General features: G+C 52.1%; 67 protein-coding genes and 4 tRNA genes. 33 read left to right on the top strand and 38 right to left on the bottom strand.

Annotated features, from left to right (window positions below; all coding sequences use genetic code 11):
• Position 1 precedes the first annotated feature (1 nt).
• The 10 genes from OGY17_RS19705 to mltB all read right to left on the bottom strand — a co-directional run bounded on the left by OGY17_RS19705 (position 2) and on the right by mltB (position 7,606).
• Positions 2-75, bottom strand: a tRNA-Arg gene (locus OGY17_RS19705).
• A 192-nt stretch (positions 76-267) separates the two neighbouring features.
• A tRNA-Arg gene (locus OGY17_RS19700) sits at positions 268-344 on the bottom strand.
• Between the two features lie 60 nt (positions 345-404).
• Positions 405-481, bottom strand: a tRNA-Arg gene (locus OGY17_RS19695).
• Between the two features lie 3 nt (positions 482-484).
• A tRNA-Ser gene (locus OGY17_RS19690) sits at positions 485-577 on the bottom strand.
• 336 nt (positions 578-913) lie between these two features.
• Complete coding sequence (gene csrA / locus OGY17_RS19685; RefSeq protein ID WP_000906486.1) at positions 914-1,099, bottom strand: carbon storage regulator CsrA; 186 nt, start codon at positions 1,097-1,099, stop codon at positions 914-916.
• Between the two features lie 238 nt (positions 1,100-1,337).
• On the bottom strand, positions 1,338-3,965 hold the full coding sequence (alaS, locus tag OGY17_RS19680; RefSeq protein ID WP_284884457.1) for an alanine--tRNA ligase: 2,628 nt from the start codon (positions 3,963-3,965) through the stop codon (positions 1,338-1,340).
• A gap of 128 nt (positions 3,966-4,093) precedes the next feature.
• Positions 4,094-4,594: a recombination regulator RecX gene (gene recX, locus OGY17_RS19675; protein WP_008785618.1), complete on the bottom strand. Its 501-nt coding sequence runs from the start codon at positions 4,592-4,594 to the stop codon at positions 4,094-4,096.
• An 86-nt stretch (positions 4,595-4,680) separates the two neighbouring features.
• The gene (gene recA / locus OGY17_RS19670; protein ID WP_003037330.1) at positions 4,681-5,745 is read right to left on the bottom strand and encodes a recombinase RecA; all 1,065 of its coding nucleotides are present in this window, start codon (positions 5,743-5,745) and stop codon (positions 4,681-4,683) included.
• 92 nt (positions 5,746-5,837) lie between these two features.
• A complete protein-coding gene (gene pncC / locus OGY17_RS19665) occupies positions 5,838-6,335 on the bottom strand; it encodes a nicotinamide-nucleotide amidase (RefSeq protein ID WP_048225249.1) in 498 nt (165 codons plus the stop codon).
• Positions 6,336-6,526: 191 nt separating this feature from the next.
• Positions 6,527-7,606 (bottom strand): lytic murein transglycosylase B, encoded by a 1,080-nt coding sequence (gene mltB, locus OGY17_RS19660; RefSeq protein ID WP_185757624.1) that lies wholly within the window; start codon positions 7,604-7,606, stop codon positions 6,527-6,529.
• Positions 7,607-7,871: 265 nt separating this feature from the next.
• Between mltB and srlA the strand changes: the two genes are divergently transcribed.
• From srlA to gutQ, 7 genes are all read left to right on the top strand, one after another.
• On the top strand, positions 7,872-8,435 hold the full coding sequence (srlA, locus tag OGY17_RS19655; RefSeq protein ID WP_003037339.1) for a PTS glucitol/sorbitol transporter subunit IIC: 564 nt from the start codon (positions 7,872-7,874) through the stop codon (positions 8,433-8,435).
• Positions 8,432-9,403, top strand: a complete 972-nt coding sequence (srlE, locus tag OGY17_RS19650; RefSeq protein ID WP_048225255.1) for a PTS glucitol/sorbitol transporter subunit IIB — start codon at positions 8,432-8,434, stop codon at positions 9,401-9,403. The genes srlA and srlE overlap by 4 nt, the downstream gene beginning before the upstream one ends.
• A 13-nt stretch (positions 9,404-9,416) precedes the next feature.
• Positions 9,417-9,779: a PTS glucitol/sorbitol transporter subunit IIA gene (gene srlB, locus OGY17_RS19645; RefSeq protein ID WP_103285684.1), complete on the top strand. Its 363-nt coding sequence runs from the start codon at positions 9,417-9,419 to the stop codon at positions 9,777-9,779.
• Positions 9,780-9,796: 17 nt separating this feature from the next.
• Positions 9,797-10,576: a sorbitol-6-phosphate dehydrogenase gene (gene srlD, locus OGY17_RS19640; RefSeq protein WP_003037345.1), complete on the top strand. Its 780-nt coding sequence runs from the start codon at positions 9,797-9,799 to the stop codon at positions 10,574-10,576.
• Positions 10,577-10,631: 55 nt separating this feature from the next.
• The gene (gutM, locus tag OGY17_RS19635; protein ID WP_008785622.1) at positions 10,632-10,991 is read left to right on the top strand and encodes a transcriptional regulator GutM; all 360 of its coding nucleotides are present in this window, start codon (positions 10,632-10,634) and stop codon (positions 10,989-10,991) included.
• Positions 10,992-11,061: 70 nt separating this feature from the next.
• Complete coding sequence (gene srlR, locus OGY17_RS19630; RefSeq protein WP_003037350.1) at positions 11,062-11,835, top strand: glucitol operon DNA-binding transcriptional repressor SrlR; 774 nt, start codon at positions 11,062-11,064, stop codon at positions 11,833-11,835.
• The gene (gene gutQ / locus OGY17_RS19625) at positions 11,828-12,793 is read left to right on the top strand and encodes an arabinose-5-phosphate isomerase GutQ (RefSeq protein ID WP_003825938.1); all 966 of its coding nucleotides are present in this window, start codon (positions 11,828-11,830) and stop codon (positions 12,791-12,793) included. Before srlR ends, gutQ begins: the two co-directional genes overlap by 8 nt.
• Here the strand turns inward: gutQ and norR are convergent.
• Positions 12,790-14,310: a nitric oxide reductase transcriptional regulator NorR gene (gene norR / locus OGY17_RS19620; RefSeq protein ID WP_128612138.1), complete on the bottom strand. Its 1,521-nt coding sequence runs from the start codon at positions 14,308-14,310 to the stop codon at positions 12,790-12,792. The two genes, gutQ and norR, sit on opposite strands and share 4 nt — an antisense overlap.
• Positions 14,311-14,501: 191 nt before the next feature.
• Between norR and norV the strand changes: the two genes are divergently transcribed.
• Both norV and norW read left to right on the top strand, forming a co-directional pair.
• The gene (norV, locus tag OGY17_RS19615; protein ID WP_191215475.1) at positions 14,502-15,947 is read left to right on the top strand and encodes an anaerobic nitric oxide reductase flavorubredoxin; all 1,446 of its coding nucleotides are present in this window, start codon (positions 14,502-14,504) and stop codon (positions 15,945-15,947) included.
• On the top strand, positions 15,944-17,077 hold the full coding sequence (gene norW, locus OGY17_RS19610; protein ID WP_048215690.1) for an NADH:flavorubredoxin reductase NorW: 1,134 nt from the start codon (positions 15,944-15,946) through the stop codon (positions 17,075-17,077). Before norV ends, norW begins: the two co-directional genes overlap by 4 nt.
• A gap of 161 nt (positions 17,078-17,238) precedes the next feature.
• On the opposite strand, the gene hypF is transcribed toward norW, so the two are convergent.
• The 3 genes from hypF to OGY17_RS19595 all read right to left on the bottom strand — a co-directional run bounded on the left by hypF (position 17,239) and on the right by OGY17_RS19595 (position 21,327).
• Entirely contained in the window at positions 17,239-19,479 is a 2,241-nt protein-coding gene (hypF, locus tag OGY17_RS19605; RefSeq protein ID WP_286608103.1) for a carbamoyltransferase HypF, read from the bottom strand.
• 143 nt (positions 19,480-19,622) lie between these two features.
• Positions 19,623-20,168 carry an electron transport protein HydN gene (gene hydN / locus OGY17_RS19600; RefSeq protein ID WP_003037366.1) on the bottom strand — a complete coding sequence of 182 codons (546 nt, stop codon included), beginning with the start codon at positions 20,166-20,168 and terminating at the stop codon, positions 19,623-19,625.
• Between the two features lie 145 nt (positions 20,169-20,313).
• Positions 20,314-21,327, bottom strand: a complete 1,014-nt coding sequence (locus OGY17_RS19595; protein WP_286608252.1) for a LacI family DNA-binding transcriptional regulator — start codon at positions 21,325-21,327, stop codon at positions 20,314-20,316.
• A gap of 264 nt (positions 21,328-21,591) precedes the next feature.
• Here OGY17_RS19595 and ascF point away from each other — a divergent pair, with 264 nt between their 5' ends.
• The 3 genes from ascF to OGY17_RS19580 all read left to right on the top strand — a co-directional run bounded on the left by ascF (position 21,592) and on the right by OGY17_RS19580 (position 24,905).
• Complete coding sequence (gene ascF / locus OGY17_RS19590) at positions 21,592-23,046, top strand: PTS cellobiose/arbutin/salicin transporter subunit IIBC (protein WP_032944740.1); 1,455 nt, start codon at positions 21,592-21,594, stop codon at positions 23,044-23,046.
• A gap of 22 nt (positions 23,047-23,068) precedes the next feature.
• Complete coding sequence (locus OGY17_RS19585) at positions 23,069-24,493, top strand: 6-phospho-beta-glucosidase (RefSeq protein ID WP_008785629.1); 1,425 nt, start codon at positions 23,069-23,071, stop codon at positions 24,491-24,493.
• 172 nt (positions 24,494-24,665) lie between these two features.
• A complete protein-coding gene (locus OGY17_RS19580) occupies positions 24,666-24,905 on the top strand; it encodes a SymE family type I addiction module toxin (RefSeq protein WP_008785630.1) in 240 nt (79 codons plus the stop codon).
• Between the two features lie 56 nt (positions 24,906-24,961).
• Here the strand turns inward: OGY17_RS19580 and hycI are convergent, their stop codons facing one another.
• From hycI to hycA, 9 genes are all read right to left on the bottom strand, one after another.
• Positions 24,962-25,432 (bottom strand): hydrogenase maturation peptidase HycI, encoded by a 471-nt coding sequence (gene hycI, locus OGY17_RS19575; protein ID WP_167820602.1) that lies wholly within the window; start codon positions 25,430-25,432, stop codon positions 24,962-24,964.
• Positions 25,425-25,835 carry a formate hydrogenlyase maturation HycH family protein gene (locus OGY17_RS19570; RefSeq protein WP_003037385.1) on the bottom strand — a complete coding sequence of 137 codons (411 nt, stop codon included), beginning with the start codon at positions 25,833-25,835 and terminating at the stop codon, positions 25,425-25,427. The genes hycI and OGY17_RS19570 overlap by 8 nt, the downstream gene beginning before the upstream one ends.
• Entirely contained in the window at positions 25,832-26,599 is a 768-nt protein-coding gene (gene hycG / locus OGY17_RS19565; RefSeq protein WP_003037388.1) for a formate hydrogenlyase subunit HycG, read from the bottom strand. The genes OGY17_RS19570 and hycG overlap by 4 nt, the downstream gene beginning before the upstream one ends.
• Positions 26,599-27,141, bottom strand: coding sequence for a formate hydrogenlyase complex iron-sulfur subunit (locus tag OGY17_RS19560; protein ID WP_032944742.1), 543 nt, complete (start codon positions 27,139-27,141; stop codon positions 26,599-26,601). The genes hycG and OGY17_RS19560 overlap by 1 nt, the downstream gene beginning before the upstream one ends.
• Positions 27,142-27,150: 9 nt before the next feature.
• On the bottom strand, positions 27,151-28,860 hold the full coding sequence (hycE, locus tag OGY17_RS19555; RefSeq protein ID WP_003037393.1) for a formate hydrogenlyase subunit HycE: 1,710 nt from the start codon (positions 28,858-28,860) through the stop codon (positions 27,151-27,153).
• 17 nt (positions 28,861-28,877) lie between these two features.
• Positions 28,878-29,801 carry a respiratory chain complex I subunit 1 family protein gene (locus OGY17_RS19550; protein ID WP_003825914.1) on the bottom strand — a complete coding sequence of 308 codons (924 nt, stop codon included), beginning with the start codon at positions 29,799-29,801 and terminating at the stop codon, positions 28,878-28,880.
• Between the two features lie 2 nt (positions 29,802-29,803).
• Positions 29,804-31,630: a formate hydrogenlyase subunit 3 gene (gene hycC / locus OGY17_RS19545; protein ID WP_003825912.1), complete on the bottom strand. Its 1,827-nt coding sequence runs from the start codon at positions 31,628-31,630 to the stop codon at positions 29,804-29,806.
• The gene (hycB, locus tag OGY17_RS19540) at positions 31,627-32,238 is read right to left on the bottom strand and encodes a formate hydrogenlyase subunit HycB (protein ID WP_003825909.1); all 612 of its coding nucleotides are present in this window, start codon (positions 32,236-32,238) and stop codon (positions 31,627-31,629) included. Before hycB ends, hycC begins: the two co-directional genes overlap by 4 nt.
• Positions 32,239-32,381: 143 nt before the next feature.
• The gene (hycA, locus tag OGY17_RS19535) at positions 32,382-32,840 is read right to left on the bottom strand and encodes a formate hydrogenlyase regulator HycA (RefSeq protein WP_008785633.1); all 459 of its coding nucleotides are present in this window, start codon (positions 32,838-32,840) and stop codon (positions 32,382-32,384) included.
• A 198-nt stretch (positions 32,841-33,038) separates the two neighbouring features.
• Here hycA and hypA point away from each other — a divergent pair, with 198 nt between their 5' ends.
• The 7 genes from hypA (at position 33,039) to OGY17_RS19500 (ending at position 39,550) form a co-directional block, all read left to right on the top strand.
• Positions 33,039-33,410 (top strand): hydrogenase maturation nickel metallochaperone HypA, encoded by a 372-nt coding sequence (hypA, locus tag OGY17_RS19530; RefSeq protein WP_008785634.1) that lies wholly within the window; start codon positions 33,039-33,041, stop codon positions 33,408-33,410.
• Positions 33,411-33,513: 103 nt separating this feature from the next.
• Positions 33,514-34,386, top strand: coding sequence for a hydrogenase nickel incorporation protein HypB (gene hypB, locus OGY17_RS19525; protein WP_003037409.1), 873 nt, complete (start codon positions 33,514-33,516; stop codon positions 34,384-34,386).
• The gene (hypC, locus tag OGY17_RS19520; RefSeq protein WP_003037411.1) at positions 34,377-34,649 is read left to right on the top strand and encodes a hydrogenase 3 maturation protein HypC; all 273 of its coding nucleotides are present in this window, start codon (positions 34,377-34,379) and stop codon (positions 34,647-34,649) included. Before hypB ends, hypC begins: the two co-directional genes overlap by 10 nt.
• Positions 34,650-35,771, top strand: coding sequence for a hydrogenase formation protein HypD (gene hypD, locus OGY17_RS19515; protein WP_003825899.1), 1,122 nt, complete (start codon positions 34,650-34,652; stop codon positions 35,769-35,771).
• Positions 35,768-36,778, top strand: a complete 1,011-nt coding sequence (gene hypE, locus OGY17_RS19510) for a hydrogenase maturation carbamoyl dehydratase HypE (protein ID WP_234103182.1) — start codon at positions 35,768-35,770, stop codon at positions 36,776-36,778. Before hypD ends, hypE begins: the two co-directional genes overlap by 4 nt.
• A 220-nt stretch (positions 36,779-36,998) precedes the next feature.
• The gene (gene flhA, locus OGY17_RS19505) at positions 36,999-39,077 is read left to right on the top strand and encodes a formate hydrogenlyase transcriptional activator FlhA (protein WP_032944751.1); all 2,079 of its coding nucleotides are present in this window, start codon (positions 36,999-37,001) and stop codon (positions 39,075-39,077) included.
• Between the two features lie 44 nt (positions 39,078-39,121).
• Positions 39,122-39,550 (top strand): TOBE domain-containing protein, encoded by a 429-nt coding sequence (locus OGY17_RS19500; RefSeq protein ID WP_003825890.1) that lies wholly within the window; start codon positions 39,122-39,124, stop codon positions 39,548-39,550.
• 122 nt (positions 39,551-39,672) lie between these two features.
• On the opposite strand, the gene OGY17_RS19495 is transcribed toward OGY17_RS19500, so the two are convergent.
• The 3 genes from OGY17_RS19495 to dcuC all read right to left on the bottom strand — a co-directional run bounded on the left by OGY17_RS19495 (position 39,673) and on the right by dcuC (position 43,217).
• A complete protein-coding gene (locus OGY17_RS19495; RefSeq protein WP_003825888.1) occupies positions 39,673-40,017 on the bottom strand; it encodes a nitrous oxide-stimulated promoter family protein in 345 nt (114 codons plus the stop codon).
• 86 nt (positions 40,018-40,103) lie between these two features.
• Positions 40,104-41,798 (bottom strand): NAD-dependent malic enzyme, encoded by a 1,695-nt coding sequence (locus OGY17_RS19490; protein WP_191215470.1) that lies wholly within the window; start codon positions 41,796-41,798, stop codon positions 40,104-40,106.
• Between the two features lie 51 nt (positions 41,799-41,849).
• Positions 41,850-43,217: a C4-dicarboxylate transporter DcuC gene (gene dcuC / locus OGY17_RS19485; protein WP_003825883.1), complete on the bottom strand. Its 1,368-nt coding sequence runs from the start codon at positions 43,215-43,217 to the stop codon at positions 41,850-41,852.
• A gap of 354 nt (positions 43,218-43,571) precedes the next feature.
• Between dcuC and OGY17_RS19480 the strand changes: the two genes are divergently transcribed.
• Complete coding sequence (locus tag OGY17_RS19480; protein WP_125363117.1) at positions 43,572-44,465, top strand: MurR/RpiR family transcriptional regulator; 894 nt, start codon at positions 43,572-43,574, stop codon at positions 44,463-44,465.
• Between the two features lie 46 nt (positions 44,466-44,511).
• Here OGY17_RS19480 and OGY17_RS19475 read toward each other — a convergent pair whose 3' ends face one another.
• Positions 44,512-45,882 (bottom strand): class-II fumarase/aspartase family protein, encoded by a 1,371-nt coding sequence (locus OGY17_RS19475; protein ID WP_191215469.1) that lies wholly within the window; start codon positions 45,880-45,882, stop codon positions 44,512-44,514.
• A gap of 405 nt (positions 45,883-46,287) precedes the next feature.
• Between OGY17_RS19475 and OGY17_RS19470 the strand changes: the two genes are divergently transcribed.
• From OGY17_RS19470 to OGY17_RS19435, 8 genes are all read left to right on the top strand, one after another.
• A complete protein-coding gene (locus OGY17_RS19470; protein WP_032944758.1) occupies positions 46,288-47,328 on the top strand; it encodes a porin in 1,041 nt (346 codons plus the stop codon).
• A gap of 10 nt (positions 47,329-47,338) precedes the next feature.
• The gene (locus tag OGY17_RS19465) at positions 47,339-48,112 is read left to right on the top strand and encodes an SGNH/GDSL hydrolase family protein (protein WP_003825874.1); all 774 of its coding nucleotides are present in this window, start codon (positions 47,339-47,341) and stop codon (positions 48,110-48,112) included.
• Between the two features lie 182 nt (positions 48,113-48,294).
• Positions 48,295-49,212, top strand: coding sequence for a metal ABC transporter substrate-binding protein (locus OGY17_RS19460; RefSeq protein ID WP_057068101.1), 918 nt, complete (start codon positions 48,295-48,297; stop codon positions 49,210-49,212).
• Complete coding sequence (sitB, locus tag OGY17_RS19455) at positions 49,209-50,024, top strand: iron/manganese ABC transporter ATP-binding protein SitB (protein WP_191215468.1); 816 nt, start codon at positions 49,209-49,211, stop codon at positions 50,022-50,024. Before OGY17_RS19460 ends, sitB begins: the two co-directional genes overlap by 4 nt.
• Before the next feature lie 2 nt (positions 50,025-50,026).
• Positions 50,027-50,884: an iron/manganese ABC transporter permease subunit SitC gene (sitC, locus tag OGY17_RS19450; protein WP_008785642.1), complete on the top strand. Its 858-nt coding sequence runs from the start codon at positions 50,027-50,029 to the stop codon at positions 50,882-50,884.
• Entirely contained in the window at positions 50,881-51,732 is an 852-nt protein-coding gene (gene sitD, locus OGY17_RS19445; RefSeq protein WP_032944764.1) for an iron/manganese ABC transporter permease subunit SitD, read from the top strand. Before sitC ends, sitD begins: the two co-directional genes overlap by 4 nt.
• A 163-nt stretch (positions 51,733-51,895) precedes the next feature.
• A complete protein-coding gene (locus OGY17_RS19440; RefSeq protein ID WP_191215467.1) occupies positions 51,896-52,618 on the top strand; it encodes a cysteine hydrolase family protein in 723 nt (240 codons plus the stop codon).
• Between the two features lie 94 nt (positions 52,619-52,712).
• Positions 52,713-54,335 (top strand): serine hydrolase, encoded by a 1,623-nt coding sequence (locus OGY17_RS19435; RefSeq protein WP_286608097.1) that lies wholly within the window; start codon positions 52,713-52,715, stop codon positions 54,333-54,335.
• A gap of 59 nt (positions 54,336-54,394) precedes the next feature.
• Here OGY17_RS19435 and OGY17_RS19430 read toward each other — a convergent pair whose 3' ends face one another.
• From OGY17_RS19430 to OGY17_RS19390, 9 genes are read right to left on the bottom strand one after another with little or no spacing between them, the layout of a single operon-like run.
• On the bottom strand, positions 54,395-54,754 hold the full coding sequence (locus tag OGY17_RS19430) for a hypothetical protein (protein ID WP_003825861.1): 360 nt from the start codon (positions 54,752-54,754) through the stop codon (positions 54,395-54,397).
• Positions 54,738-55,262 carry a chemotaxis protein CheW gene (locus OGY17_RS19425; RefSeq protein WP_008785646.1) on the bottom strand — a complete coding sequence of 175 codons (525 nt, stop codon included), beginning with the start codon at positions 55,260-55,262 and terminating at the stop codon, positions 54,738-54,740. Before OGY17_RS19425 ends, OGY17_RS19430 begins: the two co-directional genes overlap by 17 nt.
• Before the next feature lie 11 nt (positions 55,263-55,273).
• A complete protein-coding gene (locus OGY17_RS19420; RefSeq protein ID WP_048236647.1) occupies positions 55,274-56,950 on the bottom strand; it encodes a diguanylate cyclase in 1,677 nt (558 codons plus the stop codon).
• Positions 56,951-56,967: 17 nt separating this feature from the next.
• Positions 56,968-57,327 carry a response regulator gene (locus OGY17_RS19415; protein WP_191215465.1) on the bottom strand — a complete coding sequence of 120 codons (360 nt, stop codon included), beginning with the start codon at positions 57,325-57,327 and terminating at the stop codon, positions 56,968-56,970.
• Between the two features lie 22 nt (positions 57,328-57,349).
• The gene (locus tag OGY17_RS19410; RefSeq protein WP_191215464.1) at positions 57,350-59,482 is read right to left on the bottom strand and encodes a hybrid sensor histidine kinase/response regulator; all 2,133 of its coding nucleotides are present in this window, start codon (positions 59,480-59,482) and stop codon (positions 57,350-57,352) included.
• Between the two features lie 11 nt (positions 59,483-59,493).
• Positions 59,494-60,906 (bottom strand): CheR family methyltransferase, encoded by a 1,413-nt coding sequence (locus OGY17_RS19405; protein WP_286608094.1) that lies wholly within the window; start codon positions 60,904-60,906, stop codon positions 59,494-59,496.
• On the bottom strand, positions 60,903-61,970 hold the full coding sequence (locus OGY17_RS19400; RefSeq protein ID WP_048215672.1) for a chemotaxis protein CheB: 1,068 nt from the start codon (positions 61,968-61,970) through the stop codon (positions 60,903-60,905). The genes OGY17_RS19405 and OGY17_RS19400 overlap by 4 nt, the downstream gene beginning before the upstream one ends.
• On the bottom strand, positions 61,967-64,057 hold the full coding sequence (locus OGY17_RS19395; RefSeq protein WP_149607938.1) for a methyl-accepting chemotaxis protein: 2,091 nt from the start codon (positions 64,055-64,057) through the stop codon (positions 61,967-61,969). The genes OGY17_RS19400 and OGY17_RS19395 overlap by 4 nt, the downstream gene beginning before the upstream one ends.
• A gap of 45 nt (positions 64,058-64,102) precedes the next feature.
• Entirely contained in the window at positions 64,103-66,313 is a 2,211-nt protein-coding gene (locus OGY17_RS19390; protein ID WP_353622325.1) for a sensor domain-containing phosphodiesterase, read from the bottom strand.
• 610 nt (positions 66,314-66,923) lie between these two features.
• Here OGY17_RS19390 and OGY17_RS19385 point away from each other — a divergent pair.
• The 5 genes from OGY17_RS19385 to lapD are packed head-to-tail and all read left to right on the top strand — an operon-like array spanning position 66,924 to position 73,557.
• Positions 66,924-69,116, top strand: coding sequence for a putative bifunctional diguanylate cyclase/phosphodiesterase (locus OGY17_RS19385; RefSeq protein ID WP_003825843.1), 2,193 nt, complete (start codon positions 66,924-66,926; stop codon positions 69,114-69,116).
• Entirely contained in the window at positions 69,109-70,041 is a 933-nt protein-coding gene (locus OGY17_RS19380) for an amino acid ABC transporter substrate-binding protein (protein ID WP_071446382.1), read from the top strand. The genes OGY17_RS19385 and OGY17_RS19380 overlap by 8 nt, the downstream gene beginning before the upstream one ends.
• Before the next feature lie 7 nt (positions 70,042-70,048).
• Positions 70,049-70,918 carry a transporter substrate-binding domain-containing protein gene (locus OGY17_RS19375; protein WP_235127583.1) on the top strand — a complete coding sequence of 290 codons (870 nt, stop codon included), beginning with the start codon at positions 70,049-70,051 and terminating at the stop codon, positions 70,916-70,918.
• A gap of 2 nt (positions 70,919-70,920) precedes the next feature.
• Positions 70,921-71,613 carry a cysteine protease LapG gene (gene lapG / locus OGY17_RS19370; RefSeq protein WP_032945487.1) on the top strand — a complete coding sequence of 231 codons (693 nt, stop codon included), beginning with the start codon at positions 70,921-70,923 and terminating at the stop codon, positions 71,611-71,613.
• 9 nt (positions 71,614-71,622) lie between these two features.
• Positions 71,623-73,557 (top strand): cyclic di-GMP receptor LapD, encoded by a 1,935-nt coding sequence (gene lapD / locus OGY17_RS19365; protein WP_286608089.1) that lies wholly within the window; start codon positions 71,623-71,625, stop codon positions 73,555-73,557.
• Between the two features lie 77 nt (positions 73,558-73,634).
• Here lapD and OGY17_RS19360 read toward each other — a convergent pair whose 3' ends face one another.
• Both OGY17_RS19360 and OGY17_RS19355 read right to left on the bottom strand, forming a co-directional pair.
• The gene (locus OGY17_RS19360; RefSeq protein ID WP_048236656.1) at positions 73,635-73,910 is read right to left on the bottom strand and encodes a hypothetical protein; all 276 of its coding nucleotides are present in this window, start codon (positions 73,908-73,910) and stop codon (positions 73,635-73,637) included.
• Between the two features lie 62 nt (positions 73,911-73,972).
• Positions 73,973-81,050 (bottom strand): Ig-like domain-containing protein (locus tag OGY17_RS19355; RefSeq protein ID WP_286608086.1); only part of this gene is annotated, 7,078 nt, incomplete at its 5' end.

Below are 81,050 nucleotides of genomic sequence, written 5' to 3'. Positions count from 1 at the left end.
GTGCATCCGGGAGGATTCGAACCTCCGACCGCTCGGTTCGTAGCCGAGTACTCTATCCAGCTGAGCTACGGATGCATCGGAAAACTTGCTTTACTGCCGATATTGATATCGTGATAAGCGATATCAAGTAAGAGATGGTGCATCCGGGAGGATTACTCGGCTGCGCCTCGCCCTGCGGGCCGCTGCTAAAGCAACGTTATCCTCCCTGGTGCTCGCGATTATCTCGCAGACCATGAAACAACAGTTTTGCTGTTGCCTCGGAGAAGATGGTGCATCCGGGAGGATTCGAACCTCCGACCGCTCGGTTCGTAGCCGAGTACTCTATCCAGCTGAGCTACGGATGCATCAGGGAAACTTACTTTACTGCAGATTTGATGTCGCTGCTAAAGCGCTATCAAGTAATATGGTGCATCCGGGAGGATTCGAACCTCCGACCGCTCGGTTCGTAGCCGAGTACTCTATCCAGCTGAGCTACGGATGCAAATGGCGGTGAGGCGGGGATTCGAACCCCGGATGCAGCTTTTGACCGCATACTCCCTTAGCAGGGGAGCGCCTTCAGCCTCTCGGCCACCTCACCAACACGCCTCTTGCGAGTGCTTCGAAGAACTTGTTTCTGCTCATCGTCGCTGCGTGGCGCACATATTACTTTCTGGGACTTATAAGTCAAACAATTTTTCCAGAGCTTTTATCGTTTGCACATTTCACGCGCAATTAGTCTGCAAAAACGGCAAAAAGAGTGTTTTATCAACAGATAAATTGGCAATTTCCTGAAGGAGTGAACAAACGGAAACTTCGCAGGAAAAGGCATTACGCGCAGTGGAATCGAAAAAATGGGGAAGGCGAAGAAGAAAAGAGAAGAAAAAGAGTAACTCAATCAGGTTGCGCCTCACCAGAAAGGTGAGACGCGAAAACCTTAGTAACTGGACTGCTGGGATTTTTCAGCCTGGATACGCTGGTAGATCTCTTCACGATGGACAGAAACTTCTTTCGGGGCGTTTACGCCAATGCGCACCTGGTTGCCCTTCACCCCTAAAACTGTCACGGTGACCTCATCGCCTATCATGAGGGTCTCACCAACTCGACGAGTCAGAATCAGCATTCTTTGCTCCTTGAAAGATTAAAAGAGTCGGGTCTCTCTGTATCCCGGCATTATCCATCATATAACGCCAAAAAGTAAGCGATGACAAACACCTAAGTGTAAGCAGTCACGGCATCACATTCTGTTAAACCTAAGTTTAGCCGATATACACAACTTCAACCTGACTTTATCGTTGTCGATAGCGTTGATTCAAACGCTGCGGATTGAAGTCCGCAGCGTCGACTTACGCTTATAATTATTACAGTTTTGCGCTGACCCAGCCTTTCACACTGGCTAACGCTGCAGGCAGAGCCGCTGCATCCGTACCACCGGCTTGCGCCATGTCCGGACGACCGCCACCCTTACCGCCGACCTGCTGAGCGACCATTCCAACCAGTTCCCCTGCTTTCACGCGATCTGTCACGTCCTTAGACACACCCGCAATCAGAGAAACCTTACCTTCCACTACCGTTGCCAGAACGATAACGGTAGACCCCAGTTGATTTTTCAGATCATCAACCATGGTACGCAACATTTTCGGCTCAACGTCCGCGAGTTCGCTGACCAGCAGCTTCACGCCGTTGATATCAACCGCTTTGCTGGAAAGATTTGCACTCTCCTGCGCCGCAGCCTGTTCCTTCAATTGCTGCAATTCTTTTTCCAGTTGACGAGTACGCTCAAGCACGGAACGAACTTTGTCACCGATATTCTGGCTATCGCCTTTCAGCAGCTGCGCAACATCGCTTAAGCGATCGCTCTCAGCATGCACGGTTTGGATAGCACCTTCACCGGTTACGGCTTCAATACGACGAACGCCTGCCGCAGTACCTGACTCGGACACAATGCGGAACAGACCGATATCACCCGTACGGCTGGCGTGAGTACCGCCACACAATTCGGTAGAGAAATCACCCATGCTCAGAACGCGCACATGGTCGTCATATTTCTCGCCAAACAGTGCCATTGCGCCTTTGGCTTTTGCCGCTTCGAGATCCATGATGTTCGTTTCAATCGGCAAGTTGCGACGGATTTGCGCGTTCACCAGATCTTCAACGGCACGGATTTCAGCAGACTTCATCGCTTCGGTATGAGAGAAGTCGAAGCGCAGCAGTTTATCGTTAACCAACGAGCCTTTCTGTGCCACATGTGTGCCCAGAACCTGGCGCAGCGCTGCGTGCATCAGGTGCGTTGCGGAGTGGTTCAAACGAATACGCGCACGACGGGCTTCATCCACATCAGCCTGTACCGCATCACCAATTTTCAGAGAACCCGCAGACAGCTTGCCAATGTGACCAATGGCCTGGCCATATTTCTGCGTGTCGCTAACGGCAAACGCGAAGCCTGCGCCTTTCAGCTCACCCTTGTCGCCAACCTGACCACCAGATTCCGCATAGAACGGCGTCTGATCCAGTACGACAACGGCATCCTGACCTGCGTTAATTGCGTCTACCGCTTTACCATCAACAAACAGCGCGGTCACTTTGCCGTTCAGTTCCAGGTGCTCGTAGCCTTTAAATTCAGAGGCGCCATCAACGCGAATCATCGCATTGTAGTCTGCGCCAAAACCGCTGGCTTCACGCGCACGACGGCGCTGTTCTTCCATTGCAGCTTCAAAGCCCGCTTCATCAACCTTAATGTTACGCTCGCGGCAAACGTCTGCCGTCAGGTCAACCGGGAAACCGTAGGTGTCATACAGACGGAATGCAGTTTCGCCATCCAGCGTATCGCCAGACAGTTTTGCCAGTTCTTCGTCCAGCAGCGCCAGACCACGCTCCAGAGTACGCGCAAACTGCTCTTCTTCGGTTTTCAGAACCTGTTCAACCATAACCTGCTGACGCTTCAGTTCTTCACCTGCAGAGCCCATGACGTCCACCAACGGACCAACCAGCTTGTAGAAGAAGGTATCCTTCGCGCCCAGCATGTTGCCATGACGTACCGCGCGACGAATGATACGGCGCAGCACATAGCCACGGTTTTCATTCGACGGCACAACACCATCGGCAATCAGGAATGCACAGGAACGGATATGGTCGGCGATAACGCGCAGAGACTTGTTGCTCAGATCAGTTGCGCCAGTGACTTTCGCCACGGATTCGATCAATGAGCGGAACAGGTCGATTTCATAGTTGGAGTTAACGTGTTGCAGCACGGCCGCAATACGCTCCAGACCCATACCGGTATCCACGGACGGTTTCGGCAGCGGTTCCATGGTGCCGTCAGCCTGACGGTTGAACTGCATGAAGACGATGTTCCAGATCTCAATGTAGCGATCCCCATCTTCTTCTGCGCTTCCCGGAGGTCCACCCCAGATATGGTCGCCGTGGTCGTAGAAAATTTCGGTACATGGACCGCAAGGACCGGTATCACCCATCTGCCAGAAGTTGTCTGAAGCATAAGCCGCACCTTTGTTATCACCGATACGGATGATACGTTCGCGCGGAATACCGACTTCTTTTTCCCAGATTTCATAGGCTTCATCGTCAGTTTCATAGACGGTTACCCACAGACGCTCTTTTGGCAGGGCAAACCAGTTTTCACCGGTCAGCAGTTCCCATGCATATTGAATAGCGTCGTGTTTGAAGTAATCGCCGAAGCTGAAGTTGCCCAGCATTTCGAAGAAAGTGTGGTGACGTGCAGTGTAACCGACGTTTTCCAGGTCATTGTGCTTACCGCCCGCACGTACACAACGCTGCGAGGTGGTTGCGCGGGAATAATTACGCTTGTCGAGGCCAAGGAAAACATCCTTGAACTGGTTCATCCCGGCGTTGGTAAACAACAAAGTAGGGTCATTGTTCGGTACCAGGGAGCTGCTGGCAACTACCTGGTGTCCTTTACTATGGAAAAAATCGAGAAACGCCTGACGGATCTCAGCGGTGCTCTTGCTCATAATTATCCTGAAGAAATCAAGCTAACGAAATGTCATTACCAGCATCGGCATGCAAACTGCGCCTCTGGCAATCGAAAAGTGGGAATAAGATAAGTTTTCTTTACTGGGAAGTAAAATCCCGTATGCGGTCAATCGTCAAAATTTCGCCATATTGCCTGAATATCTTCCATCAGATAGCCGCGATAGAGCAAAAAACGCTGAACCTTTATCTTATCTGAAAAATCGACAGGTAAAGGTTCGCCGTACTTCCGAATGGCCTGCTCGCGTGCAAGCACTGCCCAGTCAATTTCGCACTCACGCATGGCCCGCTCGATAGCTTCACGTGCGATCCCTTTTTGGTTTAATTCCTGGCGCACTCGGGCTGGTCCATAACCTTTGCGGCTACGGCTGGCGATAAACTGCTGCACGAAACGATCATCATCCAGATAACGACTTTCAATACACCAGGCGATGACCTTGTCGTAATCCTCCGGCGTGGCATCAATTTCTTCTGGTCCATTTTTCCCCATCACCGGAGCGGCCAGCTTGCGCCGCAGTTCCTGCTCGCTGTGGTCGCGCATCGCCAGAATGCGTACGGCGCGGTCAAGCAGTCGGGAATAAGCGGAACGGCGGGAAGTTGCTTCTGTCATAGTAAGCCTTCAGAAATGAAAAAGGGCTGCATGATATGCAGCCCTTTACTATATGTGATTCACAACATGCGATTCAAAACAGATTATCAGAAATCTTCGTTCGTTTCTTTTACGTCTTCGCCGCTGTCATCAACGGAGAAATCAGGCGTTGAATCCTGGTTATTGAGCAGTAACTCACGTAATTTCTTCTCAATTTCTTTCGCAGTTGCCGGGTTTTCTTTCAGCCAGTTGGTCGCATTCGCCTTACCCTGACCGATTTTCTCACCGTTGTAGCTGTACCATGCACCGGCTTTTTCAATCAGCTTCTCTTTCACGCCCAGGTCAACCAGTTCGCCGTAGAAGTTGATGCCTTCACCATAAAGGATCTGGAATTCAGCCTGTTTGAACGGCGCTGCAATTTTGTTTTTCACAACCTTAACGCGGGTTTCGCTGCCGACCACATTGTCGCCTTCTTTCACCGCGCCAATACGACGGATATCCAGACGAACAGACGCATAGAATTTCAGGGCGTTACCACCGGTGGTGGTTTCCGGGTTACCAAACATAACGCCAATCTTCATACGGATCTGGTTGATGAAAATCAGCAGCGTGTTGGACTGCTTCAGGTTACCGGCCAGCTTACGCATCGCCTGGCTCATCATACGCGCCGCAAGGCCCATGTGAGAGTCGCCAATCTCACCTTCGATTTCTGCCTTCGGCGTCAATGCGGCAACGGAGTCGACAACGATAACGTCAACCGCACCGGAGCGCGCCAGCGCATCACAGATTTCCAGCGCTTGTTCACCGGTATCCGGCTGAGAACACAGCAGGTTGTCGATATCAACGCCAAGCTTACGGGCATAGACCGGATCCAGCGCGTGTTCCGCATCGATAAATGCACAGGTTTTACCTTCACGCTGTGCAGCGGCAATAACCTGCAGGGTCAGCGTTGTTTTACCGGAGGATTCAGGCCCGTAGATTTCGACGATACGGCCCATTGGCAAACCGCCCGCGCCCAATGCGATATCCAGAGAAAGCGAACCGGTGGAGATAGTTTCCACATCCATGGAGCGGTCTTCACCCAGGCGCATGATGGAGCCTTTACCGAATTGCTTTTCGATCTGACCCAGCGCTGCAGCCAACGCTTTCTGTTTGTTTTCGTCGATAGCCATTAATTACTCCTGTCATGCCGCTTTCGGGTTAAACCGCGAAACGTGATAGATAATGTTCTGTTGAGGCAATTATACTGTATGCTCATACAGTATCAAGTGTTTTGTAGAAATTGTTGCCACAGGGTTTGTAACGCGTAGACGGTCGCCTGTCGACGTACCGCGTCGCGATCGCCGCTGAAGCATTCCCGACGCGTAATCCCCTCGCCGCTCGCGCTGGCAAAGGCGAACCATACGGTACCCACGGGCTTTTCTTCACTGCCGCCATCCGGCCCGGCAATACCGCTGATCGAGACCGCGAAATGCGCGCGGGCAGCTTTTAGCGCGCCAATCGCCATCTCCACCACTACAGGCTCGCTCACCGCCCCATGCTGGGCCAGCGTCTCTTCGCGCACGCCTATCATCTGTGCTTTGGCTTCGTTGCTGTAGGTCACAAACCCGCGTTCAAACCAGGCGGAGCTTCCGGCAATATCCGTAATCGCTTTGGCCACCCAGCCGCCGGTGCAGGACTCCGCCGTCGTAACGGTCGCCCCACGCGCTTTCAGCGCCAGGCCAACCTGCTCACTTAACTGCATCAGTTCACTGTCGGTCATTTCAGCCTCTGTCAGTTAAAAAATATGCCGGACAAGATAGCACTTTCATAACCAATGTGGGGATGGAGAGAACGTTTTACGAGGGGGATTCCAAAAATTGCTCCGTTGCATAAATAAGACCTGCCGGATGACGATATCAGGGCATCTTATCCGGCCTACAAGAGATTTCTTCCTGTAGGCCGGTGGAGCGATTACTGCACGCGCGCCAGCGCGACCGCCTGACCCAACTGCCACACGGCCATCGCGTAGTGGGTACTGTGGTTGTAGCGGGTGATGGTGTAGAAGTTCGGCAATCCATACCAGTACTGATAGCCGGTACCAATATCCAGGCGCAGCAGGCTGGCCTGCTGATGATTACCCAACGACTGCTGTGGCGTCAGACCCGCCGCAGCAAGCTGAGAAATGCTGTACTGGGTTTTAAAGCCGTTCGCCAGCCCAGGTGCCTGACCATTTGCCGGCACCGCGACCGTATCGCCTTTCACCCAGCCGTGGCCCTTGAAGTAATTCGCCACGCTACCAATGGCATCAACCGGATCCCACAGGTTAATGTGGCCATCACCATTAAAATCAACGGCATATTGCTTATAGGAAGACGGCATAAACTGGCCGTAGCCCATCGCGCCGGCGAAAGAACCTTTCAAATCGAGCGGATCGTCGCTTTCATCTCGCGCCATCAGCAGGAAGGTTTCCAGTTCACCAGAGAAGTATTCCGCACGACGAGGATAGTTAAACGACAGCGTCGCCAGAGCATCCAGAATCCGCGTTTTACCCATCACGCGGCCCCAACGCGTTTCAACGCCGATAATGCCAACGATAATTTCCGGCGGAACACCATAGACCTGCCACGCACGGTTCAACGCATCTTCATATTGATTCCAGAAGGTCACACCATTTTGCACGTTGTCAGGCGTGATGAACTGTTTGCGGTAGCGCAGCCATGCGCCGTTAGGACCGGCTGGCGGTTGAGTCGTCGGTGCCTGGCGGTCCATCAAACGCAATACCGAGTCCAGACGCTTGGCCTGCGACAAGATCTCCTGCAGCTGCTGGCGGTCAAAGCCGTGCTTGTTCACCATTTTTTCGATGAACTGCTGCGCGTTCGGATTATTGGCAAAATCACCGCCCGTTTGCATGACGTTGTGCTGTGGCTCAAGCAGGAAGCCGCCGGATGGCGCACCCGTAGTCGTTTGAGTCTCTGAAGGTTTAGGTTTGCTGCTACAGGCAGCGAGCAGTACGAAAAGGGGGAGTAACGCTACATAACGACGCTTGAACATGAGACATCCATTAAACAAATTCAGCCTAGGAGAAGTATGGTAAAGCATCCTCCGGCATACAAGGAAGCGGTAGTCGCTCTCCTTCACAGAATTTACATCCCCCTTTCATCTCTGACCTTCACATTTGCGAGCTTTCACGCAATAACTTTCAAATTAAAATATTTATCTTTCATTTTGAGATCAAAATAACACTTTTATATCTTTCGATCTGATTAAAATTAGCCACCGTTTGGCAAGATAACTAAAATCCCTACAGGAGAGAATAATGATCGACACCATCACACTCGGTGCTGAGTGGTTTATCGGGCTGTTCCAGAAAGGCGGAGAAGTGTTTACCGGTATGGTGACCGGTATTCTTCCCCTGCTGATTAGCCTGCTGGTCATCATGAATGCGCTGATTAACTTTATCGGCCAGCAACGTATTGAACGTTTTGCTCAGCGCTGCGCCGGAAATCCACTGTCCCGCTATTTGCTACTGCCGTGCATCGGCACATTTGTATTTTGTAACCCGATGACGCTGAGTCTGGGTCGCTTTATGCCAGAAAAATACAAGCCCAGCTACTACGCCGCCGCCTCTTACAGTTGCCATTCCATGAACGGCTTATTCCCGCACATCAACCCCGGCGAACTGTTTGTCTATCTGGGGATCGCCAGCGGCCTGACCACGCTGGGGCTTCCGCTTGGCCCACTGGCGGTGAGCTACCTGCTGGTCGGTTTGGTGACTAACTTCTTCCGCGGCTGGGTGACCGATTTCACCACCACTATCTTCGAGAAAAAAATGGGCATTCAACTTGAGCAGAAGGTGCATCTGGCGGGAGCAACATCATGACACGTATTCGTATTGAAAAAGGCACCGGTGGCTGGGGTGGCCCCCTTGAACTGGATGCCGTACCGGGCAAGAAAATTGTCTATATCACCGCCGGAACTCGCCCCGCAATAGTCGACAGGATAGCAAGCCTGACCGGTTGGCAGGCAGTTGATGGCTTCAAAGAAGGCGAGCCGCCGGAGAACGAAATTGGTGTGGCGATCATCGACTGCGGCGGCACGCTGCGCTGTGGGATCTACCCCAAACGCAGGATACCGACGGTGAATATTCACGCTACGGGTAAATCCGGCCCGCTGGCTCAGTACATTGTCGAAGATATCTATGTCTCTGGCGTGAAAGAAGAAAACATCACGATAGTCGGCGAGGCATCCGCTGCGCCGCAACCTGCAAGCAGCACTATCGGTCGCGATTACGACACCAGTAAAAAGATTACCGAACAAAGCGACGGCCTGTTGGCAAAAGTGGGAATGGGCATGGGTTCAGCCGTTGCGGTTCTGTTCCAGTCCGGACGTGACACCATCGATACCGTCCTGAAAACTATTCTGCCATTTATGGCGTTCGTCTCGGCACTGATCGGCATCATTATGGCTTCGGGTCTGGGAGACTGGATTGCCCATGGACTCGCGCCGCTGGCCAGCCATCCGTTGGGACTGGTTACTCTGGCGCTGATCTGCTCTTTCCCGCTGCTGTCGCCTTTCCTCGGCCCCGGTGCGGTTATCGCCCAGGTTATCGGCGTGCTGATCGGTGTACAGATTGGTCTGGGGAATATTCCTCCGCATCTGGCGCTACCTGCCCTGTTCGCCATTAACGCCCAGGCTGCATGTGACTTTATTCCGGTTGGGTTGTCGCTGGCCGAAGCGCGTCAGGACACTGTTCGCGTCGGCGTGCCATCCGTACTGGTGAGCCGTTTTCTGACCGGCGCGCCTACCGTTCTCATCGCCTGGTTTGTTTCTGGCTTTATTTACCAATAAGGGGCACTCAAAAATGACCGTAATTTATCAAACCACCATCACCCGTATCGGCCAGAGCGCCCCGGATGCACTGTGCGACCAGATGCTGATTACCTTTCGTGAAGGCGCGCCAGCGGATATCGAAGAGTTTTGTTTCATCCATTGCCACGGGGACCTGAACGGCTCTTTAAAAGCAGGGATCCAGTTTGAACTGGGCCAGCACCACTACCCGGTCACCGCCGTTGGCAGCGTGGCGGAACAAAACTTACGTGAACTCGGGCATATCACCCTGCGCTTTGACGGGCAGAGCGAAGCGGAATTCCCCGGCACTGTACACGTTGCGGGCCCCGTCCCGGACGGTATCACCCCGGGCTGTATTTTGAAGTTTGTTGCTTAAGATTGAAGGAGATAAAAATGAATCAGGTTGCCGTTGTCATTGGTGGAGGCCAGACCCTGGGGGCATTCCTTTGCCGTGGGCTTGCGACAGAAGGATACCGCGTCGCGGTGGTGGATATTCAAAGCGATAAAGCTGCCAACGTCGCGCAAGAAATTAACGCCGAGTTTGGCGAAGGTACCGCGTACGGTTTTGGCGCAGATGCCACCAGCGAACAGAGCGTACTGGCGCTGTCGCGCGGAGTGGATGAAATATTCGGTCGTGTCGATCTGCTGGTTTACAGTGCGGGTATCGCTAAAGCCGCTTTTATCAGCGACTTTCAGCTTGGGGATTTCGACCGCTCGCTGCAGGTCAATCTGGTCGGCTACTTCCTCTGTGCTCGTGAATTTTCACGCCTGATGATCCGCGATGGCGTGCAGGGACGCATTATCCAGATCAACTCAAAATCAGGGAAAGTGGGCAGCAAACACAATTCAGGCTACAGCGCGGCAAAATTTGGTGGCGTGGGCTTAACTCAGTCACTGGCGCTGGATCTGGCGGAGTACGGGATCACCGTACATTCGCTGATGCTCGGCAACCTGCTGAAATCACCAATGTTTCAGTCGTTATTACCGCAATATGCGACCAAGCTGGGCCTTAAGCCAGATGAGGTGGAGCAGTACTACATTGATAAGGTTCCGCTTAAACGCGGCTGCGATTATCAGGACGTACTGAACATGCTGCTGTTTTACGCCAGTCCAAAAGCCTCTTACTGCACCGGGCAGTCCATCAACGTGACCGGCGGTCAGGTGATGTTTTAATGTTGAATTGCCGGATGGCGGCTGCGCTTATCCGGCAAAATCAAAGGAGTACATAATGGTTTCCGCACTAATTACCGTCGCCGCTATCGCCTGGTGCCTGCAACTGGCGCTTGGTGGCTGGCAAATATCCCGCTTTAACCGGGCGTTTGATCAACTCTGCCAGCAAGGTCGGGTTGGTGTTGGTCGTTCCGGTGGGCGTTTTAAACCGCGCGTGGTGGTAGCCATTGCGCTGGATGAGCAGCAACGGGTGACCGACACGTTATTTATGAAAGGTCTTACTGTTTTCGCCCGACCAGGCAAAATTGCCACGATAATGGGCAAACATCTTGATGATTTACAGCCTGATGTGATCTTTCCCCATGATCCGTTATCACAGAATGCACTATCATTGGCGCTTAAACTGAAACATGGGTAATTTCGTTGTGAATGCTAATAGCTTGCGAAATTATCATTTTGCAACTTATTAAGTCAGGGTAATCACGCCTATGAAACCTCGTCAGCGTCAGGCTGCCATACTGGAGCATCTGCAAAAGCAGGGCAAATGCTCGGTTGAAGAACTGGCCCACTACTTTGACACGACCGGCACGACCATTCGCAAAGACCTGGTCATTCTGGAAAATGCCGGAACCGTCATTCGTACCTATGGCGGTGTGGTATTAAATAAAGACGAATCCGACCCGCCAATCGATCACAAAACGCTAATCAATACGCATAAAAAAGAGCAGATTGCCGAAGCCGCCGTCCGTTTTATACACGATGGCGACTCTATTATTCTGGATGCGGGTAGCACCGTACTGCAGATGGTGCCGATGCTCACGCGCTTTAGCAACATCACCGTCATGACCAACAGTCTGCACATTGTTAACGCCCTTTCGGAGCTGGACAACGAGCAAACTATCCTGATGCCCGGCGGGACCTTTCGCAAAAAATCTGCGTCATTTCACGGTCAGCTGGCAGAAAACGCCTTTGAGCAGTTCAGCTTTGATAAACTCTTCATGGGCACCGACGGCATTGACCTTAATGCCGGCGTGACCACCTTTAATGAGGTGTTTAGCGTCAGTAAAGCGATGTGCAATGCCGCTCGCGAAGTGATTCTGATGGCTGACTCGTCAAAATTTGGGCGCAAAAGCCCTAATGTTGTATGCAGTCTGGAAAGCGTCGACAAGCTGATTACCGATGCGGGCATAGACCCTGCGTTTCGTCAGGCGCTGGAAGCAAAAGGGATTGAAGTGATCATAACCGGAGAAACCAATGAGTGATGCACTACTGAACGCGGGCCGTCAGACGTTAATGCTGGAACTACAGGAAGCCAGCCGACTACCAGAACGCCTGGGCGATGATTTTGTCCGCGCCGCCAATACTATCATCCACTGTGAAGGCAAAGTCATTGTCTCCGGTATTGGTAAATCAGGTCATATTGGCAAAAAAATTGCGGCGACCCTCGCCAGCACCGGCACGCCCGCCTTTTTTGTGCATCCGGCGGAAGCGCTGCACGGCGACTTAGGGATGATCGAAAGCCGTGATGTCATGCTGTTTATCTCCTACTCCGGCGGTGCGAAAGAGCTGGATCTCATCATCCCACGCCTGGAAGACAAATCCGTCGCACTGCTGGCAATGACCGGAAAACCGACCTCACCGTTGGGTCTGGCAGCCAAAGCCGTGCTGGATATTTCCGTTGAGCGCGAAGCCTGTCCGATGCGCCTGGCACCGACGTCCAGCACCGTAAATACGTTGATGATGGGCGACGCGCTGGCGATCGCCGTAATGCAGGCGCGCGGCTTTAACGAAGAAGATTTTGCCCGCTCACATCCGGCAGGTGCGCTGGGCGCTCGTCTGTTGAATAAAGTGCATCATCTGATGCGCCGCGACGATGCCATACCTCAGGTGAAACTCACCACCAGCGTTATGGACGCGATGCTGGAACTCAGCCGCACGGGTCTTGGCCTGGTCGCGGTCTGCGACGACCAGTCACTGGTGAAAGGGGTCTTTACCGACGGTGACCTGCGCCGCTGGCTGGTTGGCGGCGGAGCGCTCACCACCCAGGTTAGCGAAGCTATGACTCAGAATGGCATTACGCTACAGGCGCAGAGCCGCGCGATTGACGCCAAAGAGATCCTGATGAAGCGTAAAATCACTGCCGCACCGGTTGTCGATGAAAACGGTAAACTCACCGGTGCTATCAACCTGCAGGATTTCTATCAGGCCGGTATTATCTAATCCTTCAGACCCAGACGTTTCGCCAGCCGGTGCAGGTTGGCGACGTCTGTTTCCAGCGCCCGCGCGCTTGCCGCCCAACTGTGATTATTTTGCGCCAGTGCCCGGCGGATCATCTCCCGCTGGAACGACTCTGTTGCTTCACGCAGATTGTGATGTTGTGGGATCTCCGCAACAACTTCCGCCACCTGCGGAGCCGGACCTTCATCCTGCAAGGCAAAATGCTGCGTCTCCAGCACCACTTCATCCCCTGCCCTGGTAGCCCTGGCCAGAACAACCGCCCGGTGAATGGCATGTTCCAGCTCGCGCACGTTTCCGGGCCAGCCGTAATTCAGCAGATGGCTACGCGCGCCGGGGCTTAGCACCACGCGGGAAAGACCCAGCCGCAGTCGGCATTGCTCGCAAAAATAGCCGGCCAGCAGCACCACATCTTCGCCGCGCTCACGAAGAGGCGGTACAGAAAGGGGGAAGACGCTCAGACGGTGGAACAAATCCGCGCGGAAATTCCCGGCCAGCACCTCTTCGCGTAAATCACGGTTCGTCGCCGCCAGCACCCGCACATCCACGCGCAGGCTGCGATCGTCACCCACGCGCTGAATATCGCCGTACTGCAATACGCGCAGCAGCTTAGCCTGTAGCGCCAGCGAGAGTTCGCCTATCTCGTCGAGAAACAGCGTCCCATTGTCGGCCATTTCAAACTTACCGCTACGATTGCTGATAGCCCCGGTAAACGCGCCTTTTACGTGACCAAACAGCTCACTTTCGGCTACGGTTTCCGGCAACGCTGCACAGTTCAGATACACCAGTGGATTCACTGCGCGCGGCGAACCTTCATGGATAGCTTTAGCCACCAGCTCCTTCCCGGTCCCTGTTTCGCCGCTAATCAGCACATTGAGATCGGACCCCGCCACAATCTCAATTTCTTTTTTCAACTGCATCATATTGGGCGACAGGCCAATCATCTGGGTTTCCGTCACCTGCTCAAAGTTGGTTGACGAACCTGGCAGCATATTCTGGCTTTCCAGTTGTTCAATCAGCAGCGCATTGCTCAGCGCACCCGCCGCCAGCGCGGCAATCAGCCTAAGCTCCTCATCGCTGAAAACATCGAACTGATCGGGCTCCATGCCATCCAGGGTTAACGCACCAATCAAATTTTGACCGGCGAACAACGGCAGCCCAATACAGGCATGCACCTTCAGACTCTCCTGCCCCGGAATCAGACCATCATATGGGTCTGGCAAATCGCTGTCGGCAGGGAAACGAACCACGTCTCCAGCGCGGGCAATCGCCTCCAGACGCGGATGCCCTTCCAGAGTAAAGCGTCTGCCGAGAACATCCTGCGCCAGCCCATCGATCGCCAGCGGAATAAACTGTCGCGACTCATAGCGCAGCAGTGCCGACGCGTCGCACTCCAGCACCTGACGCAAAGTGGTTATCAGACGTTGAAAACGGTCCTGATGTCCAATACCGCTTTGTAATTCAATGGCGATGCCCGCCAGCACGTCTACGGAAAAGCTCATGACTACCTCATTGTCATTTTGACAATTCATATTGTCATATTGACAATAAAATGAATAGTCATTTTGACTACCACTTAATAAGCAGAAAACAATAAAACTATTAAAATCAAAAAGATAAAAAGTTGGCACGCAACCTGCAATAAGCAAAACATCTTTTTTAGAAAAACGCTGAATTAATTACTGAGGTTGCTATGTCTATTCTGGTTAAAAATAACATTCATTGGGTTGGCCAACGTGACTGGGAAGTTCGTGATTTCCACGGGACTGAATACAAAACGCTACGCGGCAGCAGCTACAACAGCTATCTCATCCGTGAAGAAAAAAATGTCCTGATCGATACAGTAGACCACAAGTTTAGCCGTGAATTCGTACAGAATCTGCGCAGTGAAATTGACCTCGCGGATATCGACTACATCATCATTAACCATGCGGAAGAAGACCATGCCGGGGCGCTGACTGAACTGATGTCCTGCATCCCGGACACGCCGATTTACTGCACAGCCAACGCCATTGACTCCATCAACGGGCATCACCATCACCCGGAGTGGAATTTCAACGTGGTGAAAACCGGTGATTCACTGGACATTGGAAACGGCAAACAGCTGATCTTCGTTGAAACGCCAATGCTGCACTGGCCTGACAGCATGATGACCTACATGACCGGCGACGCGGTGCTGTTCAGTAACGACGCCTTCGGCCAGCACTACTGCGACGAACGTCTGTTTAACGACGAAGTTGACCAGACCGAACTGTTCGAACAGTGCCAGCGTTACTACGCCAACATTCTGACGCCGTTCAGCCGTCTGGTTACACCGAAAATTACTGAGATCCTCGGCTTCAACCTGCCTGTCGATATGATTGCTACTTCCCACGGCGTGGTATGGCGCGACAACCCGACGCAAATCGTGGAAATGTACCTGAAATGGGCGGCGGATTATCAGGAAGACCGCATCACCATTTTCTACGACACCATGTCCAACAACACCCGCATGATGGCGGACGCCATAGCCCAGGGCATCAACGAAGTTGACCCGAACGTGGCAGTGAAAATCTTTAACGTCGCCCGTAGCGATAAGAACGAAGTTCTGACTAACGTCTTCCGCTCTAAAGGCGTGCTGGTCGGTACTTCGACGATGAACAACGTGATGATGCCAAAAATCGCCGGTTTGGTGGAAGAGATGACCGGCCTGCGTTTTCGTAACAAACGCGCCAGCGCCTTTGGCTCACACGGCTGGAGCGGCGGCGCAGTAGACCGTTTGTCTACGCGTTTGCAGGATGCTGGTTTCGAAATGTCGCTGAGCCTGAAGGCGAAATGGCGTCCGGACCTGGATGCACTGGAACTATGCCGCCAGCACGGCCGTGAAATCGCACGTCAGTGGGCGCTTGCTCCACTGCCGGAAACAACCGTAAAAGCAGCATCCAAAGAAGAATGCGCTTGCGCCGCTGCGGCTGCCGCCGATCTTGGCCCTAGCATGCAGTGCAGCGTGTGCCAGTGGATTTACGACCCGGCAAAAGGTGAACCGCTGCAGGATGTCGCGCCGGGAACACCGTGGAGCGACGTGCCGGATAACTTCCTGTGCCCGGAATGTTCATTAGGTAAAGACGTCTTCGACGTCCTGGCAACGGAGGCAAAATGAGCCGCGGAATTGTCATTATTGGTTCGGGCTTCGCCGCCCGCCAGTTAGTCAAAAATATCCGTAAGCAGGATGCAAATGTCCCGCTGACCCTGATTGCTGCGGACAGCATGGATGAGTACAACAAGCCCGATCTCAGCCATGTTATCAGTCAGTCACAGCGTGCAGACGACCTCACCCGCCAGTCGGCGGGGGAGTTTGCCGAACAGTTTAATTTGCGTCTATTTCCGCACACCTGGGTAACCGACATCGATGCTGATGCCCACGTAGTGAAAAGCCAGGATCAGCAGTGGCAGTACGACAAACTGGTGCTGGCGACGGGCGCTTCAGCCTTTGTACCGCCGGTTACCGGACGTGAGTTAATGCTCACATTGAACAGCCAACAAGAGTATCGCGCTTGTGAAACGCAGTTGCGTGACGCCCAGCGGGTGCTGATTGTCGGCGGCGGCTTGATTGGCAGTGAACTGGCGATGGATTTCTGTCGTGCAGGTAAAGCGGTAACGCTTATCGACAACGCCGCCAGCATTCTGGCTTCGCTGATGCCGCCGGAAGTCAGCAGTCGCTTACAGCATCGTCTGACCGATATGGGCGTACACCTGCTGTTGAAATCACAGCTTCAGGGGCTGGAGAAAACGGCGTCAGGTATTCGTGCCACGCTCGATCGTAGCCGCAGCGTAGAAGTCGATGCGGTGATCGCCGCCACCGGCTTACGCCCGGAGACCGCACTGGCGCGTCGTGCCGGATTGAACATCAATCGTGGCGTCTGCGTCGATAGCTACCTGCAAACCAGCCACCCGGACATTTATGCTCTCGGCGACTGTGCGGAGATTAACGGTCAGGTGCTCCCGTTCCTGCAGCCGATTCAGCTGAGCGCCATGTATCTGGCGAAAAACCTGCTCGGCGGCAATGCGCCATTGAAACTGCCAGCCATGCTGGTAAAAGTCAAAACGCCAGAACTGCCTCTGCATTTGGCCGGGGAAACCCAGCGCCGCGATCTGAACTGGCACATCGCCGCCGAAGCGCAGGGGATGGTCGCCAGAGGGATGAACGACGAAGGCCAGCTGTGTGCGTTTGTCGTCAGTGAAGACCGCATGAAAGAGGCCTTTGCGCTGCTGAAAACGTTGCCTGTGTAAGTCTGGGATGCCGGATGGTGCCGCTTCGCGTCTTATCCGGCCTGCGACTTTGCCCGGCAACGCTGCTACTGATTTATTAACCTCACGCACATGGATGTGCGTTGCCACTTGTCGGTATGCCCCGACATGTTTTCCTTGCCCCGCCAGTCCCGGGGCTTTTTTTATTTTTTCGCCAATGCTCGCGCTGCGGCAATCACGCCCTGCCCCAATGACAACCCGCCGTCGCCCGCCGGTAAACGCTGCGGGAACAGTAAGGTAAAATCACGCAGATAAAACGCCAGACGGGCCGACAATAAGCGGTTATGCATCACGCCACCGCTAAATACTAACGTCTTAATCCCGCGCGCTTCGGCCTGCATTCGCATCAGAGTGGCAAATCCACGCGCCAGCGCGTCGTGAAACGCCCACGCCCTTTCCGCTGGTTTGGCCTGCCAGTTCAGCCATTGCTGCCAAAAAACCGTTAAGTCCAGATGATTGTCATCAAGCGGCACCGTGACTGGGTGATCAACGCCATCACATTGCGATGCCATCGCCTCAAGCGCACAGGCCGCTTCACCTTCATAACTCAATGATTCCGGTGCACATTGCAACGCGGCAGCAACGGCATCAAACAGTCGTCCGCACGATGACGCCAGCGGAGCGTTAATTCCCCGTTCAATAGCGCGCGCCAGCACGTTCCAGTTTTGATGTTGCAGCACCGATGTTTCCGGATAACGCTGCCAGTCAGGAACAAAACGCAGGCACTGCGCGAGCAGATTACGCCACGGCTGTTTTGCCGCCAGATCGCCGCCCGCCAGCGCTACCGCCGGTAAGCCGCCAAGGTGTTCACATTCACGATAGTTAACCCGCAAACACTCCCCACCCCACAGCGCGCCGTTTTCCCCCATACCGATACCGTCTAGCGTCAGAGCAATCACATCACCGCCATTGAGCGGCCAGCCGTGCTCCGCAAGACACGCAGCGGCATGCGCATGGTGATGCAGCACCGTTTCAGTTGGCAGCTCCATTTCACTGGCCCATTGGCTGGAAACATAGCCAGGGTGTGCATCATGCACGATACGCTGCGGCGTAAAGTCATAAATGTTCTGGATCAGGCGTAGCGCATCACGCCACTGTTGCTGAATGCCGTCATCGCTAAGATCGCCCAAATGCTGGCTGATAACCGCCTGTTCACCACGGACCAGACAGAAAGTATTTTTCAGATCCGCCCCTAGGCACAGCATCGGCGGCACGTCGCGAAATCCTGGTGGTAGTGCGACCGCATCCGGCACATAACCTCGGGAACGACGCAGCATTTCCCCACTGTCACGCACCACGGAGTCATCCATCCGCTGCACAATTTCGCGATTATGCAGCAGGAAACCGTCGGCAATGTCATGTAAATCTTCCAGTGCCTGGGCGTTAGTAATGGCCGGTGGCCTGCCGCTGAGGTTGCCAGAGGTCATCACCAGCGGACAATTCATCTCTTGTAAGAGTAAATGCTGTAACGGATTCGCTGGCAGCATGACGCCAACCTCCGTTAACCCTGGCGCAATACCCTCGCTCAATGCAGCGACATAGCGTTTCTGCACCAGCACGATCGGCGCAGCAGGGGTAGTCAGCAAACGACGAGCGGGTTCAGGCAATCCCTCATCAGAGGGCAGCATCACTGCCAGAGGTTTCGCCGGACGGTGTTTGCGCAGCCTGAGTAGCGCTACGGCGTTATCATTTCGCGCATCGCACACCAGATGAAACCCACCAATGCCTTTAACCGCCACAATACCGCCTGCTTTCAGCCGCGATACCGCCGCCTGCAGCGCCACTTCTTTCTCCGCTCGCTCACCCGCACAGAACCACTCCAGATGAGGGCCGCATGCCGGACAAGCAACTGGCTGGGCGTGGAATCGACGGTCGTACGGATCGCGATACTCTATGTCACATTGCGCGCAGAGTGGGAATGACGCCATTACGGTAAACGGACGATCGTAGGGCATCGCGCGGATAATCGTAAAACGCGGACCACAGTGGGTGCAGTTGATAAAGGGGTATCGGTAACGACGTTCGCCGGGGGTGTTCATTTCAACAAGGCATTCGGGACAGGTCGCGGCATCCGGAACGATTTGCGTATTCATCGTACCGCCAGCACTTTGACGAATCGAGAAATCGGCAGGCTGCTGCGTCCAGGCGAATGGTTCGCTCTCAACGCTGTCAATGCGTGCCAGCGGTGGGCAGTGTTGATACAACTGCGCAATAAATTCCGCCGGACCTTCCTGTAAGCGCACAACCACACCGTCGCCGTCGTTACACACATCGCCATGCAGTTGTAAGCGCTGCGCCAGTTGCCAGACGTAGGGGCGAAATCCGACGCCCTGTACTTTGCCGCGAATACGCAGCTGTACGCCGGAGTGGTTGTTTATTGTCATTAAGTCGTTCCCGCAGTCATCTATCCCGGTTTGCCTGATGGCGCTACGCTTATCAGGCCTACGTGGATGCGAACAGTAGGCCGGATAAGGCAAAGCCGCCATCCGGCATAAGTACTACCGTATTTTACGCGGATTTTCAGATATCAGAACAGCAAAGATGCGGTGGAATCCAGCGCGGCGCGACGACGTTTTTCCGCGCTCAGTTGCTCAAGCTTATTGCGATCCACATATATCAGCGCGTGAGTCGGGCACACTTCCATACAGGCAGGACCGGCCTCACGATGGTGGCACAGGTCGCACTTATTGGCTTCAGCTTTTTCTGCACGGACGTTCAGACCTGCGCCGCTGTTACGCACGACCGGACGCACGACCACTTCCATTGCGCCGTAAGGACAAGCCACAACGCAGGTTTTACAGCCAATGCAGCGTTCCTGCATTACGTGGACAAAACCTTTATCACGGCTGATCGCACCGTTCGGACAGACATTAGCGCACGGCGCGTCTTCGCACTGGCGGCACAGCGTCGCCGTGGAGACATTAACACCTTTGATGACGTGAATGCGGGGTAAAAAGGTTTCAGGGGTCAGCGATGCGCAGTCCTGGTTATCCTGATGGGATACCACGCAGGCCACTTCACAGGTACGGCAACCAATGCATTTATTGGCGTCTGCAATGATGAAACGGTTCATCAATTTCTCCAGCAATGACAGAATATCTGCCGAAGCATACACAAATCGTGCCAGAATTTAATTTACTGTTATTAAAGGAATTTTATTCTGAAGAACGCAAGAAGGGCGTGTCATCGTCACTAGTGACGATGACAAATGACAGCCGTCAGCGCGAAACGGGCGGCGCAACTGAGTCGCGCGCAATGAGTTCACCGGTGAAGGTCTTTGACGGCGTAAACGCCCCGTCACCTAGCATAAAGATCAGACGCCCAATCGTTTCCTGAATCATTTCTGTTACCGGAATTTTAACGCTGGAAAGCGCCGGAATAGTGTATGGCGCGAGGGCGATATCATCAAAGCCAATCACCGACACCTGTGCGGGAACGCTCACACCATGCTCGTGCAACTGCTTCATCGCACCGATCGCCATATCGTCATTGCTGGCCACCAATGCGGTAAAATTGACCTTGCGCGAAAGCAAAGTATCCACACCCGCTGCGCCGCAGGCTGGCGTCCATTTCCCTTTAACAATCAGATCATTATTTAGCGTGATCCCATGATGTACCAGCGCGTCTTTATAGCCTGAAAGTCGCTCCACGCCGGTTGGCGAATCCATCGAGCCGGTAATAAAACCAATCTCTTTATGCCCGGCGGCAATGAGCTGAGTAACGGCGTTAAAGCTGGTCTGCTTTTGATCGCACCATACGCTATGGCTACTGTTTTTCCGCAGGCGTCGATTAAGCACCATAATCGGCTGGCTGTGGGCATCGATGATGTCATCTATCTCATCCACGCTGAGAAAACGCGGATAAATCATAATCGCGTCACAGCGCAGGTCGAGCAGGTACTGGATCGCCTGGCGCTCTTCCTCAGCGCTATGCTTACCGTCAGCCAGTAACAGCTGGCGCCCTTTATCTTCCGCCATCCGCGCGGTATGAAACAGCAGTTCGCTGAAATAGACGCCGTGATAAAGGGTGTTTGTTACCACCAGACCCAGTGTCTGCGTGGTTTTCGCCGCGAGACTGCGCGCCAGCAAATTTGGGCGGTAACCACTCTCTTCAATGGCCTGAAACACGCGGTCTTTGGTTTCCTGGCTGACATAGCCGTTTCCGGAAAGCACCCGGGAAACCGTCGCTTTCGACACTCCGGCACGCTTCGCCACCTCCAGCATCGTGGTCATATTACTCATCCCTTTTCTCTCAATGTGACGCAGTGTACTGCACCGTTTTGCCGCTGTCCTTGCTGCTAAATCGCAGACGCTGACATCTGGTGATCGGAGTCACAATTACAAAAATTGATCAAAATTAAATCTTGATCAGTTAATACAATTTAAACATGATTTTGTGGAACCGGTTTCCTATCTGCGTTTCATCAACCCAGAAAAGCGATCCACGTAAACGGATAAAAAATAACGTACTCTACTGATAAAACAGGATTAAATCCGATGTCCAAGAATTATGCAGCGCTGGCGCGCTCCGTTGTGACGGCTCTGGGAGGCGTCGACAACATCACAGCAGTGACCCACTGTATGACCCGTTTGCGTTTCGTTATTAAAGATGACTCGCAGGTCGACAGCGCGACGCTGAAAACCCTCACTGGCGTGCTGGGCGTGGTGCGCAACGAGAACCAATGTCAGGTGATTATCGGCAACACCGTTTCGCAGGCGTATCGTGAAGTGGTCAGCCTGTTGCCTGCCAACATGCAGCCTGCTGAGCCGCAAATCAAACCCCGACTGACGCTGAAGCGGATTGGCGCGGGGATCCTTGATGCGCTGATCGGCACAATGTCGCCGTTGATCCCGGCGATTATCGGCGGATCTATGCTCAAGCTGCTGGCGATGGTTCTGGAAATGACCGGCGTGCTGGTGAAAGGATCGTCCACGCTCACCATTCTGACCGTCATTGGCGACGGTGCATTCTTCTTCCTGCCGCTGATGGTCGCCGCGTCGGCCGCTATCAAATTCAAAACCAACATGTCGCTGGCTATCGCCATCGCGGGCGTACTGGTGCATCCCAGCTTTATCGACCTGATGGCGAAGGCCGCGCAGGGTGAGCACGTTGAGTTTGCCCTGATCCCAGTGACGGCGGTGAAATACACCTACACGGTGATCCCGGCGCTGGTCATGACCTGGTGCTTGTCATACATCGAACGTTGGGTCGATCGTATAACTCCGGCGGTGACCAAAAACTTCCTCAAACCGATGCTGATCGTGCTGATCGCCGCCCCGCTCGCCATCGTCATCATTGGCCCGATCGGTATCTGGATTGGTAGCGCGATTTCAGCGCTGGTCTATACCATCCACGGCTATCTCGGCTGGCTGTCAGTGGCCATTATGGGCGCGCTGTGGCCGCTGCTGGTAATGACCGGTATGCACCGTGTCTTTACGCCAACCATTATTCAGACCATTGCCGAAACCGGAAAAGAAGGCATGGTAATGCCATCGGAAATTGGCGCCAATTTGTCGTTAGGTGGTTCATCGCTGGCAGTGGCATGGAAAACCAAAAACCCGGAGCTGCGCCAGACGGCGTTGGCGGCCGCCGCCTCAGCCATCATGGCGGGCATTTCCGAACCCGCGCTGTATGGCGTGGCAATCCGCCTGAAACGTCCGCTGATTGCGAGCCTTATCAGCGGTTTTATCTGCGGTGCTGTTGCTGGAATGGCCGGGCTTGCAAGCCACTCCATGGCGGCTCCAGGTCTGTTCACCAGCGTCCAGTTTTTCGATCCGGCCAATCCGATGACCATCGTTTGGGTATTTGGCGTGATGGCGCTGGCGGTAGTGCTTTCTTTTGTACTAACGCTGATTCTCGGCTTTGAAGATATTCCTGTCGAAGATGCAGCCGCGCAGGCCAGAAAAAACCAGGCCGCACAACCGGGCAATATCAATGGAGCCAGCATTTGACTGGTACGAACTGAGGTTAATTATGTCTGTTTTTCCGCAAGGATTTTTATGGGGCGGCGCACTGGCCGCCAACCAATCTGAAGGGGCATACCGGGAAGGCGGCAAAGGGCTGACTACCGTCGATATGATCCCCCACGGCACACACCGCATGCCCGTCAAACTGGGTCAGGAAAAGCGCTTTACGCTGCGGGATGACGAATTTTATCCCAGCCATCAGGCGATCGACTTTTATCATCGCTATAAAGAAGATATCGCGCTAATGGCGGAAATGGGGTTTACGGTTTTTCGTACTTCCATTGCCTGGAGCCGCCTCTACCCTAACGGCGACGAGCTGACGCCGAATGAAGACGGAATTGCGTTTTATCGGGCCGTGTTTGCCGAGTGTAAAAAATACGGTATTGAGCCATTAGTCACGCTGTGTCACTTCGATGTGCCTATGCATCTGGTCACCGAGTACGGCTCCTGGCGTAACCGCAAAATGGTGGAGTTCTTTACCCGCTACGCCCGTACCTGCTTCGAGGCCTTTGACGGTCTGGTGAAGTACTGGCTGACGTTCAACGAAATCAACATTATGCTGCACAGCCCCTTTTCAGGCGCCGGGCTGGTATTTGAAGAAGGTGAAAATCAGGATCAGGTAAAATATCAGTCCGCTCACCACGAACTGATAGCCAGCGCCCTGGCGACTAAAATAGCCCATGAAATTAATCCGCAAAACCAAGTCGGTTGTATGCTGGCTGGCGGTAATTTTTATCCTTACTCGTGCAAGCCGGAAGATGTGTGGACCGCACTGGAAAAAGACCGTGAAAACCTGTTCTTCATTGATGTGCAGGCGCGCGGGGCCTACCCGGCTTACTCTGCCCGCGTGTTTCGCGAAAAAGGCGTGGTAATCGAAAAAGCCCCGGAAGATGACGACATCCTGAAAAACACCGTCGATTTCGTCTCTTTCAGCTATTACGCATCGCGCTGCGCCTCCGCTGAAATGAACACGGGCAATACTAGTGCCGCCAACGTGGTGAAGTCGCTGCGTAATCCGTACATTGCCGCCAGTGAATGGGGCTGGGGAATCGATCCACTCGGCCTGCGCATCACCATGAATATGATGTATGACCGCTACCAGAAACCGCTGTTTCTGGTGGAAAACGGGCTGGGAGCGAAAGATGAAATCGATGCTAACGGTGAGATCAATGACGACTATCGCATCAGCTATTTACGCGAACATATTCGCGCCATGGCAGACGCGATTGAAGATGGCGTGCCGCTGATGGGTTACACCTCCTGGGGCTGTATCGATCTGGTTTCAGCCTCAACCGGAGAGATGAGCAAACGCTACGGTTTTGTATATGTGGACCGCGATGACGCGGGCAACGGCACGCTGGCACGTACACGCAAGAAATCATTCTGGTGGTACAAAAAAGTCATCGCCAGTAACGGTGCCGATCTGGCATGACGGATCTGCCGGAGGGGGTTACAACCTTCCGGCAGAAGTACACATTTTCATTTCATTTATTACATTCCGGATTTGGAATCGTCCTTCCAGTTTCAGGTTTGCCCTCCCCCTTTTTTACTGGCATTTTATTCAGTAGTTTTTAATCCTGGCCGTTCACCACAAGGAAGCGTGCATGTTTGATAAAAAGGGCAAAACAGCGGTGGCAATCACCAAACCGGTACGTCGCTTGAAAGTCAGCTATGTCAGAAAACGCCATGAAGATCCAAAAACGGGTTATACGCGACGAATCAGTCGTCACGCCTCACTCACGCTGAACGGCGACTGGCTGGAACAAGCTGGATTTCCGACCGGTACGGCAGTGAATGTATCAGTGATGCAGGGGAAATTAATTATTGAGCAGGCAATTGAATGACGAGGATACGCTGGGAAAACAGGCCGGATGTCGTTCACATCCGGCACTGATACGGTTTACTCTTCTGGTGCTTCCAGCTCGGAGAATCCACCGTGTCCTTCCCAACTGGCTAATCGCTGATAGACGGTATCAACCGCATCTTTGATCGGCTGTGTCATCGGGTAGTAAAAACCGACGATGTCCGGTTGAATGCCGAGGAAAATTACCTCACCAACATCGTCTTTCAGCTGATCTACCAGGTAGTTCAGCGGCATGTTGTGGGTGGTCATCATAAACATCTCGGCAATGTCATCAGGATCGATAATGCGGATTTCACCGGGGTTCAGCCCCATATCGGTGGCATCAACAATCAACAAACGTTGCGGACGCAGTTCACGAATGGCGACAATATCGTTCTCCGGCGCGCTACCGCCGTCAATGACAACCCAGTTGCCTTGAGGATTTGCAGCACACATTTCAGCCAGCAGCGGGCCCGCGCCGTCATCGCCCATCATGCTGTTACCCACACATAATAAAACGTCAGTCACGGTGTCTCCTCACCATCAGATAGATGGCGCTTTCCTGGTGTATGTCGTGCAGCATGCTAAGCATCAGCTTGCTCCATTCCTGCTGCTGCGGGGTCTGCACGGCACGCGCATCATCGAACGCGCGCGCCAGCATTTGTACATGGTTGAAATCGATAACGATCTCGCCGTATTTCGGCACGCCTTCCATTTTCCGGCGGGCTTCGCTTCCCTCAGCAAGGGTAGCAATCCATGCCAAATATTCGTCCCATGGACAAGTTAACGCCGCTTCCAGGCAATCGATGATCCCAAGGTGGTGACCAATCGCCAGGCTGTAATAGACAACCTGCTGCGCCTCAGCAGGCGTCGCATCGTTCTCATCAATAAACTTACGGCTCAGTTGACTGAACACCACCGTTTCACTCATCGGATACGCGCCTCTTCGACAACATGATTAAGATGCGTGACGATCTCGGTCAGACGCGGATCGTTTTCCGCTTCCAGCCAGCGCGCCACCTGATGCTCGCCCTGCCCTAACTGCGTCATATAGTCATCAGCAATCTGGCGACCATAGCGGTATCCCGCCAGACGGCGAGCCTCGCGATCCACCTTCACGCGCAGCGGCTGAACCATGTCCGGATGCAGAATTTCCGCCGGCTGTTCGTCCAGTTCACCCGGCGCACGCGCGTGAATTTTTTGCTCCAGCAGACCCAGCGCCATGGCAAAACCATACAGCGTTGCCGCAGGCGTCGGCGGACAACCTGGAATATACACGTCCACCGGTACGATTTTGTCCGTGCCGCCCCATACGCAGTATAAGTCGTGGAAGATACCGCCGCTGTTACCGCAGGCACCGTAAGAGATACAAATTTTCGGATCTGGCGCAGACTGCCAGGCACGCAGCGCCGGAGAGCGCATGGCACGGGTTACCGCGCCGGTAAACAGCAGAATATCCGCATGGCGCGGTGACGGGACGACTTTGATGCCAAAACGTTCGGCATCAAACAGCGGAGAAAGCGTAGCAAAGATTTCGATTTCGCAACCGTTGCAGCCGCCGCAGTCCACGCGGTAAACGTACGCTGAACGCTTGATGCTTTTCAGCAGCGACGCTTTCATGCTGGCAATGGATTCATCCACCGTCATCGGTACCGGAATACCGTTGGCGTCACGTGGGCCTAATAAATTGCTCATCAGCTGGCCTCTTTCATATGGCGAGTCAGTTCAATACGGTCAGACGGCACCAGGCATTTCTGGCGCTTACAGTCCGGGCAGGTCTCAAAGCTTTCACGGTGGTTTTCCGCGCGGGTATCACCGTTGTGCTTAAGCAGCGCAATGGCGTAATCAATCTCTTTTTGCACCGCAAACGGACGGTTACATACGCGGCAATTGCACAGCGCAAAACGAGACTGCTGCAGGAAATCATCTTTCTTCCACACCGCCAGCTCATACTCCTGCGACAGCTTGATTGCCGCTGTCGGGCAGACTTCTTCGCAGCGGGCGCAGAAAATGCAGCGCCCAAGGTTGAACTGCCACGCCAGCTCATTGGTGACCAGATCGGTTTCTACCGTCAGCGCGTTCGACGGGCACGCGTTCACACAGGCCGCACAGCCGATGCACTGCTGCGGATTATGTTCCGGTTTGCCACGGAAGTTTTTATCGACCGCAATCGGCTCCAGCGGATACGACGACGTCGGTGCCCCGGTTTTGATGACTTTTTTGATAAAGGTAAACATGGCGATTCCTTATTTCAGCGGCGAGTTTTTACGCTCGATGCTGTAGCGCTCAAGTTCTTTGTACGGCACGACTTTGCTCTTCTTCTTACGCACATCAACCACAGTCATACGGTCAGTACAGGAGTAGCAAGGATCGAGGCTACCGATAATCAGCGGGGCATCGGAAACGGTATTGCCACGCAGCATGTAGCGCAGCGTCGGCCAGTTGGCGTAAGTCGCCGCACGGCAGCGCCAGCGATACAGTTTCTGGTTGTCGCCGGTCATGCTCCAGTGGATGTCATCTCCACGCGGCGCTTCAGCAAAGCCCAGTGCGAAACGGTGAGGAATATAGGTAAAGCCTTCCACCATCAGCGGGCCGCCCGGCAGGTTATCCAGACCAAAGTCGATCATATTCAGCGCGGTGTAGACTTCATTAATACGGACTTTCAGGCGAGAAATAACGTCGCAGCCCTGCTCGCTGTGAACTTCCATCGGCAGCAGACCATAGCCGACAAACGGGTGATCGGCGCGGGTGTCACGCGCGTGGCCGCTGGCGCGAACCATCGGGCCGACGTTACTGAAGTCACGGGCAATTTCCGGATCAAGACGACCAATACCAACGGTACGCTGTTCCATGTTCGGCGTGCTGAGCAGCATATCGACCAGTTCCTGCACGTCACGACGCATCTGCTGCGCCAGTTGACGGGTCTGGATCATATCTTCTTTCAGCAGGTCACGACGAATACCGCCGATCAGGTTCAGACCGTAGGTTTTACGCGCCCCGGTGAGGATCTCCGCCATCTTCATCGACGTTTCACGCACGCGGAAGAACTGCATAAAGCCGGAGTCAAAACCGGTGAAGTGACAGGCCAGGCCGAGGTTGAGCAGGTGCGAGTGCAGACGCTCAACTTCCAGCAGAATGGCGCGGATCATCTGCGCACGTTCCGGCACCACGATGCCCATCGCATTCTCAACGGAGGTGGTATAAGCGGTGCTATGCGCAAAGCCGCAGATGCCGCACACGCGATCTGACAGGAACGTCACTTCGTTATAACCCATACGGGTTTCCGCCAGTTTCTCCATGCCGCGGTGGACATAGAACAGACGGTAATCGGCGTCGATGATGTTCTCACCGTCAACAAACAGGCGGAAGTGACCGGGTTCATCGGAGGTGACGTGCAACGGGCCAATCGGCACCACGTTATTTTTCTTGTCGCCCAGTTCGTTGATGAACTCGTAGGTTTCAGCATCGGTAGTCGGCGCCGGGCGCTGACGATAATCCATGCTGTCTTTACGCAGCGGATAGAGTTCGTCCGGCCAGTCATCCGGTAACACCAGACGGCGCTCATCCGGTAAACCAACCGGAATCAAACCGTACATGTCGCGCACTTCACGCTCGCCCCAGACCGCTGCTGGAACGCGCGGCGTGACGGACGGGAACTCCAGTTTATTGGCATCGACTTCAACGCGGACGGTTATCCAGCACTTGGTGCCCTGCTCCATCGACATTACGTAATAAACGGCGTAATGACCGCACAGCTGACGTTCGTCGTTACCAAACAGTACGGATAACCAGCCGCCCTGTTTGTAGTACAGGAACTCCACCACTTCCGGCAGGTAGTTCACCTTGACGGTGATCGTCAGCTGATCTTTGGTCTGCCAGGCTTCATCCAGCACCACGCCCGGAAAGGCCTGGTGCAGCGCAGCGAGATATTGTTGACCTAATTTTTCTTCAGACATGCTCAAACTCTCTTAAATCACGCCACCAGCAAGGAGACGAACGCTAAAAACGCAAACCCAAAACCGGCCCAGGTCACGCGTGAAGTGGCGCAAAAACGCAGACGCGCCATGCTGTTTTCGAACAGGGCGATGACCAGCACGCCGAGGACCAGCTTGACGACGGCAATCACCAGCGCCAGCAGCAGTCCACCGGCGGTGAAGGTTTCCATCTGTCCCCACGGCAGGAACACGCCAACGAACATTTGCAGAACGACCAGCTGTTTGAGGCTAATGCCCCACTTCAGCACGGCAAAACCGCTGCCGCTGTATTCAGTCAATGGACCTTCCTGCAGCTCCTGCTCTGCTTCCGCCAGATCGAACGGCAGTTTGCCCATTTCGATAAAGGTGGCGAAAGCACAGGCGCACAGTGCCAGAATCAGCGGGATGCTGCGCGCAGCAGGCCAGTGGTAAATGGTATCGGCGATATTGCTGATATGGGTTGAACCCGCAACCTGTGCCGCTACCCACAGCCCCAGCAGCAGGATAGGTTCAACCAGCACACCGAGCATCGCTTCACGGCTGGCGCCAATGGCGGTAAACGGGCTACCGGTATCCAGTCCCGCGATAGAGAAGAAGAAACGGGCGATGGCGAACAGGTAAATTAAGGTGATCAGATCGCCCAGTTGTGGCAGCGGCGAGCCAACGGTCACTACCGGCAACGCAGTGGCGATAGTCAGCATCACGCCCACCATCACAAACGGCGTCAGGCGGAAAACCCAGCTGGAATCCGCAGGCGCAATGCTCTGACGGCCCAGCAGTTTGATAATGTCGCGGTATTCCTGCAAAACGCCCGGACCGCGGCGATTGTGCAAACGCGCACGCGCCACGCGGGTAACACCGGACAGCAGCGGCGCAACGGCAAACAGCACCAGCGCCTGAATTAACGGATATAAAACACTCATTCTCAGGCTCCTCGTGAAACCACAATCACCACCAGCACCGCCAGCTCAATCAGCGCCAGGCGACGGAATAGCACCGGTGCAGCCGCATTCTGCCAGCCCGGAACCAGTGATACCGGGTTCAGCCATTTACGCAGTTTGAGTACCGGGGCAAAGGCTTCTTTCACCGGCATGGCAAAACCGTGCGCGGTAATCACCATTGACTGCTCGTGATCGTAACCACACACCCATGCCGCACCGCGTGAACGCGACGGCAGACGGTTGCCTTTGAAAATGGCCATGATGATGAACGGCAGCAGCGGACACGCGATCAGCAGCAGCGTGATCATTGGCTGAGAAACGGTGGTGTTCGCGGTTTCCAACGGCAGCGGAACGGCGGAGGAGATCATCGGCAGCAGCCACGGCGCAGCAACGCCGCCAATCACGCAGCAGATAGCCAGCGCGACGACGCTCACTCCCATCAGGATTGGCGCGCAGCAGGCATTTTCAGCTTCCTTCGTGCGCGGTGCGCCAAGGAACGTAACGCCATAGACTTTCGCCATACACATCACCGCCAGCGCGCCGGTAATTGCCAGCCCTACCGCCAGCAACGGCCCTAACAGGCTACCGACAAACGCGCCGCTGTTGCCAAGCTTAAAGAAGGATTGGTAGATAACCCACTCACCGGCAAAACCGTTCAGCGGCGGCAGTGCGGCCATCGCCATCAGACCAACCAGCATCGCCAGCGAGATAACCGGCATACGTTTACCGATACCGCCCAGTTTTTCGATATCACGATGACCGGTACGGAACCAGATGCTGCCTGCACCCAGGAACAGAACGCTTTTGAACAAGCTGTGGTTTACCAGGTGGTACAGACCGCCGGTCAAACCCAGCGCGATCAGCGCAGGTTGATTCAGGGAAATTCCGGTCACGCCAGCGCCCAGACCCAGCAGAATAATGCCGATGTTTTCCAGCGTGTGGTACGCCAGCAGGCGCTGGATATTGTGTTCCATTAGCGCATACAGACCACCAACAAACGCGGTGATCATGCCCAGCACCAGCAGCGTAATCCCCCACCACAGCGGCGCGTTACCGCCCAGCAGCGACAGGGAGAGAATACCCAGCAGACCAACCTTCATGACGACGGTAGAGAACAGCGCAGCAGCCGGTGCGCTGGCATTGGCGTGTGCCTGTGGCACCCAACCGTGGAGCGGAATAATCCCGGCCAGCAGGCCAAAACCTGCCACGCCCAGCAGCCAGATGTCAGATCCGAGCGGCAGCTCCTGGGTGCGCAGGTCTAGCAGACGCAGCTCCAGAGTGCCGTAACGTTGCCACACCAGGTAGCAGGCGACCGCCAGCAGCAGCGTACCAATACGCCCCAGCGCAAACCACAGTTTGCCTTCTTTACTGCATCCGGTGAGGAACACGGCACACAGCGCCATGATTTCCGCCATCACCACCAGCGTACCGAGGTTGCTGGCAACCACCGCACATACCGCCGCGGCCATCAGCAGATTCACCAGCAGGCCGTTAGCTTTCACCTGAGGATGACGATGCCAGTCAATGTTGTACAGGCTGACAAACAGGCCGCACAGGCCCAGTGTAATCAGCCAGATAGCATTAAGCGGAGTAATTTGCAGACTGTGACCAATAAACGGCATCACGCCGCTCACCGCCAGCGCATTAGTCAGAACGGTAAAACCCGCGGCTGCCGTACACAGGCTGCCGACTGCACCGCCAACCCCAGCAATCCAGCCGCTCAGCGATTTATGAAATGAAAACAGAAATGCCAGAACCGCCGCAGCCGTAAACCAGGCCACGCCGCTGTTAATCAGTGAAATTGCGCTCATTTTGCATCCCCACTCTGAGCCTGCTGAAACAAGGTGAGATCGCCGAAATCGGTATTGAAAGTCAGCTCACGCTTACGTTTGCTGGCGCGGGCGATATCCATGTTGCTCACCAGATGCAGGGCTTTGGTCGGACACATGCGCACGCAGGCAGGACCTTGCTCGTCAAAACTACACAGATCGCATTTAACCGCGATGGCACGAACGCCAGGAACCCAGTCCAACAGCGAACTCACGCGAGCAGGCGCTGGCGGAGCCGGAGGCGCTTTTGGCGTATTGGCGTTTGCCGGAATGTGTAGCGGACGGCTACCGGAAAACTCTATCGCGCCAAACGGACAAGCGATCCCGCACAGTTTGCAGCTTACGCACAGGCTTTCGTTCAGCTGTACGGCGCCATCAACGCGGTTAATGGCATTAACCGGACACACGGTGGCGCAAGGCGCATCTTCACACTGGTGGCAAAGCTGCGGCGCGGATTCTTTTTCATTTAACATCACTTTCAGGCGCGGCATTGACTGCAGGCCATGCTGGCGATGTGTCTCTGAGCAGGCGGCTTCACAGGTGTGGCAGCCAATACAAAGAGTGGAGTCAGCAATTACAAAACGATTCACCAGGCATTCCTCAGGTGATAGTCATTTTTGACGAAAACATGTCTACCAAATGTCATTTCGACATTTTTCGACATGCCCATTCCCTAAAACGTCGTGACGCAGTATGTAGACCGCACCATGACAAAGTGGGCAGCACCCGAGGCTTAAGCCGGGCTGTGTCCCTCAACCAGCTGGCTTAAATTCACCGGCATATTGTTCTCAACCGCGGTGTACAGGCTGTCGTAGACGGTGGCGATTTTTTCGAGATAGTGCTCCAGCACCTGCTCGCGATCGCGGTTGCTAATACGCTCATCGACCTTACCGTCGATAGTCAATTCTGCCTGTGCAATCAGCTGCTTATCATCACCGTCTTTCGTTTCGACGTAGTATTCGATGGTATGGCTGTTAAAGCCGTCCGCCAGCGTGACGTAGATAGTGAAGTGTTCAAAAAGGACGAAGCAGAGATCCTTGTCCGGTGCGCAGCTCATCGCATGATGCAAACGCGCTTTTGACAGGGTGATCCCCTGAACCAGCGAGTTGCAGTAAATACGCCACTGGTCCTGTAGGCGACGATGCCGTTCAGCGATGTAATCGGCTTTTTCGCTTATTTCCCAAATAGTCATGTCAGGTTACCCGTTTAGCAGAGATGAACAGCCTTAAGCACATTTCATGCCAAAATTAAATTACTTAATTTTCATATAGATAAAAAATCAAAGGCGGGTGACGACATGTCATTTCGTCATCGTCGTCATTGTCACGAATGAAAAAAATCAACCTGGCATGCTTATTGCTTTTAATACGTCAACTTCACAGGAGGCGGTATGCACGAAATAACCCTCTGCCAACGGGCACTGGAATTGATTGAACAACAGGCCACGCAACACGGTGCTAAGCGAGTAACTGGGGTCTGGCTCAAAATTGGCGCATTTTCTTGCGTAGAAACCAGCGCTCTCTCCTTTTGTTTTGATCTGGTATGCCGCGGGACCCTTGCAGAAGGTTGTAAACTCCACCTCGAAGAACAAGAAGCCGAATGTTGGTGCGAATCTTGTCAGCAATACGTCACGTTACTGACGCAACGCGTGCGCCGATGCCCGCAATGCAACAGCGATATGCTGAGAATTGTGGCCGATGACGGCTTACAGATTCGACGTATTGAAATAGATGAAACTCCAGCGCCGGATGGCGACGCTTAAGCGTCTTATCCAGCCTACAGAAACAGCTCGTTTGTAGGCCGGATAAGGCAACGCAGCCATCCGGCAACAGATGTATCGCAAGTAAAAAGATCAGGAGTGAGCGATGTGTACGACATGTGGTTGCGCTGAAGGCAACCTATATATAGAGGGTGATGAGCATAATCCCCACTCGGCGTTTCGCAGCGCGCCATTTGCCCCGGCGGCTCGTCCGGCGCTGAATATTACCGGTGTGAAGACCTCAAATTTCACACCGAGCCAGACTGAAGAAGGCGATTTGCACTACGGTCACGGTGAGGCCGGAACCCACGCACCAGGTATGAGCCAACGCCGTATGCTGGAAGTGGAAATTGACGTACTGGACAAAAACAACCGCCTCGCCGAGCGCAACCGTGCCCGCTTTGCGGCCCGTCAGCATCTGGTGCTGAACCTTGTTTCAAGCCCGGGCTCTGGTAAAACTACCCTGCTGACCGAAACGCTGATGAAGCTGAAAGATAGCGTGCCGTGCGCCGTTATTGAAGGTGACCAGCAAACGGTGAACGATGCCGCCCGTATTCGCGCCACAGGCACACCCGCCATTCAGGTCAACACCGGTAAAGGTTGCCACCTTGACGCACAAATGATTGCTGACGCCGCGCCACGTTTGCCGCTTGACGATAACGGTATTCTGTTCATTGAAAACGTCGGCAACCTGGTCTGCCCGGCCAGCTTCGACCTCGGCGAGCGCCATAAAGTGGCCGTGCTTTCAGTAACCGAAGGTGAAGACAAACCGCTGAAATACCCGCATATGTTTGCCGCCGCATCGCTGATGCTGCTAAACAAAGTGGATCTATTGCCGTACCTCAATTTTGACGTTGAAAAATGCATCGCCAGCGCCCGGGAAGTGAACCCGGGGATTGAGATTATCCTAATTTCCGCCACCAGTGGTGAAGGGATGGATCAATGGCTCTCCTGGCTGGAGACGCAGCGATGTGCATAGGTGTTCCTGGTCAAATCCGCACCATTGATGGCAACCAGGCCAAAGTCGACGTTTGCGGTATTCAGCGCGACGTCGACCTGACGCTGGTCGGTAGCTGTGATGAACATGGCCAACCGCGTCTCGGCCAGTGGGTACTGGTCCACGTCGGTTTTGCCATGAGCATCATTAATGAAGCTGAAGCGCGCGATACGCTCGACGCGCTGCAAAACATGTTTGACGTTGAGCCGGATGTCGGCGCGTTGCTGTACGGCGAGGAAAAATAAATGCGTTTTGTTGACGAATACCGCGCACCAGAACAGGTGATGCAGTTGATAGAGCACCTGTGCGAACGTGCCGCCCACCTCTCCTACACGGCTGAACGCCCGCTGCGGATCATGGAAGTTTGTGGTGGTCATACCCACGCTATCTTCAAATTCGGGCTCGACCAGTTGCTACCGGAAAACGTGGAGTTTATTCATGGTCCGGGTTGCCCGGTTTGCGTTCTGCCGATGGGCAGAATCGACAGCTGTGTAGAAATTGCCAGCCATCCAGAAGTAATTTTCTGCACCTTTGGCGACGCTATGCGCGTCCCGGGTAAGCAAGGCTCCCTGCTGCAAGCCAAGGCGCGTGGTGCGGATATCCGCATCGTCTACTCACCGATGGATGCACTGAAACTGGCGCAGGAAAACCCAACGCGTAAAGTGGTGTTCTTTGGCCTGGGTTTTGAAACCACAATGCCAACGACCGCTATCACCCTGCAACAGGCAAAGCAGCGTGACGTGCAGAACTTTTACTTTTTCTGCCAGCACATCACGCTTATCCCTACGCTGCGCAGCCTGCTGGAACAGCCGGACAACGGTATCGACGCCTTTTTAGCACCGGGCCACGTCAGCATGGTAATTGGCACCGACGCCTACAACTTCATTGCTTCAGATTTCCATCGCCCGCTGGTGGTCGCCGGTTTTGAACCGCTCGATCTCCTGCAAGGCGTAGTGATGTTAATTGAGCAGAAAATTGCAGCCCAAAGCCAGGTAGAAAACCAGTACCGCCGCGTGGTACCGGATGCCGGTAACGCGTTAGCGCAACAGGCCATTGCCGAGGTGTTCTGCGTCAATGGTGACAGCGAATGGCGCGGTCTGGGCGTTATCGAATCCTCTGGCGTTCACCTGACGCCGGACTATCAGCGCTTTGATGCCGAAGCACATTTCCAGCCAGCGCCGCAGCAGGTGTATGACGATCCGCGCGCGCGTTGTGGGGAAGTGCTGACGGGCAGATGTAAACCACATCAGTGTCCGTTATTTGGCAAAACGTGTAACCCGGAGACCGCATTTGGCGCCCTGATGGTCTCCTCAGAAGGCGCATGTGCCGCCTGGTATCAGTATCGTCAGCAGGAGTGTGAAGCATGAGCAGCGTACAACTCGCCCACGGTAGCGGCGGTCAGGCTATGCAGCAGTTGATCAACAGTCTGTTTATGGAGGCTTTCGCGAATCCGTGGCTGGCGGAACAAGAAGATCAGGCGCGTCTGGAACTGGCACAACTGGTGGCAGAAGGCGACCGTCTGGCGTTTTCAACTGACAGCTACGTTATCGATCCGTTGTTCTTCCCCGGCGGCAATATCGGCAAGCTGGCCATCTGTGGTACGGCTAACGATGTCGCGGTCAGCGGAGCTATTCCACGCTACCTCTCCTGCGGTTTTATCCTCGAAGAGGGTCTGCCGATGGAGACACTGAAAACCGTTGTTAACAGCATGGCAGCAACCGCGCGCGAAGCAGGCATCGCCATCGTGACTGGCGATACCAAAGTCGTGCAGCGTGGTGCAGCAGACAAGCTGTTCATTAACACTGCCGGAATGGGGGCAATTCCCGCCAACATTCACTGGGGCGCACAGACTCTCGGCGTGGGTGATGTGCTGCTGGTCAGTGGCTCTCTTGGCGATCACGGCGCAACTATCCTTAACCTACGCGAGCAATTGGGTCTGGATGGCGAACTGGTCAGCGACTGCGCGGTGTTAACACCTCTTATCCAGACACTGCGTGATATTCCTGGCGTGAAGGCGCTTCGTGACGCCACCCGTGGCGGCGTGAATGCGGTCACGCATGAATTTGCCGCTGCATGCGGATTTGGTATTGAGCTGTCTGAAGCTGCCCTGCCCGTGAAGCCAGCGGTGCGTGGCGTTTGCGAGCTGCTGGGTCTGGATGCGCTCAACTTTGCTAACGAAGGCAAACTGGTGATTGCCGTTGAGCGTCAGGCCGCTGAAAGCGTGCTTGCCGCGCTGCACGCGCATCCGTTAGGACGCGATGCGGCAATGATTGGTGAAGTGGTTGAACGTAAAGGTGTTCGTCTTGCCGGACTCTACGGCGTAAAACGAACCCTCGATTTACCACACGCCGAACCATTACCTCGTATATGCTAGCAGCCGGTTGGCAGCATGCTGTAGGCCGGATAAGACGCATTAGCGTCAACATCCGGCGTTAATGCTGCATTATGCCTGATACCGCTTTGCTGATCGGGCCAACGGATTGTATATCCTGGCCAGTTCAGTGGCAGGCCATCCGGCAATAATTTACGACTTATACCTATAATTCATTTACCGTTTTCGCACCGTTCTGCGGTGCTTTCCCTGGAAAAGCAATATGTCGTATACACCGATGAGTGACCTCGGACAGCAAGGCCTGTTCGATATTACTCGTACATTATTACAGCAGCCCGATCTCCCGTCTCTTAGCGAGGCGCTTTCGCAGCTGGTCAAGCGTTCAGCGCTGGCCGACTGCGCGGCTATTGTCTTATGGCAGGCACAAACGCAACGTGCGCGTTATTTTGCAACGCGTGAAAATGGTAAACCCATCGATTATGAAGACGAAACGGTGCTGGCACATGGTCCGGTACGCCGTATTTTGTCTCGCCCTGATGCGTTGCACTGCAACTATCATGAGTTTACGGAAACATGGCCACAATTGGCTTCAGGTGGACTGTATTCTGAATTTGGCCACTACTGCCTGCTGCCGCTGGCGGCAGATGGGCGCATCTTTGGCGGTTGCGAATTCATCCGTAACGAAGACCGTCCGTGGAGTGAAAAAGAATATAACCGTCTACAGACCTTCACTCAGATAGTCGGCGTCGTTGCTGAACAAATTCAAAGCAGAGTCAGCAACAACGTCGATTACGATCTGCTATGTCGTGAGCGTGACAACTTTCGCATCCTGGTCGCCATCACCAATGCCGTGCTCTCCCGACTGGATATTGATGAGCTGGTCAGCGAAGTCGCCAAAGAGATCCACCACTACTTCGACATCGATGCCATCAGCATCGTGTTACGCAGCGATCGCAAAAATAAACTCAGTATCTATTCCACTCACTATCTGGATGAACATCATCCGGCACACGAACAGAGTGAAGTGGACGAAGCGGGAACGCTCTCTGAACGGGTCTTCAAAAGCAAAGAGATGCTGCTGATCAACCTGAGCGAACGTGACATCCTTGCCCCTTACGAACGGATGCTGTTCGAAACCTGGGGCAACCAGCTACAAACCCTGTGTCTGCTACCGCTGATGTCCGGCAATACTATGCTCGGCGTACTCAAGCTGGCACAGTGCGAAGAGAAAGTTTTCACTACCGCCAACCTCAAGCTATTGCGCCAGATTGCCGAGCGTGTGGCAATTGCCGTGGATAACGCGCTAGCCTACCAGGAAATTCACCGCCTGAAGGAACGTCTGGTCGATGAAAACCTGGCGTTGACTGAACAACTCAACAACGTAGAGAGTGAGTTCGGCGAAATCATTGGTCGCAGCGAAGCTATGTACAGCGTACTCAAGCAGGTCGAAATGGTGGCGCAAAGCGACAGCACCGTCTTGATTCTGGGTGAGACCGGAACGGGTAAAGAGCTGATCGCACGAGCCATTCACAACCTGAGCGGACGTAACGCCCGCCGGATGGTGAAGATGAACTGCGCGGCAATGCCTGCCGGATTGCTGGAGAGCGATCTGTTTGGTCATGAGCGCGGCGCGTTTACCGGGGCCAGCACGCAACGTATTGGGCGTTTCGAACTGGCGGACAAAAGTTCGCTGTTCCTCGATGAAGTTGGCGATATGCCGCTGGAGCTTCAGCCTAAGCTACTGCGGGTTCTGCAAGAGCAGGAATTTGAACGTCTGGGCAGTAATAAGCTGATCCAGACCGATGTCCGTTTGATCGCCGCCACCAACCGCGATCTGAAGAAGATGGTTGCCGATCGCGAATTTCGTAACGATCTGTATTACCGACTGAACGTCTTCCCGATCCATCTGCCGCCGCTGCGTGAGCGCCCGGAAGATATTCCGCTGCTGGTAAAAGCCTTCACCTTTAAAATTGCTCGTCGGATGGGACGCAATATCGACAGTATTCCCGCCGAGGCTCTGCGCACACTGAGCTGTATGGAATGGCCGGGTAACGTGCGTGAGCTGGAAAACGTGGTAGAACGAGCGGTTCTGCTTACCCGGGGCAACGTACTGCAACTATCCCTTCCGGATATTGCCCCTTTGACGCCGTCTACGCCTCCGGTGGCAACCGAAGTCGCGCAGGACGGTGAAGATGAATACCAGTTGATTATGCGCGTACTGAAAGAAACCAACGGGGTGGTTGCCGGTCCCAAAGGCGCGGCACAAAGGCTGGGGCTGAAACGTACAACGTTACTCTCACGCATGAAGCGATTAGGCATTGATAAGGATGCACTGGTTTAGCCAGTGTGGCTATACTGGGTGATATCTCAACGAAAGGAGGCAGTATGGCGGTATCAGCACGTAATCAATTAACCGGTACGGTGAGCGCAGTCGCTACGGGCGCAGTGAATGATGAAGTTGAACTGACGCTGGCTGGCGGCGCAAAACTGGTCGCGATTGTAACCCATAGCAGCCAGCAGGCGCTGGGTCTGGCGAAAGGGAAAGAAGCAATTGCCCTGATTAAAGCGCCATGGGTGACGCTGGCAACTGAAGACTGTGGTCTGAAGTTCTCTGCCCGCAACCAGTTTGCTGGCAGTGTTTCCCAGGTCACAGAAGGCGCAGTCAACGCCACGGTACATATCAAAACTGACGCAGGCTTCGAGATTGTTGCCGTCGTCACCAACGAAAGTCAGCAAGAGATGAAACTGAGTCAGGGAAGCCGTGTTGTTGCGCTGATCAAAGCCTCAGCTATTCTGATTGCCACCAAAGCGTAGTCGCACTTCATCACCACATGGCTAAGTTGCCCGATGGCGCAATGCGCATCGGGCCTACGCGACAGATGCACTTATTCTCGTAGGCCAGATAAGGCGCAGCCGCCATCCGGCGCACAGCGACCTTATTTTTTCCGCTGGTACTTCTCGGGTAACTCCGGCACTGGACGTTTGTCATCAATCAGGTGACGTACGGTCAGAATCGGGTGACGCCAGAGCATTCTCGGCCCAGCCCAACGCATAATTTGCTTCATCTCTTCGCGTTTAGCAGGTTGATAACAGTGCACAGGACACTGTTTACAGGCCGGTTTTTCCTCACCAAATACGCACTTGTCGAGGCGCTTTTGCGCATAGGCAAATAACGCATCGTAATGCCCCGGCTCGTCTGAAGCCTGCGGACACTGGCTCTCGTAGAGCGAAATCATTCTCTGGATCGTCATTTTTTCACGTGCAATGCGTTTGCCGGACATGATGCCTCCACAATTAAGTTGCATAAATAATACACCTTAATCATGAGGGCAACCAAGACCCGAGTACCTCTTACTCGTCACAACGGCTAAATTGCCCTGCGTTTATAAGGACGGTAGTGCGGTAACCAAAAGTTATCTTTGATGCTTTGCAACAGCGCGTCGTCGCTCATCTTCTCTGCCACGCCCGACTGCTGTGCTGCCTTACCGACCTCAAAGGCAATGCTGCGGGTCACCTCACAGATTGTCCCAATCTCCGGCAACAGAGCGCCTTCCCCTTTACGCACCAACGGGGAAGCATCGGCCAGCGCACGGCTTGCCGCCATTAGCATAGCCTCTGTTACGCGTGTCGCGCCACTGGCGATAGCCCCCAGACCGATGGCAGGGAAAACATACACGTTATTACACTGCGCCACCGGAATAGAGCGTCCATTAAATTCAATCACATCGCAGGGACTGCCGGTCGCGATGATGGCCTGCCCCTCGGTCCAGCGAATGATATCTTCTGGTCGCGCTTCCATTCTCGAAGTGGGATTCGACAACGGCATAACGATCGGGCGCTCGCAGTATTGGTACATCGTGCTAATGACCTCCTGCGAGAACAATCCAGTCTGACCTGACACCCCCAGCATCACCGTGGGTTTGGCATTGTGGATCACCTCCAGTAATGACGGTGCCAGCCCCTCATACTGCCAGTCAGATACGGCCTCGGGAGACTTCGCCAGCGGCTGCTGGAAATCAGCTAAGGCATTATTGCTGGTCATCACCAGACCGTCGCGATCCACCATAAAAATGCTCCGTCTGGCTTCGGCCTCGCTCATTCCTTCACTGATGCGGCAGGCAATAATATGACGGGCGATCCCACATCCTGCAGCCCCCGCCCCCACAATTACGATTGATTGCTGACGGAAGTCACGACCGCTGCCCCGGCAGGCAGCAACCAGAGTCGCCAGAGCCACCGACGCCGTGCCCTGAATATCATCGTTAAAACAGCACAGCTCATCGCGATAAAGGTCCAGCAGCGGCACCGCAGTATGCTGGGCAAAATCTTCAAACTGCAGCAGAACGTTAGGCCAGCGCCGTTTTACGGCAGCAATAAACATTCCAATAAATGCGAAATAGTCTTCACCAGTTATGCGCGGATGACGCCAGCCGATATAGCGCGGATCGTCCAGCAGTCGCGCGTTATTCGTGCCGACATCCAGTAGAATGGGTAGCGTATTCGCCGGATTAACCCCACCACAGACGGTATAGAGCGACAGTTTCCCGATAGGAATCCCCATACCGCCAACGCCCTGGTCACCTAGCCCCAGAATGCGCTCACCATCGGTGACGACGATGACCTTGATATCGTGCCGCGGAATATCATGCAAAATATCGTCAATACGATCGCGATCGGGCCAGGAGATAAAGACACCGCGTGCACGACGATATATCCACGAGAATTTTTCACAGGCGGCCCCGACTACCGGGGTATAAACGATGGGCAGCATCTCTGGAAGATGCTTTTTCAACAGGTAATAAAATAACGTTTCGTTAGTATCCTGGATATTACGCAAGTAAATATGTCGAGCGTTGTGGGATTCAGCCTCAAGATATTGTTGATACGCCCGTTCGGCTTGTTCATCAATATTCTCAATGGCACAAGGCAGTAGCCCACTCAGGTTAAAGTCATACCTTTCTTGCTGCGTGAAGCTGCTTCCCTTGTTTAATAACGGAGATTCAAGCAGTAACTTCCCCGTAAAAGGGACGTATAAAACATCGTTTGTCACGTTGCCATCCATAAATTACAACCAGATAAAAAATAAGAGCCTGCATTAGCAGGCTCTCAGGATTCAAATCAGGACATAGTTGGCAACCAGCATCGCCGCGATACCGGCCAGCGCTGGAAGCAGCGTTCTTCTGACGATCATAAACGGTGAACATTCTCCTGCTTTACTCACCGCAATAATGATTCCAGCCACTGGGGACATTGAGCGCCCCATTCCCGCCATTAACTGCATAGGCAGGATCATATTGACTGCACTCTCACCAAATTTTGCTGCAATGGAGGGGGCCAGGCCGGAGAAGGAGAAAAAGGCGGCAACGCCAGAGCCCGTCAGGACGGCGGTTACACCCACCAGTGCGGTCATCACCAGGGTCATGCTGGTAAAGCCCAGTCCTGCGTTTTGCACTGACTGTAACAGGTAGTCCACCGCACCAATTTTCTGCAGCCCCTGGGCATAGATATCCGCACACACCAGCAAGGAAACGATGCTGGTAAACATGCTGCCCATCCCTTTGAAAAAGACCTGTATCCCTTTGCAGCAGCTTTTGAAATCTCGGGTAGCCACCAGTTCAAAGAAAAATGCGACGACAGCGCCAAGGATCATCGCCGTGACCACGTCTATTTTGATGGACTTGATAACCAAAGGGCTAAAGACCAGCACCAGTACGACAGGCAGGACGGGTAACAGCGCGTAAATAGCGGGTACCTTTCGGCCTTCTTCTTCCGCTTGCGCCACGCTTTGCGCCCCCGGTACGAAGCCATCTTTTTTGTCGAAATACTTCGCGGTAAAGTAAATCACCACCGCAACGGCCAGCATCACCACCACCGCCACCGGCATCTGGTAATGCGCAAAGTAGATCGCGCTTTCCATGCCAGCATGTTTAGCCGCCAGATTCGCAGTACCTACCGCGGGCCCTAGATCCATAAACGCGCACAGACCAATCATCGCGGCCGCAGAGGCTTTACTGACCCCCAGACGAACCAGAACCGGGAAGAATGTCACCAGCAGCAACATCGCCAGTCCCGCCGCACTTGAAATTGCCACATGCAGAAGCTGTGCGCAGATATACCCCAGCGCAAGGATCAGGTAAGGCGCTTTAATCACCTGCAGCGGTCGAATGCACATATTGACCATCGCATTCGACGCTTTAATGTGATCCATATAGCTGGCAAATCCACCCGCAGCCATGATGATAAGACCAATACCTGCAATTTGTGTGGTGAGCGATTCTTTTGCAAAGCTAAAGATATCCAACCAGGTTGACCCCGTGGATTTTGCTTTATCGTAGAGAATGCTGTTTTCAGGATAAAACAGTACGGTAATGGTCAATAATGCCAGTCCAGCGAGTAATAAAACAGTTTGCGGCTGATAATTTTTCACAATTAACCATGCAGCAATAACTGTTATCACTATTGCTATAATAAACGCTGTCATAATAACAATTCCTATGCCATACAAATCGGGTAGGGTTACCTGTCATATCATCATAACTTATATAGGATAGTAAAAAATCACCCCCATATATAAGCAGATATAATATGTACGTAAATTTATCGTATTACATACTCAAATATTGAGATTTAATTGTAATGGGTTGTGTGGTTGTAAAATACGGGAAAGGTGTTTTCCCACCTCTTTTTGTGAGTAAGATCGCAACTACATCTGAATGTAGTCGCAGACCTCAGAAAAGGCTGGATGCGGGTTTCCAACATATTCATTCTATGATTGACGTCGAAAGTGTATTACCCTATAACAACGTTGATATACAATAGTCATCGGGTGTTATCCATGTACAAAAAAAACACGTTAAGTCTGGATGAGTATAACTTACTTACTCTTAATATGGGTGATCTAACTGAATCTGAGTGCCGACTCAATGAGTACATTAATAAACACTTCAATGAACTTCCCTATCATGGCATTGTTGACCTCTCGCAAAATGCGATGGTAAGCAAAGCAACCATTGGCCGATTTTTAAATAAGATTGGGTTTACGGGTTACGCCGCTTTTCGCAAAGCATTAGACATTACGCTGTCAAAAAATAAAATATCCGCACCTTTTGAGAAAAACATCAAACTACGTAACAATCCCAGCATTACCACTGAAAGTATCGTTACTGATTTCACCCATAAAGTATCAGAATTATTTAATCAATTTAAAAATAATATCGACATTGAAAGCCTTAATGCGTTTATCGATCTGGTACTGAACAATCAACGTCATATTTATGTCGTCGGCCCGTCATCATCTCATGCAATGGCAACGCATTTTTGTACACTGCTAAAGTACTTTCGCAGTAACATCACCCTTTTACCGACGGACATCAGCGAACTCCCCAAATGTCTCATCAATATTGAGGAAGAGGATGTCCTGATTGTATTCTCCTACTATCGATTTAATCGGGTTGCCCTCAATATTGCAAAGTGGTTCAGAAAAAAGAACGCCGTCGTGGTACTGGTTACCAACTCAGAAGCGAACCCTTACGGTAAATTTTGCGATCTGCAGTTTGTTCTTCCCAGCGACGTACAGTCCATTTTTCAAAGCCGTATACTCGGCTTCTTTTTTATCGAACTCATATTGCATCTGGCTTATGAGAAAGGAGATAACGAGGGGAATTTTGCACAACTGGAAGAGTTATTTGTCTTTTTCGAAACGTTTTCTGCATCAGCACACAACACTTAGCACCGCCAGCCGCCAGGAGAGTTATCCCTCCCGGCCGCAAGACAAATCAGGCAATCTCTACCGTTTTCACGCGCTCGAACTCAGCTAAAGTTTCAGCGATTAGCGCGTCGTTAGCCCCGATATATGACAGCGGCTCGCAGGCGGCGGTAATTTCCTCTACAGACAATGATGCGCGGATTTCCGGGCTAGCCTGCACGATCTCCATGAAGCTGTGCTCTCCAGTTGCATGCTTTAGCAGGTTTTTCACTAAGTTATAGGCGGACTCTCTGCCGATTTTGGCGGCAAGTCTCATCGTCAGTGATTCCGACATAATAAAGTGCTTTGAGCAATCGAAATTAGCACGCATTTTCTCTTCATTAATGATGAGATGCGAAAGCAGATTCTTTGCGCGTGTCAGGCTGGTCGATAAAGCATTTGAGGCCTCCGGGAGGATTGTCCAGTTTAATACCCTCATTGAGGCGGCTCGCACATCCTGTTGATCCAGCATTGCTGGGGCGCCAGACGCATACATCCATCCCATCCTTGCCAGCGTTTGCATCATGTTACTGGCGCGCGGATTAACCTTGTGCGGCATCGTGCTCGACCCTCCACCACCTTCTCCCTCAAGCACTTCAGCAATCGGCGTGCGTCCCATTGTTTCGACATCGTTGGCCAGACGACATAGCGTGCCGTGAACAAGGGCAAAAAACTGCACAACTTCAACAACCGCATCCTGGCTGGCATTATTAATGCCGCAGGGTACGTTCAGACCCAGTGCTCGCATCAGCCGTTCACGCGTATCCATTCCCTGCTCGCCCACGGAGGCCAAATTACCTACCGCACCGCCAAAGAGCCCGGTTACAGCTCGCGGGTACAGCTGCTGAAGTCTTATCAGATGGCGGTTAATCTCCGCCAGATAGCTGCAAACATGCAGTCCCCACGTTGTCGCAGAAGCATCCACTGAATTGGTGCGTGCAACCATCACCGTTCGGGTATGACGTATTGCCATCGCTTTCATTGCCTCGCCAACATCGAGCAATTGCTCGCGCAGCAGCTGCAACGTTTGTTGCAGTCTCATCGCCATCCCAGAGTCCAGCAGATCCTGAGTAGTACACCCCCAGTGCAGAAACTGACTTACTAAAGGTGTACCGCAAGCAGAGATCTGATCGATCAGCGGTTTTATCGCCATACCAACCGTCTGTGTTTCCTGTGCAAGGGCCGGCCAATCTATCCGTATTTCCCTACACGTTTTTTCAATTTCGAGGGCGGCTTGCTCAGGGATAATCCCCTGCTCACCTTGCACTCGAGCGACGGTTGCCTCAAATCGCAACCAACACCGCAGCAGATTGTCGTCAGACCATATTTCCCGCATCCGACCTTGGGTGAACAATGAAGAATAAAGATCAGAATCAAATACCGTTGTTTGCTTACCGAACATACAGCGCCTCTCCGGCCAATGAATGCATCATAATCGAAAATGTGATTAATCAATTTTGCAGGATCTGTTTTCCAGATTATAGGGGAAAATAGTATTCCCACCCAAAAAACGGCCATGAGAATACAATATTCCCATTTTCGTTTTTTCCACCAAGTAGAAATGAGATGTACTTCACAGTAATTTGTGAATTACATTCCAAGCAGGCGTAATATTTCAGCAGAAATGCGCATTAAATATAAAAACCATTAATACAATAGTGAAATTAGTGATATTTATGCGTGAATAATCACATTTCATTACGAGAAAAAATAATTCCCATACCGCTGACACTCCTTTTCCACAAACAATTACCTCGCTGTGAACTTTATTTATGGTCAGGAAACTAATGCTGGTTTGAGGGATGACATGAAGCTAAAAAATTATTCACTAATATTACTTATGGGTATGAGTTCCTCGGCGTTCGCCTTAAACGTCTATAATAAGGATGGCAATACTCTGGATATCTATGGCCGCGTTGAGGGAAAAATAGCAAGTGGTCAGAATTCATTTGCTGGCAGTGAAAGCCGAAGCGATCTGGGTGGCCGTGTAGGTATTTACCTCACCCGAGATCTGGATCTTCTGCCAGATACCAAAATCGTGGGTCGACTGGAATGGCAGGTGCGTACCGAAAAAAATGATAACAATACCGGTGAAAGCGATATGGAGGCCCGTTATTCCTATGTCGGTCTGTCAAATAAAACATGGGGTGAACTGATCACCGGGAGAACCAAAAATCCGTTGTATCAGGTAATGAAAATGACCGATAAGTACAAAAATTTCACCCCTAATATCTATAGCTATGGCATTACAACCATTGATGATTCATACCAGTTCAACCGCCAGGACGGCACCGTACAGTGGAACGCCAAATTTGCTGGCAATGAGATTCAGCTGGCGTGGGTTTCTGGGAATGGCAACAGCGATAACGAAGCCCTGGATTACGGCGCGATGGCCAGCTATCGCAAGTCTTTCAAATTTGGTGATTTTAGAATTACACCAGCACTCGCGGCCAGTCGTTACAAACGACAGGATGGCGTAGTGACCACCGATGGGCGTAATCAAAACGATCAAATTATGGGAGGATTACAACTCAGTTATAAAGCCTATGAAGTCGCGGTAACCGCATTGCGTACTTCTATTTCTCGCGATAACAAAAGTGATAATAATTATAAAGGGATGGATTCACTCATTTCCTACAATTTTGGCACCGTCAAGGTTCTCACCGGATATAGTTTTTTAAATGAAGATGGTAAAGATATTGCTGAAAAAGAAGACTGGCGTGCTGAAGCGCAATTAACATTGGCTGAGGATACGTGGTTATCATTTACTTACGATAAAGAATTCGCCAGTAAGAACAAAAAAACCAATGATGATGCGCTCATCGTTGGACTCCGTTACGACTTCTAAGAGATAACCGATGAAAAAGATAACTTTACTTGCTGCAGCAACGGCCCTGGCACTGAGCAGTATCTGCGCTCACGCGGATACGTTATTAGCGCCTTCAGCACATGCTAAAATGGATGGCGAGAATAAAATCGTCGCGCTTTATGGAAACTCGTTCACGTTCTATAACAATAATATCAATACCCGATTACGGGATTTGACGCAGTCTTTACTGCCTGATCATGCCAAAGGCTATAAATATCGGGGGATCACGATTTCCAGCGGTCATTTAGGCTGGCAAATTGAGAATATGCGCTACCAGAACACGTTACAGAAATGGGATGTAGTGGTATTACAGGGGAACTCCACAGAAACAATTTCAAAGAAAGAAAGTACCCGGCAAAATTTCGTTGACTCTGCAACCCAAATGGCTGAGATGGCGCATAAAGCAGGTGCAAAAGTTGTCTATTTCATGACCTGGCCGAAGAAAGCTAAACCCGAAGATAGCCAAAAGCTGGCGGATGCTTATATCTCCATTGCGCAAAAAACGGGGGGATATGTGGCTCCGGTAGGTCTCGCTTTCGAGAAAGCGCGCAAGACCCATCCGGAAATTAACTTGTATTATCATGATGGTGTACACCCTTCTATTTCTGGTACATATCTCGCCGCTTGCGTATTCTTCGCCACCCTGTACAACCAGTCTCCTGTCGGCGGCGCGCTTCCTGTTGATACGGACATGACCCCTGCCACCGCCAAAGCGTTACAACAGGTAGCATGGGAAACCGTTACTGAGTTCCAAAAGTCATAATCACCGGGTTATTCATCCCCAACACGCCGGCAATCGTGCCGGCGTAAAATACATTATCCCCCGTCTATTCCTTAGCAACCTACGCAAATAAGAATTATTTTCATTTGTTTATGCCATGTGCTATATAACATAGCAAAGGCTATATTCGATGATAAATTAACCACCTTGTTGCGAGGGATACTATGCCGCATCTGCCCCATCTGAAGTCATTTCTCCTTGCCAGCGTGTTAACAGCGCTGACGCTGTCACCCGCCTGGGCGAAAGAAAAATTCAAAGTGGTGACCACCTTTACGGTGATTGCCGATATGGCAAGCAATGTAGCAGGTGACGCGGCGGACGTTAGTTCTATCACCAAACCGGGTGCTGAAATTCACGAATATCAACCAACCCCAGGCGATATTAAACGGGCGCAAGGCGCACAGCTTATTCTCTCTAACGGTCTAAACCTCGAACTATGGTTTGCCCGCTTCTACCAAAATTTGTCCGGCGTACCTGAAGTGATGGTCTCAAACGGCGTGCAGCCAATGGGCATCAGCGAAGGGCCGTACAACGGTAAACCAAACCCGCATGCCTGGATGTCAGCAGAGAACGCGCTGATCTACGTGGATAACATTCGCGATGCGCTGATCAAATATGATCCGGACAATGCCGCAACCTACCAGAATAATGCGCAGAATTATAAAGCGAAAATCCAGCAGACCCTGGCGCCACTGCATACAGAACTGGCAAAGCTCCCTGCTGATAAACGCTGGCTGGTCACCAGCGAAGGCGCATTCTCTTATTTAGCTCGTGATAACAATCTCAAGGAGCTGTATCTGTGGCCGATCAATGCCGATCAGCAGGGTACGCCCAAGCAGGTACGCAAGGTTATCGATGCCATCAGAGAGCATCATATCCCGACGGTATTTAGCGAAAGCACCGTGTCCGACAAACCAGCGCGTCAGGTTGCCCGTGAGTCTGGCGCACATTACGGCGGCGTGCTGTATGTCGATTCGCTCAGCGCTGCCGATGGTCCGGTACCGACCTATCTGGATTTACTGCGCGTCACCACGCAAACCATTGTTAACGGCATCAACAAGGGTCTGGAGAGCCAACCATGAGTCACTCTGCGATTACCGTAAATCAGGTTACGGTGACGTATCGCAACGGTCATACCGCATTGCGGGACGCCACTTTTCAGGTTCCGGGCGGCTCAATTGCCGCGCTGGTCGGCGTAAACGGTTCGGGAAAATCAACGCTTTTTAAAGCGCTGATGGGTTTTGTCCGCCTGGCGCAGGGGGAAATCTCAATTCTGCAACAGCCGGTAAATAAGGCGCTCAAACAGAATCTGATCGCCTATGTCCCCCAGTCAGAAGAGGTGGACTGGTCGTTTCCGGTACTGGTGGAAGATGTGGTGATGATGGGACGCTTTGGCCATATGGGCTGGCTGCGTCGACCAAAACAAATTGACCACGCCTGCGTAGATGCGGCGCTGGCGCGAGTTGATATGCTGGATTATCGCCATCGTCAGATAGGTGAACTGTCCGGTGGGCAGAAAAAGCGTGTTTTTCTGGCAAGGGCCATCGCACAGGACGGACAGGTTATTTTACTGGATGAACCCTTTACCGGCGTGGATGTAAAAACCGAGGCCCGGATCATCGACCTGCTGCGTGAACTGCGTGATGAGGGTCGAACCATGCTGGTCTCTACCCATAATTTGGGATCCGTCACCGAGTTTTGTGATTACACGGTGATGATTAAGGGCACGGTGCTGGCAAGTGGACCCACCAAAACCACCTTTACCCCCGAGAATCTCGAACTGGCATTCAGCGGTGTACTGCGTCACGTTGCGCTGAGCGGCGGTGAACAGCACGTAATTACCGATGATGAACGCCCGTTTATTTCGCGACGCACGGCAAACGAGGGGGAATAACCATGAACTGGCTAACGGAGCCGTTTGGCTACCAGTACATGCTCAACGCCATGTGGGTCTCGGCAATGGTCGGCGGCCTGTGTGCGTTTCTCTCCTGCTATCTGATGCTCAAAGGCTGGTCGCTGATTGGCGATGCGCTGTCGCACTCTATCGTGCCGGGCGTGGCAGGCGCTTATATGTTAGGGCTTCCCTTCGCGCTTGGCGCATTCCTTTCCGGCGGACTGGCGGCGGGCAGTATGCTGTTTCTTAATCAACGTTCGCGCCTGAAGGAAGATGCGATTATCGGACTGATTTTTTCGTCTTTTTTCGGTATCGGGCTGTTTATGGTGTCGCTCAATCCGATGTCGGTGAATATTCAGACCATTATTCTCGGCAACGTGCTGGCGATTGCGCCAGAAGATATTCTGCAACTGGCCATCATCGGGGTTATTTCGCTAACCATCCTGTTTTTGAAGTGGAAAGATCTGATGGTGGTTTTTTTTGATGAAAACCACGCGCGCTCTATCGGTCTGAATCCGGGCCGGTTGAAGCTGTTATTTTTTACGCTGCTCTCCGTTTCCACGGTCGCCGCGCTGCAAACCGTCGGCGCATTTCTGGTGATTTGCCTGGTGGTTACGCCCGGTGCAACGGCCTGGCTGCTGACCGATCGTTTTCCACGCCTGCTCACTATCGCCGTAGCTATTGGCAGCCTGACCAGCTTTTTCGGCGCCTGGCTGAGCTACTGGCTGGACGGTGCAACCGGCGGAATTATTGTCGTTCTGCAAACGCTGCTGTTCCTGCTGGCATTTGTCTTCGCGCCAAAACACGGTCTGCTGGCGAATCGCCGCCGCGCCCGTCTGGTGAACAAGGAGTCAGTATGATCTTAACAACGCTGCTGGAACCCTTTCAGTTTGGTTTTATGGTCAATGCGCTGGTCATCTCCACCATTGTCGCCGTGCCCTGCGCGCTGCTGTCTGTATTTTTAGTACTCAAAGGCTGGGCACTGATGGGCGATGCAATGAGCCACGCGGTTTTCCCGGGAATTGTACTGGCGTGGATTGCGGGCATCCCACTGGCAATTGGCGCATTTATCGCCGGGCTGTTCTGTGCGGTGGCGACGGGTTATCTCGACGATAACAGCCGCATCAAACGCGATACCCTGATGGGAATCGTCTTTTCCGGCATGTTTGGCGCAGGGCTGGTGCTGTACGTCTCTATCCAGTCAGAGGTCCATCTCGATCATATTCTGTTCGGCGACATGCTGGGCGTATCGTTCAGCGACATCATACAAACCGCGGTTATTACGCTTGGGATAGCGCTTATTATTGGGCTTAAGTGGAAAGATCTGCTGCTGCATGCGTTCGACCCGCATCAGGCAAAGGCCAGTGGGCTTAACACTGCACTGCTACATTACGGCCTGCTGTGCATGATCGCCCTGACGATTGTCGCCACGCTAAAATCAGTAGGGATTATTTTGTCGATCTCCTTACTGATTGCGCCTGGCGCCATTGCGATTTTAATGACGCGGAAATTTTCCCACGCCTTGTGGCTGGCGGTGATTATGTCGGTCGTTACCTCGTTTATGGGCGTGTACCTGTCTTTTTTCATCGACAGTGCACCGGCCCCCACCATCGTCGTACTATTTTCACTACTGTTTGTGATGACCTTTATTTATTCCACCCTGCGCGACCGTCGTTTAGAACGGCGACGCCAGCAATACGACCTCTAACGGAGTGGGCAGTGATATGCCCACTATCGTTATTAGAATACGTAATGACAATATTCCCAGCGTCCTGAACAAATGCCCCGTTCTGAAACCATGCCATATTTACCAGCGCTATTTAATAATCAGATAGTCACTATCACATTAGATAAAAATACATGTAAATTTTATGAGCAAGATGAGCATGTCAGAAATCTATTCTGAACCAGAGGCCTATGGCTTACCACGCAAAGATATAACACTTAATAATAAGGAAGCTGCGTTGGTGGTAGTCGATCCACAGATCGATTTTTTAAGTCCTCAGGGTATTGGCTGGGAGGTTTTTAAAGACAGCATTATTGAAAATAATACTGTAGAAAATCTCGAGACGTTGTTCAAAATGGCAAAAGAAGCACAAATGCCTGTTTTTATTTCTCCACATTATTACTTTCCGCACGACCATAAATGGCAATCTACCGCACCGGGAGAAACATTTATGCACGGCACTGGAATGTTCAGTCGTAAAGGTCCACTGACGATGGAGAATTTTGAAAATTCCGGCGCAGACTTTTTACCGCAGTTTAAGCCATATATTTATGATGGCGAAACGGTCATTGCCTCACCGCATAAGATTTTCGGACCAGAAACCAACGACCTGGTACTGCAATTAAGAAAACGCGGTGTCTCACAGGTCATTCTCGCCGGTATGGCTGCCAATCTGTGTATTGAATCCCATATGCGTGAATTGATTGAGCAAGGTTTTGAAGTTGTCGTCGTAAAAGATGCGACAGCGGGTCCGCACATTCCGGAAGGTGACGGTTATCTCGCCGCTCTAACCAACTACCGCATCATTGCCAATGATTTATGGGACACCGACACCACGGTTGAAAAGGTAAAGGCAGCAGCTAAGTAATAGCTATGAGTACGGTTACCGAGGGTAATTGTATGTACAACATCGCTCATCCATTAGCCATCAAAATAAATTTCATAAAGCGCGGAGCTTTTCCATGAATCTTAAGTTAAAGGTTATTTCGGCATGTATTTTACTTTCCATGTCTGTTTCAGCTACTCAGGTATTGGCCGCTGCCAGTACAAATGAGACAACTTACTTAGTTAACCGTGGTGATCCACAATTAAAGGTCAACGGCAAATATATCGATCAGATCATTGCCGAGGTAATGGCGAAAAATAATCTGCCGGGTTTATCCATGGCGATTGTTCAGGCGCCTTATATTCCGCGCTCAGCGGGATACGGTCTGGCAACGGCTGCCAATGATGAGCTTGCTTCCACCAAAACCATGTGGGGAATTGGCCCTATCACGCAAGCTTTTACTGCAGTCGCAGTAATGCAACTGGTAGAGCAAGGTAAATTGGATCTTAATACTCCTGTGAGTGTTTATTTGCCTGGCCTGCCGGAAAGCTGGCATAACATTACGATTCTGGAATTAATGCAGCACTCATCCGGGATCCCTGATTTCAGATCTTTCGGCTATAAACAAGAGCAAAAATATACACCTGCGCAGCTGGTGGATCTTGTTAAAGATAAACCGCTCGAATTTAAAAATGGCACGGACATCAACTCCAGCGCAACTGACTTTATCCTGTTAGGAATGGCTATCGAGAAAGTCAGCGGAATGAGTTACGTAGACTTCGTCAACAAATACCAAATTGCGCCGTTAGGTCTGCAAAGCACCATGTTCGCAAAAGACATGCCAACAAAAGCATTCCTTGATCGCCCGACGCCTGATAAGCAACATAATCAGCATTCGAAATTTAAGTCAGAAATTGACTGGATCAACCCTGTTGAGCCTGCAACAGGTTACGTCGCAGCGGGTGACAAACTGGCGCCTGTTAGCGCGATCGCCACTGATAATCTGTTCGCCTACGGTGGTCTGTGGTCATCAGCGGAAGACATCAGTAAGTGGGATATCGGTCTTGCCGGCAGCACGCTAGTTAAAGACAAAAAGCTGCGCGACATTATCTATAGCCCGGCAAAAATGAAAAATGGCAAAGTCGTGCCTGCCATGGCCGGCTGGGAATTTACCCGCCATCCTGGTTTTCTGGAAATCAAAGGAACCACAGGTGGATTTAGTGCCTATCTGAGCCGTTTTACCGCCGGTGATGAACTGGTTTGCGTGACAATGCTGACCAACAAAGAAGGCGTAGACATGACTCAGGTGGCTCGTGATATCGCTGAAGCCTATAAAATCGGGCTGGGTTCTGGGTTAAATTCAGAGAAGATCAAAAACCAGGAAAGTAAATTCTCTGTCGATGAGACGGTCTCCCGACTGAAAGCCATTCTGAAAAGCGAAGGCGTTCCGGTATTCACCGAAATTGATCACGAGAAAAATGCCGAGGGCGCGGGAATGAACCTGAGGCCAACGAAAGTCCTGGTATTTGGTAACCCTAAAGTCGGCACAAAACTGATGCAGGATAAACAGGGTGTCGCGCTGGATCTGCCGTTACGTGTCTCCGTATGGCAGGATAAGATCGGGCGAGTTTGGGTCGGTTATGAAAACCTGGATGACGTAGCAAAAACCTACGATCTTCAGGACAAGCAGACCATTGATAAGATTGACAACTTTATGACTAAGCTGGTCAGTCGGGCTGTTGATGCTTATATCCAGTAACGGGATTTAGCACTCCCAGCCTTCTCATGCTGCGGGACCGTTAAAGCTCCCGCAGCGTGTCAGCGCCAGCTTAATAGCGGGCTAAACGCCTCACGTCCCACCAGGGCACGAAGCGCAGGCAGATGACAGTTACGCGCCAGAAGCGGAGGTACGGCAAAAATAATGTCGCCGGAGAGCATCACATTCTCAAGTTGTCCCCATAGGTACCAGCCGGTTTCAACGCCACTGTCCGGGACGCGTAAATGCAAATGCCATCCCTCCTGCGGCTCATCCGCAATCCCCAGCCACTGGCTAAATCGAGGGATTTCAGGCACAACCTGAGTCACTAACGAACACACACCAACCTGGTTTGCCGGTATATACAACGTTAGCGCTCCCAAAGTAATACGTACCGCCGCCAGATTAGTGGGTGCCGTCATAACCGCTGGTCTCCTGATAACGCTCAAAGACCAGATTCAGATCGAGCAGCGTGTACCAGGTTTCTATCACGTTAACCACCCCCACAGCGATGCTTTGTAACGCCGGGGGCAATGAATCTCCTGGCAAATGAATCTGGCTTTCGGCGACTTCCAACACATCAATCAGTTTATCTATCAGGATCCCACTTTGCATTTTCTCGGCGCAACCAATCAGAATAGTGCGCTTACCTGCCGAATTAACGGTAGGTTTATCGATCAGGCTGTCCAGTCTCATAACCGATTCCACCCGTCCACGATAGTTGATGACCCCTTCAAGCATTGGCGCGCAACAGGGAACCCAGGAGATCGGGCGCTCTGCAAGGATCTCTTTAATTTGCGCCCCATAGAAGGCAAAATTTTTACCCGCCAGTTGAAATAACACCAGCGTACGCTGGGGTTCATCAACGTTTTCACACTCCGGCTTTTCACCATGGTTCAGCGCAAGAATCTGCTCCAGCTGTTGGCTCATATTGACTCCTTTTACTCGGCAATGCAGAAAGTGTTACGGCCATTTTGTTTCGCGGCATACAGCGCCTGATCGGCGCGTTCGCGTAGCGTTTCAATCCGATCGCCAAACTGCCACTGGGCAATACCCGCGCTGAAGGTACTGTGAAAACTGGCGTCGTTAACGGAAAATGTGACCTGCTCGTAATCCCTACGCAATCGTTCGACCACGCGCGCGGCCTTGTCACTGCTGGTGTTGGGCATAATGATGACAAACTCTTCACCACCATAACGGCCAACGATATCGGTGCTGCGTAAGCGATGGGAGAACAACTGCGAAATACCGACAATTACCTGGTCACCGACCGCATGACCGTAGGTATCGTTAATACTTTTAAAGCGATCCAGGTCCACCATCACCATACAAAACGGGTTGCCGCTGTAGTTCGACTCGGCAATCGCGCTTTTGAGAAAATGGGTGGTCGTTGAGTGGTTATATAACCCGCTCAGACTGTCCTGCGACATGCGTGCACGCAGGACGCGCATTCTTTCCGCGCGGATCGATACGGCGCGGATCAGCTCCTCTGGGTCGCTCTGTTTGAGGATAAAATCCTCCGCGCCGATGCTCATTGCTCCCAACTGCGCATGCTTGTTGGTCTCGCTGGAGAGATAGGCGATAGGCAGGCCAATATGCTGCGGTATTTGGCGAATCAGTTTTGTCAGTTCCTCACCGCTGAACTCTGGCATGTGATAATCCATCAACACCAGATCGATCGGCTGCGCATTCAGTACATGCAGTAGATAGTGAGGTTTTTCCAGCACATGCACTTCCATGCCCGCCAAGCGCAGCATCTCCGCGTTGTATTCCGCCACCGCCGGTTCGTCATCGATCAACAATACCTGGTAAGGCTTTTTCAGCGACGGTTGAGTCAGGCGATGAAGTTCCTGGACTAAATCGGTGATAGACGCAGGTTTTACGTAGTAGCCATCGCAGCCAGATTTGATGGCGTTGACGCGGGCATTGAAATCACTATGACACGAGAGGAACAGCACAGGGAAAGGTTTGCCCACTTTTTGTTTCAAATCCGACATCGCCAGCGGTCCACCGTAGGCGTTGTCCGGAAAGCTAACATCCATAATCACCACGGCGGGCGGTTGCGACAATACGGCCTGAGTGAAATCCTGCGTGTTCGCGAACACATGGCAGGTAAAACCAAAACAGCGCAGTTGGGTCGCGAGAAGCTCGACCTGGTCAATATCATCATCACACAGGTAGATAGGCTTACTGGCCCGCCGAACATATCCCTCTTCCGGGCGCTGTGCGGCGATCGGTAATGTGAACTCCGTATCGCTGATACGATGTTCAAGATTGAGCTGCTCCTGGGTCAGGGTGTACAACCACCTGATGATTCGCCGCAGCTCATCGTAATGCAATGTGCTTTGCTCTGTTTCCGGCTCTGTTAGTAAACGCTCACCTTCTGCTGAGGCATTCGCCAGCGGGCTAAAGCCAAAGGACCCTGCCGAACCGTGAATACTGTGCAGCAGGATATGTAGCTGTTTGCGACAGGCTTCGCTAGGCTCTGCGACCAGTTGAACGAGTAATCTTTCCGCTTGTGCCAGCATGTCGGGAATTCGGCGTAGAAACCCCTGCCGTAAACGCGCTATTTTTTCCTGCGCTGCCGCCATCGCTATATGCTTATTTTCTTGTTTCATCAAACACGTAGGCTTATTCAGTTAATCGCAGATGGTTGCAGTAGCGCATTGACAGCAGCCCCCAGATTTTCCGCGAGGTTTTCATCTTTTTTCACCCAACGGTCGTACAGAGTGTCGCTGCCCGTTACTTCATTGGCACTCAGTAAAATAAAAGGCTTAGCCCAATCCTGAGCGCGTAACAGCGCCAGCAAATCCAAACCACTGATCTCTGGCATATGCAGATCGCTAATCACCAGGTCGATGTTGTTATCCGAGTCCAGGCACGCCAGGGCGGAAATCGCGCTTTCCACAATCACCACATCGTAGCCGTCCATTTGCAAAAATATGGATGCCAGTTCAGCCGCAAAAAGATCATCATCAACTAATAAAATTCGCATTTTCTCTCTCGATTTTGCGCCATCAGCACAAAAGCATTTTTAATGTTTTTATCAAACTGTCCTGCTCGAAATCGCCCTTGGCGATGTAGGCATCCGCACCCACCTGAATCCCCCGTCGCCGGTCCTCTTCCTTCGCGCGGGACGTCACGATGATGATTGGCGTATGCTGGTAGTTTTTCTCCCCACGCAACGATTTGGTGAAGGTGAAACCATCCATAAACGGCATTTCGACATCCGTCAGTACGGCATCAAACTGGGTCAGTTTCGCTTTTTGCAGCCCCGACAGCCCGTCTTCTGCCAGAGTCACCTGATATCCGTGCGCTTCCAGCACGTTCTTTTCTATCTCACGGGTATTCAGTGAGTCATCGACCACCAGCACATGCCATGCATCCTGCGTTACGCTCGTGGCGGGCGCTGGTGTACTGGTTTGCCGTGATTGTTGCGCCATCGCCATCAGCGCAGGAACGTGCAGGATGCTGACCAGTTGGTTATCCGGTGTTTGTACCATCCCGGAGACCAGCGACTGCTGTTGCATATGCTTCGGTAACGGTTTAATCATCATCTTGCGTTCATCGAGCAGCTTATCCACTTGCAGCGCCATTTTGCTGTACTGGTTCTGCACCACGATTAATCGCTGTCCGGGCGTTGAAAAGCTGCTCTGGCGTTCATGAATGCCCAGCAAGCTACCTACGCAAACCACCGGGATAAACTCGTTATGCAAGATAATTGCAGGACGTCCGGCGATATCGCTGATCCCCTGTGGCGTGCATTCCACCACCTCAACCACATACTGCGCAGCCAATCCAAACAGGTGCCCCTGCTCTTCAAATTGCAAAATCCGCATCATGGTTAACGAAACAGGCAACCGCAGGTTAAAGCTGGTTCCGACTCCCGGACGGCTATAAACCTGCAAATCGCCTTGCAGGTCGGTCACCACCGTTTTGCGCACCACATCAAGACCAACGCCGCGACCAGAAAGCTCGGAGACTATCTTGCTGGTCGAAAAGCCGGGATGAAAAATCAGCTCATTACATTCCTGCTCGGAGAGCTGCCCGGCCATTGAAGCAGGAACAAGACCTTTACTGACCGCCTTCGCGCTGATGGCCTCATAGTTCAGACCACGGCCATCATCTTCGATACGCAGTAGAATCCCGCTGCCGTCCTGCTGAGTAGTGATGGTAATCGTGCCGCGGGTGGATTTACCGAGCGCCAGACGTTCATCGATCTCACCAATCCCGTGATCGACGGCATTACGCAGTAGATGCGTCAGCGACTCCGAAAGCCGATCAATAAGCTGGCGGTCGATTTCCACTTCTCCGCCAACAAAGCGGCACACCACCTGCTTGTTCAGTGTGGAAGCCAGTTCGCTGACCTGCAGCGAAATGGGTTCAAACAACGTTGAAAGTGGCAGCATACGGATCCGCGCCGCCACATCGTATAGTTCAAACATCTGCAAATGCTGGAGCTGAACGCTTTCTTTTAGCTGGGCGCTAAAGTCATGGATCTGCTGGCGAAGCTGTTCAGCGCTTAATCCCGGTAACCGTGGTACCAGTTGACTCAGGTTTTGTATCTGCTGTTCCAGGCGATCATGTCCGGCGAGCACCTCCCCCAGAATGTCGATCAGGCCATCGAGCTTGTTCAGTTTTACCCGAACGAAATCAGCCTGCTTAATACCGGAATCTATGCTGGCTGGCGTCGCGGGCGCAGGGACTACCGGTTTTTCTGTTGCCCCGGCAGTTTCGACAGTCAGCGTGATATCCTCTCCCCGACTGGCGCGGGCAAGGCGTTCGCACAGCCCGGCATCCGCCGGTGGCAATTGATTATCCCCTTCGCTGACAAAAAGCTGGGTAAGCTGACCAGAAAGGTACTCCACAGACTCATGAATCAGATTGCCCAGCGCCCTGTCCGGCGTCAGTTTGTTATCACGTAGTTCACTCAATACATCTTCAAGATGATGCGTGACATCGGCAATACTTTGCAGCTTCAGCATCCGCGCGCCCCCTTTCAGGGTATGCGCAGCGCGAAACATCTCACCTATCCAGGCGTCGGTATGTTCATCAGCGGAGAGGAGAAACGCCCCTTCGCTGATCGTCTGCAAATGACCTCTCCCTTCATCAATAAAGCGCAGAACGAATTTTTTCAGATCGATAGCCATAATCGCTCTTATTAGCCACTTTGATGGGCGAATTGCGCCAGTTTATGTTCACACAGGAAACGAAACGTATTGCCAGGAAATACCATTGGCAAACGCAGACGACAAACCGATGACGGATTGTTTATCTCGTCGTTTAGTAACTGCATCACCACACGATAAGTCCGTTGAGCAGGCTGGTATAACTCGCTTTGCCGGTACATTTCAGCCAGATAATAGTGCGCAGGCCAGTAGCCGGGTTCCTGATAAACCACCTGTTTGAACCAGGCGATGGCCTGCTGGGTCTGGTGTTGCCACATCATCGCCAGGCCGAGCAGCATTTTGGCCTCTGCCGACCACTCATCCTGGGCGAGGATCTGCTGTGCGTTTCCGGCTGTTTGAGAAAATTCACGCTGCTCGAGGGCAATAACGCCCTGGATCAAAAGCGCATCCTGATTACGGGGATCGTCACGTAACACACAGGCGATACACTTTTCAGCTTCAGAAAAACATTTTTCATCCAGGCTGGCGCGTGCTTTCTTCAGCCAGTCATTACTCTGCTGCGCCGTGGGCACCAGAGGAACCTGTTCAACCACCGCTCTCGACTGCGGAATGCGCACCGCAACTCTGGGGACAGGCACAACCCTTGCCGCTTCACAATGGTGGCAAAAATAGAAAATCCCCTCTTCCTGCTCCAGCTTCAGAATGTCGAAATTGTTAGCCAGCGTTTCCGCATTGCCAAAAAATAAGGCTCCCTGCGGTTGCAACATCTTCAGCAAATTACCGTGCAGCTCGCGACGCGTTGGCGTATCAAAATAGATGGACACATTGCGCAGCAAAATGATGTCCACTTCCGGAAGTAACTGTTCTTTTATAATGTTGGTGCGATGGAAGGTGACCTTCTCACGGATCTCATCATGCAGCCGGTAGAGGTTTCCCGAGCGGGTGAAGTAGCGTTGCTGAATACTCGGGTCGACGCCACGAAACGAGTAGCTTGAATAGCAGGCGTTGCGGGCTTTTGCCAGGATTGCCGGGTCAATATCACAGCCGTAAATTTCGATGCGCTGGGCCATCCCGCCGAGGTATTTCTCATGCAGCTTGATCGCCAACGAGTAGGCTTCCTCTCCGGAAGAGCATCCGGCACTCAGAATACGCACCGGGCCGCTGCGCTGTTGCAACAGACGCGGGATCCATTTATCGCAGATTAAATCCAGCGTATCGCTTTCACGGAAAAAATAGGTTTCGTTAATCGTAATCAGCGTGATGAAACTATCAAACTCATTCTGCGAGCTACGCAGTTGTTCATAGTATTCATAGTAATCATTGATTTTTCGCTCGGCCATTCGCCGACCCAGCGCCGTTTTCAGCAATGCTTCCATGGCGTTATCGAAGTGCAAACCGACCCGTTCTTTGATCAGGCGAGCATAGTCAGGAAGATTAGGGATCATGGCAATTTACTCTCAACATGCCCGTGGCAAGCCATCGAAAGCAGTACTGCAGCAAGACCATCCAGGGGGATCGTGCGGTGTATCAGTTGCTTGTCGATCGCGTTCTTATTCATACCGAATACCACCGAACTTTCTTCGTCCTGCGCCAGCGTTGTTCCGCCACGGCGGACAATAAGCTCAATGCCGCGGCAGCCATCGCTGCCCATGCCGGTCATAATCAGTCCGACGGCTTTTTCGCGAAACACCTCAGCCACTGACTCCAGCAACAGGTTGCAACTGGGATGGTAAACATCGCTTTCCTGTCTTGGGATCGCCGCTAAACGCTGGTTGCTTTTGACGATCAGGTGCTGCTCCGGCGGCAATATATACACATACCCCGCTTCCACCCGATCGTCCTCCTGCGCCAGTCGCACCTTCAGATCGGTCACGCTATCCAGCCAATGCACCATATTTTTCGCGAAGCCATCGGCAATATGTTGGGCAATAAGTACCGGGCACGGGAACGTACCGGGCAGCTTCTGTAACAGTTTACTGAGCGCCTGCGGCCCGCCCGTCGAGCAGGCAATCGCCAGCACAAAAGGCCAGTCCTGTGGCGTTTTTACAACGTCTATCATCGGTCGTGCAGTGGGGATTACCGGTTCGCCTGGGTAGCGTAATCCCTTGATATGTCGAATGACTTTCACACCGACCAATAATTCTACTTTACGATGCAAAGCATCCGTTGAGAGTGGTGAATCACTGCTATGGTGCAACACCGCCAGAGCACCACGGGAAATGTAGTCATCATCCCATTGATTCTCTGGACAAAATCTCATGACAAGGATCGGGATTGCGCTGGTTGCCATGATCGTTTCCACGATTTCGACGTTATCAGCGCCCGAAATATCCAGCGTCAGAATCAGCAGGTCAGGCATCAGCTGTTGCAATAGTCGGATCGCCTGCCTGCGATGGGCTGCTTGCCCCACCACCTTAATGTGCGGGTGATCCTCCAGTTGCCTGACCAGCTCATTACGCGATGCGCTGCCCAGGTCGAGGATCAGCACCCGAATGTTGCTGCTATTCATGCATCTGTTTCCGTCAGTGTGAATGAGGACGAAGCCTCTTTCAGCGCTTTCGACAGTTGTGTCATATCCTGACTGACAACCAGAATGTCTTTGATAGATTGCGAGGTATAGTTACTGGCAACAACTATCTCACGCAGCGCCATGACCACCTGATTACTCGCCGTTTTCTGTTGCTGTGTTGAAAGCGATATTTGCAGCGCAGCCGTCGAGGTTTGCTCGGCCGTAACAACGATATCGTTAAGATGTTCAGCACTGACTTTACAGGCTATTGCGCCCGCTTTAATGCTCTCGCCGCCTTTTTCCGCGTTCAGCACCAGACGATTAATCGCGTTTTGGATCTCGCTGATCTTATTTTCAATTTCAACCGTCGATTCCGTCACCGAATCCGCCAGACGGCGGATTTCAGCCGCCACAACCGAGAAACGCTTACCGGCTTCCCCGGCGCTGGCAGCTTCGAGCGCTGCGTTAAAGGCGATAAGTTTCGTCTGATCCGCGACGCTGTTAATGATCACCATCACGCGACTGATTTCCGTCGACTTACTACCGAGCATCATGATTTCACGCATGTTTTGCTGATTGTCGGTATCAATATCCGTCATACGCATCAGCAATTGCGACATCGACTCGGAGCCTTTATTGCAATCCTCGAGCGTCTGGTTGGCAATATCCACAACCGCCCGTGAGTGTTCAGCTATCTGTGTCGATGAGGCAGACAGCTCTTCCATGGTGGAGGTAATTTCAGCTACTGAAGATGAGGTTTCCACGCTGGTTGATGCCTGCCCATCGACCGCTTCGGTAATATGCAAAGATGCCTGATGTACCGAATTTGCATGAGAAACCATACCGCCTACCAACGAGTGCAGACGCTGACGCATCATCTCCACTGCACTCAGCAATTCGCCGATCTCATCGTGGTGATCGACCTGAACATCCACCGTTAAGTCGCCTTCGGCAATGGTTTGTGCAATCCCCAGGACACGGTTTAAGCGCCGGGAAATCAGGAAACGGCTGGCCACAGCAATCAGCAGTAAAATGATGGGCAGCAGCAGCGCGGTAAACAGCAGCAGACCGTTACGCACCAGATTGCTGCTCTTGGCGACATCATCAACATAGTTGGTGGTGGCGATTATCCAGTTTATCCCTTCAACGTATTCATAAACGGCAACTTTGGTCTTCGGCAATGCGCCATAACCGCTCACCCAGTTGTAGTAAGTGATGCCATTCTTGTGTTCGAGCATGTCGGCAAACAGCTTAAAACCATTGGCATCGGTAATATTAATTGCCTGCTGGTTGCTCAACGAGGGGTGGACCAACATACGACCAGGTTCAAATCCGGCATCCAGCACATAGGCGTAGCCATCTTTACCAATATGCACATTCAACAAACGCTGAATGATCGGTTGCAAACTCTGTTTGACGTCGAAACCCACCGCGACGGCCCCCACGACCTGACCATATTTGTCGGCAATCGGTTCGTAGTGACTAATAAACTGTTTACCAAACAGTGTGACCACACCGGAAAAGGGTTTATTTTTCAAAAGCAGCGGCAACGCAGGATTATCATGCCCTAGCGCTGTTGCTGTTGCCGTATTGCCTGAACTCGCCAGTAACGTACTGCTGACACGCACAAATTGCTCGCCTTGCAGAATAAACGTACTGGCAAATACGCTAGTTAATTCGGTGAAGTGCGCGTTGGTGTTCGGGTTGCTCAGCACCGCTTTTAATTCAGTAGAGTCCATATAACGCAGCGGTTTATTGGCAACGTTTTGATAATTATTAATATAAACATTGCTGTAATGTTCTGCATCGCGAGTCACACGCTGAAACTCGTTAGAAATACTGTTGTGGAATATCCGCGTGTTGGTTTTAATCATCTCCAGCGCATTGACCTGCAATTCTCTGGAAAGATAAGATGATAATATAAAAGAGGCGCCAATCAGCAACGTTGCAATACAAACAACCAAAATCATACCGAGCTTCATCGCCACACCGGGATGGATGTTGTGCAGCCAGGACAATAGTCGAGCGCGCGGTCCCTCACTGGTGGTATTCGCCGTTCGATTTTTTACTTTAATAATGTCACTCATGATTTTTATTCTCTACCTGAGAAGAAATTACTCTTTTTTTGGTCATCAGGAGCTAGCGCCCTGTGATTCGAGCGTGAACAGCGGCGTAGGTTTGCCAATGTGATATCCCTGTAACCAGCCCACATTCATTTTTTCCAGACAGGCCTGAATAGTGGCGTTCTCGACAAATTCAGCGACCACCTGCATTTTTTTCATTTCAGCAACGCGGCAGAATGACTCAACGATGTAGTAACTAATTTCACTTTCGGTGATCCGTCGAATAAACGAGCCATCTATTTTCAGGATATCTGCTTCGATGTTCATCAAGCGCGCATAACTCGCAAACCCGGTGCCAAAGTCATCAATTGCCACCCGACATCCCAGCTGACGTATTAAACGTAGCGTTTCCACGGTTTGTTCTTTGTCTGATAACGTATCTGCTTCCGTTATTTCAAAAATAATCCGCTGTGGCTCCACCGCGTAGTCGTGCAGGAGTTGGGTGATCTTCATGACAATATTTGAACGACACACCGTCACCGGTGCCAGGTTAATAGAAAAACAACGCTGCGGGTGGCTACGCATAAATTTGAGGGTATTTTCGATAACCCAGAGATCGATATCCGGTGCCAGCCCCGCATCATGAGCAACCGGCAGGAAACTGTTCGGTGGAATAAATTCTCCCCGTTCGTTAAGCATACGGATCAATATTTCATGATACGGCGCTTCACCGTGGGTACTAACTATTGGCTGTGCCATCAGGACAAACGCATTGTTATCCAGCGCATTTTGCAGCGCAGTGCGAATTTCCGTTTTATCAACAATGTGGTTGCCAAGGATCCGGCTATGCTGCGCCTCAAGGTTTTCCGGCCTGCCGTTGGTGAGTGATAAACCCGCCACCATGCCCAGTTTCCCCACCAGCTGATAAATGTCATCACTTAGATCGTTAATCAGGCAATAGCCCAAACCACTGCGAAAACCCAACCGATGGTTGTTGTAAAAGAGACGAAAACTGTTGGCGGCCTGATACAGATCGCATAGCCGCTCCCAGGTGCCATTTTCCAGCCGAATGAGCAGATCATAACCCGCGTGGTAATAGACTTTCTCGCTTTTCACCAGATGTCTGCGCAAATGCTCAGCAAGGATCTTCTGGTAGCGGGCGCGGAAATGAAAACCATAACGACGCGAAAAAAGCTCCAGCTCGGGGATCTGTATCAGACATACAGTCGCGCGTTCAGTGGTAAATAGCTCCGTCTTCAGCGCCCGTAAATTTGCCATGCCTGTCATCGGGTCAGTCAGCCCCAGCAGCAGCGCCTGGTTAAAACGCTGACGGGTAAATTTTGCCAGTACCCCCATGATCACAATGGTGAGTGAAAAGACAAAGATCAACGTCGAAACCAGCGCCTGATGCAGCATGAAGTTAACATCGCTGGCGATATAGCTGTCGTTATGTTTGCCTAAGATGATTAATACGATCGTCCACACCAGCATTGTGAACAAGTGGCCAATCTTGATTGCTCCCCACAACATCAACGGAAATAACAGGATCAGGCTATAGATAGAGAAAAAAACATCCAAATTATCCGGTGATGTTAAGAAGAACATCAGAAAAAACAGCAAGATGCACCAGGATATAACGCCGTAGACACCGATATTGCCTTTACACTGTTCGGCAATGGCCCGCAGAAAGGTCAGCAGGAAAGACGGTCGACGAATGATGCGGTAAATCTTGTAAAATAAAGGGATCCCCGTCAGGCAACCGTTGATGATCCCCTGAATACGTACCAGCATGCCCAGACTCAACGCCGGAATGTTATCCACATCGGGGCGTTGTCCGTGGGCGACAAACATTGCAAAGAGTTTGCTGAACACCAGATACAGCAGGACGTTGTAGCCACAAAGCCAGAGCAGACGATTAAAGCTAATTTTGATGCGACCAAAGCTAACGCAGCTGCGTCTGCCGGTGAATTTGCGGTACGCGGCATAACTTAAGGTCGACGCGATGATCAGGCACAACGCATCTACCCGTTCATTTTGCGGACCGACCACAAACATGACCGTCAGGAACAGAAGAAACCCCGGCAACACCCGAAAACCGAACAAGACCAATGCGGCAGAAAATACGGCTAGCTTGAGATCGTAAACTGTTAAAATAGTATTATTGAGAATGCTATAACCGTTAAGATATTGTGCCAGCGGGTAAAAAAGGCCAGGTAAGACAAGTGGCAGGCACCATTCCCGAATATTTTTTATCGTGTTTGAATTTATTATTGCGTCCAAATCAATTTATCCGCTATGCACTATACCAATAGGACTTTAATCCAGACTCGAATGTCACAAACAAATCCTTTTGGGTCAGCCGATGAACCATAGCAAAATTGTCAACATTGACCGCGCACTGAGAAAATAAAATAAGGTTCTATAATGAAGAGAGCATGTTATTCATATCAAATCAGGAAATAAATACCCATTTATAGACAAAAATGGACATCCGGTGGGGATGAAATCACTAAAATGCCTGTCCAAAAAACTGCTAATTCATTGATGTTTAGTAAAAAACAAAAAAGCCTTTGTCAGTTTCCCAACACCTCCAACCAGTACGTATAAAAAATCTTCTCAAGCACTATGAATGTCAACATTAATATCCTGAAAGGGGCATTCAGAAAATGTATTTTTATGTACACTTTTGCCTATTGACGAAAAGAGCAGCGTTATCTATATTCGCATACCGTTATTTTTGTCATTACTCACCATGGTTCAATGTTAGTTATTTGTTACGTCATTACGTTTCACATCTTTCATCTACTTATTTGCAACAATAATATTCCATCAAGTAATAGCAGAAATTAATTTTAGTATCGAATAATCTTTTCAGGAATTAACATAATCCGTGGCAAAGTCTCTGTTTTCCCTTAAAGCAATAAAAGGGTGGCAACATTCAATCACTGGCAAAATAACGCAATTCTTGCTGGCGGGTATCGTTATTGCGTTTAGTGCTGGCGCGTTTACCAACTGGAGCCTGATAGATAACTTTTCTTATCAGCAGTGGGTACAGCGGGCTGAAGCGAATGCACAGATTATGACCTACATCATCCGCAACGTGTATACCACCGTTTCGGTCGAAACCAGCGACGCAGGGCAGATATCCCGCATTGTCTCCGACAGACAGATTGGTGACACCGACTCTATTATGCAAACCGGTTATAACCCGGTTGACGTCCTGGCACTGGCATCAGTACAGACCCATAGCCCCACCTGGTTGTTTCTGTATACGCCGGAGAAAGGGTTTGTTGGCATCAACAACAAGTCAGAAGAGGGTGATGGGATCATCTCTTTCCCCGGTCGTCTGCCGCGCGATGTGCTGGGTAACTACTATGTTGGCTTCGCCCAAATTAATGGCGAAGAGTGCTTTATCAGCGCCGTTCCTATTTTGACGCCTTCAGGTGAGATCCTCGGTAGCCTGATTAGCAGCATTGGAAAAAAAAGCGATCTCTACGCCACCTACGATGCGATGCTGAAAAAAAGCAGTATCATTTTTGTCCTGATTTTGCTGGTAACGCTGGCACTGGTCACGATGTTTATGCGCCGTTTATTCCGTCCGGTTCCGCTGCTGATTAACTCCCTTACCCGCATCGCCCATGAAGAGACGGACTGTATAACGCCCTATCTTGATCAGGACGATGAGATTGGACATCTGGCCGGGGCGATTGAGAAATTGCGCGTCGCCATGAAAGAACGCGGCTATCTGCAACGAATGCATGAAATGTCGCAAAAGATGGAGCATATGGCCCATCATGATTCACTGACCGGATTGCCCAACCGCGTTTCGTTTGGCCAGGCGTTAGATAAACGCGTCAGTGAAATCCATCAGGACGAAAAACCATTTAACCTGCTGTTGATTGACCTCGACAACTTCAAACCAGTAAACGACACCTTTGGTCATAAAGCGGGCGATGAGCTGTTAATCAGCGTTGCCCAGCGCCTGCAGCTCTTGCTGGGACCTAACGATATCGCAGCGCGTCTGGGCGGTGATGAATTCGCCATTCTGCAACATGTCAGCGATAACGCCATCAAAGAAGCGAATCGGCTGGCGAAGCGGATTATTCGTGCGCTGAGCACCCCGTTTACCTGGAGCACGCATACTTTTTCCATCAGCTGCAGTATTGGTATCACTACCGCGCCGTATCAGGGCAATAATACCTCGACGTTGATGATCAATGCCGACCTTGCCATGTACGCCTCAAAACATCATGGCCGGGGTTGCTTCCATTTCTTCGAAGACGGCATGGTGATGAAGCATACCCACAGCCTGTTTATTAATCAGGAAATCATCGATGGTATTGATAACAAGGAATTCGAGCTTCATTACCAGCCAATCATCAATCTGGAAGATGAAAGCGTATATGGCTACGAATCGCTGATACGCTGGAATCATCCCACCAAGGGTCTGATTTACCCTGATTATTTTATCAACATCGCCGAGAACTCCGGTCTGATTGTCCGTTTGGGCGAATGGATTATTCGTCAGTCCTGTGAAGCCGCTGCCAAATGGCCGGAGCGTATCAGGGTAGCCGTCAATATATCGGCCTACCAACTGCACAGCCCAGGACTGGTTGACGTTATCAAAGATGCGTTACGCATCAGTCAACTTTCAGCCGAGCGCCTTGAAATAGAAATTACCGAATCCGAAAAGCTGGATAAGTCGATTGCCTTGCCCGTGCTGCAAGAGATCCGCTCACTGGGCATTGAAATCGCGATGGATGATTTAGGCACCGGCTACGCGGCGCTGGATTATCTGCTGATCTATCCTTTCACTCGCATCAAGATAGCGCGCACGCTGGTCGATAAGCTCCAGCAAGATAATGCCAGTCAGTATTTGATTGTGATGCTGATTCAGTTTGCCCATAAGTACAATATGTCGGTCACCGCTGAAGGGGTAGAAACCGCGCAGCAGCGTGACATTCTGCGCGACATTGAGTGCCAGAATGTTCAGGGCTATTTCTTTAGCTATCCGCTGCGCGAGCGTGAAGTGCTTTCCGCATTTGCCAAAGAGGTCATTGAAGAAGGACTGTGCAATGTCTGACTTCTTTCGCCCGGTAAAGCGCATGCTGACGATTTTTGCCCTGTTAATTGTTTCAGCAACGCCATGCTTAGCAGGCTCAGCCCTGCCGTTGCACACGCTGGAGCAAATCGCCAGCAAGAAAAGCATTACCCTTGGTTATCAGGATGATGCGTTTCCTTTCTCCTGGCAGAATGGCAACGTACCTGCCGGCTATTCCATTGATATTTGCAACAGTATCGTCAGCGCGCTCAAGACAAAACTTCAGCTTAAAAACCTGAAGGTCGAGTGGGTAAAAGCTAACTCGGCATCGCAGTTTGTCCTGATTAAAAATCACATGGCAGACATCATGTGTATCCCGGCCTTCTATTCGAAAAGTCGCCACAGCATTAGCGAGTTCTCGCTGCCGTTTTATTTTTCAAGCACCCGCTTCGTCATGCGTAAAAATGAAAGCAACGACAATCTGGCAGAGCTTTCCGGACATAGCGTACTGGTAAAAAGCGGCACGATTTACGTTGAGCAACTGCAAAAAGTGAATGCCGCCAATGACCTGGATATTAATATTCAACTCGATACCAACAACATTACCGCCTTCAATGAACTGAAGAATGGTGAGTATTCTGCACTGATCTCCAGTACGGTTTTACTCAAAGGGATGATCGCGCAAACGCCTAATCCTGGAGACTATAAACTTTCCGACATTGCGCTCAGCGCCCCGCTACCGGCCGGCTTGTTACTCCCGTTACACGATAAAGAATTTAAAGAATTTGTTGATGACACTCTCTCCTCGCTGATGGCCAGCAACGAATTTACTGCGCTGTACAATAAATGGTTTCAGTCACCGATCCCGCCGAAAGCCATTAATTTAAACATTCCCATGTCAGATAACCTGAAAGCATTAACGTCTGCTAAAAAGAAGATCAGTTTTGATTATGAAAAATATAATTAATCGTGAGATGACAAGGGTGAACCGCATAGTGCAATGGCTGTTTTTACTGGCAGGCATCGGTATCACCCCCGCGCTGATGGCGCAGCAGAACGCCGCGACGCTCGATCATATTCAGAACAGCAGCGTGCTCAACGTGGGTTATCGCCAGCTGCCACCGTTTTCTTTTACTGACCACAATGGCAAAGTCACGGGTTATACCATCGCGGTATGTAACATGATTGCCGATAAGTTGCGCCAGTATTTGAAGCTCAACAGCTTAACCATTCATTATATTCCCGTGAATTTTGCAGAACGCTTCTCCGCATTAAACACACGGAAAATAGATATGGACTGTGGTGTAAATACCAATGCGCCGGAGCGGACCTCCAGCGTTTCATTTTCGCTCAACTACTACACCGCGAAAATGCGCATCATCTCTTTGCGTAAAAATAATATAAATTCAATTGCCGATCTAAAAGGACGCACGGTAAGTCTGACCGGTAGCTCTAAAGATTTGCTGGAATTTAATAAAGCCAACAGAGAGCAACACCTTAATATTTCAACGATTACCACCACCACCATAAACGGCGCATTTGAGAAAATGGCGCATAATGAATCCGCCGCTTTCTTTGTCGATGACATTCTGGCCTGGCCGCTGATTAATCATAGCGAGCAACCTGAACTGTTCAGCGTCTCTTCTGAGAGCATCGGCAATGAGATGCACTATGCCATTATGATGAGGAAAAACGATCCGCAGTTTGTGACGTTTGTTGACAGTACGCTGACAGATTTTTTTGCCTCGCCGGCCAACGTGCAATTACGTAAAAAGTGGTTGTCCCCCTGGTCCTGCGAAAAGCTGAAAAACCCGTCACCGGGCAGTTGCCAGCATAGCCATTGAACATTATCCGCCGCTGCTTACGCCACCGCCTGCTACGCCTGTGGAAAATCCCCGGGGCGCTGCTGCTATTGCTGTCAGTCCATTCGCTACGCGCGGCCTGGGATTTTGCCAATATTCAACAAAAGTCCGATGCGCTATATGGCCCGGCAACACCAGAAGCACAGCAACGGATCCGCGCCTGGCAACAGCTTCTGCTCCAGTTGCGTAATGCTGACGAGCAAACGCAATTACGCGCTGTAAACCAATTCTTTAACGAGAAGATCCGCTATACCGAAGATATTGATGTCTGGCATAACGTCGATTACTGGGCGACCCCTATCGAGTCGCTGCGCAAAGGTGAGGCGGATTGTGAAGACTACGCAATCGCCAAATATTTCACCCTCCGCCAGTTGGGCGTGTCAGAAGACAAACTTCGCATCACCTACGTTAAAGCCCTGCGTTTAAATCGCGCGCATATGGTGCTCACCTGGTACGCCACCCCTGGGGCGATTCCTCTGGTGCTCGACAGCCTGACCAGCACCATTTCGCCTGCTACGCAGCGCATGGACTTATTACCCGTCTACTCCTTTAACAACACTGGCCTTTGGCTTCCCGGCAATCAAAACAATAAACGCGTTGGGGACAGCAAGAGGCTTTCTCGCTGGCAGCAAGTTTTCACCAAAATGCGGGAAGAAGGCTTCCCGATGGATAAATAGGAATCGCCCGTGTCTCTTTTTAAACAGTTACTTCTGGCAATCTCTCTCTTTATGATGGTTGTGTTCAGCGGCAATTTTATTGTGACGCTGGAGAGTTCTCGCAATCAGTCCAATAACCAACTCCTTTCACATGCCCAGGATGCCGCAACGGCGCTAGGCGTTTCGCTGACGCCCAACGTCAACGACCCGGCAATGATCGAGCTGATGGTCAGCTCCATTTTCGATAGCGGTTACTACAAAAAAATCCGCATCGTCGATCTGGCAAACGGCAAAATAATTCTTGAGCGTAGCGCGGTAGCGACAATTCCCGACGTTCCCGGTTGGTTCGTCGATCTGGTGGATGTCACCCCGCAAACCGGTGAAGCAACGATTATGCGCGGCTGGCAGCAGGCAGCTCGCGTGGAAGTGACCAGCGATCCTATCTTTGCCGTGCAGCGTCTGTGGGACAATACCTTAGGCAATCTATTGTGGATGCTGTCCTGTAGCCTTGCCTGCTTAATCGCCGGTATTCTGCTGCTGCGCAAACTGCTGCGCCCACTCAATTACATGGCAAAACAATCCGAAGCTATTACCCGTCGCGAGTTTCTGACGCTCCACGAGTTACCCAAAACGCCGGAATTACGCCGCGTTGTAGGCGCCATGAATTTAATGGCAGCTAAGCTTAAATCGTTATTTGAAGAACAAGCTATCTACAGCGAACGCCTGCACAATGAAGCTTATCTCGACAGCCAGACCGGGGTAGCCAACCGCCGGGCATTCGATATGCAGCTCCAGACGCGACTGAGTGATGCCGATACGGCACCAGGATATCTGATGCTGGTTCGCGTTCAGGATTTAGGTGGCCTGAATCAGCGCTTTGGCGGGCCGCATACTGATAAGCTGTTGCTCAACATCGCCAACCTGCTGAACGCGCACAGAGAAAAGTATGCCCCTCTCGACAGCACGCTCGCCCGCATTCGCGGCGGTGAATTCGCCCTACTCTGCCCTGGCGTGACGCACGGAGAAATGCTGGAGCTGTGTAATTCATTGTCTCAGAAACTCACGGCCTTTTACGCTACTGGAATGTCAGACCAACAGCCGGTTGCCTATACCAGCATGGTGCCATTCAGCGCCGGAGAAAATGCCCAGTCATTGCTGATCCAGGCCGATCGCCTGCTGGTTGAAGCGGAAACACACACCAACCATCAGGTCGTTCCTACCACCGAAATACCTGCAGCTACAGAAGATCAGCATTTGTGGTTTGTTCGCCTGGAGCATGCGCTGACAAATCAACAGTTTCAGTTGGTTTATCAGCCGGTGGTCGATTGCCGCCAGCCGGACAAAATCCTGCATTACAAGGTGCTGTCGCGCATTATTGATGAGCAGGGTAACGCCATTACCGCGGGGCGGTTCTTGCCGTGGATCCACCGCTTTGGCTGGAGTCATCGACTCGATAAAGTCATGTTGAAGCTCACATTGAACCAGTTGAAAACCGCGCCCGGAAAACTAGCGTTGAGTATTTCTGGCAGTTCTGTCGCCAGCGCGACCGCCATTGCAGACCTGCTCAATCCGTTACGGTACTCACCGAAATTAGCCAGCAAGCTGATTCTGGAACTGGATGAAAATCAGTTACCAGGCCCCCATCAGATGGCGGCATTTGTTAAAGCCGTAGGTCAGCATCGCTGCGCGCTGGGACTGCAACACTTCGGTAGCCGTTTCGATATGATCGGTCATCTGTCGCAATGGGGTCTTGCCTATCTGAAAATCGACAGCAGTTATATCCGCAAAATTGATGAGGAAAATGATAAGCGTTTGTTTATTGAAGTATTGTGCAGTGCCACGCGCAGTATTGATTTGCCGCTCATTGCCGAGCGAGTTGAAACGGAAGGTGAGCTTATGGTACTGCAAGAATTAGGGATTGATGGTGCAATGGGGCAATTATTAGGTGAGCCCGCACCATTGTGATAAAACTGGCGTCTTGATACGCCTTTGTATAGCCGGATGGCGCTACGCTTATCCGGCCTACAAACTGCCTGCATCAGCTAAAATATACGATCATCGTTGCCAAGCAGTTGTTCTAACCCGCCAAGTTCCTGGCGCGCGTTCGCGCGATTCATTAATTTAACCTGCGCCATCGCTGGAAGATCGGTAATAGCAATCACGCCTTTACGGATCAACAGGTAAATCAAATCGTCGAGCACGCGAACCATCTCCAGGTCGCTTTTTTGCAGCATCGCTAAAGCCTGCTGGTTGTCATTTTCAGGACTTTTTGCCACGCCTTCTGTCTGCACGTTTGCAGCAGATGAATCAGAGTTCATATCAGTGCCTTTTCATTTTGCATGATGCTGCTGCCCTGTTTACACAGGGCAGTAGGCAATCGTTAGTGAGTGTGGTTTTGATCGGGTTTAGCAATCAGGTGATCCAACGAGTAGGTCGGAGAATGCAGATCGCCACTTGCCGGAGTTGACAGCGCGGTATCTATTCCATGCGCCACTTTTGCCGGACTGGCGATCAGGTGATGATCGCCGCCGCTTTGAATGTACTTCGCAATATCCACACCTTCATGCAGTTCACGCGCCAGATCGCTGAGATCGACTTTTTCAAGCACCCCCTTCGCCTTATCATCGGCGCTGAGTACCGCTGTCGCCTGACCGTGTCCGGTCGCTGCTGGTGCATAAGACAGAGATAATGCGTTGTCGTCGAACAGGTTATGCAGCGCATGCTGCATCGCAGCATGATTCCCTTTATCCACCGTATGCCCTTTCACTGGTGCAGGATCGTCCATCGTCACGTTCAACGTTTGGCTATAAGGCGTAATATTACCGTGGTTATCATGCGCCTCGACCAATACGTTCACGCGGTTATGACCGGCACGGAATGCGGAGGTATCGGCCTCAATGTCATAGGTCAACCCATTAATGCCCTGATGAAGAATGGCATCGTACTGATGACCATTTACCAGCGCTTTAATATGATCGCCATCATTCACATCACCGCTCACGCTGCCGGTAATATGCGTGACGGCATCGTGTGATTCGGCACGCGAGATGTGGTTATCACCGGCGATCTTATCTACCACGATACTGGCGTCAGCGTGTGTATCAAGGACGATGGTTTTGTGATCGCTCACATCGATTGTATTACCCGCGTCGTCGTGTAACGTCGTTTTCACATCAATATCATTGATACCTTCCTTCAGATATGCGCTCTGGACAGCAACCTGATAAACCGTTGATGATCCAGGTGCCAGCGTAGCCTTCATAAGGTGACCGTTGATATTCACTTCAACAACATCGGTAGAATGGGTATCCCCAGAGACCGTAAAGCGAATCACTGTGTCTGACTGCGATTCTTTCAGGTTAACGACGTTATCTGCTGCGATGCCGTCATTGATAGTAATCGCACCATCGGCATGAGTATCCAGCACCACGTTTTTCTGATCGTGCACGTCTAACGTATTCCCTGCGTCATCGTGTAACGTCGTTTTCACCTCAATCTTATTATCGCCCTCATTCAGATACGTTCCCGGAACCGCAACCTGATAAACCGTCGAGGAGCCAGGTACCAACGAAGCCTTCATGTTGTTGCCATTGACGCTAACATCAACGACATCGGTCGGGTGAGTGTCGCCGGAAACCGTAAATTTAATCACCGTGTCTGACTTCGATTCATTCAGGTTAACGACGTTGTCGCCTGCGATGTGGTCATTAATGGTAATTGCACCGTTGGCCTGCTCATCAACGGAATAGGTATGTGTCGATTTTGCGGTGAACGGGTTCCCCGGCGCGTCATGGCCGGTAAGCTCAACGTCAATAACTTTGTGCGCATCACTACGTAGAACCGCCGAATCCACGTCAATCTGATAGCCCAGACCGCCGCCGCTCAGGGTGATGACGCTCCCTTGATACTTATGCCCGCCGATGGTCAAGGTAACCGGATCATAAAGCTGCGCGTCACCGCCGACATGGCCGGTGATGGTCACCTTCTGCCCCGACAGCTCCTGGTGGTTGAGGACGTTATCCGCCGTGACGCTGTCAATGTCGACGGTACCTGAAGCCACGCGGTCGATGAGGATCGTCTTATCGGTATCAATCTGCTGGCGGTTACCGGCATCGTCATGGGCGACGACATGGGCAGTAATATGCTGGTCATGAACCAAATCAACCGTACTGACTTCAACGCGGAACACCTTCTTACCGCCGCTGTCGGAGACTATCGCCGGCAGATCTTTGCCATTGACGGTGACGGTAACCTGATCGCCGACCTCAACGTCGCCGGTCACAGAACCGGTGATGATGGTGGTCGGTTGCCCGGCTTCAACGTTATTCAACACGTCATCATTGGACACTGGGTCCAGGACAATTGTCGCATCCACGCGATCGTCAATTATCACGGTTTTGTCATACGTCGCAGTCTGGATATTCCCTGCCGTATCATGACCCGTCACGCTGACATGAATAGTCGGATCAGTCTGAAGATCCGTGGTACTCACGAATGCTTTATACCCCAACTGCCCGTTCATATGCGGCAGCTCAATGACAGTGGCCTCAACCTGGTTGCCATTAACGGTGATATAGACCTTGTCGTTTTTGTGTACGTCACCATCCACGGTACCGCTGACTTCAACCTTGCCAGCCTGAATCTCAGCGGCATTGATAACGTCGTCACCGCCCACGGTATTAACCGTTACCGCTGCCGATGCCGTGGTATCGACAGAAAACGCTTTGATGATACTGGTGTCCTGAACGTTGCCAGCCTTGTCGTGGCCGGTCACTTTAGCGTCGATGGTATGGTCAGCTACCAGGTCTGACGTATTTACATCAACTGTGTAGTGATTACTTGCATTAATAACGGCATTGTAATCATGACCATTGACCGTCAAGGTCACGTTTTCACCGGGTTTAACATCGCCGGAAACGGAACCACTCACCGTGGTCTTTGCTTGTCCAACTTCTTGCGAGTTCAGTACATTATCGGTGGTGATGTCATCTACCGTAACGCCCGCATCGGCTTTGAGATCGACTTCAACGTGCTTCGACGTCGAATCAGTACCGGTGTTCCCGGCCGCATCGGTCGCGCTTACCGACGCGGTAATGTCCGGGTTATTACGCAGATCGTTGATGCTGACATCCTGCGACCAGACCCATCCCGTGGTGCCTGCATGTACCACAGCGGTTAAAGTATTACCATTCACCTGCAGCGAGACTACGCTACCGTCATGGATGCCTTCGCCGCTGACCGTACCGCTGATCGTTGTTGTGCCGCTTTTCGCTTCCGAACCATTGATAACGTCATCACCGGCGACATTGTCCATGGTGATGTGGACTGGGTTATCGATATCGACCTGAATGGTTTTCAGCACGCTCGAGGTGTCGCTACCCGCGGAGTTACTGACGGTAATTGATACCTCAAATGTCGGGTGCGCCTTAAGTACGTCGGTAGGAACATCAACCTGATAGCCTAATTCACCCGGCAGGCCAGGAATCGCGATCATTTTGCCAGGGTATTGATTGCCGTTAATGGTGACAATAACCGTATCATTGACGCTTACATCCCCAGTTATCAGACCACGAATCGGCGTAGTGGATTTACCCTCTTCAACTTGGTTGATTACATCATCGCCCGTCACCGGATCGACGGTGAGGTGGACATGCGGTTTCTGTGGTAGCGAGGTTCCTGTGCCGGTTGTCGGGGGAGTGACCACTGGCGGCGTCGTGAACCCGTAAGGCGTATTACCGATCACTGGCGTATTGTGCAACCACGGTAGATCGATAAATTTATGCTCTGTTGCTGTCGCCGTGTTGCCATAATTATCATGGGCGGTAATAGAAACCAGAATATCGCCGTTGTTTTCGAACTTATCGGAGCCAATATCCGCCTGATAGCCGAGTTTACCATCAGGAAGTGTAATCACGTGGGTAGTGAGGACAAATCCGTTCCCCACTGTCATGGTCACCTTATCGCCGACAACCGCATCGGGAGTAACATGTCCGATTATGGAGATAAAGTCCGGTCTGCTGCCAGGAAGTAGGTTATTCGCAATAGGGTTACCTGGGGGAAGGCCGCTGGAGGCAACATCAATAGTTATCCCGGCATCAGCAACGGTATCAATCTCCACCGGCCTATCATCATACCCGCGCGCAACGTTGCCAGCTGCATCCTTTGCCGTCACCTCGGCATGGATATTCGGATCCATCAGCAGATCGAGCGTTGAAACCTGAGTGCTAAACACGTGCTGACCGTTGCTGCCATCCTGCACCAGGGCATAGTAGGTCTGATGGTTGATGGTCAGTTCAACCTGATCCCCCACACGCACATCGCCACCCACGCTACCGGTCACGGTGGTCAGCGGGTTATGCGCATCTTTGTAGCTGATAACATCATCATGATGATCCGTTACCAGCGGGTCGATATTGACGATAGCCTCAGCGTGATCGTCGATGGTCACCGTGCTTGTCGCATCCGCCGTCGCGGTATTCCCTGCGGCATCATGGGTGGTAATCGTCGCCGTAATATTTGGATCGTTTTTCAACCACTGGGTATCAACCTCGATGCTATAGCCCAGCGTCCCCAGCTTCGGCAGTTCGACCACCGTCGCATCAACCGTATTGCCGTCAATTACCAAGTGAACGATATTTCCCTTGTGCGCGTCGCCGCCCACCGTGCCGCTGATGATCGTTTTCGGTGCCTGCAGTTCAGTACCGTTCAGAACGTCATCACCCGTCACGCGATCGATGGTGATCGCAGCAAAAGCCCGGTCGTCCAGATTAACGTCATGGTGCGCCACCACGTGCGCATGGTTCTTCGCCGCATCGGTAACGTCCATGGTGACTTCAATATGCGGGTTGGCGACCAGATCGGCGGTATTGACGATAATACGGTAGCCCAGATGGCCATTGATATCGTCCACCGAACCTTTATAAGTGACGCCGTTGATGGTCATGACCAGCGGGTCGCCTTTTTGAACTTCGCCGGTCACGGTGCCGCTCACAACCGTAGTGGTCTGATGCTGCTCGTCATAATTCAGCGTGTTGTCTGGCGTAACGTCGTCGATTGTAATCGTCGCGTCGATGCGGGTATCGATCACCACCGTGGTCTCAGCATTGGCCGTCGCCGGGTTGCCCGCAACATCGGTGGTGCTAACGGTGGCCGTTAAATGCGGATCGGACAGCAGATCGGCGGTACTGACTTTGATGCTATACCCGAGATGACCGCCCTGATCGCTGACTTTCCCGGTCAGGGTATGACCATTCACGGTAAGGTAAACGGTATCATTGGCGTGCACATCGCCGCCGACTCTGCCGGTCACATAGGTGAACGGCTGGCGGGATTCATCGCCGTTGACCATATTGTCGCCGGTAACAGGATCGATAGTCAGCAGCGCTTTCGCGTGCAAATCTACCGCCATATCCTGCGTGGCTTCGGCTTTCTGCTGGTTGCCAACATTATCGACCCCAACCACCTGCGCAACGATATGCGGATCTTTCACCAGATCGCCCGTCAGCACATCCAGCTTATAGCCCAGCGCATTATTGTGCTCCGGGAGTTTCTGGACAGTTGTGTCGTAGTGGTGACCATTGATGGTAACAATCACTTTATCGCCCATGTGCACATCACCAGAAACGGTACCCATCACTTCGGTGGTGTGTTTTGTGGACTCGGCGCCGTTAATCATATTGTCGCCCGCCACGGTATCAATGGTAATCCCTGCCTGGGCGTGGTTATCAATTTTTACTGTATGCGTCGTGGACTTGACAACTTCGTTCCCCACGGCATCGTGCGACGTTACGGTAGCCTTGAAGGTGACATCTTTGTCCTGGTTGCTCTGGTTGTCGCTAAAGTCAGAGGACAGAACCGGGATTTGATACCCCAATTGACCGTTGCCCAGAACGATAACTTTGCCGGTATAGGTGTTACCGTTAATCTCAACGCGCACATCATCGTCAACCTGGGCGTCTTTACCCACGACGCCGCTAACCAACTGCCAGGTCTTGTCCAACTCGAAATGGTTGAGTACGTTATCATTCGTCACCGGATCAATCGTAATCGTCGCTTCCGCGTGCAGATCGATATGCACCATATGGTCGTGCGTTACCGTTGACGGGTTACCGTGTTCATCGACGGTTGAAATGGAGACCTGGACCTTCTGGTCGCTGCCATCTTTCAGATTATCGGTGCTGACTTCAATGCTGTAACCCAGCGAATGGTCAGGCAGTTCAAAGACCTTGCCGCTATAGGTTTTGCCATTGAAGGTTAAGGTGACAACATCGTCTTTCTGCGCATCGCCGCCAACCGGCCCCGTGATGATCGTCTTATGCAGGTCGGACTCGGCTTTACTGATAATGTCATCACTTGCGACGGTATCGATGCCGATAGAGGCGCTGGCGTCCAGATCCAGACCCACGGTACGATCCGCGGTTGCCGTGGTTTCGTTACCATGACTATCCGTGGTGTGAATGCTCGCATGAATCACCGGATCGTTGACCAGGTTCTGGGTGTCCACCGGGATATGATAGCCGAGGCCACCGTTCGCCAGCTTCTCCACCGTGCCTGAGTAGTGCTGACCATTAATCACCAGCTCAACGGTATCGTACTCTTTCGCATCGCCGCTTACCGTGCCGCTGATGGTGGTCTTACCGTTATGGTCCGTCGATTCTTTGATGTTGATGAAGTTATCATCCGTCACGCCATCAATGGTGATATGCGATTGGGTGTACATATCAGCGCTAATGGTTTTCGTCGCAGAATGCGTGACGCTGTTCCCTGCCGCATCGCTGGAGGTGACCGAAATGGTAATTTCCGGATGACTCATCAGCATATGGGTATTCATCGGGAAGCTATAGCCCAGCTTGCCGCCCGCCAGCGTGACAACAACGCCTTGCATCACCGGGACGCCATCCAGCTGCAACTCCACCACATCCCCGGCCGCCGCATCCACGCCGGTGACGGTACCGGCGATCTGCGTGATACCGCCGTTTGCGGAAAACTCCTTGATATTAATAACGTCATCACCGGCAATGGTACCAATATGCACCTGGTTTACCGCAAAGTTGTCGATATGCACGCTGTGGTTGCTGATCGCCGTCACTTCATTGCCTACCGCATCATGCGAGACAACCGTCGCCTTGATGTTGACGTTTTTATCCTGGTGGCCCTGGTTGTTGCTGAACGCCGACGAGTCGACCGGGATTTGGTAGCCCAGTTGACCGTTATTCAGCGTAATGACTTCACCCTTAAACGTGTGGCCATTGATCTCAAGCCTGACAACGTCGTGAAGCTTCGCATCACCATCGACGGTGCCGGTGATGAGTTGCTGAGCCATATTCAGTTCGCTATGGTTCAGGGTGTTATCGGCGGTCACCTTATCAATCGTAATGCTCGCTTCCGCGTGCAGATCGATATGCACCATATGGTCGTGCGTTACCGTTGACGGGTTACCGTGTTCATCGACGGTTGAA

It is taken from the genome of Citrobacter sp. Cpo126 (assembly GCF_030332445.1).
GTDB classification, from domain to species: domain Bacteria; phylum Pseudomonadota; class Gammaproteobacteria; order Enterobacterales; family Enterobacteriaceae; genus Citrobacter; species Citrobacter portucalensis.
The sequence above is the reverse complement of the archived record's forward strand: the minus strand, read 5'-3'. Positions and strand labels throughout refer to the sequence as shown.

Coding starts and splice junctions, on each gene's coding strand:
- csrA (WP_000906486.1), bottom strand. CDS start 1,099: ATGCTGATTCTGACTCGTCGAGTTGGTGAGACCCTCATGATAGGCGAT.
- alaS (WP_284884457.1), bottom strand. CDS start 3,965: ATGAGCAAGAGCACCGCTGAGATCCGTCAGGCGTTTCTCGATTTTTTC.
- recX (WP_008785618.1), bottom strand. CDS start 4,594: ATGACAGAAGCAACTTCCCGCCGTTCCGCTTATTCCCGACTGCTTGAC.
- recA (WP_003037330.1), bottom strand. CDS start 5,745: ATGGCTATCGACGAAAACAAACAGAAAGCGTTGGCTGCAGCGCTGGGT.
- pncC (WP_048225249.1), bottom strand. CDS start 6,335: ATGACCGACAGTGAACTGATGCAGTTAAGTGAGCAGGTTGGCCTGGCG.
- mltB (WP_185757624.1), bottom strand. CDS start 7,606: ATGTTCAAGCGTCGTTATGTAGCGTTACTCCCCCTTTTCGTACTGCTC.
- srlA (WP_003037339.1), top strand. CDS start 7,872: ATGATCGACACCATCACACTCGGTGCTGAGTGGTTTATCGGGCTGTTC.
- srlE (WP_048225255.1), top strand. CDS start 8,432: ATGACACGTATTCGTATTGAAAAAGGCACCGGTGGCTGGGGTGGCCCC.
- srlB (WP_103285684.1), top strand. CDS start 9,417: ATGACCGTAATTTATCAAACCACCATCACCCGTATCGGCCAGAGCGCC.
- srlD (WP_003037345.1), top strand. CDS start 9,797: ATGAATCAGGTTGCCGTTGTCATTGGTGGAGGCCAGACCCTGGGGGCA.
- gutM (WP_008785622.1), top strand. CDS start 10,632: ATGGTTTCCGCACTAATTACCGTCGCCGCTATCGCCTGGTGCCTGCAA.
- srlR (WP_003037350.1), top strand. CDS start 11,062: ATGAAACCTCGTCAGCGTCAGGCTGCCATACTGGAGCATCTGCAAAAG.
- gutQ (WP_003825938.1), top strand. CDS start 11,828: ATGAGTGATGCACTACTGAACGCGGGCCGTCAGACGTTAATGCTGGAA.
- norR (WP_128612138.1), bottom strand. CDS start 14,310: ATGAGCTTTTCCGTAGACGTGCTGGCGGGCATCGCCATTGAATTACAA.
- norV (WP_191215475.1), top strand. CDS start 14,502: ATGTCTATTCTGGTTAAAAATAACATTCATTGGGTTGGCCAACGTGAC.
- norW (WP_048215690.1), top strand. CDS start 15,944: ATGAGCCGCGGAATTGTCATTATTGGTTCGGGCTTCGCCGCCCGCCAG.
- hypF (WP_286608103.1), bottom strand. CDS start 19,479: ATGACAATAAACAACCACTCCGGCGTACAGCTGCGTATTCGCGGCAAA.
- hydN (WP_003037366.1), bottom strand. CDS start 20,168: ATGAACCGTTTCATCATTGCAGACGCCAATAAATGCATTGGTTGCCGT.
- OGY17_RS19595 (WP_286608252.1), bottom strand. CDS start 21,327: ATGACCACGATGCTGGAGGTGGCGAAGCGTGCCGGAGTGTCGAAAGCG.
- ascF (WP_032944740.1), top strand. CDS start 21,592: ATGTCCAAGAATTATGCAGCGCTGGCGCGCTCCGTTGTGACGGCTCTG.
- OGY17_RS19585 (WP_008785629.1), top strand. CDS start 23,069: ATGTCTGTTTTTCCGCAAGGATTTTTATGGGGCGGCGCACTGGCCGCC.
- OGY17_RS19580 (WP_008785630.1), top strand. CDS start 24,666: ATGTTTGATAAAAAGGGCAAAACAGCGGTGGCAATCACCAAACCGGTA.
- OGY17_RS19570 (WP_003037385.1), bottom strand. CDS start 25,835: ATGAGTGAAACGGTGGTGTTCAGTCAACTGAGCCGTAAGTTTATTGAT.
- hycG (WP_003037388.1), bottom strand. CDS start 26,599: ATGAGCAATTTATTAGGCCCACGTGACGCCAACGGTATTCCGGTACCG.
- OGY17_RS19560 (WP_032944742.1), bottom strand. CDS start 27,141: ATGTTTACCTTTATCAAAAAAGTCATCAAAACCGGGGCACCGACGTCG.
- hycE (WP_003037393.1), bottom strand. CDS start 28,860: ATGTCTGAAGAAAAATTAGGTCAACAATATCTCGCTGCGCTGCACCAG.
- OGY17_RS19550 (WP_003825914.1), bottom strand. CDS start 29,801: ATGAGTGTTTTATATCCGTTAATTCAGGCGCTGGTGCTGTTTGCCGTT.
- hycC (WP_003825912.1), bottom strand. CDS start 31,630: ATGAGCGCAATTTCACTGATTAACAGCGGCGTGGCCTGGTTTACGGCT.
- hycA (WP_008785633.1), bottom strand. CDS start 32,840: ATGACTATTTGGGAAATAAGCGAAAAAGCCGATTACATCGCTGAACGG.
- hypA (WP_008785634.1), top strand. CDS start 33,039: ATGCACGAAATAACCCTCTGCCAACGGGCACTGGAATTGATTGAACAA.
- hypB (WP_003037409.1), top strand. CDS start 33,514: ATGTGTACGACATGTGGTTGCGCTGAAGGCAACCTATATATAGAGGGT.
- hypC (WP_003037411.1), top strand. CDS start 34,377: ATGTGCATAGGTGTTCCTGGTCAAATCCGCACCATTGATGGCAACCAG.
- hypD (WP_003825899.1), top strand. CDS start 34,650: ATGCGTTTTGTTGACGAATACCGCGCACCAGAACAGGTGATGCAGTTG.
- hypE (WP_234103182.1), top strand. CDS start 35,768: ATGAGCAGCGTACAACTCGCCCACGGTAGCGGCGGTCAGGCTATGCAG.
- flhA (WP_032944751.1), top strand. CDS start 36,999: ATGTCGTATACACCGATGAGTGACCTCGGACAGCAAGGCCTGTTCGAT.
- OGY17_RS19500 (WP_003825890.1), top strand. CDS start 39,122: ATGGCGGTATCAGCACGTAATCAATTAACCGGTACGGTGAGCGCAGTC.
- OGY17_RS19495 (WP_003825888.1), bottom strand. CDS start 40,017: ATGTCCGGCAAACGCATTGCACGTGAAAAAATGACGATCCAGAGAATG.
- OGY17_RS19490 (WP_191215470.1), bottom strand. CDS start 41,798: ATGGATGGCAACGTGACAAACGATGTTTTATACGTCCCTTTTACGGGG.
- dcuC (WP_003825883.1), bottom strand. CDS start 43,217: ATGACAGCGTTTATTATAGCAATAGTGATAACAGTTATTGCTGCATGG.
- OGY17_RS19480 (WP_125363117.1), top strand. CDS start 43,572: ATGTACAAAAAAAACACGTTAAGTCTGGATGAGTATAACTTACTTACT.
- OGY17_RS19475 (WP_191215469.1), bottom strand. CDS start 45,882: ATGTTCGGTAAGCAAACAACGGTATTTGATTCTGATCTTTATTCTTCA.
- OGY17_RS19470 (WP_032944758.1), top strand. CDS start 46,288: ATGAAGCTAAAAAATTATTCACTAATATTACTTATGGGTATGAGTTCC.
- OGY17_RS19465 (WP_003825874.1), top strand. CDS start 47,339: ATGAAAAAGATAACTTTACTTGCTGCAGCAACGGCCCTGGCACTGAGC.
- OGY17_RS19460 (WP_057068101.1), top strand. CDS start 48,295: ATGCCGCATCTGCCCCATCTGAAGTCATTTCTCCTTGCCAGCGTGTTA.
- sitB (WP_191215468.1), top strand. CDS start 49,209: ATGAGTCACTCTGCGATTACCGTAAATCAGGTTACGGTGACGTATCGC.
- sitC (WP_008785642.1), top strand. CDS start 50,027: ATGAACTGGCTAACGGAGCCGTTTGGCTACCAGTACATGCTCAACGCC.
- sitD (WP_032944764.1), top strand. CDS start 50,881: ATGATCTTAACAACGCTGCTGGAACCCTTTCAGTTTGGTTTTATGGTC.
- OGY17_RS19440 (WP_191215467.1), top strand. CDS start 51,896: ATGAGCAAGATGAGCATGTCAGAAATCTATTCTGAACCAGAGGCCTAT.
- OGY17_RS19435 (WP_286608097.1), top strand. CDS start 52,713: ATGAATCTTAAGTTAAAGGTTATTTCGGCATGTATTTTACTTTCCATG.
- OGY17_RS19430 (WP_003825861.1), bottom strand. CDS start 54,754: ATGACGGCACCCACTAATCTGGCGGCGGTACGTATTACTTTGGGAGCG.
- OGY17_RS19425 (WP_008785646.1), bottom strand. CDS start 55,262: ATGAGCCAACAGCTGGAGCAGATTCTTGCGCTGAACCATGGTGAAAAG.
- OGY17_RS19420 (WP_048236647.1), bottom strand. CDS start 56,950: ATGAAACAAGAAAATAAGCATATAGCGATGGCGGCAGCGCAGGAAAAA.
- OGY17_RS19415 (WP_191215465.1), bottom strand. CDS start 57,327: ATGCGAATTTTATTAGTTGATGATGATCTTTTTGCGGCTGAACTGGCA.
- OGY17_RS19410 (WP_191215464.1), bottom strand. CDS start 59,482: ATGGCTATCGATCTGAAAAAATTCGTTCTGCGCTTTATTGATGAAGGG.
- OGY17_RS19405 (WP_286608094.1), bottom strand. CDS start 60,906: ATGATCCCTAATCTTCCTGACTATGCTCGCCTGATCAAAGAACGGGTC.
- OGY17_RS19400 (WP_048215672.1), bottom strand. CDS start 61,970: ATGAATAGCAGCAACATTCGGGTGCTGATCCTCGACCTGGGCAGCGCA.
- OGY17_RS19395 (WP_149607938.1), bottom strand. CDS start 64,057: ATGAGTGACATTATTAAAGTAAAAAATCGAACGGCGAATACCACCAGT.
- OGY17_RS19380 (WP_071446382.1), top strand. CDS start 69,109: ATGTCTGACTTCTTTCGCCCGGTAAAGCGCATGCTGACGATTTTTGCC.
- OGY17_RS19375 (WP_235127583.1), top strand. CDS start 70,049: ATGACAAGGGTGAACCGCATAGTGCAATGGCTGTTTTTACTGGCAGGC.
- OGY17_RS19360 (WP_048236656.1), bottom strand. CDS start 73,910: ATGAACTCTGATTCATCTGCTGCAAACGTGCAGACAGAAGGCGTGGCA.